This window comes from Hymenobacter crusticola, assembly GCF_002154225.1.
GTDB classification, from domain to species: domain Bacteria; phylum Bacteroidota; class Bacteroidia; order Cytophagales; family Hymenobacteraceae; genus Hymenobacter; species Hymenobacter crusticola.
The window spans coordinates 346,029-461,371 of record NZ_MTSE01000002.1 but is presented as its reverse complement, the minus strand read 5'-3'; the positions used below and the strand labels follow the sequence as shown (position 1 = coordinate 461,371).

Annotated in this window: 87 protein-coding genes and 1 tRNA gene (2 of these 88 cut by a window edge); 44 read left to right on the top strand and 44 right to left on the bottom strand. The window is 54.5% G+C overall.

Features of this window, described 5'->3' with window-relative positions; genetic code table 11:
* The 6 genes from BXP70_RS05215 to BXP70_RS05190 all read left to right on the top strand — a co-directional run.
* Positions 1 to 208 carry the 3' portion of a YDG/SRA domain-containing protein gene (locus BXP70_RS05215; RefSeq protein ID WP_086592964.1) on the top strand. Its footprint begins 242 nt before the window's first position, so only the last 208 of its 450 coding nucleotides appear in the window; its start codon lies beyond the left edge, outside the window; the stop codon is at positions 206 to 208.
* A 65-nt stretch (positions 209 to 273) separates the two neighbouring features.
* Positions 274 to 1,029: a DUF4184 family protein gene (locus BXP70_RS05210; RefSeq protein WP_086592963.1), complete on the top strand. Its 756-nt coding sequence runs from the start codon at positions 274 to 276 to the stop codon at positions 1,027 to 1,029.
* A gap of 93 nt (positions 1,030 to 1,122) precedes the next feature.
* The gene (locus BXP70_RS05205) at positions 1,123 to 2,403 is read left to right on the top strand and encodes a hypothetical protein (protein WP_086592962.1); all 1,281 of its coding nucleotides are present in this window, start codon (positions 1,123 to 1,125) and stop codon (positions 2,401 to 2,403) included.
* 67 nt (positions 2,404 to 2,470) lie between these two features.
* Positions 2,471 to 3,106 carry an O-methyltransferase gene (locus tag BXP70_RS05200; RefSeq protein WP_086592961.1) on the top strand — a complete coding sequence of 212 codons (636 nt, stop codon included), beginning with the start codon at positions 2,471 to 2,473 and terminating at the stop codon, positions 3,104 to 3,106.
* 115 nt (positions 3,107 to 3,221) lie between these two features.
* Positions 3,222 to 6,170: an outer membrane beta-barrel protein gene (locus BXP70_RS05195; protein WP_086592960.1), complete on the top strand. Its 2,949-nt coding sequence runs from the start codon at positions 3,222 to 3,224 to the stop codon at positions 6,168 to 6,170.
* Positions 6,171 to 6,416: 246 nt separating this feature from the next.
* Entirely contained in the window at positions 6,417 to 8,792 is a 2,376-nt protein-coding gene (locus tag BXP70_RS05190) for a LysM peptidoglycan-binding domain-containing protein (RefSeq protein ID WP_086592959.1), read from the top strand.
* Positions 8,793 to 8,875: 83 nt separating this feature from the next.
* Here BXP70_RS05190 and BXP70_RS05185 read toward each other — a convergent pair whose 3' ends face one another.
* Entirely contained in the window at positions 8,876 to 9,931 is a 1,056-nt protein-coding gene (locus BXP70_RS05185) for a fatty acid desaturase family protein (protein WP_086592958.1), read from the bottom strand.
* Positions 9,932 to 10,755: 824 nt separating this feature from the next.
* Here BXP70_RS05185 and BXP70_RS05180 point away from each other — a divergent pair.
* The 8 genes from BXP70_RS05180 to trxA all read left to right on the top strand — a co-directional run bounded on the left by BXP70_RS05180 (position 10,756) and on the right by trxA (position 22,590).
* Positions 10,756 to 12,057, top strand: coding sequence for an MFS transporter (locus BXP70_RS05180; RefSeq protein ID WP_086593191.1), 1,302 nt, complete (start codon positions 10,756 to 10,758; stop codon positions 12,055 to 12,057).
* A 349-nt stretch (positions 12,058 to 12,406) separates the two neighbouring features.
* On the top strand, positions 12,407 to 14,119 hold the full coding sequence (locus tag BXP70_RS05175) for a T9SS type A sorting domain-containing protein (protein WP_086592957.1): 1,713 nt from the start codon (positions 12,407 to 12,409) through the stop codon (positions 14,117 to 14,119).
* 198 nt (positions 14,120 to 14,317) lie between these two features.
* Positions 14,318 to 18,034, top strand: coding sequence for a DNA polymerase III subunit alpha (gene dnaE, locus BXP70_RS05170; protein WP_086592956.1), 3,717 nt, complete (start codon positions 14,318 to 14,320; stop codon positions 18,032 to 18,034).
* A 91-nt stretch (positions 18,035 to 18,125) separates the two neighbouring features.
* Entirely contained in the window at positions 18,126 to 19,409 is a 1,284-nt protein-coding gene (locus BXP70_RS05165) for a chloride channel protein (RefSeq protein WP_086592955.1), read from the top strand.
* A gap of 667 nt (positions 19,410 to 20,076) precedes the next feature.
* Positions 20,077 to 20,595 (top strand): GbsR/MarR family transcriptional regulator, encoded by a 519-nt coding sequence (locus BXP70_RS05160; RefSeq protein WP_086592954.1) that lies wholly within the window; start codon positions 20,077 to 20,079, stop codon positions 20,593 to 20,595.
* Positions 20,596 to 20,683: 88 nt separating this feature from the next.
* Positions 20,684 to 21,607 (top strand): TIGR01777 family oxidoreductase, encoded by a 924-nt coding sequence (locus BXP70_RS05155; RefSeq protein WP_086592953.1) that lies wholly within the window; start codon positions 20,684 to 20,686, stop codon positions 21,605 to 21,607.
* Between the two features lie 85 nt (positions 21,608 to 21,692).
* A complete protein-coding gene (locus BXP70_RS05150) occupies positions 21,693 to 22,079 on the top strand; it encodes a hypothetical protein (protein ID WP_086592952.1) in 387 nt (128 codons plus the stop codon).
* A gap of 181 nt (positions 22,080 to 22,260) precedes the next feature.
* The gene (trxA, locus tag BXP70_RS05145) at positions 22,261 to 22,590 is read left to right on the top strand and encodes a thioredoxin (protein ID WP_086592951.1); all 330 of its coding nucleotides are present in this window, start codon (positions 22,261 to 22,263) and stop codon (positions 22,588 to 22,590) included.
* Between the two features lie 515 nt (positions 22,591 to 23,105).
* On the opposite strand, the gene BXP70_RS05140 is transcribed toward trxA, so the two are convergent.
* Positions 23,106 to 24,071, bottom strand: coding sequence for an energy transducer TonB (locus BXP70_RS05140; protein ID WP_086592950.1), 966 nt, complete (start codon positions 24,069 to 24,071; stop codon positions 23,106 to 23,108).
* A 170-nt stretch (positions 24,072 to 24,241) separates the two neighbouring features.
* Here BXP70_RS05140 and BXP70_RS29370 point away from each other — a divergent pair, with 170 nt between their 5' ends.
* Complete coding sequence (locus BXP70_RS29370) at positions 24,242 to 24,535, top strand: hypothetical protein (RefSeq protein WP_143436372.1); 294 nt, start codon at positions 24,242 to 24,244, stop codon at positions 24,533 to 24,535.
* A gap of 71 nt (positions 24,536 to 24,606) precedes the next feature.
* Here BXP70_RS29370 and BXP70_RS05130 read toward each other — a convergent pair whose 3' ends face one another.
* The gene (locus tag BXP70_RS05130; RefSeq protein ID WP_086592948.1) at positions 24,607 to 25,068 is read right to left on the bottom strand and encodes an Lrp/AsnC ligand binding domain-containing protein; all 462 of its coding nucleotides are present in this window, start codon (positions 25,066 to 25,068) and stop codon (positions 24,607 to 24,609) included.
* 525 nt (positions 25,069 to 25,593) lie between these two features.
* Positions 25,594 to 27,798: a protein-disulfide reductase DsbD family protein gene (locus tag BXP70_RS05125; protein WP_086593190.1), complete on the bottom strand. Its 2,205-nt coding sequence runs from the start codon at positions 27,796 to 27,798 to the stop codon at positions 25,594 to 25,596.
* Positions 27,799 to 28,012: 214 nt separating this feature from the next.
* Between BXP70_RS05125 and BXP70_RS05120 the strand changes: the two genes are divergently transcribed.
* On the top strand, positions 28,013 to 29,353 hold the full coding sequence (locus BXP70_RS05120) for a hemolysin family protein (RefSeq protein ID WP_086592947.1): 1,341 nt from the start codon (positions 28,013 to 28,015) through the stop codon (positions 29,351 to 29,353).
* 89 nt (positions 29,354 to 29,442) lie between these two features.
* Here the strand turns inward: BXP70_RS05120 and BXP70_RS31000 are convergent, their stop codons facing one another.
* From BXP70_RS31000 to accD, 8 genes are all read right to left on the bottom strand, one after another.
* Positions 29,443 to 29,682 carry a DUF2752 domain-containing protein gene (locus BXP70_RS31000; protein ID WP_394334974.1) on the bottom strand — a complete coding sequence of 80 codons (240 nt, stop codon included), beginning with the start codon at positions 29,680 to 29,682 and terminating at the stop codon, positions 29,443 to 29,445.
* 58 nt (positions 29,683 to 29,740) lie between these two features.
* A complete protein-coding gene (locus BXP70_RS30305) occupies positions 29,741 to 30,322 on the bottom strand; it encodes a TM2 domain-containing protein (protein WP_218779742.1) in 582 nt (193 codons plus the stop codon).
* Positions 30,323 to 30,720: 398 nt separating this feature from the next.
* Complete coding sequence (locus BXP70_RS05105; RefSeq protein ID WP_086592944.1) at positions 30,721 to 31,248, bottom strand: gamma carbonic anhydrase family protein; 528 nt, start codon at positions 31,246 to 31,248, stop codon at positions 30,721 to 30,723.
* A 103-nt stretch (positions 31,249 to 31,351) separates the two neighbouring features.
* Entirely contained in the window at positions 31,352 to 32,335 is a 984-nt protein-coding gene (locus tag BXP70_RS05100) for a radical SAM protein (RefSeq protein WP_086592943.1), read from the bottom strand.
* Positions 32,336 to 32,405: 70 nt separating this feature from the next.
* Positions 32,406 to 33,164, bottom strand: a complete 759-nt coding sequence (locus BXP70_RS05095) for an endonuclease III domain-containing protein (RefSeq protein ID WP_086592942.1) — start codon at positions 33,162 to 33,164, stop codon at positions 32,406 to 32,408.
* 156 nt (positions 33,165 to 33,320) lie between these two features.
* A complete protein-coding gene (locus BXP70_RS05090) occupies positions 33,321 to 34,028 on the bottom strand; it encodes an OmpA family protein (protein WP_086592941.1) in 708 nt (235 codons plus the stop codon).
* A gap of 398 nt (positions 34,029 to 34,426) precedes the next feature.
* On the bottom strand, positions 34,427 to 35,179 hold the full coding sequence (locus BXP70_RS05085; RefSeq protein WP_245849510.1) for an OmpA family protein: 753 nt from the start codon (positions 35,177 to 35,179) through the stop codon (positions 34,427 to 34,429).
* A gap of 198 nt (positions 35,180 to 35,377) precedes the next feature.
* Complete coding sequence (accD, locus tag BXP70_RS05080) at positions 35,378 to 36,277, bottom strand: acetyl-CoA carboxylase, carboxyltransferase subunit beta (RefSeq protein ID WP_086592939.1); 900 nt, start codon at positions 36,275 to 36,277, stop codon at positions 35,378 to 35,380.
* A 363-nt stretch (positions 36,278 to 36,640) separates the two neighbouring features.
* On the opposite strand from accD, the gene BXP70_RS05075 reads away from it, so the two are divergent.
* Both BXP70_RS05075 and BXP70_RS05070 read left to right on the top strand, forming a co-directional pair.
* Positions 36,641 to 37,663, top strand: coding sequence for an OmpA/MotB family protein (locus BXP70_RS05075; protein ID WP_086592938.1), 1,023 nt, complete (start codon positions 36,641 to 36,643; stop codon positions 37,661 to 37,663).
* A gap of 648 nt (positions 37,664 to 38,311) precedes the next feature.
* Positions 38,312 to 39,415 carry a T9SS type A sorting domain-containing protein gene (locus BXP70_RS05070; protein WP_143436370.1) on the top strand — a complete coding sequence of 368 codons (1,104 nt, stop codon included), beginning with the start codon at positions 38,312 to 38,314 and terminating at the stop codon, positions 39,413 to 39,415.
* A 78-nt stretch (positions 39,416 to 39,493) separates the two neighbouring features.
* Here the strand turns inward: BXP70_RS05070 and BXP70_RS05065 are convergent, their stop codons facing one another.
* The 4 genes from BXP70_RS05065 to BXP70_RS05050 all read right to left on the bottom strand — a co-directional run bounded on the left by BXP70_RS05065 (position 39,494) and on the right by BXP70_RS05050 (position 45,646).
* Positions 39,494 to 40,033 carry a superoxide dismutase family protein gene (locus BXP70_RS05065; RefSeq protein ID WP_086592936.1) on the bottom strand — a complete coding sequence of 180 codons (540 nt, stop codon included), beginning with the start codon at positions 40,031 to 40,033 and terminating at the stop codon, positions 39,494 to 39,496.
* A gap of 304 nt (positions 40,034 to 40,337) precedes the next feature.
* On the bottom strand, positions 40,338 to 43,157 hold the full coding sequence (locus BXP70_RS05060) for a TonB-dependent receptor (protein ID WP_086592935.1): 2,820 nt from the start codon (positions 43,155 to 43,157) through the stop codon (positions 40,338 to 40,340).
* Between the two features lie 183 nt (positions 43,158 to 43,340).
* Positions 43,341 to 44,345: an MBL fold metallo-hydrolase gene (locus tag BXP70_RS05055; RefSeq protein ID WP_086592934.1), complete on the bottom strand. Its 1,005-nt coding sequence runs from the start codon at positions 44,343 to 44,345 to the stop codon at positions 43,341 to 43,343.
* Between the two features lie 161 nt (positions 44,346 to 44,506).
* Complete coding sequence (locus BXP70_RS05050) at positions 44,507 to 45,646, bottom strand: cystathionine gamma-synthase (protein ID WP_086592933.1); 1,140 nt, start codon at positions 45,644 to 45,646, stop codon at positions 44,507 to 44,509.
* 143 nt (positions 45,647 to 45,789) lie between these two features.
* Here BXP70_RS05050 and BXP70_RS05045 point away from each other — a divergent pair, with 143 nt between their 5' ends.
* The 5 genes from BXP70_RS05045 to BXP70_RS05025 all read left to right on the top strand — a co-directional run bounded on the left by BXP70_RS05045 (position 45,790) and on the right by BXP70_RS05025 (position 49,658).
* Positions 45,790 to 46,764, top strand: coding sequence for a DUF2167 domain-containing protein (locus BXP70_RS05045; RefSeq protein ID WP_086592932.1), 975 nt, complete (start codon positions 45,790 to 45,792; stop codon positions 46,762 to 46,764).
* 69 nt (positions 46,765 to 46,833) lie between these two features.
* The gene (locus BXP70_RS05040; RefSeq protein ID WP_086592931.1) at positions 46,834 to 47,556 is read left to right on the top strand and encodes a TVP38/TMEM64 family protein; all 723 of its coding nucleotides are present in this window, start codon (positions 46,834 to 46,836) and stop codon (positions 47,554 to 47,556) included.
* Between the two features lie 108 nt (positions 47,557 to 47,664).
* Positions 47,665 to 47,741, top strand: a tRNA-Arg gene (locus tag BXP70_RS05035).
* Between the two features lie 457 nt (positions 47,742 to 48,198).
* Positions 48,199 to 49,215, top strand: coding sequence for an NAD(P)/FAD-dependent oxidoreductase (locus BXP70_RS05030; RefSeq protein WP_086592930.1), 1,017 nt, complete (start codon positions 48,199 to 48,201; stop codon positions 49,213 to 49,215).
* 107 nt (positions 49,216 to 49,322) lie between these two features.
* Positions 49,323 to 49,658: a 2Fe-2S iron-sulfur cluster-binding protein gene (locus BXP70_RS05025; RefSeq protein ID WP_086592929.1), complete on the top strand. Its 336-nt coding sequence runs from the start codon at positions 49,323 to 49,325 to the stop codon at positions 49,656 to 49,658.
* An 84-nt stretch (positions 49,659 to 49,742) separates the two neighbouring features.
* Here the strand turns inward: BXP70_RS05025 and BXP70_RS05020 are convergent, their stop codons facing one another.
* The 3 genes from BXP70_RS05020 to BXP70_RS05010 all read right to left on the bottom strand — a co-directional run bounded on the left by BXP70_RS05020 (position 49,743) and on the right by BXP70_RS05010 (position 57,360).
* The gene (locus BXP70_RS05020; protein WP_086592928.1) at positions 49,743 to 50,216 is read right to left on the bottom strand and encodes a hypothetical protein; all 474 of its coding nucleotides are present in this window, start codon (positions 50,214 to 50,216) and stop codon (positions 49,743 to 49,745) included.
* Positions 50,217 to 50,449: 233 nt separating this feature from the next.
* Entirely contained in the window at positions 50,450 to 56,623 is a 6,174-nt protein-coding gene (locus tag BXP70_RS05015; protein WP_086592927.1) for an alpha-2-macroglobulin family protein, read from the bottom strand.
* Between the two features lie 137 nt (positions 56,624 to 56,760).
* Positions 56,761 to 57,360, bottom strand: coding sequence for a DinB family protein (locus BXP70_RS05010; RefSeq protein WP_086592926.1), 600 nt, complete (start codon positions 57,358 to 57,360; stop codon positions 56,761 to 56,763).
* A 126-nt stretch (positions 57,361 to 57,486) separates the two neighbouring features.
* Between BXP70_RS05010 and BXP70_RS05005 the strand changes: the two genes are divergently transcribed.
* From BXP70_RS05005 to BXP70_RS04990, 4 genes are all read left to right on the top strand, one after another.
* Positions 57,487 to 58,452 carry a hypothetical protein gene (locus BXP70_RS05005; RefSeq protein WP_086592925.1) on the top strand — a complete coding sequence of 322 codons (966 nt, stop codon included), beginning with the start codon at positions 57,487 to 57,489 and terminating at the stop codon, positions 58,450 to 58,452.
* A gap of 94 nt (positions 58,453 to 58,546) precedes the next feature.
* Entirely contained in the window at positions 58,547 to 59,578 is a 1,032-nt protein-coding gene (locus tag BXP70_RS05000) for a ComEA family DNA-binding protein (protein WP_086592924.1), read from the top strand.
* 187 nt (positions 59,579 to 59,765) lie between these two features.
* Positions 59,766 to 60,647: a hypothetical protein gene (locus BXP70_RS04995; RefSeq protein ID WP_086592923.1), complete on the top strand. Its 882-nt coding sequence runs from the start codon at positions 59,766 to 59,768 to the stop codon at positions 60,645 to 60,647.
* 132 nt (positions 60,648 to 60,779) lie between these two features.
* On the top strand, positions 60,780 to 61,661 hold the full coding sequence (locus BXP70_RS04990; protein ID WP_086592922.1) for an SDR family oxidoreductase: 882 nt from the start codon (positions 60,780 to 60,782) through the stop codon (positions 61,659 to 61,661).
* A 96-nt stretch (positions 61,662 to 61,757) separates the two neighbouring features.
* On the opposite strand, the gene BXP70_RS04985 is transcribed toward BXP70_RS04990, so the two are convergent.
* Positions 61,758 to 63,044, bottom strand: a complete 1,287-nt coding sequence (locus BXP70_RS04985) for a hypothetical protein (RefSeq protein ID WP_086592921.1) — start codon at positions 63,042 to 63,044, stop codon at positions 61,758 to 61,760.
* Between the two features lie 298 nt (positions 63,045 to 63,342).
* On the opposite strand from BXP70_RS04985, the gene BXP70_RS04980 reads away from it, so the two are divergent.
* Both BXP70_RS04980 and BXP70_RS04975 read left to right on the top strand, forming a co-directional pair.
* Positions 63,343 to 63,534, top strand: coding sequence for a cold-shock protein (locus BXP70_RS04980; protein WP_086592920.1), 192 nt, complete (start codon positions 63,343 to 63,345; stop codon positions 63,532 to 63,534).
* A 292-nt stretch (positions 63,535 to 63,826) separates the two neighbouring features.
* A complete protein-coding gene (locus tag BXP70_RS04975) occupies positions 63,827 to 64,021 on the top strand; it encodes a cold-shock protein (RefSeq protein WP_086592919.1) in 195 nt (64 codons plus the stop codon).
* 135 nt (positions 64,022 to 64,156) lie between these two features.
* On the opposite strand, the gene BXP70_RS04970 is transcribed toward BXP70_RS04975, so the two are convergent.
* The 8 genes from BXP70_RS04970 to rsfS all read right to left on the bottom strand — a co-directional run bounded on the left by BXP70_RS04970 (position 64,157) and on the right by rsfS (position 72,973).
* Positions 64,157 to 64,645, bottom strand: coding sequence for a gliding motility lipoprotein GldH (locus BXP70_RS04970; protein ID WP_086592918.1), 489 nt, complete (start codon positions 64,643 to 64,645; stop codon positions 64,157 to 64,159).
* Between the two features lie 8 nt (positions 64,646 to 64,653).
* Positions 64,654 to 66,228: a PSP1 domain-containing protein gene (locus tag BXP70_RS04965; RefSeq protein WP_179197594.1), complete on the bottom strand. Its 1,575-nt coding sequence runs from the start codon at positions 66,226 to 66,228 to the stop codon at positions 64,654 to 64,656.
* Between the two features lie 262 nt (positions 66,229 to 66,490).
* Positions 66,491 to 67,651, bottom strand: coding sequence for a zinc-dependent alcohol dehydrogenase (locus tag BXP70_RS04960; RefSeq protein WP_086592917.1), 1,161 nt, complete (start codon positions 67,649 to 67,651; stop codon positions 66,491 to 66,493).
* 207 nt (positions 67,652 to 67,858) lie between these two features.
* On the bottom strand, positions 67,859 to 68,806 hold the full coding sequence (locus BXP70_RS04955; protein ID WP_086592916.1) for a hypothetical protein: 948 nt from the start codon (positions 68,804 to 68,806) through the stop codon (positions 67,859 to 67,861).
* 40 nt (positions 68,807 to 68,846) lie between these two features.
* Positions 68,847 to 69,638, bottom strand: coding sequence for a UDP-2,3-diacylglucosamine diphosphatase (locus BXP70_RS04950; RefSeq protein WP_086592915.1), 792 nt, complete (start codon positions 69,636 to 69,638; stop codon positions 68,847 to 68,849).
* Positions 69,613 to 70,266 (bottom strand): LutC/YkgG family protein, encoded by a 654-nt coding sequence (locus tag BXP70_RS04945; RefSeq protein ID WP_086592914.1) that lies wholly within the window; start codon positions 70,264 to 70,266, stop codon positions 69,613 to 69,615. Before BXP70_RS04945 ends, BXP70_RS04950 begins: the two co-directional genes overlap by 26 nt.
* A 135-nt stretch (positions 70,267 to 70,401) precedes the next feature.
* Complete coding sequence (gene ftsH / locus BXP70_RS04940) at positions 70,402 to 72,513, bottom strand: ATP-dependent zinc metalloprotease FtsH (protein WP_086592913.1); 2,112 nt, start codon at positions 72,511 to 72,513, stop codon at positions 70,402 to 70,404.
* A 73-nt stretch (positions 72,514 to 72,586) separates the two neighbouring features.
* A complete protein-coding gene (rsfS, locus tag BXP70_RS04935; RefSeq protein WP_086592912.1) occupies positions 72,587 to 72,973 on the bottom strand; it encodes a ribosome silencing factor in 387 nt (128 codons plus the stop codon).
* 15 nt (positions 72,974 to 72,988) lie between these two features.
* Here rsfS and BXP70_RS04930 point away from each other — a divergent pair, with 15 nt between their 5' ends.
* The 6 genes from BXP70_RS04930 to BXP70_RS04905 all read left to right on the top strand — a co-directional run bounded on the left by BXP70_RS04930 (position 72,989) and on the right by BXP70_RS04905 (position 80,551).
* Positions 72,989 to 73,783 carry a biotin--[acetyl-CoA-carboxylase] ligase gene (locus tag BXP70_RS04930; RefSeq protein WP_086592911.1) on the top strand — a complete coding sequence of 265 codons (795 nt, stop codon included), beginning with the start codon at positions 72,989 to 72,991 and terminating at the stop codon, positions 73,781 to 73,783.
* 332 nt (positions 73,784 to 74,115) lie between these two features.
* A complete protein-coding gene (locus tag BXP70_RS04925; protein WP_086592910.1) occupies positions 74,116 to 74,514 on the top strand; it encodes a T9SS type A sorting domain-containing protein in 399 nt (132 codons plus the stop codon).
* Between the two features lie 155 nt (positions 74,515 to 74,669).
* The gene (locus BXP70_RS04920) at positions 74,670 to 77,684 is read left to right on the top strand and encodes a glycosyltransferase family 117 protein (protein WP_086592909.1); all 3,015 of its coding nucleotides are present in this window, start codon (positions 74,670 to 74,672) and stop codon (positions 77,682 to 77,684) included.
* Positions 77,685 to 77,810: 126 nt separating this feature from the next.
* A complete protein-coding gene (locus BXP70_RS04915) occupies positions 77,811 to 79,046 on the top strand; it encodes a GWxTD domain-containing protein (protein WP_086592908.1) in 1,236 nt (411 codons plus the stop codon).
* Entirely contained in the window at positions 79,010 to 79,936 is a 927-nt protein-coding gene (rlmB, locus tag BXP70_RS04910) for a 23S rRNA (guanosine(2251)-2'-O)-methyltransferase RlmB (protein WP_086592907.1), read from the top strand. The genes BXP70_RS04915 and rlmB overlap by 37 nt, the downstream gene beginning before the upstream one ends.
* A 90-nt stretch (positions 79,937 to 80,026) precedes the next feature.
* Positions 80,027 to 80,551, top strand: coding sequence for a GNAT family N-acetyltransferase (locus BXP70_RS04905; RefSeq protein WP_086592906.1), 525 nt, complete (start codon positions 80,027 to 80,029; stop codon positions 80,549 to 80,551).
* A 96-nt stretch (positions 80,552 to 80,647) separates the two neighbouring features.
* Here the strand turns inward: BXP70_RS04905 and BXP70_RS04900 are convergent, their stop codons facing one another.
* Positions 80,648 to 82,234: a RagB/SusD family nutrient uptake outer membrane protein gene (locus BXP70_RS04900; RefSeq protein ID WP_086592905.1), complete on the bottom strand. Its 1,587-nt coding sequence runs from the start codon at positions 82,232 to 82,234 to the stop codon at positions 80,648 to 80,650.
* A gap of 96 nt (positions 82,235 to 82,330) precedes the next feature.
* Complete coding sequence (locus BXP70_RS04895; RefSeq protein ID WP_086592904.1) at positions 82,331 to 85,420, bottom strand: SusC/RagA family TonB-linked outer membrane protein; 3,090 nt, start codon at positions 85,418 to 85,420, stop codon at positions 82,331 to 82,333.
* Between the two features lie 405 nt (positions 85,421 to 85,825).
* Here BXP70_RS04895 and kduD point away from each other — a divergent pair, with 405 nt between their 5' ends.
* Together kduD and kduI are read left to right on the top strand one after the other, a co-directional pair.
* Positions 85,826 to 86,596, top strand: coding sequence for a 2-dehydro-3-deoxy-D-gluconate 5-dehydrogenase KduD (gene kduD, locus BXP70_RS04890; protein ID WP_086592903.1), 771 nt, complete (start codon positions 85,826 to 85,828; stop codon positions 86,594 to 86,596).
* A 122-nt stretch (positions 86,597 to 86,718) separates the two neighbouring features.
* Positions 86,719 to 87,549 carry a 5-dehydro-4-deoxy-D-glucuronate isomerase gene (gene kduI, locus BXP70_RS04885; RefSeq protein ID WP_086592902.1) on the top strand — a complete coding sequence of 277 codons (831 nt, stop codon included), beginning with the start codon at positions 86,719 to 86,721 and terminating at the stop codon, positions 87,547 to 87,549.
* Between the two features lie 60 nt (positions 87,550 to 87,609).
* On the opposite strand, the gene BXP70_RS04880 is transcribed toward kduI, so the two are convergent.
* The 4 genes from BXP70_RS04880 to BXP70_RS04865 all read right to left on the bottom strand — a co-directional run bounded on the left by BXP70_RS04880 (position 87,610) and on the right by BXP70_RS04865 (position 93,094).
* Positions 87,610 to 89,313 carry a GH39 family glycosyl hydrolase gene (locus BXP70_RS04880; protein ID WP_086592901.1) on the bottom strand — a complete coding sequence of 568 codons (1,704 nt, stop codon included), beginning with the start codon at positions 89,311 to 89,313 and terminating at the stop codon, positions 87,610 to 87,612.
* A gap of 184 nt (positions 89,314 to 89,497) precedes the next feature.
* On the bottom strand, positions 89,498 to 90,238 hold the full coding sequence (locus tag BXP70_RS04875; protein WP_086592900.1) for a class I SAM-dependent methyltransferase: 741 nt from the start codon (positions 90,236 to 90,238) through the stop codon (positions 89,498 to 89,500).
* Between the two features lie 616 nt (positions 90,239 to 90,854).
* Positions 90,855 to 91,943, bottom strand: coding sequence for a mannose-1-phosphate guanylyltransferase (locus BXP70_RS04870; RefSeq protein ID WP_086592899.1), 1,089 nt, complete (start codon positions 91,941 to 91,943; stop codon positions 90,855 to 90,857).
* Positions 91,944 to 92,116: 173 nt separating this feature from the next.
* Positions 92,117 to 93,094, bottom strand: a complete 978-nt coding sequence (locus BXP70_RS04865; protein WP_086592898.1) for a KpsF/GutQ family sugar-phosphate isomerase — start codon at positions 93,092 to 93,094, stop codon at positions 92,117 to 92,119.
* A 176-nt stretch (positions 93,095 to 93,270) separates the two neighbouring features.
* Between BXP70_RS04865 and recQ the strand changes: the two genes are divergently transcribed.
* Entirely contained in the window at positions 93,271 to 95,475 is a 2,205-nt protein-coding gene (gene recQ, locus BXP70_RS04860; protein WP_245849509.1) for a DNA helicase RecQ, read from the top strand.
* A gap of 63 nt (positions 95,476 to 95,538) precedes the next feature.
* Here the strand turns inward: recQ and purN are convergent, their stop codons facing one another.
* The 4 genes from purN to BXP70_RS04840 all read right to left on the bottom strand — a co-directional run bounded on the left by purN (position 95,539) and on the right by BXP70_RS04840 (position 98,476).
* Positions 95,539 to 96,225 carry a phosphoribosylglycinamide formyltransferase gene (purN, locus tag BXP70_RS04855; RefSeq protein ID WP_086592897.1) on the bottom strand — a complete coding sequence of 229 codons (687 nt, stop codon included), beginning with the start codon at positions 96,223 to 96,225 and terminating at the stop codon, positions 95,539 to 95,541.
* Positions 96,226 to 96,249: 24 nt separating this feature from the next.
* The gene (locus tag BXP70_RS04850; RefSeq protein ID WP_086592896.1) at positions 96,250 to 97,176 is read right to left on the bottom strand and encodes a glycosyltransferase family 2 protein; all 927 of its coding nucleotides are present in this window, start codon (positions 97,174 to 97,176) and stop codon (positions 96,250 to 96,252) included.
* Positions 97,169 to 97,903 (bottom strand): WbqC family protein, encoded by a 735-nt coding sequence (locus BXP70_RS04845; RefSeq protein WP_086592895.1) that lies wholly within the window; start codon positions 97,901 to 97,903, stop codon positions 97,169 to 97,171. The genes BXP70_RS04850 and BXP70_RS04845 overlap by 8 nt, the downstream gene beginning before the upstream one ends.
* A gap of 150 nt (positions 97,904 to 98,053) precedes the next feature.
* Complete coding sequence (locus BXP70_RS04840; RefSeq protein ID WP_086592894.1) at positions 98,054 to 98,476, bottom strand: BrxA/BrxB family bacilliredoxin; 423 nt, start codon at positions 98,474 to 98,476, stop codon at positions 98,054 to 98,056.
* A 437-nt stretch (positions 98,477 to 98,913) separates the two neighbouring features.
* Here BXP70_RS04840 and BXP70_RS04835 point away from each other — a divergent pair, with 437 nt between their 5' ends.
* The 6 genes from BXP70_RS04835 to BXP70_RS04810 all read left to right on the top strand — a co-directional run bounded on the left by BXP70_RS04835 (position 98,914) and on the right by BXP70_RS04810 (position 109,706).
* Positions 98,914 to 101,406, top strand: a complete 2,493-nt coding sequence (locus tag BXP70_RS04835; protein ID WP_179197593.1) for a S8 family peptidase — start codon at positions 98,914 to 98,916, stop codon at positions 101,404 to 101,406.
* Positions 101,407 to 101,509: 103 nt separating this feature from the next.
* Positions 101,510 to 102,589, top strand: coding sequence for a tetratricopeptide repeat protein (locus BXP70_RS04830; protein ID WP_086592892.1), 1,080 nt, complete (start codon positions 101,510 to 101,512; stop codon positions 102,587 to 102,589).
* A gap of 103 nt (positions 102,590 to 102,692) precedes the next feature.
* On the top strand, positions 102,693 to 104,735 hold the full coding sequence (locus BXP70_RS04825) for an OmpA family protein (RefSeq protein WP_086592891.1): 2,043 nt from the start codon (positions 102,693 to 102,695) through the stop codon (positions 104,733 to 104,735).
* 21 nt (positions 104,736 to 104,756) lie between these two features.
* Positions 104,757 to 108,314 carry a hybrid sensor histidine kinase/response regulator gene (locus BXP70_RS04820; RefSeq protein ID WP_086592890.1) on the top strand — a complete coding sequence of 1,186 codons (3,558 nt, stop codon included), beginning with the start codon at positions 104,757 to 104,759 and terminating at the stop codon, positions 108,312 to 108,314.
* A gap of 31 nt (positions 108,315 to 108,345) precedes the next feature.
* Complete coding sequence (locus tag BXP70_RS04815; RefSeq protein WP_086592889.1) at positions 108,346 to 109,071, top strand: LytR/AlgR family response regulator transcription factor; 726 nt, start codon at positions 108,346 to 108,348, stop codon at positions 109,069 to 109,071.
* 14 nt (positions 109,072 to 109,085) lie between these two features.
* On the top strand, positions 109,086 to 109,706 hold the full coding sequence (locus BXP70_RS04810) for a PKD domain-containing protein (protein ID WP_086592888.1): 621 nt from the start codon (positions 109,086 to 109,088) through the stop codon (positions 109,704 to 109,706).
* A 122-nt stretch (positions 109,707 to 109,828) separates the two neighbouring features.
* On the opposite strand, the gene BXP70_RS04805 is transcribed toward BXP70_RS04810, so the two are convergent.
* The 6 genes from BXP70_RS04805 to BXP70_RS04780 form a co-directional block, all read right to left on the bottom strand.
* Entirely contained in the window at positions 109,829 to 111,157 is a 1,329-nt protein-coding gene (locus BXP70_RS04805) for a HAMP domain-containing sensor histidine kinase (RefSeq protein WP_086592887.1), read from the bottom strand.
* Positions 111,154 to 111,843 carry a response regulator gene (locus BXP70_RS04800; RefSeq protein WP_086592886.1) on the bottom strand — a complete coding sequence of 230 codons (690 nt, stop codon included), beginning with the start codon at positions 111,841 to 111,843 and terminating at the stop codon, positions 111,154 to 111,156. The genes BXP70_RS04805 and BXP70_RS04800 overlap by 4 nt, the downstream gene beginning before the upstream one ends.
* 121 nt (positions 111,844 to 111,964) lie before the next feature.
* Positions 111,965 to 112,816, bottom strand: coding sequence for a hypothetical protein (locus BXP70_RS04795; protein ID WP_086592885.1), 852 nt, complete (start codon positions 112,814 to 112,816; stop codon positions 111,965 to 111,967).
* 257 nt (positions 112,817 to 113,073) lie between these two features.
* Positions 113,074 to 114,312 (bottom strand): MFS transporter, encoded by a 1,239-nt coding sequence (locus BXP70_RS04790; protein WP_245849507.1) that lies wholly within the window; start codon positions 114,310 to 114,312, stop codon positions 113,074 to 113,076.
* An 87-nt stretch (positions 114,313 to 114,399) separates the two neighbouring features.
* On the bottom strand, positions 114,400 to 114,771 hold the full coding sequence (locus tag BXP70_RS04785) for a DMT family protein (RefSeq protein WP_086592883.1): 372 nt from the start codon (positions 114,769 to 114,771) through the stop codon (positions 114,400 to 114,402).
* Positions 114,772 to 115,187: 416 nt separating this feature from the next.
* Positions 115,188 to 115,343, bottom strand: the 3' portion of a protein-coding gene (locus BXP70_RS04780) for an alpha-L-fucosidase (RefSeq protein WP_086592882.1). It continues 1,503 nt past the right edge of the window; 156 of the gene's 1,659 nt are visible here — the last part of the coding sequence; the start codon falls outside the window, past its right edge; its stop codon occupies positions 115,188 to 115,190.

Sequence of the window (115,343 nt, the reverse complement as noted above, 5' to 3'; positions counted from 1 at the left end):
CCAGGTTCTGACGGACCGTAACCTAGCGTTGGTGAAAAGCCAAGAAACGGGCCGGCCGGTGCGCGTGCTGCGCAAAGTCGTACACGAAGACAGCACGGCTTTCCGTTACGAAGGCTTATTTCGCGTGGCCGCTTATGAGTATGTCCGCGGCAAATCGGGCTACGGCGTTTGGCTATTTCGGCTGCGCCCTTTCATGATGCCGTCTTAAACGCCGTCCACAAAATCCGTGTAATCCGCCACATCCGTTCACATTCGTGGTTCAGAGTTGATCTTATGCCTTTCACTCCCGCTCACCCGGCTATTGTGCTGCCCCTGCTTCGCCGAACGCGCCGTTGGCTCTCAGCATCTGGGCTTATTGTGGGCAGCATGGCGCCCGACCTAGAATACTTTTTTCGACTGCGGCCCGGTGGTGGCGTCGGTCACACACTACTTGGAGTGCTTTGGCTCGACCTGCCCCTTAGTCTTCTGATCATCGGACTGTTTCATGGTATTGTCAAAAAGCCGTTGATCTTCAGTCTACCCGATTCTTTCCGGCTGAGGCTAGAGTGGTTTGCTAGGCAACCCTGGCCGCTACGCAATTTGTGGAGTCCGCGGTTGTTGCTCGGCATTCTGGTTGGGTGCGCTTCGCACCTAGTGTGGGATACCTTCACACACCAGCGGGGACGTTTTGAGTCGGAGCTCCAGATCTTAAGCTATCAGTTTGCCAATATCACATTGCGGGCCTGGCTACAAAACGGCTCCTCCGTCGTCGGCTTAGCTGTCGTTGGCTGGTACGTATGGGCCCTGCCCACTACTCGCAACGTACCCGACGTTTCCTCCCGAAAACGGCGTAATTTCTGGCTGCTGTGCGCCGTCCTGACGGCCTTGTTCTGGGCAGCGTTTCTGTACGTGGCGCACCTAGCGTATCCGCTCATCATGGCATATGCTTTCGACGGTATTTTCATCGTGACGGGTATGAGCGCCATGATGGCGGCTTTGCTTGTTACCTGCCCGATGTGGCCGTATCTGCGCACCCCACGTTCCGCTTAACTTGGAAAAGGCAACCCACACTATAAGCCGCTGATCATTGCGTATCTGTTTCGCGCGCCTTACCTAGGCACAGGAGAGCTAGGTTGCTTCATTATGAGGATTTTCACGCTGAAAGGCATTCAGCATATACAAGAACTACAGTTCTTAACCGATTCTTCGGGTTTGGTGCTCGACCAGGGCGGGCACCTGTACCGGTTTCGAGGAAACGCCACGGAAGTAATTGTTACTCCTCCTTCTTTCATTGTTTCGCAGTTTCACTTTGTCGATGAAGCGTACGGAGCCATCATTGGCCACTCGCATCCATTGCCAATACAGGAAGGCGCTTTTGGCTTTACAGGGCTAGGTCTGCTGCTAGTGTTGTGCTTGTGTCTAGGGTATAGCAAGCCCAAGGTAAAAGCCCACCGCTGGGTTATTGGCGCGCTTTGTTTAGCACTAGCTGGCTTCGTGGCCTCCTGTGGCACTGCTTGGCAGCAATACCGTCTTTTAAGTACGGAGTCGGCGTATGCTACGCTCCTTACCCGGCCGTTGCTCAGGCCAGGAGGCTATCACGCGTATCCGGCCAACAAAGGCTTGCATTCCTTCATTGCCATTACAAATACGCGTGGGGCCACCTGGAACGTGCAAACTTTGCCTACTACTTTTTATGCTAGTGCCCTCACGGCCATCGGGCACAATTTCTTGGTCGGTACCTATGCCAATCCTTATGAAGGCCGCAGCACGCTCCATGCCGATGGTGACATTTGGATTTATGGCAACGACACAACGTATTCCAAAGACTTACGGGCAAATAGTTGGCCTCGTCACTATGGGGTCGAGGTAAAACGTGGTATCCGCGGGTTCAGCCTCTCGCCCGATAGTTCACGGCTCCTGGTATTTGGCAGCGACCGTATGCCAGCCATTCCTAAAGATGAGCTCAACAGCACGGCAGGAAACATCTTCGTGCTACCCGTCTCTTTGCAGCCCAACTATACCCTGCTCGACGTGCCTGATACACTCGAAGTGTGCTCGCTAACTCAAGCCACAAACCGCGACCTGTGGGTAGTACTTGATAACAAGAAGACGCGCAAAACAAAAGGGCATCTCTCCTACTACGCTTTACCCTCCAAAACGCTGCTACGCTTTCAACACGGCCAGTGGCTAAAGCCAGCTTTTCCCGCAGGCTACAGCGCTGAGCAAGTAGTATTCGTGCCGGGCACCCGCAATGGCTACGTACTAACCACAACTGGGGAGGTAGTTGAAACCAACGATAACGGAGACTCTTGGCATACCCTAGCTTTGCAAGGCATTCGCCGGATACAGTCTTGGCAGCAGCAACTTGTGCTAGTAAAACAGCACAACCAACTCGTACTCGGCAGCCCTAGCAGCACCAATTGACAGCCAACTTACACTAAGCGAGTTACAAGATTTCAGGAGTTGCCTTCTCGATCAGCCCTTACCCAACATGGACGAACTGAATACCTACGCCGAAGCCCACACCTCGCCCGAATCGGACGTGCTACGGCGCCTCAACCGCGAAACGCACGTGCAGGTGCTGGCTCCGCGCATGCTGTCGGGGCATTTGCAAGGCCGCTTGCTCAGCATGATTAGCCACATGGTGCGGCCCCGCCGGATTTTGGAGCTAGGTACGTTTACGGGGTATTCGGCGCTGTGCTTGGCGGAAGGCTTGGCCCCGGATGGCGAGCTGCACACCGTAGAGCAAAACCCAGAATTGGAAGACCGTATCCGGCGCTACGTGGCGGAGGCTGACCTAGCGGAACGCATTCACCTACACATCGGCCAAGCGCTCGACCTGGTACCTAGCTTCCAAGAAACTTGGGACCTGGTGTTTATTGATGCCGACAAGATCAACAACGACGCCTACTACGAACTAGTGCTGCCGCACGTACGCGCCGGCGGCTTTATCCTGATTGACAACGTGTTGTGGAGCGGCAAAGCGTTGGCATCGTACCCGGTAAAGCCCGCCGACAAAGATGCGCACGCCGTGCGAGCGTTCAACGACAAAGTGCAGCAGGATGAGCGGGTGGAGAACGTGTTGCTCCCTGTACGCGACGGAATTTTAATCGTCCGCAAACGCTAACGCGAGTTCGAAACAGAACCTAGAAAATAATTTTCCCTTTCTGACGGGAACTAATTAAACCTTGGCTGCTTGCGCGCGTCTAGTCAGGAGGTACAAGCCCCCTCCAACGCATCGCATGAGAAAATTTCTTACGTTATTCCTTCTATACTGGCTTAGTAGTGCGGCCTTTGCGCAAACCTTATCCATTACGGGCCGGGCCCTTGATGCCAAAGACCAATCGCCGCTGATTGGCGCCAATGTGCTGCTGCTACACCTCCCCGACTCCGTGAAACGCGGCGTCGCCGCGGACCCAAGTGGCAATTTTAGCTTCACGGGGCTGGCGGCCGGGCGTTATCAGCTTTCCATTTCCTTTCTCGGCTACCAGAATATCAACCGCGACTTAACGCTTTCTACACAATCGGTTGCGCTAGGTAACCTAGCTCTGCAAGCTGGCGTGACGCTCAAAGGCGTGGAGGTAGTGGGCAAAACGCCCGCCGCCGTACAGAAAGGCGATACGGCGCAGTACAATGCCAACGCGTTCAAGACGAATCCCGACGCCAACGCCCAAGACCTCATAACCAAGATGCCCGGCGTCACCACGCAAAACGGCAAGGTGCAGGCCCAGGGCGAAGACGTGCAAAAGGTACTCGTTGATGGCAAAGAGTTTTTTGGCAATGACCCTGATGCGGTACTAAAGAATATTCCGGCCGAAATTATCGACAACATCCAGGTATTCGACCGGCAAAGCGAGCAGTCGCGCTTTTCGGGTTTCAACGATGGCAACACGCAGAAAACCATCAACATCGTCACGAAGAAGCAATACCGCAAAGGGCAGTTTGGACGCTTTGTAGCCGGCGCGGGCGGGGGGCAGCAAACGGGCACGGGCGCCTCGTGGGCGGAGCGCTACCAAGTGAGCGGCAACTACAATACGTTCAGCGGCAACCGCCGTATTTCGGTAGTCGGGCAGTCGAACAATATCAACCAGCAGAACTTCGGCTCGGCGGATTTGCTCGGGGTTACGAATAACTCCCGAGGCGGCGGGGGCGGTGGCAACGGCATTTCTCGCACCAACGCCATCGGCCTCAACTACTCTGACCAGTGGGGCAAGAACACGCAGGTGACGGCTAGCTATTTCTTTAACCTAGCCAATAACACCACCAACCAGCTGACCGACCGCATCTACGCCACCCGCGGCTCCAGCAGCGACACGCCCCTCAATCAACAGCAAACCTACCAGCAGACCTCGCTGGCGCAGAGCCGTAACCTCAACCACCGCTTCAACCTGCGCTTAGAGCATAAGATTGACTCGGTCAACTCAATCTTGTTCATCCCGTCGCTCACGTTTCAGCGCAACAATAACAACAGCACCGTTGATGGTCTGACGCAGGTAGGCGGCACGGAGCGCGGCAACACGAACAGTAAATACAACTCTAAGGCGTCGAGCATTTCCTCCTCGAACCAGTTGCTGTACCGGCACCGCTTCCATAAGCCTGGCCGGACGGTTTCGATCGATTTGAACGCGAACTACAACACGCGCAACTCCGACAACTACCTCTACTCCTTCTCCCGGTCGTTGTCGACGGTGGCCGGTACGGGCCGCGACACCACCGTTGAGAATATCCTGAACCAATACTCGCACCTCGACCAAGTGGGCTGGCAGCTCAACTCGGGCATTTCGTACACCGAGCCACTGAGCAAGACGGACTTACTCCAGTTCAACTACAACACTTCGTACGCCCCCAACGACTCCGACAAGAAAACCTACGATTTCTCGGAGCTTACCGGCAACTACGATGACCTGAACACGGGGTTGAGCAACGTATTCAAGAGCAACTACCTGACGCAAGGCCTCGGAGCTAGCTTCCGGCGCCAGACCCAGGACTACCAGATTATGGTGGGCGTGACGGGCCAGAGAGCTGACTTGAACAACCGGCAGCGCTTCCCGCAAGCGGGTACCCTCGACCGGACGTTCTACAACTTCCTGCCTAACGCCATGCTGCGCTACAACTTCTCGCGCCAGCGTAATCTGCGCTTCAACTACAACGGCCGCACCTCGGCACCTAGCATCAGTCAGTTGCAGGAAGTGGTGAACAACTCCAACCCCTTGCAGCTCACCACCGGTAACCCCGATCTGATTCAGCAGTACCAGCACGTGATGACGCTGCGCTACTCGGCCTCGAAGCCCGAAAAATCGACGTCGTTCTTCGTGGGCGCTTTTGCCACGTTCACCGACAACTTTATCACCAACAGCACCTTCGTCGCCCTGCGCGATACAACCATTGCCATCAATGGCGGCGTGGTGCAACTGCCGCTCGGCGGGCAGCTTACCCGGCCCGTGAACCTAGGTCAGCAGTACACGCTGCGCACCTTTGCCACCTACGGCATGCCGCTGGCCTTCATCAAATCGAACCTGAACGTGAACGGCAGCGTGGGCTTCTCGCGCACGCCGGGCCTCAACAACGAGCTCGTCAACTATTCCCGCTCACCCAGCGGCAACCTAGGTGTAACCATCAGTAGCAACATCAGCCCGAACCTAGATTTTACAGTTTCTTCCAGTGGCAACGTGACGTACGCGCGCAACACCGTTAATACGCGCCTGAATACCAACTACTACACCCAAAACAGCTCGGCGCGCGTTAGCTGGATTGTGGGCCCCGGCATCTCGGTCCAAACGGACCTAACCCACATCTACAACCAGGGTGTTGCCTCCTCGCCCACCCAGCAGTATGTGCTTTGGAATGCTAGCATCGGCAAAAAGGTGTTCCCGAATCAGCGGGGCGAGTTTAAAGTGTTTGCCTTCGACTTGTTGAAGCAAAACCGGAGCTTGCAGAACAACATCACCTCGGCTTACAACGAGACGGTGCGTACCAACAACTTGCAGCAGTATTTCATGGCCATGTTCACCTACAACCTGCGCAAAGGCAACATGCCGCAGCCAGGCGACCAAAACCGTGACCGGGAGCGTAATTCTGACAACCCAAACCGTGGCAACTGGCGCCGTGGCGGCGAAGGTGGTGGCATGGGCCCAGGCGGTCCGCCGCCCGGCGGTGGTGGCGGGTTCGGAGGCCCTCCCGGCGGCAACTAAGCTATTAAATAAACTGGCAAGGAGCCTAGCTTACCAGCGGCAGCCGTAAGTCTGAAAAGGTACCCTTAGGGTTGTTTCGGGCTTTTTGCTACCGCTGCTGGGCTAGGCTCATTGCACTTTCTAGCTAGGCTAGGCGCAGCAAATAGTACTTTTTACTGCGTGCCTCCCAGGATTTTTCTCCTACTTTGTAAGCTAAGGAGCCCAGAAATGCGTTGGGAGTGGCTCCTGCCTCGCTAAATTCTGCCCATGAAACGAATTGTGCTTTTGCTATTTTGCCTACTGCCGTTGCTGGCAGTGGCGCAGAGTGTCACGGTACCGCCCACCATTGAATTTGCTGGTTTGTACTTGCGCCTGACCGATAAAGGCCGCCGCGCCGTGCAGGAAAAAGTGGATGCGCTGCGGCGTTACCAGCCTTCCTTCCAGGCCCGCGTCGACCTAGCCGATGCTCACTTCCCCATCATTGACCGCGTCTTTCAGGAGCAGGGTATTCCGCTGGACTTTCACTTTTTGTCGCTCCAGGAAAGCGGCTTGCAGGGCGATGCCGAATCCATTCACGCGGCCGTGGGCTACTGGCAGTTTAAGCGCGAATCGGCCGTGGAGCTAGGGGTGCAAGTGAATAATTCCGTTGATGAGCGCAAGCATATCGTCGTAGCGACGCAAGGCGCTTCCAAGTATTTGCTGCGCAATAATGGCGTGTTGCATAACTGGGTGAACACGCTGCTTACCTACAACCTAGGTCTGAGCGGCGCCAAGCCCTACACTCTGCCCACCGATTACGACGCCACGGAGATGGAGATTACGCAGGACACCCACCCGTATATCCTCACGTTTCTGGCGCACAAAATAGCGTTCGAGTCAGCTGTTGGGCAGAATCCCAACCCACCCATGCTGTTGCAGGAATTTCCGGCGACCGGGGGGCAAACCCTATCGGCTATTGCCTTTAGCCTCCAAACGGAGGTGGACGTTTTGGCTAAGCACAACCGCTGGCTGCTGGATAGAAAGGTACCTACGGACCGCGCCTACACGGTTTTGGTGCCCATTACCGATCCTATTCAGCTTACTGCCATGGCGGCCCAGCAGAAAGTTGGGGCGAAAGGCCAGTTGCTTTCCCCGCCCGAAACGGACCCGGAAAATGCAGAGTTTGTGCGTATCAACGGCTTGCGGGCGCTTATTGCTCTGCCCGGCGACACCAAGGAGAGCCTAGCTCGCCGCGCCGACCTGAAGATGCGCAAGTTTTTGAACTACAACGACTTGATGGCGTTCGACAACATCATCGTTGGGCAGCCTTACTTTGTGCAGCGGAAGCGCGATAAAGCGGCCGTGGCGTATCATACCGCCCAGCCTGGCGAAAGCGTAGCCATTGTCTCGCAGAAATATGGGGTGCGTGTCAAAGCTATTCTGAACAAAAACCGCATGGCGCGCAATGAGGAGCTGCGCCCCGGCCGGGTCTTGTGGCTACAGCACACCCGGCCCCGTGAAGTGCCCATTGAGTATGCTCCTAGCACCAATGCCACCGCGCAAGCGGCTTTCGAGCGCCCGGTGGCCCGCCAAACGGCGAAGCCTAGCCCAGCGGCTACTCCGGCGCCAACACCTAGCTCGCGTAAAACCAAAGACACCGAACCAGAGCCTTATGCGGGCAGCGTGGCCACGCGCAACCGGGTGGAGGAAGACGTAGCCGAGGAAGACAGCGTCACGATGACTTCGGGCGACCTAGCCACGGAAAGCTTGAACGACCTGCCGACCCCTCCTGCCACCACCGCTACGGCCGACTCTGCCACAGAAGCTGAACTAGCGGCCACTCCTGCCACGCCAACAACGCCGCGGACGGTGTACGCCGGACGGCCAGCGCAACAAGCCCCTCCTACCCCAACGCCAACTCCTAGCGAAGAGCCCGTGGCTGAAGAGGAAGCTAGCACTTCCGCAGAACCTCCCGTAACGCAACCACAGTCTTCCGCCCCAACGACGAAAGCTCCTACCAAAGTCGTCTTGCGTGAGCCGGTACCTAGCGCTACGCCGGCCGCCACGAAGCCGACAACTCCAGCATCTACTGCCGCTACCCCTCCTAGCGCAGCACCGTTAGCTGTGCCGGTAGCAACGGAAGCCTTGCCTGCAAACGGCCTGTACATCGTGCAAAAAAGCGAAGGAATCTACGCCATTGCCCGCCGTTACGGCTTGCGCCCCGCCGACCTAATTGCCTGGAACGAACTGCCCCCAAATCCGTCGCTACAGCTAGGCCAGACGCTACGCCTTACGCCCCCTAGCGCGACAACGCGCCCTGCTACAGCTACCACGCCCGCCGCACCGACCTCAACCACAACAGCCACCAAGCCTGCACCAACCGCCGCGCCTGCCCCGAAGCCTACCGCACCGGCCACCGTCGCGACTACACCTACTTCACGCCCCGCCGCCACTACCACACCACCTAGTGCTGCTGCCGCGCCCATCGCGTCGTCGGTTCCGGCTAGCAACGTCATTCGGCACACCGTCGAAACCAAAGAGTCGATGTACAGTATTTCGCGCAAGTACAAGGTGACAATCAAGCAGATTATGGAGTGGAACAACAAGCCCGATTTCAATGTGAAGCCCGGCGAGGTGCTGGTTATTCAGCCAACTAAGGAGTAGCCACTTTGCTATTCAACTCACAACAAAAGGCCGGCCGACTAGTAAGTCGGCCGGCCTTTTGGTTGTCTAGCCCAACGATAGGGCTAGGCATATGCTTGCCGATTAATGCGCTGGGTGCGCGACCTTAGCAGCGCTATTACTTCACTGTCGTTGCTGTAGCGGTTGCCAAGGTTCACGAAGTTCTTCGCTAGCAAATCGTAGCGCTTCGTCATGAGGTAGACAAACACGTGCAGGAAGTGAATGCCGTCGAAAACGATGGCGTCGTTCGCTGAATAGTGATTGATGTTCTCTCGGAAGGAACGCGGGTGTTCGCTCCAGTGCATGGCAGGCTTGAGGTGGTGGCTGATGTGGTAGCCGTCGTTCCAGCACTTATGGTTGTAGCGCGTGTTGATGCAGGTGATGCTGTTGGTGTAGCAATTGTCGGGGCTGGCGGCCGCCACAAAGGCATGTTGGCTCCAGTTGCCTAGCATCATCACGATGCGTGAAAGCACAACGGGTAGCACGAAGACAATCAAGGTCGCCTGCCAATTAACCAACAGCAGCCCAAGGCACAGCACGATGTACAAGCCCTCCCCCCTCACGGCACGCAGTAGCAATGTCTTTTTGTTGGTGCGGATGAAGTACAGAAACAAACGCGGGATGCCTAGCAGGAAAAAGCCGCCTAGGTAGCGCAAGAAGCTCACCCACGAATCCCGTTGGTAAAACATGGTGGAGCTTTCATCGTCCGGCAGGTTATTTTCGGGGTGGTGCATGCCCATGTGGTGGGTGAAGTACGACTCCGGCGTTTGCCCAAACAGCGGCCCGATTATCCACGGAATGTACTTGTTCAGCAAAGCGTATTTCTTCTTAAACAGGATGCGGTGACACGTGCAGTGCAGCATCAGACCAAAAGGGCCTTTGAAATAAAAGTTGCTCAGACCTAGATAGATGACGACGATACCGGCCCAGAGCCAACCCGTAACCGCTGGCACGAAGAGAAGGGCCGCTAACGGGATTAATACGAGCGAAATACGCAGCGTAAGATACAGGAAAGGCAAGTCCCGCGGATCTTGGCAAAAGGGGAGCAGTTGCCGGTCGAGCCAAGATAACGGGGAGCCGGTCCGGTACTCCGGATCGGTTAAAGGCAGAAGATATTTCATGTGGGGCGCGGCGCGGTACCTTAGCCGTGAAGGGTGAAAGCCTATGCAATAGGCCGTAGATAATCGAGGCACAAGAATACCGACCGTGTCTCTGGGCAGGCGCCAGAGGGTCTATACGCTAGCTTGTTCAGCCGCCGGCCCATGAAGGGCACCTAGGCGGCTTGCTGTACTGGTAGTTTCAGCAAGACAGTGGGTTCTGGCTAATGAGGGCGGAACCACGCAACAGCATCAGCGCTGTTGAGGCATTCTATCCGAATGACTACGAGCTGCGTTCGAGCTCAAGGGTAGGATGTCCACCTAGAAGCTCAGGCCTACTAACGGGAAAAGCACCTTTATCGTTCAGAACTATATAGAAGTAGATGAAGTTAGCTCAGCGCACTACACCCATGGCGAGTTTGTCTTTTTCCTAGGTCGAAGCGCAAGTCAAAGAGCAATCGGTGTTGCTGAGTGCTGAGCTTACACGACGAATTCGAAAACGAGCCTTCTTGTATTGGGGCACAAAAGGCTTTCCAGGACCTATTTCGTCCTAGGCCATGGCGTAATGGTATTATGTATACGTTACTAGAAGCCAGGCTCATCCTAGGTGAGCAGCCAGGCCAAAAGCACAACTACGCCGGGTACATCTGGCTTCAAGCAACCGGGTGATTGATCTGGCAACCGCGCCTCGCGAAAACACGCTGCGTAGTTGCAGCGGTAGGTACACACCCGAAACAAAGCCGGCAGCGAACAGTAAACATAGGATAGATTAAGCCCATCTGACCACTCCACAGGACCTAGCTTCATCATGAGCGGGCCCGACAGGGTGGCAATTGCCTTTACAGAAGATGTTAGTCCCTAGTAGCTCAGCCCGCACTCGACCCTACGTTATTGCCTGGGTATTCTCCCTCATTTTTTACTTCCTCGAATACGCCGTGCGCTCCGGACCCGCCGTGATGCTGCCGGAGTTGGCTGGGGTGTTTGGCGTAAGCACGACGGAGGTCAGCGGCATTCTGGGCACGTATTATTACACGTACTCCCTGGCCGGGCTGATAGCCGGTATCGCCCTCGACCGCACGGGTGCCAAGTATGCTCTGCCGGCTGGGGTTGCGATAGTGGCGCTCGGGTGCGCGCTATTTGCCGTGCCAGGTCCCTTGGCTGGCAATGCAGGCCGCTTGCTACAGGGCGCCGGTTCGGCTTTCGCCTTTACGGGCTCGGTATACCTAGCGTCGCGCGGGTTTCAGGCTAAGTCACTGGCTACCGCTATCGGTGCTACGCAGTGCTTGGGCATGCTAGGTGGCGCCCTTGGGCAGTCGGTTGCGGGCCCGCTTATTCACAACGGCTTCGATTTGCGCACGTTTTGGGTACTGATGGGCGCAGCCAACCTAGCTACTTGTTTGGCGTTGTTTTTCATTACCCCCAATGACGCCGCGGAGCAAGCGCAGCAACCCAACGCCAAAGCTAGCTTGCTGGAGCCCTATAAGATAGTTTTTCGCAACCCGCAGTCGTACTTGTGTGGCCTGATTGCCGGGTTGCTCTTCGCCCCTACCACCATCTTTGCCATGAATTGGGGTGTGGCCTCGTTGCAGCAAGACCAGCAGATGAGCTACGCGGCCGCGGCATGGGCTTGCTCGATGGTCCCGCTAGGCTGGGTAGTGGGCTGCCCGTTGCTCGGTTGGGCCGCCGACCGCCTAGGTCGCCGCAAGCCGGTGCTGTTTGGTGGGGCTGCTAGCATGATGTTGCTGGGTTTGCAACAGCTGTATTTACCTAGCTTGCTGCCGCTGTATGTGAGCCTATTTTTGTTCGGCGTAGCCTCGGGCGCGGCCATGATTCCGTATTCCATTATCAAAGAAGCCAACCCGGATGAGGTGAAAGGCAGCGCTACCGGCGCCATGAACTTTCTCACCTTTGGCGTGAGTGCGGTGCTAGGCCCCCTATTCGCCCGCCTCTACGGCCAAACGCTCGGCAACGCCGCCGACCCAGCCGCACACTTTCAGACCGGCGGCTTGTTCTGGATCGGGTGCACCAGCGTGGCAATCGTGGCGGCGCTGCTGCTACGCGAAACGGGCGCCGGCCGAAAAACGACCGTTTCCGGCGCTGATGCGAGGTTTTCACCTGGCGGCACCCGTATCGCGCCGCTGCGTGGCTAGGCTCCTGACAGACGGACCCAGCTTGCTTGGCACCAGCACCTAGCTTCGCTGCTCGAAAAGGATGGCTCCAAAGGCCATCCTTTCTTATCAGTGACAATCAGAAATGCTCGGCTCGGCAGCTTTACTAAACTCTGGGTACTTTCTGCCTTCCCATCTGTTTGTTATTTCCCGCTTTCATTGCCATGCTTAGTGTTTCTCTCGTGATAGTCAAGCTACTATCGGTCCTAGCTTAATTGTTCTCGTAATTCAGATAAATAGCTGCTGCTCAGCCTGGCAAATAGCTAATTAAACCTATTTAAAATACTACCTTCGAATATTGCTTCCTCTTACTATTCTAATCTAACTTTTTATGCATCCATCTACTTCCTATTGGTCAGCTTTTGCTGCTACACTCGTTGGGTTCTTCGTTGCCAATCAGGCAGTAGCCCAGTTTCCCGTTATTTCTAATATTTCGCCCGCGCCACATAGTTTTAAGCAACCCGTCACTACTCTGGTTTCGGCCACAGTAACCCCATTTACGTCAGCCAGTCTGAAGGTATATAGCTCGCAGTCAGGCGGCTTGCGAAGTGGTACGACTACCATCAACAACAACACGATTTCCTTTGTACCTGCTGCCCCTTTTCGAGCAGGTGAAACCTTGTCGGCAACGCTCACAGGTCCGGATGGGGCCAAATACGCGTGGCAGTTTACAGCCGCCGTTGCGGGTGGCAGCGGCGGCAGGTTTGAGGCGGGAGTAGCTACCCCGATAAGCACCCAAAGCAACTCACAAGACTACCTGACGCTTATCGACGTAGACGGCGACTCCGATTTGGATGTAGTAGTACCTTATTACCTAGGGAGGCCGTCGCTGGGCGTACTGCGTAACGACGGTACCGGCAAACTCGCGCCACTTGTTGACCTCAACGTAGCTACCCAGCGCTTCAGGCCAGGCGACGTGGATGGCGACGGCGACCTCGATCTGGTATATGCAATCAAAAACACGGGCCTAGGCGTCTTGCGCAATAACGGCGCGGGTACTTTTACCCCGGTGTCAAGTACTATTAGCACAAGTACCGAGGTTGCTGCACTCGCGCTGGGCGATTTGGATAGCGACGGCGACTTAGACCTTATCTTCTCGGAAGGGACCAGTAAAACGCTTCAAGTTCGCCTGAACAATGGAACGGGCGTGTTCACGGGCAACGGGCAGGTTAGCATATCTTCTAACGCAATGCGAGTAGAGCTGGCTGACCTTGACAACGACGGTGACTTGGATGCCCTAACTGGATATGGCAATACATCGACTAGCCCCTTGAACATTCGTCTGAATAACGGTCAAGGACAGTTCTCTGGCACCACCGAATTACCGGTGGGCGGCTATCGAGGCACTATTGGACTAGCCGATTTTGATGATGATGGCGACGTAGATATTGCCGTTCCGATTTTCCAACCAGATGGAAAGCTTAGTCTGTGGCGCAACAACGGTAATGCCACTTTTACGAAGGCTCCTGATTTATTAATTGGCAGCGGCCCACAGGTAGTAGAGATAGGTGACATTGATGGTGACAAAGACTTGGACATTATCACCGATGCGCGCGAAAACAGCGCCTCCTCAAACAGTATCAATCTAAACTTGAACACTGGTACAGGTAACTTTATCCGCCAGGCAGATATTTCGACCATCTCGCGCCCCGTGGATCTTGCACTCGGCGATATGGACAACGACGGCGACCTGGATTTGGTCGTGTATAGCCTCAGTGGCAACAGCAACGATCCGACGGGCCAGATAATCGTGCACCGCAACGCTACCACTATACTAGCTACTCAGCAAACGACGCTCAAAGCTCAAGCTATGGGTGCTTGGCCTAATCCAGTGGACCGTGGCACCGACCTCCACTTCGAAACCGCTGCCGCTAACGGTGGCAAAGCAACCCTGTACAACGCCTTGGGCCGCCTCGTGCGCGAACTAGCTTTCGAAGGACAAGCTTCTGTGCTACCTACTGCTGGCTTGACACCGGGAGTTTATCTGCTAACGGTAACCCCAACGGGGCAACAGGGCACTACGAAACGCGTGATCTTACACTAGTAACTGTCTGCTTACTTGTCTATAGTATTTTGCGGGCAACTAGTTGCCAGGAAGATCTCATTAAAAAGGATGGCTCTAAAGGCCATCCTTTTTTGTTCTTGATACACAGATACATCCGGTTCGGCAGCTTTCCTTTCCCAGTTGGCGGCGGTAACTTTACTGAACCCTAGGTGCCTTCTGCCTCCAAATCCGCTTGCTATGCCTGTTTTCTCCCACCTTCATTGCCACACCCAGTATTCCCTCCTCGACGGCCAAGCTAGCATTGGCGCGCTGATGAAGAAAGCGCAGGCCGACGGCATGCCCGCCGTTGCCCTCACCGACCACGGCAACATGTTCGGCGCCTTCAACTTCGTGGCAGAGGCAAACAAGTACAACGTGAAGCCCATCGTGGGCTGCGAGTTTTACCTGGTAGAAGACCGACATAAGAAGCAGTTTAGCCGCGAAAAAGGTGAGCGGGACGTGCGCCATCACCAACTTCTGCTAGCGAAAGACCAGGCAGGCTACCACAACCTAGCCAAGCTCTGCTCGATGAGCTTTATTGAGGGTGTGTACTCCAAGTACCCGCGTATCGACAAGGAGTTGCTGCTTCAGTACCACGAGGGTCTGATTGCCACGTCGTGCTGCATTGGTGCGGAAATTCCGCAGGCGCTGCTGTGGAAAACGGAGGAAGAAGCCGAGAAACAGCTGAAATGGTGGCTCGATGTGTTTGGCGACGATTACTACATTGAAATTCAGCGCCACGGCATCGAGAACATCGACAACACCGGCAAGAGCCAGGAAGACCTGAATCAGGTGCTGCTGAAGTGGGCCAAGAAGTACAACGTGAAGGTCATTTGCACCAATGACTCTCACTACGTCAACCAGGACGACTTCGCGCCCCACGACCTGCTTTTGTGCGTGAATACAGGTGAAGAGCACAGCATTCCAGTGGGCGACTTCCAGACCAAGTACTTCCGCCTGATGTCGTCGGAGAAAAAGGTAATTTATGATCATCTCGACAATTTGCGCCCCCTAGCTTCGTCCGATGACCAGGTGCGTCGACAGCTTATGCGCATCGATGAGGAAGCCCAGATGCCCAGACCTAGGTCGCGCTTCGGCTTCCCCAACGACCAGTTCTATTTTAAGAGCCAGGAGGAGATGAACCACCTGTTCCGCGACGTGCCGGAAAGTGTGGATAACACCAACGAGATTGTGGATAAGATCACGCCGCCCAAGCTGGCCCGTGACATCTTATTGCCCAATTTCCCGCTACCCGCCGGCTTTGCCAACGCCGATGAATTCCTGCGGGAGCTAACGTATGTGGGGGCTTTTGGACCGAGTGCCGGGAAAGGTATCGTGACAATGACCAAGCCGCCGCGTTACTCTGAGCGCACACCCGAAATCGATGAACGGCTGGAATACGAGCTGCGCATCATCCAGACGATGGGCTTCGCGGGCTATTTCCTCATCGTGCAGGACTTCATTAACAAGGGCCGCGACATGGGCGTGGCGGTAGGCCCAGGTCGTGGTTCGGCGGCGGGCTCGGCGGTGGCCTACTGTGTGGGTATCACCAACATCGACCCGATTAAGTATTCGCTGCTATTCGAGCGTTTCTTGAACCCGGAGCGTGTGTCAATGCCTGATATTGACATCGACTTTGACGACGTGAACCGCCAGCGCGTAATCGACTACGTGGTGGACAAGTACGGTAAAACGCAGGTGGCCCAGATCATCACCTTCGGTACCATGGCCGCCAAGTCCAGCATCAAGGACGTGGCGCGGGCCATGGAATTGCCGCTGCCCGTGACCAACGAGCTAGCGAAGATGGTCCCCGAAAAGCCCGGCACGACCCTAGCTGGCGCCTTTGCAGAGAATCAGGAGCTGGATATGATTCGGCGCGATGATGCGCCCGACAACCTGCGCGGTCAGATTCTGCGCCTAGCCGAGAAGCTAGAAGGTTCGGTGCGGAACACTGGTATCCACGCCGCCGGCGTCATCATCGCGCCCGACGACATCACCAAGTACATTCCGGTTTCGACCTCCAAGGATTCGGACCTGCTCGTCACGCAGTTCGACGGCAAGGTGATTGAATCAGCGGGGATGCTCAAGATGGACTTCTTGGGGCTCAAGACGCTCACGATTATCGTGGACGCCTTAGAGCTGATCAAGAAGAACCACGGTGTTGACATCAACATCGACGACATTCCGCTCGACGACCCTAAGACATACGAGCTCTACCAGCGCGGCGACACCATCGGCACGTTCCAGTTTGAATCCGAGGGTATGCGCATGTACCTCAAGGACCTCAAGCCCACCAACATCGAGGACTTGATTGCCATGAACGCCCTCTACCGGCCCGGTCCGATGCAGTTCATCCCGAACTTCATCAACCGCAAGCACGGCCGCGAGGTAGTGGAATACCCGCACGAACTGCTGGAGCCCATCCTAAACTACTCCCAGGGCATCATGGTGTACCAGGAGCAGATCATGCAGGCCGCTCAGATCTTGGCCGGCTACTCGCTCGGCGGCGCCGACTTGTTGCGCCGCGCCATGGGTAAGAAGGACATGAAGAAGATGGCCTTGGAGCGCGAGAAGTTCTGTAAGGGCGCGGCCGAACTGCACGGTATCAAGGAGAAAAAGGCCAACGAGGTATTCGACGTGATGGAGAAGTTTGCGGCCTACGGCTTCAACCGCTCCCACTCCGCCGCCTACTCGGTGGTGGCTTACCAGACTGGCTACCTCAAAGCCAATTACCCCGCCGAGTACATGGCCGCCGTGTTGACCAACAACATGTCGGACATCAAGAAGGTGACGTTCTTCATCGAGGAAGCTCGTCGCCAAGGGGTGCCCGTGCTAGGTCCCGACGTGAACGAATCGATCCTCAAGTTCAACGTAAACGAAAAAGGTCAGATTCGTTTCGGCATGGCCGCCGTGAAAGGCGCCGGCGAAGCAGCCATCGAGAACATCGTAGCGGAGCGCGCTAAAAAGGGTCCTTTCACGGATATCTTCGACTTCTCGAAACGGGTCAACTTGCGGGCCGTCAATAAGAAGACGTTTGAAAGTTTAGCTTTATCGGGCGCCTTCGATTCGTTCGAGCGGTATCACCGCCGTCAGTTTGTGGAAGCCCCCGGCGGCGACCAGAACCTCATTGACAAAGCGGTGCGCATGGGCCAGCAGTACCAAGCCGACCAAGACTCAGCCCAGCAGAGCCTATTTGGTGGCGGCGCTTTTGGCGCGGTAGCCATGCCCCTACCCAAAGTGGCTGACATGGAGCCCTGGCCCGCCACCGAGCAGCTCCGCCGCGAAAAGGAAGTCGTAGGCTTCTACCTCTCGGGCCACCCGCTCGACGATTTCAAGCTTGAAATTGACTCTTATTGCACTTGCGGGCTGGACAAAGTAGAGAACTACAAGAACCGCGAAGTAACGGTAGCCGGTCTGATTTCGAACGTGATGTTCAAGACGACCAAGACGGGCCAGCCCTTCGTGTCATTCAGCGTGGAAGATTACGAATCGAGCTTAAACCTAGCTTTGTTCCGCGACGATTATTCGCGTTTCAGCTCCATCATTAACCCCCGCAATTACGATAAGGAGCAGGTGCCGCCCATGTACATCCGGGGCAAGTACGCCCAGCGCTTCCGCGACTCCGACCAGTTCGAGTTCAAGATTCTGACCATGGAGCCGCTGTTCAACGTAGCCGAAAAGCTAGCTAACGGTGTGCGCGTGCAGCTTGACCTCCGCACCGTCACGGAGCCGTTTATGGACCGCTTCATGGCCGCCGTAGAGGAGTCAGCCGGTTCGAAAAAGCTGGAAATTAAGTTCGCCGAGCCGCACGAACACCTCACCGTAGACACGTACTCACGCCGCTACCGCATCGAGCCGAAAGCCTTTATCCGCAAGATGCGCGAGATGGAAATCGAAGCCTGCCAACTGATTTAGGCGCTCCTTCTCTCTTCTTATTAAGCACGTCTGGCACTACATTCTTTCCCGGATGTAGTGCTAGCTATTTCATAGCCTCCCCTTCTGTACCATGAAGTTTCGCACCCGCCGACGCGCCCTAACCCTTCGTACCCGAGTAAACGATTCGCTGCAATTTAACCCGTTTGTATTCAGCCGTTTGTTTTTCTTGTGGGCCCTGATCGGAATAATGGGTGGCGTCTTGGCGGGTGGCTATTGGATTGTGCTCGAGCACCTGATGGAGTGGCTGGCCATGGTGCCGGGCCTCTGGGTGATTCCACTCATGGCCACGGCTGGGTTGCTGGCCGGACTGGTCATTTACAAGCTCGGTGACCCAGGCGAGATGGACTTGATTGTGAACAACATTCGCTTCAAAGGCGGCCAACTAGATCCTCGAAATAACCTCTCCATGATTCTGTCGTCGTTGGTGTGTATTGCCAGCGGCGGTAGTGCCGGGCCGGAAGCGCCACTAGTACAAGTAGTAGGCTCCACGGGCACGTGGCTAGCCCAGCGCTTTCGCCTGCGCGGCGAAGACTTACGCTCACTCAGCATTGCGGGCATGGCCGCTGCTTTCACGGCGCTGTTCGGGGCGCCGCTCGGCGGCAGCTTATTTGCGCTCGAAATCCTGCATCACCGCCACGTAGTTGAGTACTACCAGGCCCTGATTCCGGCTTTCGTAGCCAGCTGCTCCAGCTACATCATTTTCGTTCTGATCACGCACACGGGCCTAGGTCCTACCTGGCAATTTCCGCTTTACACCTCACCTAGCCTCAACGACTGTTTTCTGGCAGTTCTATACGCCTTGGTGGGCACGGCCGTCGGCTGGCTTTTTATTTTTATTGTGCGGCGCTGCCGAGGCTTGTTTCGGAGTCGGCGCCTGCCTATTTATTGGCGTATGGCCCTGAGCGGCATTCTGATCGGAACTATCGCCTACTTCGTGCCGCTGTCGCGCTACTTCGGGCACGATCAATTAGCGGAAGTACTGCGTAGCACTTTCTCGCCTCAGTTTCTGCTGCTACTGATGGGTGCCAAGCTGCTGGCTATTGCCCTAACGGTGACTTCGGGGTGGCGCGGCGGCTTTATCATCCCCTTGTTTTTTGTGGGGGCAGTTGCAGGCTTACTCCTACACTCGTTGCTTCCGGGTCATAATCTCCCGCTCATTCTGATTAGCTGTATGGCGGCTATCAACGCTTGCGTAACCCGCACGCCCATCAGCACGACGGTACTGCTCGGTACACTCACCGGCTTTCACAGTATTGTGCCGGTCATGTTCGCCAGTCTCACCGGCTTCTTTCTCTCCCCCAAAATGCCGCTGATCAACGCGCAGCTCGGGGTACATACCGATGAGGAAGAGTAAATGAGTAGTTACCTAGGCTGTGCGGTCAGTAAACAGACCAGCCAAGACTAACTTGCTTATCGTATCGTTTAGCTTACAAGAAGATGAGGCCACCTAGTTTTAAGAGCCCGCAGACCTAGGTAAGAAGAAATAGTAACGTCTGCAGCTTCTGACTCATACAATCGATTCCATGGTCTGTTACCGCCTATTTGTCTTTGGGATATTGTTGCTAGCGTCATGTAGCAAAGCATCAAGCGTAGTCGATGATGACCTAGTTGGAGCATGGCACAATATCAATCCAGCACACTCCGCCTCAATAATTGGTAACGATGATATTCTGTTCATTAAAACTCCGGAGCATCTCCGATTAGCTCTGAAGAACGCTTCAGGCTATAGTAGAGTCAGACTTAACCAACAAGGTGACTCCGTTACTATTCGGCAAGGCTGCCTAGGTTACACGGTTCCTGTATCTTTTCAATCTAACTCTTCTCGCTCCTTCGACACGCTTGCCATTTATGGTCTTGGCAAATTCGTTCGTATGGATTCGGTTGATTTCAGAATTGCTCGGCGCATGTTTCTAGTTGAACATCGCCGTAAGACAGCTATCAGGATTAGGAGATTGAAAGAGAGGTAAAATATTTCTTTCAATTATTATTGAAAGTTTGAAATACTCTTATACATTTGAACCATGCAACTCGACGAAGCCAAAAGCAAGTTCATAGAAGGCTGGGGTACCCTAGGTTCGGCCTGGGGCGTGAGCCGGACGATGGCCCAGGTGCACGCCTTGTTGCTGGTATCGCCGAATGCACTGAGCACCGAAGACATCATGGACCAGCTCCAGATTTCGCGGGGCAACGTGAACATGAACGTGCGCGCCCTCATGGATTGGGGCATTGTGCGCAAGGAGCTCCGGCCCGGCGAGCGGCGCGAGTTCTTCTCCGCCGAAAAAGACATTCATCGGGTGGCTACCCTCATCTTGCAAGAACGCCGCAAGCGGGAGCTAGAACCTATTATGCGCGTACTCGGCGAAATCAGCCAGGTAGAGCCCTCCCCCACTTCCACGCCGGAGGAAACAGAGGCTTTTACCAAGATGATAGCCAGTGTGCAGAGCTTCGCCAACTTTGCCAATAGTGCCGCTTCCACACTCATCAAAGCCGATGAGAATTGGTTTCTGAGCACGTTTATGAAGCTAATGCGCCCGAGCTAAGGACCGGGCTTATTTTTTTGCTTCTTTATTTCAAATTTTATTGAAAGTTTAGAATTAATAGAACACATATACTTCAACCGCTTTCGTCATGGAAAAGCCCAAGATGATTATTGCCGGTGGCAACGGGTTTCTCGGCAAACACCTAGTTCACTACTTCACGGAACTTGGCTACCAGGTAATTACCCTCACGCGCAAACGCGGGTACCGTATCGGCATGCTGCACTGGGATGGGCACACGCTTGGGCCATGGACGAAAGCATTAGAAGGCGCAGCCGTAGTACTCAACCTAGCTGGCCGCTCGGTAGATTGTCGCTACCATATTGTCAATCAATATGCTATCATCCGCAGCCGGCTTGATAGCACCAAGGTGCTAGGCGAGGCTATTGCTCAGTGCCAAAACCCGCCAGCGGTGTGGCTGAATGCTTCGACAGCCACCATCTACACCGACACCCGAGACGAACAGCCCGCTAACACCGAAGCCGATGGCTGCATCGGGCGGAACTTCTCGGAACGGGTGGCGCAGCAGTGGGAAGCCGAGTTTTGGGTGGCTGCTACGCCGCACACGCGCCGGGCGGCCTTACGCACAGCCATCGTGCTAGGTGCTGGTGGCGGCGCCCTCCCTGTGATGGCGCGGCTGGCTCGCTGGGGCCTAGCAACCCCGCAGGGCGACGGACGACAATGGATGAGCTGGCTGCACATCGATGACTTCTGCCGGGCGCTGGAGCTACTGATTGCGCGCCCCAATTTAGAAGGAACTTTCAACCTCTGCGCCCCGCAGCCCATTCGCAACGAGGACTTCAACGCCCAGCTCTGCCAACACTACCAACCTAGGTGGCAACTGCCGCAACCCAAATGGTTGCTGGAAATCGGGGCTTTCTTGCTGCGCACCGAGACGGAGCTAATTCTGAAAAGCCGCAAAGTGGTACCGCAACGGCTACTCGCGCAAGGCTTCACCTTCCGCTTTCCTACTTGCGACCTAGCCCTGTCCAACTTACTCCCGCAGCTTACCTAGGTTTTTATGCGCAATGCACGCCCTCCTACCTCACTCCTACGCGCTAGCCTCTCGTTTTACTCTTCACTTTTCAATCTAAGAAACCATGAACTACTATTTATTAGTCTACGGCGCCTATCTGCCCATCACAGTGCTGCTCACCATCTGGGTGGCCCGCACGCTCTTCACCAATGGCCGCACTTTTTTGGTCGATATTTTCCATGGCAACGAGCCGCTGGCCGATTCGGTCAACAAGCTATTGCTCACCGGTTTTTACCTGATCAACGTGGGATACGCTACGCTCACGCTGCGCAGTACGGCCGAAGTGCACAGCTACCAACAAACTGTTGAGACGCTAAGCGTTAAAGTGGGCACCATTATCTTGATCCTAGGTGCCATGCACTTCTTCAATCTTTACGTCTTCTACAAGCTCCGTGGTCGGGCTCGTGATGAAGCACGCGCTTACGACTTTGTATTAAACAAACCACAGTAGCTTCTGTTGATAGCCTTGGTTTGATCCCTGCAAAGGCAGAAGCGTTCAACAACCTATGTATATACGTTTATTAATTCAACTTTTGAACTTTATACATTGCAGCTTGTTGAACTCCCAACTGCTACCTTGCGGCCCGGTTGACCGTAAACAGCACATCTTTTGAACATAAACCCTGACTATCATGGGACACAAAACCATCGAAATTACCGATGCTAACTTCGACGAAATTATCAACTCTGATAAGCCTGTACTCGTGGACTTCTGGGCCGAGTGGTGCGGCCCGTGCCGCATGGTTGGCCCGGTAGTGGAAGAGTTGGCTGGCGAATACGAAGGCAAAGCCGTTATCGGTAAAGTTGACGTAGACTCTAATCCACAGACGTCGGCCAAGTTCGGCATCCGCAGCATCCCAACGCTGCTGGTGTTCAAAAATGGCCAAATCGTGGATAAGCAAGTAGGTGCTGTACCGAAGCACGTACTCGCTCAGAAACTAGATGCGCAAGTAACCGCTTAGTTTACCTAGGCACTACATAGAAAAGCCCCGCTCCTCCAAGGAAGAGCGGGGCTTTTTCGTGTTCTAAGGCTAGGCTAGCTTACTTGCTACTCCCATCGTGGCATGGTCGTTCTTATACTCAGCCACGCTCGGCAGCAGTAGGCTTATGGTCCTCATCGCACTTACGATCTTTGTCATGATCATCTTGCCGGATTTCAGAGGCAGGAGCAGCACCTAGGGGTAGTACAGCGGCGTTGGAAGGGATGGAAGCTAACAGGCAAAAGCGGCTGCAAGGGCAAACAAGGAGCTTTCATGGATAAAGCAATAAGGCTTAATGAGTTGAGAAGAATAGTTGGCAATTAGTTGGGCCACTACCACTCAGACAGAAAGTTTAAAGACGTATCTGCCTTTCTTAACTCAAGCGTTATGCCAGCTAGCCTCCTCTGCCAATAGCCTAAAGGAATTAAACTACGCACACACAATAAATTACCTCGATAAGAAAACAGATAGAGAGGTGGATTTAACCGACCAAGCCCTCATAAGCCTTCGTCCGGATAACCCACTCGCGCTTCAGTCGGGGGCTCCTGGGCGGGGCGCACGCCGTGTAATAATGTAAAGGAGGGAGCAAAATGAATTGGCAACGTGTACGTCATCGCGGTGGGCACATTGTACTCATGGCCCGGTTGGAATGCGGGCAAGCTAGCTACCACGCGCCGGGCTTCGCTATCGATTTCGGGAGAGAGACCCCGTGCGATGTGTATTTGCCCTACCTGACCATCTTCGCCAACGGTGTAGGACACGTGCACACTGCCGATGATATTGCGCTGCCGGGCCGTTTTGGGGTACACCGTGTTGCGGGCCAGGTAGTCGAGCAAGGCAGCTTCACCACCCGGAAATGCCGGCGCTTGCCGGCGCGGTCCACCAGCCGAGCTAGGTGTGCCATCGGCTTGGTATAAAGCAAGGCTCATACTGCGGCCTTGGCTCAAGCGTTCTACTGCGCTAAGCTGACCTGTGTTGAAGTAATAACGCCATTCGCCGTGTGGCCGCCCGAGTACATAGTGTCCTTCGGAACGCTTTTGACCGTTGCGGTGCACACTAAGCCAGCGCCCAGTGCGCCGCCCACTCATGTATTCGCCCCGCTGGCGTACGCGTCCATCTTCGTACCAAGCTAGGTATAAGCCGTTAGCTTTATCGTTGTGGTACTGCACTTGGCTGGCTTTGGCGCCGCTCGGGTGAAACCATGTGAACACACCATTGCGCACCGGCGGATCGATAGCCGATAAAGTGCCCTGTAACAGCAATGTACCAGCTAATGAATACTCGCGCATCCCGTAGCCTCCCGTCTCTTCTTTCTGGTTGACGACGCGGTAATGAGTAGCGCTATCGGGTACCGTTTCTTGGTTGCGAGCGTTCAGATACACTGCTGGTAAACTTTGTCCACAGCTCACGCGGGGCATTGCTCCCAACAGCACCAATGCCAAAAGGGGTAAGTAAACGCTCATGAGACCAAGGCACGAGGGGAATAGGATAGCTACGAAAAGTACTCACGCTGAAAGCATCAGCAGCAGTATATAAAAATAGTTAAGTAGATCAATACTTTCCAGGCCGTAAGCTCAACTTTTAGCTTATCCTTTCGTTATTTATGTACTTTCTCACCTTATTTTCTCTCCCTATGTTTCGCTCTCTTCAGCTTACCTGTTTGCTGAGCTTGGCTGGTTCCATTGCCGTGGCTCAAACGCCTACTACTTCCACCCAACAAGCTAGCCACAGCAGCACGACCACAAAAACGTCGAAGACGACTACTCGCCCCGCTGCCACCTCTACTGTGAAGACGACTACTTCTACAGGAGGCACTAGCACGAGAGCCGCTTCTACCAAAACGACGACAGCTCCTGTACGCAAAGAATCGTCGGCCGCGTCTAGCAAAACGACCAAAACGACAACGACCACTAAATCTACTATGTAGGTCAACGACCTAGCCAAAACGAAAAAGAGCCGCCTATATCTAGGCGGCTCTTTTTCGTTTTGGCTAGGTGCCTAACGCAGTTGCACGGGGCGGTTTAGGGTTTCCTCTAAGGAGATAAGCGTCTCGGTTCGTTCGATGCCTTCGATGTGCTGTACTTGGTCGTGAAGTACATCACGCAAATGCTGGGTGTCGCGGCACACGATGCGGGTAAACATGCCATAATTACCTGTTGTATAGTAGATGCTCACTACTTCCGGGATTTTTCGCAGCTGCTCAGCCACACTATTATAGAGCGAGCTTTTCAAGAGGTAAATGCCTAGAAAGGCCGTCATTCCATAGCCTAGCTTTTGATAATCAACGCGTAAGGTAGCACCTTGCACGATACCTAGCTCCTCCATGCGTGCCATTCGGACGTGTACTGTACCACCCGAGACGTGTACTTTCCGCGCAATCTCGGTGTAGGGCATTTTGGCATCTTCCAGCAACAGCGCTAGAATCTTACGATCGGTGTCATCAAGTTCGTAATTCCTCATATTATTTGGGTGGGGTGATTATGTGCCTTTCAAAAATAACAGCCATAAATTAAAAATACTGTAAATTTTCAATTAAAAGCCGTCAATGTTTTTACAATAAGGATTCTTCTTCTACATTTGTCATAATCAAACGCGAACGGCGGGCGAGTCAAAATGTAGAATGATGAAATTGGCAGACATGCCCTCCTCTCTCGGGGGTGGTGATTTGGGAGAAACTGGTCCGGCGGCCGGCTAACTACACCGTGGAGGTTCGAACCCTTCTTCTACAGCTTTTTGGGTGGACAATGTGTGAGGGGAAATAACGGAACGTATCTGGGTGGGTGCGTTCTTATTTAAGAGGCTGCATCTGGGTGGGTGCAGCCTTTTTATTTTATATTTCTGCGTGTTTTTGCACGGCGAATCTACGTAAAAAGGGAGCCAACAGTCTTACCTGTGGCTCCCTTTTTTCTTGTTTGGCTAGTAAACTCCTCAGCCAAATCGCATTAGTATTTGAAAATCGGCAACATTACGCGGCTGATTTTGCGATTAGCGGCTTGCTACGGGCGCTGCCGACTGTTGGTAGCTAGCTAGTCCAGCATCTAAGAACTTTACAAAGTCGGCCACATCGGGCTCGTAGGCTACTGGTGTCACGAGCGGTTGGTTGCTGGTGCCATCGGGGTTCAGCAGCACGTAGTACGGCTGCGCATTAACGCCATAGTTTACCACCTGCAAATCGGCATTTTGCTTACCAAGCGTTGTTTTTTCCTGTCCGTCGCGCTTTGAGGTATACCACTCGGTCTTGGGTAGCTCCGTTTTATCGTCGACATACAAGGCCACTACTACGTACTTCTCGCGCAGGCGCTTCAGTACTTGCGGATCACTCCAAACGGTAGCTTCCATTTTGCGACAGTTTACGCAGGCATGGCCCGTGAAATCAATGAAGATAGGCTTGTGTTGCTGACGGGCGCAACGCTTAGCTTGCTCAAGATCAAAGTAGCCCTGCAGGCCGTGCGGCAGTTCTAGGTACTCTGCGTAGCGCGGTTGCTCGCACAAGGTGTTGGTCGCTGCCATCGCCGGTGCTTCGGCGCTAGCTAGGCTAAAGTCGCGGTTACTTTGAGGCGGCAGATAACCTGCTAGCAGCGGCAGCGGCGCACCAAATAGGCCCGGCACTAAATACACCATGAAGCTAAAAGCAAGCACGGCCATCAGTAGGCGTCCTACGCTCACGTGGGGCAAGTCGCTGTCGTGGGAGAGCTTAAACTTCCCTAGCAGGTACAGGCCAAGTAACGCCGACAGCACAATCCACAGCACCAAATACACATCACGGTTGAGAATATTCCAGTGATAGGCAAGGTCAGCCATGCTCAAAAACTTAAGTGCTAGCATCAACTCGATGAAGCCCAGTACCACCTTCACCGTATTCAGCCACCCACCCGAACGAGGCAAGCTCTTGAGCCACGATGGAAAAATAGCGAACAATGTAAAAGGCAGCGCAAAGGCCAGCGAAAAGCCGAACATACCAACTACTGGCATAATCGTCTGTCCCCGTGCAGCTAGGCCAAGTACCGTAGCCACAATAGGCCCTGTGCAGGAAAAGGATACGAGCACAAGGGTGAAAGCCATGAAAAAGACTCCTAGCCAGCCTCCTTTATCGGCTTGCGCGTCGGCTTTATTCACAATGGCGTGCGGCAGCGTAATCTCGAACAAGCCTAAAAAGGACAAACCGAACACCACAAAGACTACAAAGAAGACCAGGTTGGGTAGCCAGTGCGTAGCCATAAAATTAGGCCCGTCTTCACCTAGCAAACGTGCTACTACAACCCCAATAATAGTATAGATCAGGATGATAGACAGACCGTAGACTAGGGCCTTCAGAATACCTTGGCTACGGCTATCGGCGCTACCCGTGAAGAATGACACCGTCATGGGTACCATCGGGAACACGCAAGGGGTAATAAGCGCAGCGAGGCCCGATAAGAAGGCCAAAAAACCAAAGCTCCACAAACTGCCCCCGTCGGCGGCAGTAGCACCGGCAACAGCAGTTGATGCTACCGTAGCTGCCGACGTAGTGGCTGGCGTAGAGCCTGACTCATTGCTCGTAATGGTAGCCGCGGCGGCTTGCGTGGCAGTATCAACCGGGGCAGATGCGATTGTTGTAGCGGCTGCCGTAGCTTTTGGGGGCGCGATGGTAGCCAGCGCGACACTATCCGCGGAAGCTGGCGTGATGGCTCCGGTGGGTTTGCTAGGTTTGGCAGGTGCAGCCGCTTTGCCGGTTATCTCTACGGGGCCGAAGCTGAGTTTTTCATCGCCCGGGATACAGCGCCCATCTACGTCGGTGCAGCTTTGATATTCTACGCTGGCTTGGATAGTGAGCGGCCCTGGCTGGAGCACCCGAATGCGCTGGCGAATTTGGCCAGTCTTCTCAAAGTACATTACGTCGCCTTTAAAGACGTCGTCGAAGTGCTTGGTCGCGCCTACTGACTTGGGTTTACCGACAACTTCGTAAGCAGTACTCTTCGGGAATGTAAAAGCAAACACCGTCGGACCTAGGTCGGGGTCGAAGTCGGTGGCGTAAAGGTGCCACTTATCGTCGATTCGCGCGTTCACGATCAACTCAATTTCCTCTCCCACTTGGGCGGCCGGTTTGCTGACGGCAGTGGAGAGTTTGGTGGGCGTGAGCACCTGGGCCGAAGCCACCAGTGCAAAGCACCAGGTAAGTAAGAAGGTCAGCAAACTTATTTTTCGCGGCATAAACATGCAGTAACAAAAAGGCAAAGTTCAGTAAGAGAACAAACAAAGTTCGGCAGGAAGTGTCACACTTTCTGCTATAAGCATTGATAATCCAGATGAACCAGCATGCTTGCCAGACTGTTGTCTTATTCTTTACCCCGAACCGCTTGGGCGGAATCTCGTACTTTTGTCATAACATGGGGGCTAGGCCGGCTAAGCCTACGCAACCGACACTATGGGCTTAAACATACTATTTACCGTTCTGCTGGTTTTGCTGAACGGATTTTTTGTAGCAGCAGAGTTTGCTCTGGTCAAGCTGCGTCTCTCTCAAATGGAGGTGAAAGCGCAGGAAGGCAATCGATTAGCAAAGCTCACGCTCACCTTATTGCAAAATCTAGACGCTTATCTTTCTGCTACGCAGCTGGGCATTACGCTCGCCTCCCTCGCACTGGGTTGGATCGGTGAGAGTGTCGTAGCAGAGATTGTACTGGCTATTATTCACAAATTAAACCTTGCGTGGTCGCCCGAAACGGTGCACCGGGTTGCGCTTGGCACCTCGTTTTCGCTGATTACCACGTTACATATTGTCATTGGAGAGCAAGCACCTAAGGTGCTAGCTATTCAGCAACCCGAAAACACAAGCTTGATTATCGCGGCGCCTTTGCGGGGCTTCTACATCATCACGTTTCCATTTATCTGGATGTTGAACAAGCTGTCCAACTTGGTTGCAGGCTTGTTTGGTGGTCACGTAACGCACAGCGGCGATGTACACTCCGCCGAAGAAATCCGGTTGTTGCTTGACCAGAGCAAGCAGAGCGGTGAGATTCAGGAGTCGGAGCACGAGTTGATCGAGAATGTGTTCGAGTTCAACGACCGAATGGTAAAGCAAATTATGGTGCCGCGCACCAAAATTGCCGCTATCGACGTGAAATCACCCCAGGATACCGTCTTAGAAACCGTGTACAGCGAAGGTTATTCTCGTATCCCCGTGTATGAGGAGTCCATCGACAATATTGTGGGTATTCTTTACGTGAAAGACTTGCTTCAGCTCATTCGACGCAACGAGTCAGTGGAGCTTTCCAAGATTATGCGCCCAGCCTACTTCGTGCCCGAGACGAAGAAGATTAATCGCCTACTGCGCCAGTTTCAGCGCAAGCATATGCACATTGCCATCGTGAGCGACGAGTTTGGCGGTGTTTCTGGCATCGTTACTATTGAAGATATTATCGAGGAGCTCGTTGGTGAAATCCAAGACGAGTACGACAACGAAGTACCCGTAGTGGAGAAAATATCCGAGAACGAGTACCGTGTAAACGCGTCCACCCCCATTTCCGACGCCAACGAGTACCTCCCTTACCCTTTACCTGAGGGCGAAGATTATGAGACCGTAGGCGGCTTGCTCAACCTAATTTATGGTAACATCCCGGAAGTAGGAGATGTCGCCGTGCTCGAGAACTACGAGTTTCGCATTTTGAAACGCTCGAAGCGAGTGGTGGATTTGGTCCAGTTACGTGTTACACGTGCCGACGCGACTTCGGATGATAATGATTTGAAGGCCCTGGAATCGGATAATTAAGTAACGGGGACAGCTTCATTTTACTCAAGCATAAAAAAACGCTCTAGATACCTAGAGCGTTTTTTTATGCTTGAGTAAAATCCTTAGTGCTAATCAATGAGCTCTTGGCTTAGTCGTCGTGACTGATTCCATACTTCCTGACCCCATAACCAAGTCAGCATAGGCAACACTATCACGACTAGCGGGTTATATTTCCAGGCCTGTTGCCAATCAAAATGCAAGGCATGCATGCAAGCACGAGCCATACCGCAGCCTAGACATGCGCGATGTAATAACAGTTGGCTCAAGCAGATTGATTGGCCATGATCGAAGAAGGATGCTGGTAGCACTAGCAATAAAAGCCAAAGCCCAACTGAACCTACGACTACAACTAGCGCCCGACCACGCTTAAAGTTTTTTCGCGTACTCACCACCTTTTGGTTTCAAGTCGCCAGTAATAATACGAATTAGATCGATTAAAGCCCAGATGCCACAACCACCCAACGTTAGTAGCTGCACTATTCCGATGCCAGTATAGCCAAGATAGAAGCGGTGAATGCCAAGCCCACCAACTAGGATAGCTAGGACTAAGGCTACCACCTGACTTTTCCCTCCGGCTTCTGTCGCCTCTGGTGCTTTCTTTAGAGTCTGCTTGATCATCTGCTTCGCCACTCTACGCTCAGCTTTGGCAGATGCAGTAGTAATAGATTTTTCTTCGATGCTGGCAGCTTTAGTTAGAGTAGCAGCAGTTTTCATCTTTACTGGAACGGCTGCTGCTTGAGCAATAGCATAGGCAGAAGTTACGGTTGGAGCAACTGCACCCTCCGTCGAAGCAGTCAGAGTAGCATTGTCAAGCGTTACTCTTGGAGCCTCTTCCCTAGAAGCAGAAATACTTACAATATGCGTTGCGCTGCCATGATAAGGCGAAGTCGCAGGTTTGAACGCAAAATTGGCTTTGCTACAAGCGGACAGCGAGGCGACACCTATCAAAACGGCAAATAGGTGAGCATATTATTTGTTCATAAAAAAGGTTGGTAAATAAGAGGTGAATATGAGAAAAAGAAGAAATGATCTTTACTAGAGTTTAGATTAGTTGATTGCAATGAATGTGTCTTGCGTTCAAGTAAATTGACATAATTGCAAATATATTTAAATTAATATATTACATATAAATAACTAACTTAGCTTTTACACTTGCGCATTCTCTCCATAAAAGGCGCACATATAACACGCTTAATTGTGCTTAACCATGTTGTCAGTCATCATACTCGAAGCTCATAGCGAAACCGTGTGGCAAAAGTATAATCCTGCCTACTAGCTTGTCAATCACACGAAAATGTGAGTCGGACCCAGATTCGCCTACAATCTATACGCTAGCTCTTTCCTTGCTAGCTTGCATTGGCATCGCTGAACCAACTAGCATATAACACATAGTTATCGGCTGTGCGGAGTAAGTTGCTGCGCTGCTGTTCGGTTACGGGCTTGATCTTGCGGGCAGGCACTCCCGCATAAAGGTAGCCAGGCTCACATTGTGTGTTCTCCAACACTATTGCACCCGCCGCAATAATGCAGCCTTGGCCTACCACCGCGTGATCCATTACGATGGCGCCCATACCAATCAGTACATCATCTTCAATGGTGCAACCGTGTACAATGGCGCGGTGACCAACGCTAACGCGCGCGCCTAGAGTAGTGGCGGCCCGTAGGTAGGTGCAGTGCAGCACTGCCCCGTCCTGAATGTTCGTTCGCTCGCCAACACGGATGCTGTTTACATCGCCGCGGATGACGGCATTGAACCACACGGTGCAGTCAGCACCTAGCACCACATCGCCTACGATGGTGGCGTTGTCGGCAACGAAGCAATTGGAACCTAGCTGGGGCGTAATCCCGTGAACTGGTAGAATCAGAGCAGGCATGAGCAGAGTAACGAGTGATGCGAATCGACTAGATCCGGAAGCAATTAAGCAGATAATAAGCTTTCCTCTAGAATCTACTCAGTTGCTTACTCAATTACTTTTTCTACCGTGCGAGCATTCGCTTCCACGTGCCTTTATGCAGGTTGTATTTCAACGTGCTAGGTAGCGCCTGCCAGAAGTATTTGCTGGTTTCGACGGCGAAGCTAGGCTGCATATAGCAGTTAATGGTGCAGCCTTCGCACTGTGGCAGGCGTCCCTCCAATGCCGCTAGTTGCTGCACGTTAGTGGAGTTATAAAGGTCAAATAGTTGGCCCGCTATAGGAAACTGTTGGGTACCTAGGTGGTAACACGGCAGCACCAACTCATTATTGGGAGAGATAACCAGCGTAGTACTAGCTGCGCGACACACAGGCGCCGCCACGTGGTTGCCTCCATCGCGACGTAGTTGAATAAAAGCTTCGTTGAGATACACGCCTTTGCGTTTGCCAAAAGCCGATAAGTAGTCTAGCTCCGCCGTCGTGAGCTGCTCACCTGTAGCCACGCTGTTGTACTCGAAAGCAGGATTTATGATGAGCATTAAGCCATTAGGCTGCGCAATGGTACGGTACACAACTTCTAAGTCGGCTAAGTTCTCGCGGAAAACGGTGAACAAAATATCGGGCCGCTCTCCTAGTTCCTTCGCTACCCGAATGCTTTCGAGCACAAAGTCGAAGCACGCTACGCCGCGGCCTTTGTCGTGGACTTCCTTTTCCGAAGCATCGAGGGAGAAGTGAAGCATATCCACTTTTCCGCGCAAACGCTCTGCGTACTTTGGATAAAGCAGGCAATTGGTGGTGAGCGTGGTAATGAAACCTAGGTCGTGGGCTAAGCCTACAAATTCATGAATCTGGCGGTGCAGTAGCGGCTCGCCGCCCGTGAAATCGACAACACTCACCCCAAGCCGCTTCAGGTCGCGCAGGTTTTGCTCTACATCAGCTAATTGGATGTAAGGGGACGGTTTCTCCCAAATGTCGCAGAATGAGCAACGCGCATTGCACCGGTACGTGACGTAGTAATTACACAGGACCGGATGATGAACAAGGCGCATGGATTAGCTGCTAGCTTTAGGTTGCAAGCTACAAGCTTTTACATGAACCCGGTCTACTACCTAGCTTGCCTCAATGCTGCAGTTCACCCCAAGCTGTATCCCAGTGCTTTGGGGTAGCAGCTAGGGCCTCCGCCGTAGCCGGGCCATAATGTTCCTCGTAGTAATTGCAGAAGCCCTTCAGCGGACACCGCACGCAATCTGGTTTCGTGAAAAAGCAGATATGCTGCCCATGCCAATAATTATGTTTGTGGAAGTTGAGGAGCACCACCGCGTCTTTAGGCAATTGCGCTAACAGTAACTGATGCGCTTTTTCCACCGACACTTTCGGACCGATCATTCCTACGCGTTGTGCTACTCGGTGCACGTGTGTGTCAACGGGTAGCACCGGCTTCTGGAAGTTAAAGAGAAGTACGAGCGAGGCAGTTTTTAGGCCAATACCAGGCATATCCGTTAGCCACTGCAATCCTTTCTCTACTGGCCAATCAGCCAAGAAATCCAGGTTAAACTCGCCCCGCTCGGCCTTAATGCGGCGTAGGATTTCCTGAATACGTGGTGCCTGCGTATCGGGCCAACGGGTAGTGCGAATGGCATGGGCCAAAGCAGGCAAAGCCGCCGCAAGTACGCCTTCCCAATCGCCAAACTCCTCCAGCATCCGGCTATAGGCTAGCTCTTCGGCCACGTGCGTCGTTCGGTGCGAGAGCAACGTCGAAATCAATTCGCGCATGGGCGTACGGCGCGGTGCCAGTGGCAATGGGCCATAGAAATCATGCAGGATAAGGTGGTTCTGCCAGGTCTTCTGGTCGGGCGTGAGGGTGGTAGCAGCGGTCATAGCCTGTTGTACCGGCTAGCCCAACGCTAGGTTACGAGCTAGGTAGCACTGGCGGCTTACTGGCACATAAGACCTAGCTTCTAACGGACACAAAAAAAGCGCTGGCTCCTTCTGGAACCAGCGCTTCGTTACTGCTAAAGCGCTAAGCGCTTTGCCTTAGATGGTGCCTTTCTCAGCAGCTTTCTTCAGCTTTTCATTGGCATAGATGGCTACTTCTACACGACGGTTAGCCGTACGGCCAGCTTCCGTTGCGTTGTCAGCAACTGGTTGCTTCGAGCCATAGCCTTGGGTCGTTAGGCGCGAGGTGTCGATGCCTTGTGCCGTGATAGCATTGGCGACAGCCTGAGCGCGACGCTTCGACAGCGGATCGTTGATGGCATCGGTACCGGTGTTGTCGGTGTGGCCTTCGATTAGCACGTTGGTATCACCGTACTTTTTCAGCGTGGCAGCCAACGTATTAATGTTTTCAGCGGCAGCACTGGTCAAAGTAGCCGAGTTCTTAGCGAACAAGATCCCCGAGTTGAAGGTGATTTTGATGCCTTCGCCCACGCGCTCTACTTTGGCGCCTTCCATGTCTTTCTTCAGCTCAGCAGCTTGCTTGTCCATGCGGCGGCCAATAAGAGCGCCAGCACCACCACCTACAGCAGCACCAATGATAGCACCACCAGCCGTGCTGTTTTTGCCACCAATTACGCGGCCTAGTACGCCACCTACAACGGCACCACCACCAGCACCTAGCAGACCACCTTTGGCAGTTTTACTCCAAGGCTTCTTGGTCTTGGCTGAGTCTTGGGCGTTTGCGAAACTAGTGCCTAGCAGCAGGAAAGCTAGCATTAAGGCGAAATACGAACGGAGAGTTTTCATGTTTCTGAGTTTATTTATTTGTAGTAAGAAAAGTGAGCTAGGGCAGATAAGTGTTTAGCGATAGCTCTGAAGGAATCCTTTTCTACCCAACATTTTGCAACCTCCTTGCCAAAACGCTGAGAATGGTTGATAAATTATTTGAAAAGGATAAAAAAACCCTCGTAAAAGGCTTTTATCAGCGTTACATCCTTCAGTATCAGCTACCTTGAACACTGCTACTAAGCGGCAAATTACAGGCATTTTTTAATACTCCTTGCTTTTATGCTATAGCCCAGCTGCTGGTAAGCTGCTACTTCCCGCCAAACGCTTTGGCCGCCAAAAACTTAGTGTCAGGGGCTTTTATAACAGAAAAGCAGTGCTTGGGAGCACTGCTTTTCTGTTGCGGCAGTTGTTGTGGCTTACAAACGACCAGCTTCGGCCGCTTTCTTCATCTTTTCATTGGCATAGATGGCAATTTCCACCCGGCGGTTGGCCTGGCGGCCTGCTTCGGTAGAGTTATCGGCAAGCGGCTGCGATGAGCCATAGCCTTTGGTGGTGATGCGCGAAGCATCTACCCCTTTCGTACGCGTGTAATCTGCAACGGCTTGGGCGCGGCGCTCTGATAGGGGCTGGTTGATAGCATCGGAGCCAGTGTTGTCGGTGTGGCCTTCTACCAGCACGTTGGTGTCGGGGTATTTGGTCAGCACGGTAGCCATGCGCTCAATCTCGGTCATGGAAGCTGGGCGTAGATCCGCTTTGTTCACGTCAAACAGTATACCCGCGTCAAAGGTGATTTTGATGCCCTCTCCTACGCGTTCTACTTTGGCGTTTTGCATATCACGCTGTAGTTCCTCGGCTTGTTTATCCATCTTGCGACCAATCAGGGCACCACCGGCACCGCCTACACTAGCTCCAATGATGGCGCCAGCGGCCGTACCACTCTTCCCCCCGAGCAATCCGCCAATAACAGCACCCGCTACGGCACCACCACCAGCGCCGAACAGGCCGCCTTTTGTGGTTTTATTCATTCCGGTTTTGCGAGGACCAGTCCCGTTCGCCGAACCTGTGGTAGAATATCCGTCTGATTGATTGGCTTGCTTGGAAGAAGCGCACGAACCCAAAAGCAGGGTAAGCGCCATAAACAAAGAGAGAAGCGACTTGGGAGATTTCATAAATGGGAACTTGTGTGGTAAAGAAGTGTAAGGAGGAAGCTCCTGTGCACCTGCTTACTGCTTCCGAACAAAAAATGTTTAGTTAGGTTAAGCAGCCAACTCGCGTTCAAAGAGAAAACCTCGGCCCGTCAGGAGCTTCACGAATCCAATGTGGATTAGAAGCTCCTGACGGGCCGAGGTTTAGGGCGCTACCTGTTCTTAGGAACGGGCGCTCGATTTGGAACGGGTTGTGGCAACCGGCGCGGCTACTTCCGTTGGACGGAGCATGGTGATTAGGTCAGCGAGCTGCTGCTTTAGCTGCTTACGGTCGACAATGAAGTCGAGAAAGCCGTGTTCCAGTACAAATTCGGCGCTTTGGAAGCCCTTGGGTAGGTCTTTACCGATGGTTTCCTTGATAACCCGTGGGCCCGCAAAACCAATCAGGGCACCGGGCTCGGCAATATTAAAATCACCGAGCATGGCAAACGACGCCGTTACGCCCCCGGTGGTGGGATCGGTCAGCATAGAAATGTAGGGCACGCCTGCTTCCGAGAGCAACGCTAGCTTGGCCGAAGTCTTCGCCATCTGCATGAGTGAGTAGCCAGCCTCCATCATACGTGCCCCACCCGATTTGCTGATCATCAGGAAGGGTATCCGGTGTTGGCGGGCATAGTCGATGGCGCGGGCAATCTTCTCGCCTACCACCGAGCCCATGGAACCGCCAATGAATTTAAAATCCATACACGCCACCACGAGGTCTAGTCCTTCCAGTTGGCCGTGCGCAGTGCGGACGGCATCCTTCAGCTGCGTTTGCTTCTGCGTAGCAGCCAAGCGTTGCGGGTACGCCTTGGTATCCACAAAGTGAAGAGGGTCGGCCGAGGTCATATCAGCATCGAGTTCGACAAACTGGTCGTTGTCGAACAGAATTTCGAAGTATTCGGCTGAGTCGATGCGGTCATGGTGGTTACACTTGGCGCAAGTGTACAGCAGCCGCTTGTGCTCGGCCATGGTGGCCACCGTTTTGCACTCGGGACACTTATACCACAAGCCATCCGGGGTTTCTTTTTTTTCCTCCGTTGGTGTAACGATGCCTTTTTCTACGCGCTTAAACCAAGACATATGTTGTAGGAAGCTGCTAGCTATTCGCTGCAAGCTTTGATTAAGTTGAGTTAGTCGAACACAAGTCAACGCGGCCGCTAAGGCCGACGCTAGGAAGTGACGCTAAATTAAGTAGGTGAAGTAGAAAGCTGGTGAAGATCCGGCACTGTGGCTAACGTAACGCTTGCACTGTTGCTTGCGGGAAAGGCCATTCGAAAAGAAAATAGAAAGAATACGCCGGAAGAACAAGGCAAATATAGCCTGAAAAATGGTTCGCTCCCGGCCAGAGTTGCAAGTTGCGCTTGCCACGTCCTACCTTGCCATACCGACCACGCGCTAGAAGCAGCCTAGGTTGGGTTCTTACCCTTTAATGCAGTATTAGTAGTGAAAAAAACGCCTAAACTTCTTTTACTCAGCACGGCTCTCGCCGCTACCACGCTACTACCAGGCTGTGTTGCGTCGAAGAAATACGATGACCTGCGCGCCCGCCAAGCCGCTACCGAGCAAGAAAAAGCCACCGCTGAGCGCCAATACCGCCAGGCCGTGGCAGAGCTAAAGAAAACAACCGACGAGCTAGCGCAGCTAAAGCTCGATAACAGACGCCTAGCGGACGACTCTACCCAGAACGGCAACGCCCTGCGCCGGACGCGCAATTTGTATACGCAGCTCACCGATAGCTACGATAAATTACTCAAAAACAGCGACCGAGCCATTGCCGACAAGTCAGCTGATTATAATAAGGTTGCCAAGGACCTAGCTCGCCGCGAAGCGGAACTAGGTGAGCTAGCTACCTCACTCAACAAAAGCAAAGCCGACGTTGATAAGCTGAATGCCGATCTGAAAACCCGCGAAGCCAAGCTCGCCGAACTTCAGCAGGCCCTCGCTGACAAAGACAAGGCCGTGAACGACTTGAAAGCGAAAGTGAGCAACGCACTGCTCAGCTTCAAAGACAGCGACTTGCAGGTGAAGATGAAAGACGGTAAAGTGTACGTGTCGCTGTCTGAGCAGCTGCTGTTCAAGAGCGGTTCCACCAAAGTGGACCCCAAAGGCATTGATGCGCTGAAAAAGCTAGCTGTGGTGCTGCAAGAGCAGAAAGACGTAAACGTGGTGGTAGAAGGCCACACCGACAACGTACCCTTTCGCGGAGCTTCGGGCGGCATGAAAGACAACTGGGATTTGAGCGTGCTGCGCGCTACTGAAATTGCTCGCCTGCTCACCGAGGGTGGCGTGACGCCGAGCCAGGTTACGGCTTCGGGCCGCTCGCAGTATGTGCCCGTTGCTAGCAACGATACACCCGCGAATAAGGCGATGAACCGCCGCACCGAAATCATCCTGACGCCTAAGCTGGATGAGCTGTTCAAGATTCTAGATACCAATTCGACGTCGTCTACTTCGACAGGAAAGTAGCTAAGTAGTACGCTTCTGCCTCAACGAGCAGGCCCACCAGAACAACTTCCTCGAGTTGTTCTGGTGGGCCTGCTCGTTTATAGGGTTATTCGGAAAGCGCACTAGATAGCTCATTTGTTACCAGCCCGTTCCCATTTTGAGCAACAGCCTATATAGAAAGAACAAATTCTTATTTTGAGGGTGTAGTAAGTGGTGTCTCGTCTTTTTATACTCCTGCTATCTATGCGTTTACTCTTGTTTCGTATGCTGCTGCTCACGGCCTTGTGTATGAGAAGCATTGTTGGCCAGGCCACTCACCTGGCTGGGGGTGAGCTAGCTTTTACACCTAAAAATGGCGTGCCCAATCAGTACCACATTACCGCCAGGCTTTACCGTGATGCTAGTGCGGTGGTTCGAGAAGCTTTGCTTTATGTGAGTTGTAATAGCAATGGGTGCTTGCAAACATCGCCAGGGAACTTCATCGCAACGCTCCCTTTGACGCAACGACGATCTTACTTACCTACGTGTAGCTCCACTAGTTTACCACCTTTTGAAATGGAGATTTTCGAGGGTGATGTCACATTACCACCAGCACGCTGGACACTTACCGCTTATGGGTCCAACCGGAGCATGGAAATCCTAAACCTGGTAGAGCCTTACGCTAATAGTATGCATATCGCAGCCACACTGGATAACTCCAACGGGCTTATAGATTCTTCCCCCACGTTTACTTCGTTCACACTACCTTCTTTCATCAACAACGAGTTAAGTCGTTATAGCTTCAGCGCCTTCGATGTAGATGGCGATTCGTTAGTGTATACCTCTGCTCAACCCTTAGCCGGTCTGGAATTTCCTGGAACCTGTAGTGTTCCCATTAGCTATAGTCGTTCCGCAGGAGGTGAGTTTGTTGATCCAATTACGGGAGCTAGAGTAACGTACGGACCGGTTCAGTTCACGCCTGCTTTTCCTTTCTTAACTTATCAAGTAGCGGGGGGCAATGCTGTTCCGTTTTTTCACTTGAACGCGGCAACCGGAGAACTCCTCACCCGCCCGGTAGTTATCGGCTACCAAGTTGCAGCTGTTCGCGTCGATGAATACCGACGCCTAGGTGGCAGTTGGCAGCAGATTGGGAGCGTTACGCGCGATATTGTGTTCAGATCCCCAAATGGCGCTGATAACCATAATCCTACTATTGCAGAAGCTAGAGTAGCTGGCGCCGCAGCCCCACAGCCGGTTGAGCGAGTAATTTCGGTAAGACCTGACCAGCTTGTTTCTCTTCAGCTAGCAGCAACTGATCCTGATGCCGGCCAGATCCTTCGCATTAGCAGTGATGTCGGTGGTCTTATTCCGGGCGCTACTTTTCAAATGCTTACAGCGGGTCAAGCGCAGCTCAACTGGCAAGTACCACCGCAACAGCCACTAGGACGTTATTCTTTCACGGTAACAGTTGAAGATAATGGCTGTCCGACGCCGGGCCTTGAGGTCCGGACTATCACCTTTTTGGTTACAAACCAGGTTCTGGCTACCCGTTCTCGCCAAACCCTAGCGCAACCGGCCTACCCAACTCCCTTCCACGAGCAGGTGCAGTTTCAGCTAGCTTCTCGTAAGGCGCAGGCGGTTACAATTGTAGATGAGCTAGGCCGTGTAGTCGAGCAGCTTACGAGCCAGGCCGATGGCACGGTGGTGTGGCAACCGACGGCAACGGTTCGGCCAGGTCTGTACGTTGCCCGCACCGCTGATGGTCTGCAAGTACAGCGATTGGTGCGTCAGTAGAGTAGCGTTCTAAACATACAAAAGCGCCCCTCGCTAGGTAGCGAGGAGCGCTTTTGTATGTTTAGAACGCATCAGCTTCTACAGATCGTCTGTTACGACGCCGCAACCCACGTGCACCCCAGAGTTACCGGAAGGTTGGGTTACGTAATCGTCGGCGCCGGCGTGTACAATCACGGCTTTGTTTAAGATGTCGCGGCTCGCATCGGCCCCACCAATGGTCCAGTCTTCGGCGGTTAGCGCTAGCACACCCGTACCATCTGCGTTCACGGTGATGTTGCCGATGTCACCACGGTGGAAAGGTGGCGTACCCCGCCGGCCATGCGGCTCGCTGGTCGGGTTCCAGTGCGTTCCAACGTTCATGGCCGTGGGGCCAGAACAGTCGCCGTTTTGATGTAGGTGTACGGCATGCAAGCCGGGCGTTGCCCCACTCACCACTACGTACACACGGACGCCGCGCCCATTCAGCTGGCTGAAGCTAACGGTGCCTGTCAGGCTGCTGCCGCTTTTCGCTTCTAAATCGGCGTGCGCCAGGCGGATGATCTCGCCCGTTTCGTCATCATCGCAACTAGTCACGGCACCTAGGGATAGGAAGGCGCTCAAATAGAGTAAACGTTTCATAATGATTTTGGAGTGGTATGGTGGTGGATAGTGGGAGGCGACCTAGGTGTGTCAGCGGCGCTTACCAAGGCAGGTATATAATTGAATATCAAAACATTTGCCCGCATCCCCAAACTTCACCATAATCTTTTACCTAGGTTCGCGCACCACGCCCGATTATGTACAGCGCAAGGGTTGCTAGCCTGTCCGAGGGTCAAGTACCTAAGGGTATGTTACACCGGAAAAAGCGCATGCGCTCAACAAAAAAGCCGACTCATGTGAGCCGGCTTTTTGTGCTTATGCAGTAGTTCAGACTAGACTTCGCCTACAACGTGAAGTTCACGCGGGCGAAGTAGTAAGCCCCAATAAAGCCGAATTGGTTGGCGGGGTACAGGAAACGGCCACGGTTTGAGTTGTCGAGCGTCGAGCTATAGCTCAGGGTTGGGTCGACGGAGAAGTTATTCGGGTTGTTGCGCGGGTTGACGTAGATTTTGTCGGGATACACGTTGAACAGGTTATTCACCCCAACGATGACACCGATCTGCTTCATAATTTGAGCGCTCAACGTCAGGTCCGTGATCCACTTCGCTGAGAAAGTTTGGTCAAGGTTAGAGCGAGCTGGGTCAGCGTCTTTGATCTGAATTTCGCCGAAGCGCACCGTGCGAGCTTCAATGCCGAAGATGCCGTAGGAATAATTTGCCGATAAGTTGATTTTGCTGCGCGGGTTGCCATTCTCCAGGCGAGCCCGCTGAGAACGATCGAAGAGCGTGTTTTGCAAGTTAGACGTGCCAGCCGTAGGATCGTTGTTGATGGTGGATGAGGAGCTATTGACGCTTTGCACCTTGGTCTCGTTGAAGTTGGCGGCTGCGGTCAGCAGCAAGCGGCTCCTCTCCCCTAGCGTAAGGCGTTCGTTGGCAATGATATCAATGCCGCGCGTACGCGTATTCACGGCGTTGGCGAAGAATTGCACGCGGCTCACAGGCAACCCCTTCAGGATAGCAGCCACCGTGGGGTTGGCCGTGGTGAACTGCGAGGAAAGCACAATCCGGTCGTGGATATCGATCTGGTACGCATCCACCGTAAGCGTGAAGCTCTTGCCAATGCGTGACGTGAGGCCGGCGCTGTAGTTCGTCGATTTTTCCTGCTTCAGTGGCTCCACGCCGAAGCCTGGCTGGGTGGTGTTGCTGATGTCGTTGCGAACGATAGGATTCTCATTGTTGACGGTTAGCACTTGGTTGGCCACTCCGCTCACAAACTGCGTGCTGGTGTTCACGAAGTAGCGTTGCTGCAAGGAAGGCGCCCGGAAGCCATTGCCCACGGTGCCCCGAAACGATAGCGCATCCGTGAGCGTGTAGCGAGCCGATGCCTGCCCGCTCACGTTGCCGCCAAAGTCGCTGTAGCGCTCAGCCCGCCCTGCTAGGTGCAACAACAAGCGCGCAGTGATGTCGCTTTCCAAATCGAGGTAGCCAGCTACGTTCGTGCGCGACTGGTTGGTTTCGTCTTGGGGCTGGTAGCCAGGGAATACCTGCGCGCCCGGTACGGCGGGGCTGCCATTGCTGGCAACGCGGCCGAAGTTGGCGTAAGAAGCATATTCACCTTTGCCGATCAGAAAACGGTCGTAGCGGAACTCACCACCGAACGCGAGGTTGAAGGTTTCGAGCGGCCCTAGGTCCGTGAAATGGCGCGAGAAACCTAGGTTGGTCGTGTTCTGTAAGAACGCCAGGCGCCCAGCGTAGAAATCGGTCGGATTAATTCGGTCAGCGCCTTGTGGCAGCGAGGCATTGATGGAGCCACTTACGTAGTACCCTAGCTCGTTGCGACCAAAGGTGTTGCTTAGGTCAGCGGCAAAACCGCCGAACGTCTTGCGCACGCCTACAATGGCCGACTGATCATAGATCTTGGTGTTGATGAACGGCAGGAAGCCATTCGGAAAGATGTTCGGGTCACTCTGCGTGGGTTGGTTAGGCAGGCGATTGAAGCCCGGGCCGCGGCCCGTGCGGTAGGAAGCCCCGCCTGATAGATACACTTCATACCCCATTCCTAAGCGGTAACCCGCATTCAGGAAGCCCCCAAAGTTGCGCGTAGCGGATTGGCCCACACGAATGTCTTTGCGGTTGAAGCCGTTAGTAGCTACCAAAGCATCATCCTGCGCTTTTAGCTGCCGGCGGGCATCTTCCGTGTTAGCCGAGGCAGGATAATTGCCCCCATTGGCACCTAGGTAGATTAGCGGCGCCGTGTCTTCGAAAGCCCGGTTCACGTAGCCGCGGTTCAAGAATTGGCCACTTAGATCGATAAAGCCACGCTTATTGAGGCCAATGCCAACGTTGAAGTCGACTTGTTCGGTTTTGCCGTCACTCTCGGTAGTTTGGCCATAGAGGGCGCTGCTGTTCACCCCAGTCGAGTCATCTTTGAGCTGAATGTTGATCACGCCAGCAATAGCGTCGGAGCCGTAAAGCGCTGCTGCTCCATCACGCAACACCTCGATGCGCTTGATGCTAGCCGTCGGGATGGTATTCAAGTCGGTACCCACCGAACCCCGACCGATTGAACCGTTGATGTTTACCAACGACTGCGTGTGCCGACGCTTGCCGTTCACGAGCACCAGCACCTGATCGGGACCTAGCCCGCGGAGGCTAGCTGGGTCAATAAAGTCGGTGCCGTCGGTAATAGACTGGCGCGACGACTGAAACGAAGGAGCCGCGTAGGTAAGCACCTGCGACACGTCGGTTTGGGCGAAAGCGCGAATCTCACGGGCCGAAATCACATCGACCGGCGAGGCTGTGAGAATGTTGGAGCGGCCTTCCGTCGCGCGCGAACCCGTCACGACGACTTCGCTTAGGTCTGTTTTGCTGTCGGCTAGCTGCACATCAACGGTAGTGCGGCCGTTCACCGGAATTTGCTGCGTGGTCAGGCCAATAGCAGAGAACACCAGCGTGGCGGTGTTTGGCACTTCAATGCGGTAGCGTCCGGTGTTGTCGGTTGGAGTGCCGTTGGTCGTGCCGCGCTCCAGCACGGTAGCACCAGGCACAGCGGCACCGTTGGCTCCCGTCACCCGGCCCGTAACGGTGATACTCTGTGCCCAAGCGGGTCCCGCGACACTCAACACTAGCAGCAAGAATAAAGAAACGAGTAATGGTTTTCTCATGAGAGAAGAGTTAGGTGAAAGAAGGAAAATAGGCTATTGGGCTGTCTGGCACAGGATCTACGACGTAAGTTATCGTTCGAACTCAGTCATTCTCTGCATTCTAAGATAGCCAAGATAGCAGGCGAGCCCCATTTCTTATCACCTAAGTGAAACTATTCTCCTCTCTTTCATAGCCCGAAAACCTTACAGGGTACTCTGCTCGTGCCACCAGCGTGAGTTGGCAGCGCCGCTACGTGCATCAACGCGCTGCCCTGGCTGTGGCAGTAGCAACGCTAGGTGCTGGGCCGCTGCTATGGTTTGCAGCCGCTCTATGGGTTCGGTCCAGCTGTGGAAAGCTAGGTTGAAGGTTCCCCAATGCAGCGGCAGCAGCAAACGGCCGCGCAAGGCTTGGTGCGCCGCCGCCGCATGATCGGGGCCCATGTGAATATCCGCCCAATTTTCGTCATAGGCGCCTACTTCCAGCATAGTCAGGTCGAAAGGCCCGTACGCCGCCCCAATCTCGCGGAAGCCAGCCTCAAACGGTCCTGAGTCGCCTCCGAAAAACGCTCGGTGCTGCGGCCCTAGCACCACCCACGAGGCCCACAAGGTGCTGTCCCGATCAAGCATGCCACGGCCCGAAAAATGCCGCGCAGGCGTCGCGACGAGCGTGTGCGTACCGCCTACTTCAATGTGCTGCCACCAATCCAGTTCCGTAACTCGACTAGCAGCCACGCCCCAGCGCCGTAGGTGCGCGCCTACGCCCAGCGGGCAATAGAAGGGGACGTTCGTGCGGGCAAAAGCCCGCACGGCGGCTTCGTCGAGGTGGTCGTAGTGGTCATGCGAGATGATAATGCCATCCAGGGCAGGTAAGCTGGTAAGCGGCAGAGGCATCGCGAAAAACCGCTTAGGACCAGCAAACCCAACGGGCGAAGCCCGGCTCCACACCGGATCCGTGAGGAAGCGCTTGCCATCTATTTCCAGGAGTACCGATGAATGCCCTAGCCACGTAACCCGCAGCGCACTAGCAGGCACCGGTTCCGCCAAAGCGGCCACATCGACCGCAAACGGGCCTAGCTGCTGCTGGGGTGTCCGTATCTCCTTGCCCATGAGCCAGCGTTGCAGCATTCGGCTGTAGCCATTTGGCGGCGACACACTAGTAGCAATGGTGTTGAGGTATTTTTTACCGTTAAATCGTGAGGGGGTTTGCATGAGCTAGGCAGCAAAATGAGAGAAGGCACAAAGCGCAATGCTGCTGACGATCGAACCCAGAAATTACTTTACACCCAACACAAAAAAGCCGTTTGGTTTATACCAAACGGCTTTTTTGTGAGGACGCTGCGTTGAACGTCTATCTATCAGCAGCTAGCTTTTCAGCCAATTGCCTGTCGCAGATCCTCGATTAGGTCTTCTACGTCTTCAATGCCGACGCTCAGACGAATAAGCGAGTCGGATAGACCCGCTTTGCGGCGCTCCTCCGCCGGAATGCTAGCATGGGTCATAGTAGCCGGGTGGCCGCAGAGGCTTTCTACGCCACCTAGGCTCTCGGCTAAGGCAAATAGCTCAAACTTCTCGAGTACCGCCACGGCGTCCTCTTTCCGGTCGCCTTGCAGCACGAAGGAAATCATGCCACCAAAGTCGCGCATTTGTTTGGCCGCTACTTCGTGGTTCGGGTGGTCAGCAAAACCTGGCCAGTACACCTTTTCGACTTTCGGGTGCTGCCGGAGAAATTCGGCTACAGCCCGACCATTCTCGCAGTGCCGTTGCATGCGAATGTGTAAGGTTTTGAGGCCCCGCAAAATTAGAAAGCAGTCTTGGGGACCAGGCGTGCCACCGGAGGCGTTTTGCAGGAAAGCCAGGCGTTGCGCCAGTTCATCGTCTTGCACCACAAGGGCGCCCATCACGGCATCGGAGTGGCCGCCCATGTACTTGGTGAGCGAGTGCACCACAATGTCGGCACCTAGGTCAAGCGGCGTTTGCAGATACGGCGTAGAAAACGTGTTATCGACCACTAGCAGCGCGCCGGCTTCTTTGGCTACGGCCGCAGCTGCCGCAATGTCAATCACGTTGAGCAGCGGGTTAGTAGGCGTTTCCACCCAAATCAGCTTCGTGCGTTCCGTTACTTTCTCGCGCACGGCGGCCATGTCGTGCATGGGCACAAAGTGAAACTTAATGCCCAGCGGCTCAAATATCTTGGTAAAGATCCGGTAGCTTCCGCCGTACAGGTCGTTGGTCGAAATGACCTCGTCGCCGGGGCGGAGCATCTTGATTACGCAGTCGGTGGCGGCCATGCCGGAAGCGAAAGCTAGGCCGTGCTTGCCATTTTCCAGGGCTGCTACGGCATTCTGCAGTTGCGTGCGGGTTGGATTATGGGTACGAGAGTATTCATAGCCTTTGTGGTCGCCGGGCGAGCGTTGCACATAGGTAGACGTCTGGTAGATCGGGGTCATGATGGCCCCCGTGGTGGGGTCAGGGTGTACTCCAGCGTGAATGGTCTTGGTACCGAATTTCATGGGTGGCTAGTAGCGTGAGGAGGTTGAAGGCCCAAAGGTAGAAGGCCTGAAATACTTTTACTCGGTTCTAAATATTAATACAACTATATATTTTGCTTAGTAACTTGCCATTGAATCTATTTTCATCAATCCTTTTATTTTATATGAAAAAACATCTTCTCTTCCTTATTAGTTTTCTAGCCTGCCTGGCAGCGCACGCTGCTACGCCCGAACCCCCGACCCCACAGCAGGAAACCCGGCGCAAGTTCGTCATCGACTCGCTCCAGAATAAGCTCCATTACCAGCTAGGTCGTATTCAGCTGCCGGGCGGAGTGGGAGAACTCAACGTACCGGAGGGCTTTCGTTACCTCGACTCCACCCAGAGCCGCCACGTGCTTACCGAGTGGTGGGGCAATCCAAATGGCGAATCACTGGGGATGTTGTTTCCCTTGCACAAAGGTCCGCTCGATGAAAAGAACTGGGCTCTCGTGATAGAATACGAACCCATGGGCTACGTAAAAGATACCGACGCCGACGATATCAATTACGACGACCTGCTCAAGGAAATGCGGGACGATATGACGGAGGCAAACGAAGAAAGAACCTCCGCAGGCTACGAAACCGTGCAGCTTATTGGGTGGGCCGCCAAGCCCTACTACGATAAAGACAAAAAAGCCTTGCACTGGGCGAAAGAACTGCAGTTTGGGGAGGGGTCCGAGCGGACGCTCAACTACAACCTGCGGCTGCTAGGTCGCAAAGGGGTATTGATCCTGAATGCCGTTGGCACCCCCGACCAAGTAGCAGAAATTCAGCAGCAAATTCCGGCCGTAATCGACGGTGTGGCTTTTGCCAAAGGCTTACGCTATGCCGATTTCAACCCTGGTATCGACGAAGTAGCCGCCTACACCATTGGGGGCTTGGTAGCGGGCAAGGTGCTTGCCAAAGTGGGCTTTTTCGCTATTATCCTGAAGTTTGGCAAAGTCATTTTGATCACGCTACTCAAGTTCTGGAAGGTGATCCTAGGTCTGTTGGCCGCGGGTGTTTCTGCCATCCGCAAGTTTTTCGGCGGGAAGGCTACTTCTACCGAGCAGCTTGCCCTTGAGACAGACGCTGCAAGCGAAACTGAACAGCAAGTGTAGCCATTTGCCTGATATTTTCGTTTTAGCTTCGGGCCGACTGACACCAGTCGGCCCGATTTATTTCCGCCTATGCTATTCAAAGAGCTCATCCAAAAAAACGCGTCTACACTGCTGTCCATGGTTTTCCTCTCGGGCATGCCGCTGATTGGCGTTTCGTTGGTCAGCTATGTTCTGTACCGCTCCCCAACTTTACTGCAAGACCTTACCCTCGGCGAAAGCCTACTTTATTTCGTGGTGTTGGCGTTTCTAATGACGTTTGCCCTCATGCCAACCACTGTGGCCGTGCTGATTACGGGTTTTTACTTTGGGTGGGCAGGTGCGCCGGGCATGCTCGTAGCTTACGCGTTAGCTGCCCTCATTGGCTACCAAGTAGCATCTTCCCTCGACCATGGTAAGATGACCAGCTTCCTCCATCACTTCCCAAAAATAGATGCCGTAATGAACGAGCTAAAGACGGATAGCTGGCAACTCATCTTTCTCACGCGCATTTCGCCAGTAACGCCTTTTGCTTTGATGACGTTTGTGCTGGCCGTGCTACGCGTCGATCGGTTACGCTTTCTGCTAGCTTCGGTAGTAGGAATGCTGCCGCGCAGTCTATTTTTCTACTGGCTGGGCACCAAAGCCCACGACGTGCTAGCCCTCGTGCGCGACCCTGATTCTGGCCCCACTGGCAAGTTGCTGGTGTTGGTGCTGGTAATGGTGTCACTTTTTGGGCTGTACTACCTTATCAACCGGGCTCTAAAGCGCGCGTTGAGCAAAGGAGCTGAAAATCGTGTAAAAAACTTAGACTGACTATCAGTGGCTTGCGTGAATTTGAATTCCTTTTTTAGAGAAATACTTAGCGAGGGCTTGCTTGACTGAAAAATAAGCTCCTATCTTTGCACCCACAAACACGGAAACGGTCACGTAGCTCAACTGGATAGAGCACCTGGCTACGAACCAGGAGGTTTGGGGTTCGACTCCCTACGTGACCACCAAAAGGCCCTAAGCAACTTGCTGAGGGCCTTTTTCATTTTGCTGCAGTTCTTGGTTAAGTAGCGTTAGCTGACCTGTTCCATTTTTGGCCTTGCGCCTTTCAAACAGTGAGGCTTACTGCAGCTAGGCCGAGTAATAGCCACCAATCATCATAATAACGCTAGCGGTTGAGGCTTTCCGCTTCATTGGAACCTAGCTAGTAATCTGTTTTAATTAGTGCAGTATCTTATTATGCACATAAGCCGACGGATTTACAGTTTAGTAATTTAGACTTATTATGAATTACGTGCTCGGGCTTCTATCTTTGCGGCGCCTTAGCAGGCACCTAGACTGATATCGATTTAGCTGAATTTTCAAGCTAATTACTCGGTACTTTTGATGGGCTTGGCCAACGATTTCGGTGGTTTAATTGTTAAACTTCTGGGCGTTAGCCATTCATTTGTATTCGCTGTTTAATTCATGACCAATACCATTTCCACCGATATCTGTATTATCGGGGCGGGCCCAGTCGGGCTATTTGCCGTGTTTGAGGCGGGCTTGTTGAAGTTGCGCTGCCACGTAGTAGATGCCTTGCCGCAAGTAGGCGGGCAGTTGTCGGAAATTTATCCGAAGAAACCTATCTATGATATTCCCGGCTACCCCGAAGTATTGGCCGGCGACTTGGTGCAGAACTTGATGCGCCAGATCGAACCCTTCCACCCCACGTTCACCTTGGGCGAACGAGTTGAGAAGTTCGATAAGCTGGAAGATGGCTCTTTCCAACTCACGACGACCGATGGCACCGAGATTCATTGCAAGGCCATTGCTATTGCAGGTGGGCTAGGTTCTTTCGAGCCGCGCAAGCCAGCCATTGAAAACTTGGAAAACTATGAAGGTGGCAAAGGTGTGCACTACATGGTGCGCGACCCTGAGCACTTCCGCGACAAGCGCTTGGTTATTGCTGGTGGCGGCGACTCTGCTCTCGACTGGACCATCTTCTTGGCTGACGTGGCCAAAGAAGTGACGCTGGTACACCGGGGCACTACCTTCCGCGGCGCAGCCGACTCTGCCGAGAAAGTGAAGGCGTTGCACGATGCCGGCCGGGCCCGGTTGGTATTGTCGTCGAACGTGACGCACGTGCACGGCGACGGTACGCTGGAATATGTGACCATCACGGGCAACGATGGCACGCCGGAGCAGGTATCAGTCGATGCCTTTGTTCCGCTGTTTGGCCTCACGCCAAAGCTAGGTCCGATCGGGGAATGGGGATTGGAGATTGAGGACAGCGCGGTGAAAGTGAACACCATGGATTACTCCACCTCTATTCCGGGTGTGTACGCCATTGGCGACATCAACACGTACCCGGGCAAGCTCAAGCTCATTCTGTGTGGCTTCCATGAAGCGGCGCTGATGGCACAGGGCGCTTACAAGCACATCTTCCCCGACAAGAAGTACGTGCTTAAGTATACGACCGTCAACGGGGTACCTACTTTGTAAAAGCTATTCGCTTTTGGTTGCTAGCTGTTAGCTTTGTCTTGAAATTTTCAGAAAAGCGTAGCAGCTAGCAACCAAAAAGCTAGCTCTTACAAGCTAACCACTTCACTATGAGTGCAGATAACCTGGACGTGCGCGTATACGTGGAGGAAGCTCCTGGCCAGCGCCGCGAAATCATTGCGCCTACCGATATGGGCCTGAGTTTGATGGAAGCCCTAAAAGCCAGCGGCTACGATATTCAGGCCACGTGCGGCGGAATGGCGCTGTGTGGTACCTGCCACGTGGAAGTGCTGGCGGGTCCGGCCCTCGATGAGCCCAGCGATGATGAAATGTATATGCTCGAAAGCCTACCCATTCTAAGCGACGGGAGCCGGCTTTCGTGTCAAATTCGTATCACGCCTCGCCTCGATGGATTGGTGGTGCGGCTAATGCCGCAGATGGCTTAAGGAAGCTAGGTAGGCACTACACACGTATGAGGATAAAAGAAAAGGAGAGCCATGGCTCTCCTTTTCTTTTATCCTGTATGTCTTTTAGCGCCGACGCTTGCTGGCCGGTTTCTTCGTTACGTGTTTCGATTTAGAAGAGCCTGACTTGCTGGTTGTTTTGCGCTTAGTTGAGTGCGTCGAGCTACGATGCGAGCTACTACGCCGGTGCGACGTGCGATGACGCGCACGCGGCGCAGCTTTAACAGCTGGCTCGACTGCCTCCTCGGCTGCTACAGTAGCCTCGGCCGCTTCTAGGTTTCGGGCAGTTACCTCAACGGCTGCTTGCTGTGCTTCTTCTACCTTCTCGGCGGTCTTCTTGCGGCGCGTAGGCATCAGAAAATCACGCTCGGCGCGCTCCTGTGCGGAAAGGTTTTCTTCCCCCGGCAACACGGCCCGAACGGGCAATGCCGTTTGATTTTTGCGGTCAACGGCAACCGACTTCTTTCCACTCTGAGCAAAAGCCGAAACGCTACAAAGCAGCAAGCCGGCCAGGACATAGATCTTACGTTTCTGCATCATTCCATCATACTATGAATCAGTAAAGGTAAGTCGCAAGCCTTGCCGCGACAACCTTCTCTATTTCGTGCGCCTAACGAAAAGCCTGCCAGCCCTCTGTTAGACCATTTTGCACACGTGCAAAATTATGACCTAGGCTAGTGGGGCCAAGTTACCCATTCATTTTAGAAGGCTGCTACTTAGCAGTATAAATTCTACTGCCAGAGCCATTTCCTACTTTACTTGTGAACCACTCGCTAAGGCTGAGGCACAATTTGTAGGCGTGTGCCGGCGGAGTGAGTCGTGAACTCTGGCGCGTAGAGACATTGCAACTGCGAAAGACCACCCGAGAAATTACCGCTCTGCGAAGCGCGCAGACGGTACTCGAAAGTGTATGTGCCTTTAGGAAAGTAGCTAATAAAAAAGTTGGTAGCGGCATCACGCGGGCTCTCATAGTATCCTAGCCCCCCTTGGTATTGATAGCCGCTCACTTGATTTATCAACTCCAAACCCGCAGCGCGCTGATCTTTGAGATGTACGTACTCTAAGTCGCGGTCGGAGCGGAACACAAGCCGCACGACCAGCACGTCGCCTACCCGCAAGGGAGCATTGGGGGCTAGCTTTTCTAGTACCGGACCCCCTGTTGTGCGTTGTTCCCGGAATAGCTGCCGTTCCAGTTGCAGGGATGTTGCAGCAGGTGTCAGCTTGTCAAGCTGCTCAAAGTACTGCCAATACAAAGCCCCCCACGCTAGACCTGCATCGGGCTTCTTGATGGATACTTGCCCCTGGGTGGACTTGATTTCAGCGGCCGAAAAAGTCGTTTTGGAATAGCCGGTGCCCGCTTCCAGCGCGCTGGGTTGCACAAGCTTTTCTCCTAGGCGCACTTCCGTTGGCTGGCTTGGCTGTAACCAATCAGACCCGCGCAGCAGTAGAGCGTAGCAGGCGTCGGCGGTAGCGCGGGTGCTGGGCCAATTCTGGGTTTGCTTCTGCCGCAGGAGCCACAGCTTCATCTCGTCAACCGCCTTTTGGTCGTTGACTACCTCATCGAAGGCCTCGATGAGCGTGGCTTGGGTTTCGGTAGGCGCCTCGCGCCAGTAGTAGCCGCCACGCACTTCCTTCCAGTACATACCTAGGTCTGGGTCGTGCAGCGCATTATCGCGTAGCGCAGCCATGATGTCCTGCACCGCAGCATTCTGACTTTTCTGTCGGTGTAGGGCCAGAGCAAGCTGCGCCTGTAGGTAGCGAGTTTGCTCATTCCAGTACGTAGCAGCTTGCTGTTGGTAATACGCCAGCGCTAGCTGCGCACTTTTCGCCACGGGCTGTCCAACCCAGAAGCTACGGGCGTACAATGCCTGAATCTGCACGTCGGAAAGGTGGTTCGCTTTTACATTGACGCCCTTTTCACGCCGAAGTCTATCATACTCTTGCTGAAGCTGCGCGTCCAAGTAACCTAGGGCATTTCGTAAGATGTTTTTAGCCTGCTCGTTCTGCGTAGCGTCGAAGGCACCTAGCTTTTGCAGTTTGCCTAGCCCGGCCACTACAAGCTGGGTGATATAGCGGTCGGCGGGCATCTTTTCGAACCACGGGAAGGCACCACTGGGTTGTTGCAACTGCGCTAGCTTCGCGAGGGCTTTGGTGGTCTCAGCCTGCAAGCGCGATGCATCAAACAGTTCCCCCAAGCGGCGCATCCGTTCGGTATCGGTTTGGGCATCGCGCACCCACGGAGTTTCCTGAAGCAACAGATTTTTCAACTCCTGATTTTGCTCTAGCTTGGACGCCAAGGCTTGCTTGTTGCCGCTCTGCGCAGCACGCTTCCACTCGGCTAGCACGGGCTTAATGCGCGGATTACTCTGCAGAATCTTCGCCGCTAACACGTTCGCGTAGAGCTGGCTAAATAGCTGTTCGGAACATTCGTAGGGGTACTCCATCAGGTAGGGCAACGCCTGCACGGCGTACCACGCCGGGTTCTGACTCATTTCCAGCGTGAGCGAGTAGTTGCGGCGCGTAGGCGACGTGGTGCTGGTGAGCTTTTTCAACTCAAACGTCCGCGTATTCGGCCCGATTACAGATAGCGGTAGCGCTTCCGTCACGAGCAGCCGGTTGGGCAGCACGGGCAAGGTATTTTCCTCGCCGTCGGAAAAGATTTGCTGGTTTTTAGCTTTCCGCTTTTTTGCCGGTTCTGTCTGTGCGACGACGCGGTAGGTGATGGCCTCCAGCGGCACCTCTCCATCAGCGGTTTCGGGAATAGCTAGGTCCCAGCTAAGGGCGTCACTTTGATTGGCTCCTAGGGTAAACTTTTGCTGTGCTTGTCCCTTCAGCACCTTGCTTTCTAAAGGTTGCTGGGTGCGCGCATCCAAGAGAAATAGCTGGGCCGTACCGCCGAGTGGTTGCGCCGTGAGGTTGCTGACCTTAGCGGTAAAGCGCAGTTGGTCGCCTTCGCGAAAAAAACGTGGGGCGTTGGGGGTTACTTGCAACTGCTTTTGCGTCACCAGTTCGCGGCGGAGCAGGCCGGAGTGCAACTGTTTGTCGTGCGCCAAGGCTAGTAGTTGCCAGCGCGTCACAGCTTCCGGCATCTGAAACTCCAGCACGATTTCACCTTTGGCGTTGGTGCGCAGGTCGGGGCGCCAAAAGGCCGTTTCCTGGAAGTTTTGACGGGCTTGCACGAGGGAAAGATCAGTCTGCTGACCGCCACTGGTGGTAGCTACACTGCCAGCTATTTCTTGCCGTTGTTGGGAGCCATATCCCCCTGCTTGCATTTCATCTAGCTGGGCAGCCATTGGAGCAGCCTTCGCTAGGGTGTTTGTCCCTCTGATCCTGACGGTAGTAGGTCCAGGAGTGGTGGGTATTTTGGTTTCTACCACTTCTTTCACCGGCTCCACTCCTGGCCCCAGTTCACGGTACCCCCATAAGTTCAGTCCCGGATAAAATACCGTTTCTAAGGGCTCAAAAGCAGGACTGAACCTACTAAGGGCAGCCGAAGCCTCCGTGTTGAAGCTTCCAAGCCAGTTGAATACGGCTGGATAATAGGTGCTTGGAAATGCAAAATCCTGGAACTGCGGCGTCCGAAAAGCATCTAGCGACTTGTCGTAGAGAGTAGCTAGCAGCTCCGCTTCGGCCGCTTTGCCTAGCGCATTATGAATAGTAATCCGCCAAGTCTCCTTTTGACCCGGCTGAAGCTTGTCGCGGAAGGTGTCAATGCTAAGGGCTAGCGGTTCGGCCGGCCTAGCTACCTGCACGGTTGCACTGTGTGTGTAAAGCCGGTTGTCGCGCACTTGCGTGGCGTGAATATAAAGTTGCGTATCGTTGAGTTCGGCCGCTACTGGCACTGCCACCAAGCGCTGCTCGCCTGCTGCTAGAGTTATCCATTCTTGCATCAGTGGCTTCCCCTTAGCTTCCACTTCAACCAGTACCTGTGTGCCGGCTTCGCTGCTGCCAACCAGAAAGCGCGCCGATTCACCCGGCGTCACGCTATCCTGCAAGCTCACAAACCAACTCGGGGTGGGCACCGGCAGTGTAGTAGCGGTTGGGGCGTAGAGGGTGAAGGCTTGTTCCGTTTTGATAGGCTGACCAGCCTCTATTGTTGTGGCTTCCAGCACGTACCAGCCAGGTGGCTGCTGTTGGAGTGCAGCTGATAACGTAGTCAGCCGTATGCTTTTTTCCGTATCAAAGTCTTGGGTAAGCACGAGCGTACGGGGCCACTTGCTCTCGTCGTCTTCATGGGCGTAAGCATCCCGCGGAAATTGGCGTTTGAATTCTTCTGGGCTCAGTGCTTCCCGTTCCGGCTGCTCCCACAATCGTGGCCGCCAGCTGCGAGCAGGTGGCGTCAGATGGTAAAGGTGCAGTTGGCCACGAGCAGGCGTGGGTTGTGCTGCTCCGTTCGTGCTAAGCAGCAGCAAAGCCGGAATATGTTCTTGGTTCAATAAGCTAGGTATGGTCAGCTGCAAGCTCAGCGTGCTGGCTCCCAAGCTGAAGTGCTGTTGCCCCGTATGCGTCTCGCCAGCCACATCCGTTACATCAGCTGTTACCTCGAAGAAGTAGCTGGGCCCCCACCCTTTGTTCTTCGACGCCGTCGTATCGGCCTGGGCCGTAAACGAAACGAGGAAACTCCCATCAGCGGCCGTTTGCGTGGTGCCATTAACAATTTCAACTTCTGCCTGGCTATGAGGGTAGAACCTAGATGTTAGTTGGCTACCTAGGGAGGACTGGTAGAGCGGCCACATGGTGCGACGTACGACGCGGTATTGCACCCTGGCGCCATCCATGGGTTGGCCAGCATAGGCGGTAGCCTTACCCTGCATGGTCACTGCTTTTCCCAAGGCTGGTTGGCCTTTCATCGGCTCGAACGCTACTTGGAAGGTAGGGCGCTTGTAATCTTCTACGGAGAAAAAGAGACTACCAAAGTCGGTTTGCAACGTCATTTCACCGTTGAGCAAGCTCGTTGGCAATACCACAGAGCCATGAAAGCTACCAAAGTCCGACGTTCTGAATGTCAAGGTTTGTACCGTTTGCCTGTTCACATCCATGAGCTGTACGGACATTGGTTTTTCACTCAACAGCTGCGATTTACCATCGCGCGTCTCTGTGAGAATCCCTTTGAAATAAACCGTTTGCCCAGGCCGGTAGATGGCGCGGTCAGTGAACAGGAAGACACGATACTGGGCTCGCTCCGGCTGTTGGCGCGGCAAGGGGAAGCCATAGTATCCTCTATTTGGTACCAACAGCGAATCGGAGCCGGAGGACAGCAACACGGTCGTGAAGGCAAGCTGATCGGAGGTGTTGGCTTCGAGGATTTGTGCTTGTCCTGTCGCGTCCGTGACTTGTGCTTTTGCCGCCCGTAACGGATCTAGGTAGTATCGGTAGTAAGGCAGCACCCCTACGCCAGCCAGGGGCTTTCCACTCTGCCGATGTAGAACCAGCACACTGGCTCCAATTCCGGTGGCAGCCGACCGCTGCACTTGGCTTAGCTCGCTCACCGTGAGCTGGGCATACGCCGTAGCACCTTCCTGCTGTACTTTCAACGGGTTTTGCTCGGCAGTGCTCAGAACCACTACGTAGTGCCCCAGGGGCAACGCCGGGCCGGCCTGTTGTACCGTGTGGTTGTTATAATCTTGCGGGACGGTTACGGCCAGAGTCCAGGTAGCAGCTGGCGTGGCCGCCAGGGCGCGCGCATAGGTTTTGACGAAATCAGGGCCGAGCTGCCGTCCATTCTGCCGGAGTGCTTGCGCCGTGCTCACGCGGTACGCCTTGGCGTAGAGCCGCGTCACGTTACGCACGTTCAACATCAGCAGCCAGGGCTGGTTCGGCAACACTACTTCCTCCGTGGTAAAGCTCAGCTCTTCGGTTTCAATGCGCTGCCGTAGAGCTCTGGCTTGCTGGGCCCCACGGGACTTCGGGAAACGTTTCTCTGCCTCCAACGCTAGCTCACGGCCTTTCATAGGCTGACTCTGGGGCAAGCTGTTAGCCTCCTCAACCAAAAACATCGTGCTAATGGGCACCTCCTTATAATGCTCCGCCTCACGAGCTAGGGCCATCCGATACAACGAGTCTTTGTTGGCAAAGGCGGCGTGCTGTTGCACGAAAGCCAAGCGCTTTAGATCGACATCGGCTAGGGCAGCGAGGTTGCTGGCTTCCGTGAGCCGGAAAGCGGTCAGCTGCTGCAACAGCCGTAACGCGTGAAATTGACCGTTGAGCGAGTCGGCGGGTGGGGCTTGCAGGGCTAGGCGCGCAAACTCGGCCGCCGGAGCTAGCAGCGCCGGATTGGCGAGGCGAAACTGCGCGGCCGGGCTAGTGATGTAGTATTCGTCGTTACCGAGCCCATCGATGGCGCGGTGCACCAGCACATCGTAGAGCGTGGGGCGTAGGGCACGCCCCTCCGTATCGCCGCCCCGGATAGCATATCCTAGGTCCTTGAGCCATAGCTTCCGTTGGCGCTGAGGCTCGTCGGCTACGGAGGCCTGGTAGTGCCGCACGATGGCGCTGCCGAGGCGGGCCGCATCCCACGTGGCCAGGTCAGCCGAATCGGCAGCGGCAACGCGGGTGCGGTCGTAGAGCTGGTAGCGGTGTTGTTGGTAATAGTTGGCGTAAAGTTGGGCCAACAGGCTGTGCAGGATAGGCCGGGCGGGAAACTTGGCCGTTTTTACATCGGCCTCTACCAAGGCAATAGCCTTCTCATCGGCATTTTCCTGTTTGGCCTCCAGTAGCCGCAGTTTATAAAGCAGGGCGCGCAGGTATTCGGGCGCATCTTGCCGTCGGCGCGCACCCTGGTAGATTTCCTCTACCAGTTCTGCGGCCATCACCGTGCGGTCTTTAGCCAGCAGTGCATCAATCTGCTTCCACTTTTTGGGGTCAGGCGTGGCAGGCGACGTGGGCGCGGAGGAGCTAGTATTGAACAATAGAAGCAGGAGAAAACAAAGCAGTAATAGCGGACGCATGGGGCAAGCTAGGCAGTAGCGAAATAAGTTCTAAAGAACAGATGCTCGAACTGCCCCTATTCCACACAGCTAGCATCTTTTTTATCTGTTCGCTTCTAGGTATCTCTTGCCCTCAGCTAACCCTGCGCAAAACCTAGCTATTCGTCGCCCCGCGCGCTGGCTGGCCGTACCGTGCTAGCCAGCACACGTTCGGCTTGGGCCACATGGCGCTGTATGTGCACAGTCAGCAGTTCTAGTTGGTCGGGCAGCCGCAAGAACACCAAGGGGATGATGACGTTCGGAATGCGGATGTTATTGGCGTTTACCTCCCGGGTCTGCTCAATCAAGCTTACTAATTCGTCGAGCTGGCGGCTAAATACCTCCACCACCGTACGGGGCAAGCGGCTGCCGCTAGGAGCGAATTTCTGCGGTGCTTTCTGCGGCTTTGTGGTAGCGTCTGCCCGCATCGACTCTACCAGCTTCCGCCCAATGGGACCGAACTTTACCGTCTCAGTTGGACGTGTACCTCGGTCTTTGGCCCGGCGCAGGCGAAGTGCAATGCTAGGGAGGTAGTGCCCCCCTACAATGTTTAGATGTTCCAAACACTGCCCCACGCTCCACTTGCCGGGGCTAGGCCGGCGGTTGAGCTGTTCGTCGGTGAGCGACCGAAATTCCCGAGACGTAATAGCGCGCAGCGTTTGCAAATCGGCCGCTAAGCGGTCCAGGAAGTCGGTAGTACGAACGGCGGTGGGGCTCATAGATGGACAAGAACGAGGGCGAACAAGAAGAGGAAAGTGTTGTAATGATACGTGCCGCAAACATTAACGGCAATGCTATACCGGCATCCTACCCAGATTTTATCCTAATCCCGGTATCTTGCCTCTATGTTTCGTCCTTTTCTCTGTTTGTGGTGGCTGTTAGCTAGCTTTTTTATCACTCAAATAGCCCAGGCACAAGCTGTGCCTAATCCGGGTGAGAACATTGCCTTTTTGGTTACTTTCGGTAATAAAGCGGATAAGAGTTGGGGCGACGACGACTTTGCCCAAACCTTTTTCTTTTTGGTTCCCAAGAATAACCGCCAGCCGGTGTACATCCGCGTGTTCGACCCCGATTGCGGCGGCCAACATGACGAGCGAAAGTTTGGCTGGAACACCAGCACCCGCTTCAGCCTCTACGGTGGTACTGGCGCGCACTCGGGCGCCGACGCCCGCCGCCCTGAGCCCAGCGGCAATTTTCGGGAAGGCACGTTGCTCAAGCAGCAGAACTTTGGCGCCGAGCCTACTTACGACAACAAATGGTACACCTTTGGGCCGCTGAATCCGCTGGAAGGCGAGTTTGTGCCGGAGTTTGATGGCTATGCGTTCAAGATGGTGGCGCAGGGCCTCGGGGGCGACGACGGTAACCTATACCGGTACTTTCTGAGCACCAGCCCCACTCAGAATGTGCCCGTGGAAGGCGGCAATGCGTTTACCTATGAGTACTCTTTCCGCTTGTCGCAGGGCAAGGCTCGCACGCACTTATACCCGTTCGTCAACGATCGGGTAGTAAGCATCAAGCAAAGCAACTTCGACCTCGACAAGGACGCCACCATCAAGATCTTTAGTGTGGCTAAGAACGGCCACGCGGCCGCCGTGAGCGGCGACAATGAGTGGAGCAGCAGCACGCATCCCATTAGCGCCAAGGAGCACGGTCTTTCCCTGGATATGCAAATCAACTCCCTCTCGAAGGCCAGTAACGACCTTGTCTTCTACGTCACCGACCAATACGATACGGCCCTGCCCTTTTTTGCTATTCCGCTGGGCGGCCCCCCAAAGTACCGCTACGAGGTCGACGTAAAGATCAGACGGTAACCTAGCTGTGAGGCAGCCCCCCTTTGCTACACGTCAGATCGGAATGATAATTGATTTTTAACGCACGTTGCTACGCTAGGTATATACGTGTCCTATGAAAGTCAAACAAGCTAGGCCTTCTACGCCGCCAGCTTCTTTTTTTAGGAAGAGCCAGACAGCGCTCCGGCGCTACTTCGGCTTTTCGCGTCGCGAGACGTCCGGTTTTGTGGTGCTGGTGGCTTTGCTACTGTTGTGGTTGTTTCTGCCGGCCCTGTTGCGTCCCGCCTTGCCCCAGTACGACCCAGCCGCCGATCAGCGCCAGTTAGAGCAGGTAGCAACGGAGCTAGCGGTCCAGCGCCAGCCTCGGGCCTTCGCCGACCGGCGCTACCCGCGCCGCGGCTATGCCCCGCGCGTACCCGTGCCACAGGTCCCCCTTGCTCCTTTCGACCCAAATAGTCTCACGCCGCTTGAGTGGGAAGCCCGCGGCTTGCCGCACTTCGTGGCCGAACGCATTGTGCACTTCCGCGACGTAGTAGGCGGGTTCAAAGCCAAAGAGCAGATCCGACGCACCTATGGGCTTCCAGATTCGGTGTACGCGCGGCTAGCTCCGTACATGCTGCTGCCCGATCAGCTTCCGCCGCGCACGGCTCGCTCCTATCCTAGCTCCGAGCGCTTCGCTGGTAAGTTTACGGAACGTCCTAGCTTTCCCACCAGCAAGTTTGCCCGCAAGCCCGCGCACTTGGCTATTTTCGACTTGAACACCGCCGATACAACACAGCTCATGCAGATCCGGGGCATCGGGCGCGGCATTTCGGCGCGTATTGTAGCCTACCGGGCGCGACTCGGTGGTTTCGTACGAGCCGAGCAGATGGCCGAAATCTATAGCTTGCGCGACGCACCCGATCTCATAGACAGCCTGCGCAAATACACCTTCGTGAAAGCTAGCTTTGCCCCAGCCTCACTCGACGTGAATACGGCTAGCTTCGACGAGCTACAAAGTCATCCGTACATGGGCAAGCGATTGGCACGCGTAGTGGTGGCTTTCCGCCAGCAGCACGGCCCCTTCAAGCAACCCGACGACCTGCGCCAGATCCGTATTCTGGACGAGGCCACGTTCGAAAAGCTTAAGCCATATTTACGCTTTTGAGCGCAGCACCTCTTTGCAAATCAACCGCCCACTACACTTCCCAAACGGGCCTTCGTGCTAGCCGTCGGGCGGCTAATCAGCAGAAATTTGTTGCGGGAATCGGCCGTGTTGCGGGGGCTTGCGTATGCACGAGCACCGCCGCACGGCCCCGATCCATCGATTTGCCAGCGGCTGCTGTCCTTTTCGTATGGTTCCTCCGCTAGTATTTTTGTTGCGCGATAAGCTTTTTCCGATTGCGGTCTTTGTTCAATCTGTGTTTTGCGGCTGCACCCAGCACCAAGACCGGGGCGATTTCGAGAAAGTCCGGAAAGACTACACCGTAAAGCAAATAGGCCGGATGTCCAAAAAGCTGGTGGCTGAAAGCTCTGGTTTTGAGCAAGCCAACCCAGAAGGTGACCTATGGACCCAAGCTGATGGTGGCAACTCTGCCAGCCTCTACAAAGTGACGCCCCAGGGTGATTTGTTACAGAAGCTCGATTTGTCCCCACTCACCAACATCGACTGGGAAGACTTAGCGCAGGATGACGAAAAGCATCTTTACATCGGTGACTTCGGCAACAACCAGAACAAGCGGCGCAACCTAGCTATCTACCGCCTTAGTGGCTTGCCGCAGAAACCTACCATCGACACTATCCATTTTGCGTATCCCGACCAGCACGATTTTCCGCCGAAGAAAATAGCCCGCAACTTCGATTGCGAAGCGTTTTATTACCGGCACGATAGTCTGTACTTGTTCACGAAAAACCGGGGCGAGGGACACTGGGTGAAGGAATACGCCCTGCCCGCGAAACCAGGCACGTACACGGCCACGCTGGTCGACAGCATTCAAGTCAACACCTGGGTTACGGCCGCTGACATCAGCCCCGATGGCCGCACAGTGGCGCTACTCGGCTACGGACGCGTATTTCTGATTGATGTGCAGCCCGGCCGAAAGCTGTTCGACTGTCCCAAAAGCTGCCTTCTCATCCCAACTACCGGGCAAGCGGAAGCGCTGGTCTTTACCAATGAGCACGACTTTGTGCTCAGCAATGAAAAGGGCAAAATATTCCGGGTGCAGCGAAAAAGGTAGCGTAGCGCACTACGGCCGGTACAAGCGGCAGATGCACGACCCGGTATAGGAGTTAAACGGCTTTTTATGATCAGCCGTAAGCCTGTTAACGTGTCACACCCGGCACCACCATCCATTACACCTCATCTCTCCATGGCTCATACCATTCTCATTACGGGCGCTACCGGCACGGTGGGCTCCGAACTCGTGCTAGACCTAGCCAACCGCGGAGTAACGGTGCGGGCTGGCGTTCACTCCATTATCAAAGGCGACCGACTGCGGCATATTTACCCTGATACGCAGCTTGTTGAAATCGATTATGCTCGCCCCGAAACCTTGCACGTGGCCCTCACTGGGGTCGAGCGGCTGTTTCTGGTTACTCCTTTCGTTGAAAATCAAGTAGCCTACGCCAAGCAAGTCATTGATGTAGCCAAGCAGGCAGGCGTGCAGCAGATCGTGCGCCTTTCAGTAGCCGGCGCTGATGCAACGCCTGGCATTCAACTTGGACGCTGGCATCGGGAAGTGGAAGAATACCTAGCCCAAAGCGGTGTGCCCTACACCTTGGTGCGCCCCACTAGCTTCATGCAAAACTTCATCAATCATAACAGTGACTCCATCTGCCAAGAGGATAAGTTCTATCTACCGTTGGGAGATGGAGCCATCAGCTATATCGATGTGCGTGATATTGCTTCCGTAGCAGCCAACATTTTGACCACGGACGTTGCCCAGCACCAAGGGAAAGCCTACACGCTCACGGGCCCAGTCGCCCTTACCGGCGCAGCAGTGGCAGCTGCTATTAGCCAAGCTGCTAACCGTCCTATCGCGTACGTGGATGTGCCCGAAGCAGCCGCCCGCCAAGCCATGAGCCAAGCCCCGCAATGGATGACCGACGCCATGCTGGAATTGCATGCGCTGGGTAAGGCTGGGCACGCAGCAGCTGTCACGTCCACCGTAGAAGAACTGACCGGCCGACCTGCTTACACCTTCGAGCAATTTGCGAAAGACTACCACCAGCATTTTCAACCTGGTTCGTAGCATCTTCTCAGCTCTGTTGCGCTACTACACAATGGGGGCTTCTCAACTATTGAGAAGCCCCCGTTGGTGTATGAAGAAGTGTAGTCCTACCTAGCTTCAGACGTTGCTATCGGCAGCATCGCGGCCTTGGTTGCGCCGTGGAGCAGAGCCATAGTCTTCTTTGTCCTCAGCACGATACTCTTCGCGCTTCTCGGCGCCGTAGTTTTTGGCTTTGTCAGCATTATCGTAGTCGCCGCGGACAGGGGCGCCTTGCTTGCTGTTGGGGTCGGAGGAGGCGTACTCATCATCATACGAGCCGCCTTGCGACCCGAAGCCTTCCGTGGTCTTGCCGTTGTAGTCACCCTGACCGTCACCCGAGCCGCTACGGTTCGTTTTGTTCTCTTCCTCGTCGCGGGCAGAAGGTTGTTGGTACGTGCTACGGCTGTTAGGATCTGGAATGCCGGCTGCCTGATTGTAGCTGTCTTCTCGCTCGTCGCGGCTTGTTTGCTGGCCGTTGCCACCTTGGGTACGGTCCTGGTTATCGTAGCCCCCGCGTGATGAGTTGCGGTCCTCGTTCTGATTACGCTGCTGCGCACCTAGGTCACTGCGGTTCGTAGGCGTGGTGCCCATGTTGCTATCCGTCAACGACGAAGTGCCGTAGTCGGCGCTGTAGCCACGGCTACGGCCGTAGCCCGAGCCGTTGTCATTTAGGTACGTGCTGCCATCGTTACCGGCCTGCGCATTAGGCTGCAATTGCTCGTAAGGCAAATTATCCTGACCATAAACTACTTGCGTAGAGCTCTGCTGCCCTTGCCGGTACGAATCATCGCGCCCGCTGTAGTTCTGGTAAGAATTTTCCTGCGGCCCGTTGGAGAGAGTATAGTTGCCGCTTTCGTTTGTCGCGCGAAACTGGTTACCGTAACCACCTTGCGTGTTGCCGTGGTCTTGGGTACCAAATTCCCCGCGGCTAGCGCCGCTGATTTGGTTTTCATGCCGGTCATCATCTTGGTAAATGTCCTGCACGCTATTGCCAAAGTTGCCACCGTACTGGTCACTAGGTTCCGAATCGGAGTGTTGCTGGCGCTCCTGCTGCTCTTGCGATTCGCCGGCGCCGGGCTGCACATCCTCGGGGGTAGCTTCCTTGTTTGGTTGTTGCCCCGTCGGTCCACCAACATTGCCTTTGCCAACACTCATTTCCGAATCGACGAGCGACTCACTAGATGAGGCCTTCTGGTCTGACGCCGGGGTGCCCTGCATAGCAGGCGTTTCAGACTGGGTTACGCTATTCGCTAGGGTGTTGCTAGCTCCAGCACCCATTTTGGCTTGCATACTAACGGTGTTGCTATCAGCGCCATCGGTTACTTGCGACTCATTATTGCGAGGATTTTCCGTTTTATCTTCCATGGGAGAGTACATAGGTGGGTGGAAACAAGTACTTCGTGATCTGAGCTATACGCGTGTGTCTCAGCAGAGTTAATGCTTACCAGGGAAATCTGCGCCGCTGCTGCTAGCCACACTAGCACCTCGTATTTGGTGTTCGGTATTTGCGCGGGCAGAGTAGCTCTACCTAGGTCGGCTATTGGAGTTACTGATCAAGCCGCTTATTTTCGCCCCACGCACGGCCTTTTGCCCGTGCGTATTTGGCTAGCCTCTTCCAACTAATCCATTCTTTTTTCATTAATCCCCAAATCACCTGCTCTTTATGAAAACAGGCAAAGTGAAGTTCTTTAATGAGTCAAAGGGCTTCGGTTTTATCGTTCAAGACGAAAACAACCAAGATATCTTTGTGCACCAAACTGGCCTTATCCACGAAATCCGCGAAAATGATCGGGTATCTTTCGAAGTTATTGAAGGAAAGAAAGGCCTGAACGCCGTTAAGGTAGAGCGCATTTAAGGGGCTTCCCCCTTTGCTAGCAGCTCCTATTTGCACATCCTGCTTCGGTTTTGACTGGGGCAGGATTTTGTTTTGCTGTTCCTGCTCGCCATATTGCTGACGCTCAAGGCTAAATTATTATCTGCCGCAGCTAGCTTCGTACGCAGGTACGCGGTGTCGTTCCGGTTAAATTTCAACCTCCTGCTTGTCAAGAATCGAGTTACAACTTTTTTTGATGAGTGAGGAGAACTCAAAATAAGTTTTACCTTTAGCTCATTCATTCACCACAATCCATTCATTTTTTTAGCAGAATATGAGTACCGGTACCGTAAAATTTTTCAATGAGACCAAGGGTTTTGGTTTTATCAAGCCGGATGACGGTGGTGAGGATGTTTTCGTGCATGCCTCTAACCTGATGCAGCCCGTTCGCGACAACGACAAAGTAGAATATGATGTGCAGCAGGGCAAGAAAGGCCTGAATGCCGTTAAAGTACGTCTTATCAGCTAGTCGGATCTTCTGCCTGTGATAGGGCACATAGAAATCAAAAAAACCTCCTTCAGCTGAGCTGAAGGAGGTTTTTTTATTAGTACACTTGGGCAGCAAGCTAGCTTTCCTACCTAGGCTTTGGCTAATGTAGGCCAACTACTTTTTGGGTTCGCCTGCTTTTGCCACGCGTATTCCCACCGACATAATATCCGGTAGCTGGTCTTGGCGCATATACTGCTCCAGCACAATCTTGTACGTGCCGGGGTGCCGAAAATGCTGGTTGGGCAGCGCCAAGAATTGGTGGTCAAAAAGATCGCCCGTTCCGCTCCCCTGCGGTTCACCCGTCTGCGGGTTCATCAGCAGCATTTGGTGCAGCAGTTGCGAAATGCGCTTGTTGTCGGGGCCCGTGAGCGTGTGCTTCACGTAAAGGTTATAGTATCCGTACGAGAGCGTATTGCGAATATTGATGTAAATGTCGTAGCGCTGCGTAGTGTCGGCTATCTCAAACTCAAACGCTGGCTTTACTTGTACAGCCCACCGGTTGTTGTCGAGGTCAGTGTTTTTCTCAAATACCCGGTTAGGGTCGCAGGCAGCTAGCCCGAGCGTTAAGCCCAGGACTAGCCACAAGTGAATCAGTTTACGCATAGGTAGTATCAGGAAGCAGGAGTAGAAGGAGCGCCGGTTGGGCTGCCACCACCAGGCCGGGGTGGCCGCGGGCCGCGCCGAGACGAACGACCGTTTCGCTCACCGCCCTCACCTGCTGCCCGCGGCGCACTATCGCCGTTCGGATTGGGTGTTGGCCGGGGTGGGCGCGGCTCATTGCCGCGGGGCGGCTTTGGGGTGTCCGCAGTTCCTTCAGGCTTGCCTCCTTCTTTATTGTCTTTATCCGATCGGTTACGATGACTCCGCCGGTTGAGAGGCCGCGCAGCCGAACCACGTGGCCGACGAACTTCGGATTGGGCTTCCGCAGCTCCCGTAGCACTTGCTGCCGGTTCGGTACCGGATGGCGGAGCTGGCGCTTTGGGAGTTGGCAATTTTTCTTTCTGCGGCAGTTTGGGCGCGGGCGCAGCAACTACTGGCTGGCCTTGCTCAGCACTCACTTTTTTCTTTTTCCGCTTGCTACGCTTACCCGACTTTATTTTATCGTCGAGGCGGTCGAGATTACCTTCCACGTGGGCCGATACCTCGGGGGCGCGTTCTTCTTCCAGTACCGGAGCTAGCAGGTTTTCGGGCTTTTCGCCGCGCTTGTTCATGTCCTGGATCTCGCGTACGCGCTCCGTTGGGATCATCACCCAGTTGTTGTCGCCACGAAACGCAAACCACATCCGCTTCTTGAAGATGTCGGTTTTTTGCAGGAAGGCTTCTCCTCTCTCGGTTTGGAGCGGGCGCTGTACTTGCGGAATATCCTTGAGCGCATCGAGGTACGTGTCGAGCTCGTAGTTTAGACAGCATTTTAGGCGACCACATTGCCCCGAAAGCTTAGCGGGGTTCAGACTTAAGTTTTGATAACGGGCCGCCGTTGTGCTCACGCTCTTGAAGTCGGTGAGCCACGTAGAGCAGCACAGCTCCCGCCCGCACGAGCCGATACCACCTAGGCGGCCGGCTTCATGGCGCAGCGAAATCTGGCGCATCTCCACGCGCACCCGAAACTCGTCGGCCAAACGGCGGATTAGGTCGCGGAAGTCTACGCGGTCTTCGGCGGAGTAGAAGAAGGTAGCACGCGTGCGGTCGGCCTGGTACTCGACGTCGGAGAGCTTCATCTTCAGTTTCAGCTCTTCCACTACCGAGCGCGCCCGGAACATAGTGCCGGTTTCGAGGTCACGCACCGCCTCCCAGCGTTCTACATCCTGGGAAGTAGCTACCCGCAGAATGCCACGAATCTCTTTGGAGTCGACGGGCACTTTTTTCTTGCGCATTTGCAAGCGCACCAATTCGCCTTTCAACGACACATGACCTAGGTGCCAACCATTGCCGGCGGCTTCTACTACCACGGCATCGCCGGTGACGAGGGGCAACCGGCTAGTATTACGAAAAAAGTCTTTGCGGCCGCCTTTGAAGCGGATCTCGACGAGGTCAAATTCTTTAAAGTCGCTGGGCAGGTCTACATCCTGAAGCCAGTCGAATACATTGAGACGGGTGCAGCCTCCAGAGCTGCAACCGCCTTTAGAGCCGCAACCCTTCGCTGAGGAAGAGCAGCCGCCCCCGGAGGAACAAGAAGTGCAAGCCACGGCTTGAAAAGATCTATAGGTAAGGCGGACAAAGCGCCGCACGAAATCGGTTGTCTACAAAGATACCGGTTATAAGTTGTCAGTAGTCTGTTGCCAGGTTTTGGTTGAACTTCACCGGATCGTAGCTGCCTCCAAAGGCCAGCAAAGGCTCGAATGTTCCACCATACCTAGCCCACAAGAAAATAAAAAAGCTCGCCGTTTGGCGAGCTTTTTAGATAAATCAAGTGGTAGAACCGCTAATAGAGAACGTTGAGGGCTGATATTAAGGCTGAAGCACTACTTTTACGCAGTTATCTTTCTTATTGCGAAAAATATCGTAGCCGTGCGCGGCATCTGCCAGCGGCAAGCGGTGCGTGATGATGTCATCTAGCTTCACTTTGCCTTGTACAATGTATTCTAGCAGCTTGTCGATGTGTTTTTGAGCGGGAGCTTGACCACCCCGAATGGTAATGCCTTTGTCGAAGAACTGACCAACTGGGAAATTATCAAACGGCGTAGCATATACCCCTAGCACGGATACGATGCCCCCACGGCGCACGGCGCTCATGCAGGCCTCCAGCACTTTAGGCGAACCTTTTTCCAAATTCACCACTGACTTCACGCGGTCGAATAAATCGCGCATGGGTTCAAAGCCCACGGCTTCCACACATACGTCGGCGCCGCGGCCGCTGCTCATAGCGCGGATTTGCTCAACAGTATCTTTTTGGTTATCCCACAGAATGGTTTCGCAGTTGGCTGTTGCTTTCGCCTTGTCGAGCCGATACTGCAGCGGGTCGATAACTACTACACGCGCCGCGCCGCGCAGCCACGCTGATTTGGCAGCCATGATGCCCACCGGGCCAGCGCCAAAAATGGCTACCACCTCTCCGCCTTTTACTTCGCCCCAATCAATGCCAGAATAGCCAGTAGGAAAAATATCGGTAAGGAACAGTACCTGCTCGTCGGTAAGACTATCAGGCACGATACGCGGACCGTAGTCAGCGTAAGGCACGCGCACATATTCAGCCTGGCCGCCATTGTAGCCGCCATAAAGGTCGGTGTAACCGAAGAGGGCGCCTCCTTTCTCGGTCATGAGCCCACCCTCCGGACCGTAATGGTCGGGATTAGAATTTTCGCAGTGACCGGGCAGATCGTGGTTACAGAAAAAGCACGTGCCACACGCTATTGGAAAGGGCACCACGACCCGGTCGCCGCGCTTAAGGTTGCCAACGCCTTTGCCTACTTCCTCCACAATACCCATAAACTCGTGCCCGAGCACCATAGGCCTAGGTTGCGGGATGCTGCCATTATAAATGTGCAGGTCGGAGCCGCAGATAGCCGTGCTGGTTACCCGAATAATGGCGTCGCGCGATTCTTCGATTTTAGGATCATCAACGGTATCGACGCGAACGTCTTTCATCCCATGATACACGAGGGCTTTCATACGAACAGGGTTTGGTTTTGGAAGAAGAGAGGATCAGCTAAGCACAGAGCAGCTGTGACCTAGGTTCTTAGTAACGGCTCGACAATTAGGCGGGTTACCAAAGCGGCACCCTACCAGTATGCTTAGCCATAATCTTGTTCTCCTTCTGCCTTCCCTCCTGTTCACTGGTCAGCTACAGCCCCAGGCTAGCATACAACCTAGCTAGCTTTATGCTACTTGATAAACTAGCACTCCCGTTGCCGTCACGATGTAGGCATACTGTTCACCCAGCAACACCTGTTGGGCTGTGGCTGCCGCTGCAGGCAAGGGTACATTTCGCTCGTTGAACGTGTAGAGCTGAAAGAAATGCACTTGGTTGCCAGCTAGGTAATACAGCTCATCGCCGCGAAAGCCAACTGTATTTAACCCCGTAAAAGGGAGCTTTTTGCGGTAGTTACCTAGGTTATCAAACACAAAGATGCCGCTCGTCCGATCTACCAGGTACAAGTTATTCTGGTACTGGCGCAAAAAGCGAAAATCGGGTTTCGAACGGCCGATGATCAGGTCGAGCGGGGTGCTAAGCATGAGCCGTTGCAGCGTCGGATCGAACTGCCGCAGGGTCAGGTCGCTTTCATTGAACAGCCACAGTCGGTCATCAGGGGCGAGGGTTGCCACACGGATACTGCCGTCCAAGAAATCGATGAGCCGTACGTTCGTGATGAGCGTCATGAACCGGTCGAGCAACAGGATTTCCTGACGATCGTCGTAGAAAACGAGAATTTTGGCGCTGTTCCAGGCCTCAATTTGAGCTGTATGGCCGGGCTGGGGCGGTGAATAAAGGTTGAGCGCCTGCCCATCGGGGCCGTACTGATGGATATTATCTTGCTCGTCGGCTACGTAGAAATTACCGCGACGGTCTAGCGAAGCAGCTCCCGGCCGAGCTAGCTTGATGGTGCGCACTAGCTTCCACCCATTAGCATCTACGGCTTCTTGGCTTGTATTTGCTGTCGCGTTATAGGCTGGTGTACTGGAAGCAGGTTTGCCCGCCGGCGCCACCGAAGCTGCTGGAGGTACCGAGGTTTGAGCGCGAGCTGGCAGCAAGTAGTGAGTAGAGAGCAACGAGACAATGACGAATTGCTTCAGCCAATACGACATCTTGAGCTCCAGCTTACCCATACTTTTCTATATCAACTAATTACGATTTATTTACTAATAGCTATTTAACCTCTTGCTCAAAATGTAACAGCGACAATTGGTCTCCATCATAGCTGGCGTAGGAGCGATAATTTACCCACTCACCTAGGTTGATGTACCGACTATCGGGTGCTACCTCTACATCAAGCGGCAAGTGTCGGTGCCCAAACACGTAATAATCGTGGTGGTGCAGGCGCTCCAGTTCCCGGCAATACACTAGCAACCATTCGTCGTCACCGAAATATTTTTCGTCCTTGGCTGTGTTCTGAATGCGGCTGCGGCGGCTCCAATTGTTGGCAATGCCGATACCAAAGTTTGGATGGAGCCGCGCAAACAACCACTGCGCCACTGGGCTCGCAAAAATTTGCTTCAGAAACTTATACGTATGATCCTTCGGACCTAGCCCATCGCCGTGGCCCATATGGAAGGTATGATTACCAATCCGCTGACTAATAGGGTGGCGCAGGATAGGAATGTTTAACTCCTCCGTGAAGTAGTCGAACATCCACATGTCGTGGTTGCCAGTAAAGAACGTCACAGGAATGCCACTGTCGGTTAGTTCAGCTAGCTTACCTTGCAGCCGGATAAAGCCGCGCGGAATGGCATGGCGGTACTCAAACCAAAAGTCGAAAATGTCGCCAACCAGATAGATAGCAGCAGCATCTTGAGCGCATTGGTCAAGCCAACGCACGATGCGCCGCTCGCGGGCGGCGGAGCTAGCCGCGTCGGGCGTTCCAAGGTGGAAGTCGGAGGCGAAGTACACGCGACGGCCGGGCGGCAGCGCGAGGTCAGGTAGTTGCGGCGGGCGCGTCATCCAGTAAAAACAACACAATGCTGCGCGGGCCATGAGCACCGAGCACCAACGTTTTTTCAATATCAGCCGTGCGGCTAGGTCCTGTTGTGAGCGAAATCATCGAAGGCAATTTGCCCTCGTGGTTGTCCTTCACCGCTTGCAGTCCTTCACCAATATCATGCACAATCTGCGACGTGCGCGCTAGTACCAAGTGCTGGTCGGGGTAGATGCTTAGGCGGCGGCCACTAGCCGAAGCGCCGCTCACAAGTACGCTGCCAGTGCGCGCTACCAGCGCTTCACAAGTCGTAAGGCCAGCGTCTGCTTTTTTGATAAACTCCTTTTCATCACCCACAAACACGAGACCAGCTTTGTGCAGCAGCTTTTTCAACTCAGGCTCCCACACAAACAAGTTTTCTAATTTCTTCTCCTTTTTATAGGTAAAGAGCTGATCAAAGAAGTGATCTTCCGATTCGCAGTAATAGAATACGCCACCTACTCGCACAAAGCTTTGCGCAAACATCACCGCTAAATCCTCGGCGGGCGCGGGGTGCAGCGATGTCATGAAGTCGGGCGCGGCCGCTTGGGGGGCCGGCTTTTGCAACGACTCGCGGATACGACGCAAAATAAGTTCGCGGGAAGATTCAGCCATCAGACTTGCGGCAGATACTTGGGTGAAAGGCACTAGCCGTCAAAGATAGGACTCCTTGCCCACAGCACAGCCACAAAACAAAAGAGCTAGCCTGTTGGGCTAGCTCTTTTGTAATTCATAATGGATTATGCAACACTACACCGGTGTTACGGCGCTGCCTGAGGGCACATCCGTATGGCCACTGTTAGTTGGCTTATCGTCGATGCCAGGCAGGTTCATGTCGGGGAGGTCGTCGCCTAGGGGCAAGGCGTGTTCCTGCTTACGCTCGCTGAGCGTTTCGCTACGGTCGGTGCCAGCCATGTGAGCTTGGTAAGTTGTTTGGCTATCATAAGGACGGCGGCCTACCAGACGCTCTAGGTCATCTTGCAGCAGCACTTCCTTATCTAGCAACTCTTTGGCAACCACCTCCAACTCATGCCGACGCTCGGTCAACAAATCCTTGGTGCGGTTGTAAGCATTCTCGATGATGGTGCGCACTTCTTCGTCGATCATCTGCGAAGTAGCTTCTGAATATGGCTTGGTGAAACCGTACTCATTCTGGCCTTTCGAGTCGTAGAAGGAGATGTTACCTAGCTTCGAGTTCATGCCATACATGGTCACGATGCTGTAAGCCATCTTCGTGATACGCTCCAAGTCGCTTAGCGCACCCGTCGAGATCTTACCGAACACTAGCTCTTCAGCGGCACGCCCACCTAGAGCCATGCACATTTCGTCGGTGAGCTGCTCGGTGTTGTATAGAAACTGCTCGCGGGGCAGATACTGGGCATAGCCTAAGGCAGCCACACCACGCGGCACAATACTCACTTTTACCAACGGGTCGGCATGCTCCAAGAACCAGCCAGCAATGGCATGGCCAGCTTCGTGATACGCTACTATCTTCTTCTCACCAGGAGAAATGATCTTATTCTTCTTCTCCAGACCACCGATGACACGGTCGACGGCGTCGGTGAAGTCTTGCATAGTCACCATCTTCTTGTCGCGACGGGCGGCAATAAGGGCAGCTTCATTGCAGACGTTGGCAATCTCAGCACCTGCAAAGCCGGGGGTTTGCGCAGCTAGCTTCTTCGCTTCCACGTCAGGGGCCAGGGTCAGCGGCTTCAAGTGTACATTGAAGATCTGCGTGCGGCCATTGATGTCTGGCTTGTCAATGCTGATCTGACGGTCAAAACGACCAGGGCGCAGCAGGGCTGAGTCCAGCGTATCCGGGCGGTTAGTAGCAGCTAGGATGATAACACCCGAGTCAGTACCAAAACCGTCCATTTCTACCAGCAGCGAGTTCAGGGTGTTCTCACGCTCATCGTTGCCACCGGGTACGTTGCCGCGCGAACGGCTCCGACCAATAGCATCAATTTCGTCGATGAAGATGATACAGGGTGCTTTGGCTTTGGCCTGCTTGAACAAGTCACGCACGCGGGCAGCACCTACCCCTACAAACATCTCTACAAAGTCAGAACCCGACAACGAGAAGAAAGGCACGTCGGCTTCACCAGCCACAGCTTTCGCTAGCAAGGTCTTACCAGTACCGGGAGGACCTACAAGCAAAGCACCTTTCGGGATCTTACCACCTAGGATAGTGAACTTGGAAGGGTTTTTTAGAAACTCGACAATCTCTTGTACTTCTTCCTTGGCTTCTTCCAAGCCGGCTACATCTTTAAAGGTGATCTTCACTTTATCGCCGCCTTCGAACAAAGCAGCACGCGACTTACCGATGTTGAAAATCTGACCACCAGGACCACCCGCGCCGCTCATACGACGCATCAGAAACCAGAAGCCAACGAACAGCAATAGAATAAAGCCCCAACTTGTAATTAGGTCGCCATAACCCTGACGGTCTTTCACGTCGAGGCCCACGCGTTGCTCACGTGGCAGGTCAGCCTGTACTTTGTCGAGGTCTTCCTTGAAAGTCTTACCGTCTACGACACGAAAGCTATACTGCGGCCCTTGTTCCATGGCAAGTGGACCACGACGAGCTAGCTCTGGGTTATATTTGGCGTTCTTTACGGCTTCGGGCTTGAGGGTCACCTCTACCATTCGGTCGTTCACCAAGGTCACGTCGCGCACATCGCCGGCTAGCAGCATCTGCTCGAAGCGTTGCTGCGTAGTCTCGATGGTCGAGGTACTGCGGTTGAAGTAGAACATCCCGAAGATGAACACCACTAACCCGGCCAGCACCCACATCTGCATACTCGGCCGCGGCGTGGGGGCGGGTAGCATGGGTTTTTTCTTTTTGGGGGTTGTATCAGGCATGAATTGGGATTTCAGAGCAAAACATAAGCGGAACACTCCGCCTGAAGGAATTGTTCGGAGCCGCTACGCGAGTTTAACGTGCTTCGGCTTCTTCTTCGATGTAGGAAATTTCGGCATCGCCCCACAGCTCTTCCAGCGCGTAAAACTGACGCCGGTCGCGGAGAAATACGTGCACTACTACATCCACATAGTCGAGCAGCACCCACTCACGATTGGTGCGGCCTTCGGTTTGCCAGGGTTGCTGGCCAGTAAGCTTTTCCACCTCTTCTTCTACTGAGCGAGCAATAGCATCGAGTTGGGTATCGGAAGATGCTGAACAGATAACAAAATAGTCTGCTACTGCATTCTTAAGTTCTTTGAGATTGAGTACCACGATATCGGCAGCCTTTTTTTCTTGCATACCGCGCACTACTACATCTGCCAATCTGTCCGAATCCTGCCGGACTAGGGTACTTTTCATAGGATACTATTAGGTTTGAACGTCACAAAGTACGAAAATCAGGTGGAGGCACTATCCCCCCAAACCCTCTTCACGGGCCAGCAACTAATCTGGTTGCCCGAATGTGAATCCACAAACACGGAAGCCCAGACCTTAGTCGTCAAAAACAGCGCCACCGAAGGCTGCACTGTAATTACCGACAAACAGACCGCTGGTCGCGGCCAACGTGGCAACCGCTGGGAGGCGGTTGCCGGCGAAAACCTGACACTTTCGGTGGTTTGGTTTCCTTCTTTCCTGGTCGCTAACGACCAATTTCAACTAAGCCAAGCCGTTGCGCTGGCCGTGCACGACTGGGCTAGCAGTTTACTGGGCCCCGATCCAGCTCTGCGCCTCAAATGGCCAAATGACCTTTTCTTCGGCGACCAGAAGCTAGGTGGTATACTCATTGAAAACACCGTAAGCGGCGCCAAAATTCAATCTAGTATCGTTGGAATTGGCTTAAATATCAACCAACAAAATTTTGGCATCCCCACTGCCACTTCTTTTGGCAAGCTTACTGGGCGACATTATGCGCTGCCGCCTTTAGCTATGCGCTTGCTCGAAAGTTTGGAACGGCGCTACCTGCAAGCACGCGCCGGACAGCGGGTGTCACTGCGCGCCGACTACTTACGGGCACTGTATCGCTACGAAGAATGGCACTCGTACGAAGTTGCCGGCAGAAGAGTAACGGGCCGTATCGTGGACGTGGATGAGGCCGGTCGGCTGATGGTGGAAATAGATGGCAAGCTGCAACGATTCGGCCTTCAAGAAATCAAGTTTGTCTATGATTAAGCCCAGATCGTAGAAAAGCCTACTATATACTAAGAGTGATTGGTCATCTTTGTCATATCAAAGTTCAAGTTTACTTATAATGACGTCGGAAGCTGGTGAATATTTTAGGGAAAGGCCTAATTTTTTCATTTAATGTTCAGAGAAAGTAAACCTTCTTGCAACCTTTCATTCTAACACAGTATCTGTACCCTGACAAGTTGCTAGCCACCTAGCTTAGGGCACGGTGCTTGCAACTCAGCGGTAACACGGGTAAGCACAGGACACTCTCCTTTGAAAACCCACTGATCTTTCGTTTACTTTTTGCGCCCACTTCCTTTCCCACCACCTAATTCATGAAAATTTTTACACGCTACTTTTTAATTTTTGCCTTCGTAGCTGCACGCCTAACGGTGCTGGCGGCTTCTGTGGCGCCCAAAACAACGCAGTTAGCGCATGCTATTAAGGTACAAGAAGTAAGAGCTACCGCTGCTGCGCCAAGCTTGAGTATTTATCCTAACCCAGCTAAAGGCATGGTGACGGTTTCGCTCAGTCAGCGCATTGGGCTTGGGCAGGATTATAAGTTACGCTTAAGCAATATCATTGGCCGGGAAGTGCGCACTACCTTGCTTCGCCCCGAGGACAACAGCTCCATTGCCGTGAACCTCTCGGATCTGCCCGCAGGTATGTACTTCTACAGCTTATTAGTAAACGATAAAATTGTAAGTACGAAACGTCTCGTATTACAAAACTAATTGTTTATCTTGCCATCGTTTTCCTAGAGAAAGCAGTCGATTTATCGACTGCTTTTTTTGTGCTCTCCTCTGGCAAGTCGACTCTTATGACCCAAACCTAGGTGTGGCACGGCCGGATTTATTACCTACTTTTGGCTCTTCTCTGATTAAGTAGTATGCGTCGTTATCAAAGCCTGAATAACTTAGTGGGGTGGCTGGTATTTGCTATTGCCACGCTCACTTACCTGTTTACCCTAGAGCCTACTGCCAGTTTTTGGGACTGCGGCGAGTTCATTGCCTGTTCTTACAAGCTGCTTGTTCCTCACCCTCCGGGGGCACCTACCTTCTTGTTACTAGGGCGTATTATGTCGCTGTTCTCCTTCGGCGACGTCACGAAGGTATCTGTGCTGATCAATGCTTTGTCGGCGCTCAGCAGCTCATTCACGGTACTGTTTCTTTTCTGGACCATCACGATTCTGGCGAAAAAGCTGGTGCTTGGGACCAATGTGCCAAACGATGAGCAGCTAGAGCCCACCAGCGGCCAAACGCTCTTGATCGTAGGTTCGGGGGTAGTAGGCGCCTTAGCCTTCGCCTTTTCTGATTCGTTCTGGTTTAACGCCGTAGAAGGCGAAGTATACGCCATGTCGTCGTTGTTTACGGCGGCGGTTGTTTGGATTATGCTCAAGTGGGAGAACCGTGCCCACGAGGCCGATTCCGACAAGTGGCTTATTCTTATTGGTTATGTAGTAGGCCTCAGCATCGGGGTTCACTTGCTGAACCTGCTAGCGCTACCCGCGTTAGGCTTTATCTACTACTACCGCCGCACGGCGAACCCTACAGTGGCGGGCGGTATAGTCACGCTGGTAATAAGCATGGTGATTGTGGGCGCTATTCTCGTCGGCATCATTCCGGGGTTGCCTTCTCTGGCAGGCTCTGTGGAAGTGTTCTTCGTGAACACGCTAGGTCTACCGTTCGACTCAGGCCTGATCTTCTTCCTAATTGCCTTTATTGCCCTAATCTGGCTAGGATTCCGCTATTCTTTCCGCACACGCAACCGCTTGGTGAACACTGCCATGCTAAGCTTCGTGTTTATTCTGATTGGCTACTCAACGTATCTGATTGTCCCGATTCGCAGCAGCTATCACCCAACCATCAACGAGAACGATCCGGAAGATGTGTTGTCGTTCGTGAGCTATCTGAAGCGGGAGCAATACGGTGACCGGCCGTTGCTATACGGCCCGCAATTCAATGCGGAGCCTATTGATCAGGAAGAAGGAGCGCCGCGCTATGTTCGCAAAGGGGATAAGTATGTAGTAGCTGAAAAGCGTCTCGAAACGATTTACCGCGACGAGGACAAGATGCTGCTACCACGCTTATACAGCTCGCAGCCAGAGCACATCTACAACTACAAGAAGTGGATTGACATTCAGCAATACACTGACCCCAACACAAACCGGCCTTCGTACGCGAAGCCGACGATGGGCCAAAACCTGAGCTATCTGTTCCGCTATCAGATGGGGCACATGTACATGCGCTATTTCCTATGGAACTTCGTGGGCCGGGAAAGTGACGTGCAGCAAGCTGGGGTGGTATGGCCGACTTCATCGAAGCAAGGCTTGCCAGAGCGCGTAGCGGACAGCAAAGCGCACAACAACTTTTTCGCCATTCCGCTGATCCTAGGGTTGATTGGTTTGTTCTTCCACGTGCGCCGCGACAGCCGAACATCATTTATTGTGGGCTTGCTGTTTGTATTCACGGGCCTAGCTATTGTGCTCTACTTGAACCAGCCGCCGATTGAGCCGCGTGAGCGAGACTATACATTTGCTGGCTCCACGTATGCTTTCGCCATCTGGATTGGCCTCGGTGTACTCGGGCTGGCCGAGCTGCTGCGCACCGTATTGAAAGCCGATACCGCCCGTGGCGCCGTGGCCTTGCTCATTGGCCTTATCGCACCAGGCATTATGGTGGCCCAAGGCTGGGACGACCACGACCGCTCGGACCGCTACTCGTCGGTAGATTCGGCCAAAAACCTGCTGAACTCCTGCGCGCCGAATGCTATCTTATTTACCAACGGCGACAACGACACATTCCCTCTCTGGTACGCCCAAGAGGTAGAAGGCATCCGGACCGACGTGCGCGTGGCCGTACTGAGCTACCTGAATACAGACTGGTACATCGACCAGATGAAGCGCCGCTCCTACAAGTCGGACCCGCTCCCCATTTCGATGGAGAACAAAGACTACTCGCAGGGCACCAACGACTACTTGCCTTACGTGGAGAACCCATCGGTGAAGGAAGTAGACTTGAAACAATTTATTCAGCTAGTAGAGCAGAACAGCGACTTGCTGAAGGTAGAAACCCAGAGTGGCAGCACCATGCTTTCATTCCCCACGCGTAAGTTCTATCTCAACGTCGATACGGCCGCCGTAGAAAAGCTCGGTATTATTCCAGCCGAGCGGCGTAAGCAGTTGGTATCACGGATGAGCTGGGACCTAGGCAAGGGGGCTATTGAGAAGAAGAACTTGGTGATTCTGGACATCCTGGCCACCAATAATTGGAAGCGCCCAGTGTACTTCTCTACCACAGTCGACAACTCCGACTTCATGAATTTGCAGCCTTACTTCCAATTGGAAGGCATGGCCAACCGCATCCTGCCCGCGCGCGACCCTAGCTATGATCCGAAGTCGGACCGGGAAGGCTACATCGCCAAGGACATCATGTACAAGAACATGATGCAGGCGTTTGCTTACCGGAACCTCAACGATCCGAACATTTTCTACGACGAAAACAGTTTGCGCTTCCCGGCTAATTACCGAGACAAGTTCAACCAGTTGGCCGAGGCCTACCTAGCTTCCGGCGATACAGCCAAGGCGAAACAAGTGCTGAATAAGTCGTTTGAAGTAATGCCGGATAAGTCAATTCCGTATGACTTCTATACGCCGCAAGCCATTGTACCATTGGTAGCAGTGGGCGAAAAGAAACGCGCCAATGAGATTATGGACACGGTAACGAACCGTGCGCAGCAGGCACTCGCCTACTACTCTACTCATAATAGCGCCTTGTTCGACCGTGAAATTCAAACACACCTAATCAGCCTGAGCAACGTGTACCGGGCTGCCGAACAGCTCGGCGACCAACAGCGTGCCTCCAAGGCCGTGTCGCTGCTCAACCAATATTACCCGCAGCAGTAAGCTAGGTTCTTAATTACAAAAGCCGATTCCTTTCATAGGAATCGGCTTTTTTTGTTGTAATACGTAAATCGTTCTAACAGGCAGGTTGGCCCATGCAGCAGCCTGTTGCGCTAGTCGATTGTTGAAATGAAAAAACCTGTTCTCCTTACCCTAGGGGCGCCTTGTTTGCTCGTCCTAGGTTTGCTGAGCTTACCGAGCGCGGTGCCTCCCGGACCACGTCGCGACTTCTCAGGTCAATACCGCCTGGACCGCCAGGTTCAGCTTGACACCCGCCGCGAGAACGATAGCCTGCACATTTTTCTGCGTTTCTCAAATGCTCAAGCTTTGCCTTCTAATCAGCCATTGCGGGTTGTAATCTGGCCAAACTACGAAAGCCGGAAACCCGTTTGGCAAGACAGTGTGCGGCACCTAGCCCGTCGGATACGGCCGCTAGGCACCGACAGGCTCGTCGACTTCAGCTTGCCCATTGCTTCGTTGGCCGCCGGCCAAGTGCTGAACGTGCACAGCGGCACAACCGATAACGAGGATAGCAGCGAAGGTGTTTGGTTGGAAATTACACCTGAGCGACTTAGCCGGACATTTATGCTAGCCGATTCGATAGGGACGCCACTGCTGCGGCGCTACGTGCGGGTTAATGAAGTATTTCAGGTGAGTAGCTACGGCGCGCAACAGCCCCTGACCATCAAGCAATACGCACCCAACTTCATGACGGCCTTGCCGCCCATGACGAACCCAGCCACTCTTCCCCCGCCGCCTCGCACAATGTCCGTGCAGGATTCGTCGGGCATACAAGCCGGTCGTCGCATCAAACTAGCTGGGCCCGGCTTGTACGCCATGCGGGTGAGCGGCGGCGAAAAACCTGTTGGGCTGCTTGCTGAGCGTAACAGTTTCCCGGAGCTGACGCAGGCGACGGAATTAATTCAGCCTCTTATCTACCTGACCTCGACGGCCGAACGTCAGCGGCTGTACGATGCGCCCGATCCAAAGCGCGCCGTCGACCGATTTTGGCTGGACATAGCCAATGGGCAGCAAACCATTGCCCGCCAGCTGATTCGAACGTACTACGAGCGAGTAGCGGCGGCCAATCGTTTATTTTCGAGCTATAAAGCTGGTTGGATGACTGACCGCGGCATGCTGTACATTGTGTATGGCCCGCCTGAAACGGTGTATCGCACCGCCACGGAGGAGCGTTGGATGTACCGACCCGGCATGATGGGCGAAGGCACGTACACGTTCCACGCTAAACCCAGTACCTTTGCGCCCGAACACTATGAATTGGTGCGCCGCCCTGAGTATGAACGCCTCTGGTATGCCGCCGTCGATCAATGGAGAAAAGGACTGACCGCCCCGACGGCCCGCTGAATGAGCGCCGCCGCTTTTACGATTCCGAAAACCGCCCGGTAAATCGGCCGGGTGACCGCGCCGACCGTAACGCGGGCGGCGACCGTGCGCCGCGTGGCGACAAGCCCCGTTACCCGCACAAACCAGCCGCCGACCGCAGCATTGAAATGCTGTTTGGTTTGCGCCCCATTTTGGAGGCGTTGAATGCAAGCCGCACCCTGGAAAAAATATACTTGCTGCGCAGCACCAAGAACAGCATTACCCAGGAGATAAGCGAGCTAGCCAAGGCCGCCAACATTCCGGTGGCGCTAGTGCCGCTCGAAAAGCTGAATGACCTCACGCGCAAGAACCACCAAGGCGCAGTGGCGTTCGTGTCGCCCATCGACTACCAGCCGCTCGACAGCATTCTGGCGGGTTTGTACGAGGAGGGCAAAACGCCGCTTTTGCTCCTTTTGGACCGCATCACCGACGTGCGCAACTTCGGTTCTATCGCCCGAAATGCAGAGTGCCTAGGGGTTAACGCCATCGTGGTGCCGAGCCGTGGTGCGGCGCAAATCAATGGGGATGCGCTCAAGACGTCAGCCGGCGCGTTGAACCTGATACCCGTGTGTCGGGAGCCTAACCTGAAAGAAACCATTGCATTCCTGCAACAGTCGGGCGTGCAGGTGGTGGCGTGCACAGAAAAGGCCGAAGCTAGCCTCGAAACCGGTGCCGTGGACCTCACCGGTCCGGTAGCGGTGCTGATGGGCAGCGAGGAAGATGGTATTTCACCCGAGTACCTGAAGCTTGCTGATCACAAAATTCGCATTCCGATGGTGGGCCAAATCAGCTCGCTCAATGTATCGGTGGCTAGTGGTATCATGCTATTTGAAGTGCAGCGCCAGCGGCTGCGCGCAGCCGCTGCTCAATAAGTACACACAAGTAGGCAACGAAGAATTACTCGTTATGCTTTAAGCAGCTAGGTTCGGCTTTGGCTACACTTAGCTGCTTCATTTACACGCATGTATACGTCTTTACAAATCGCGCCTGCTACCCCAGCTGACATTCCGGCGTTGGTGACCCTCGTCAATAGTGCTTACCGCGGCGAGGAGTCCCGCCAAGGGTGGACCACCGAAGCCGACTTGCTGGAAGGTATTCGGACGGATGCCGATTCCTTGCACGAGATGCTACAGACGCCCGCTGTTACCATTCTCAAGTGCACCGACAGCGCAGAACAATTGCTTGGGTGCGTGTACTTAAAACAAAAAGGGGATACGCTTTACCTAGGTATGCTTTCGGTAAAGCCGGGCTTGCAGACACAAGGCATTGGCAAGCAGCTACTGCAAGCAGGAGAAACGTATGCGAGGCACCAGCACTGCCGAAGGGTTACAATGACCGTGATTTCGGTGCGGCACGAGCTGATTGCCTGGTATGAGCGCCGCGGCTACCAGTTGACGGGCGCCACCGAGCCCTTTCCTACTTCGCCTAAGTTTGGCATCCCAAACCAGGTGCTCACATTCGTGGTGATGGAAAAGGCTCTTTCGTAGCACAAGCTTCTTCCACACAAAGCCCCGCACCTAGCTAGGTACGGGGCTTTGTTTTTAGGCACCAGCATCACGTCGCTAGCCTCTTACCTCACGGCCTTAATAGCCAGGATTTTGCGCCAAATTTCCGCTGTTGTTCAAATCAATAGACGTCTGCGGAATGGGTAGCAGCAGGTTCTTTTCAGTTAATCCCGTTACCGACGCACCGTTCAGTCGCAGCGTGCGCTCCACCAGCGTGCCCGTGCGCACCAAGGTAATGCGGCGCTGCTCCTCCCCGATCAGTTCGCGGGCGCGCTCATCCAGAATGAAATTCAGGTCGATCTGGCTGGCCGTTACTTGCGGAGCCTGCGCGCGGGTGCGCAGCATGTTGATGCTCGCGGCGGCTTCGGCTAGCTTGCCTTGCTTGAATTGGGCTTCGGCTAGCAACAGGTACGTTTCGCCCAAGCGCATCATCGTGATGTCCTTGATCGTGCCGAAGCCGAACGTATCACTGGGGTCGAACTGGTTCCACTTGGTGGTATAGGGCGTGATGTTGTAGATGGTATCCGAGCCTGCTAAGCCCGTCACGCGCTTGCCGTAAGTAGCGGGCATTGTGGCGTCGTTGTAGTAAAAGCGCCGCTTGAGGTTGTACTTGGAGTTGCGCATGTCTGGGCTAGTATACAGCCGGTAATCGACCCAGTTGCTGAGGCGCAGGCGACCTAGGCCCCGTCCGCCGAGCGAATCGGCCAGCGCCATTCCCTTGATGTTGTAATAGGCAGGCACCCACATGCGACGCTGCTGGGCGCTGGTGGTGCCACCCGGGACCAGTAGTTGTTGCTCAATTCCCCAGATCAGCTCCGTATTACCTTGGCTACGACGCTGGTTACCGATAATGAACATATCGGAGAAGTAGTCGCCCGGCTGATTGGAGCGCACCCCGTAGCGGGCCATAATGAGTTTGTACTGGTTGCTGCTAATCAGTGCTTGTAGCACCTGTTCGGCCAGCGCGTTCTGTTTGGTTCGCAAGTACACTTCACCGAGCAGGTGCTGCGCAGCACCGCGCGTGATACGGCCCGAAGCAGCACTACTGAGCTGGCTGGCTTGAAGAAGGCTTGGAATAGCCGTGGTTAGATCATTGATGATAAAGGCGTTGACATCGGCAACGGGCGTGCGGGTGAAGTCGGTGCGCGGCGAGGTCACGGGCGCATCCACTAGCGGCACGTCGCCCCAGAGCGTGACCAGGAAGTTGTAGGCGTAGGCGCGGAAGAACCTAGCCTCGGCGCTGATGCGGTTCTTGTAGCCCTGTCGCAGCGTGGCTGGCGCGGTGGCGGCCCCCTGAATAATCTGGTTGCAGTTGTTGATGGTGCGGTAGGCCCAGCTCCACATCACCGCGGCGGCCTGGTCCTGGGCGTTGAGCAGCGTGTAGTTGTAGTAGGGTATTTCAGCCCCTTGCACCTGGCCAGGAATAGCCACGTCGGTACCTTCCTGCATCATGCCGAGCAGGCCTTGCTCGTCGGAGCGGGTGTACTGCTCGCGCACCACGGACTGCAAGCCTGCCATGGATGATTCGAAGCCCAGCGAGTCTACAAGCACCGTTTGGGGCGTATAAAGCGAGGCGGGGTTTTCCTCCAGGTAATCTTTCTTACAAGAGCTCATAAACTGAGCCGTGACCAACAAGGCCGTAAAAGCTAACGCAAAACGTTTCATATGTCGAAGTGGGAAGTTTTATGAGCGGTTAGCAAGTAGCGCATGCCTGTCTGCTTTTAGCAAGACGAAAAAGCTAGGTGCTGACCGCTGAAAAAATTAGCGCAAGCCTAGGTTAAGGCCGAAAACGAACGTCCGCACGGTGGGGAAGTTAGGGTTCACACCCGAGCCCGGGCTGAACGACGTAGGCGCGTTGAGCAGGCTAGTCGGGTTGTCGATGTTGCCGGTGCCGTTACCAATGGTGTAGGTCTGCTCGGGGTCCCAGCCAACCCACTTGGTCCAGGTATACAGGTTGCGCCCGCTCACGTACACCGACAGCGAACCTAGCTTCAGCTTATCAATCAGCGCGGCCGGGAACGTGTAGTTGAGCGTCACGTCCTTGAGGCGCGTAAAGCTGCTGTTGCTGGGGAAAGCATATCCACGGGGGTTGATGTAGCTTAGGCTAGGGCGGTCTTGACTCTTGTTGTCAGCCGTCCAGTAGCCCACCTCCCGCGGGCTGTTGAGGCGCCCACCTAGGTCCAGGAAGTTCAGGTTGGGATTGTTCTTCAGGGCGCCTTGCACCGTTTGGATAAACACGCGCAAGCTCAAGCCTTTGTAGGTGAAGGTGTTCGTGATGCCACCTTGCCATTTGGCGTAGTTTGTACCTAGGTACTTGCGGTCGAGGGTCGTGATTTTGCCGTCGCCGTTGAGGTCAGCAAACTTCAGGTCACCGGGCTTGGAGCCGGGGTCCTGGGTGCTGGGGTCTTCGCCTTGCTGCCACACGCCGGTTTTCACATAGTCGTACACGGCCCCCAACGAGCGGCCAATGAAGAGGCGGTTGCCGATGTCGTCGGCGTTGGTGTAGCCTAGGCTCAGCAGGCGGTTGCGGTTGCCCGAGGCGTTCAGCGTAGTCTCCCAGGTGAAGTTGGAATTCTGCACGTTGGCCGTGGTCAGACTCAGTTCCAGGCCCCGGTTGCGCACCGAACCCACGTTATCCAAAATAGTGCTGTAGCCCGAAATGATCGGAATCTGACGGTTTAGCAGCAGGTCCTTGGTTTTGGCGTCGTAATATTCCACCGTACCGGTAACTCGGTTTTTCAGGAAACCAAAGTCCACGGCGTAGTTGGCGCTGGTGGTTTGCTCCCACTTCAACCGCGTATTACCGATTCGGTCGGCTCGCAGGCCCGTGGCTGCTACCCCACCGTAGGCGTATTGCAGCAGCGCGTCACCCGTGATAGTCTGGTAGGGATTAATCCCCTCGTTGCCAGTAGTACCGTACGAAAAGCGCAGCTTCAGCACGCTCACCCGGTCTTGGTCTTTCAAGAACGCCTCGTTGGCGATGTTCCATCCGAGGGCCACCGACGGGAAAACGGCGTACTTATCAGCGTCGATGCCGAACACCGACGAACCGTCGCGGCGGGCCGTAACCGTGAACAGGTAACGGCTGTCGTAGTTGTAGTTGAGGCGTCCCATCTGCGACACCAGCGTCCGACGCTCACTATAAGAGCTGATGGTAGGCGTGTTCGAGCCCGACCCGATGCTATTAAAACCAATCTGGTCGTTGATGAACCCAGTAGCCGTTTCGGTGGTCGTGAAATACCGGTTCTCCTGGGCGCTGTAGAGGGCCGTCAGGTCGAAGTGGTGCTTCCCGAAGGACCTGTTATAAAACAGCAGGTTTTCCACTGTGTAGTTCTGGCGCTCGTCGTTGATGAGCTGAGCCGTGCCGCGCAGGTCACCAAACTGACGACCGTTGTAGTTGGCAAAGCGCCCCGGACGGTATGAGTACGTCGCATTCACCCGATACTTTAGCCCTTCCACGAAGGTAGGCTCTACCTCGGCGTAGCCCGTGCCGGTGAGTTGGTTTACGCGGTCTTGGCGCTGCGTCGTAAGACCTAGCATGGCATTCTTGACCAATTGCTCCGGCGGCTGCGGATAGATTGTGTAGGTGCCATCGGGGTTGTAAACGCTGCCGTAGGGGCTCAGCACTTGCGCTAGGCTCAGGTCGGCGCGGCCTCCGTCGTCGTTAGAAGTAGAGTAAAAAGTCGACGTGCCCACGCGCAGCCAGTTAGTGAGCGTGGCATCGATGTTCGAACGCAGGCTAATGCGCTGAAATTGGTAGCCTTTGATGATGCCTTTTTGCTTGAAATAGTCACCTGACACGAAATACTTCACGTTCTCCGTACCGCCCGACATAGAAGCATTGTGGTCCTGAATAGATCCTTGCTGCTTGATCAGGTCCATCCAGTCGGTGGTGCGACCGTTGTTGTAGTTATCTAGCTCACCAGTGTTCGGCACGGGGGTGAGGTTGATGCCGCGCTGCCGGGTAAACTCCTGCCACTTGGTCGAAAAGGCCGGCCCGTCGAGCGGGTGGAGGTTGTATACCATGTACTCGGGCCCAGCGTAGCCGTTGTAGCGAATCTGGGGCTTGCCGGTTTTGCCGCGCTTGGTAGTCACCAGGATTACGCCGTTAGAGCCCCGCGTGCCGTAAATAGCCGTCGAAGAGGCGTCCTTCAGAATGTCGATGGAAGCAATGTCGTTGGGGTTGATGTCGTTGAGGTTGCCCGGAAAGGGCACCCCGTCCACTACCAAGTAGGGGTTGGTCCCGGCCGTAATGGAACGCACGCCCCGCACCTGGATGCTAGGTTGACTGCCCGGCACGCTCGATGCGGCAGTAATATTAACGCCCGCCACTGCGCCTTGCAGGGCCTGCGCCACGTTCGAAACCGGAATGCGCTCTAGGCGGTCCTGCGGCACCGAGGCCACAGAGCCCGTCACGTCGGAGCGCTTCTGGGTACCGTAGCCCACCACCACCACTTCGTTCAGGTCTTGCGTGTTCTGGGCTAGCTTGATGGAAAAGGTAGTTTGGGTACCCACCGCAATTTCCTGCTTCACGTAGCCAATAGAAGAAACGACCAACGTCGGGCTAGCTGTACCTGCCGGAATATCTAGAGTGAAGCGGCCGTTAGCATCGGTAGAAGTACCTAGGGTACTGCCCTTCAGTACTACTGTGGCGCCGGGCATGCCATTGCCTTTTTCATCAAGCACAGTACCCGTAATGGGCCCTTCAACAGCTAGCGCCTCGGTTACGGGCAACGTTGAATTCGCCCCCACTTTTTTGCCTTCTCCCGACGTCGTTGCGTGAACGGCTGCCGGGAGCATTACTTGCAGCGGCACCAGGGCCCCGCAGAAGAGTAACGTTTTTACCCTCATAAAATGAGAAATTAATGCCGGCATTGCACCGGACAAGTGGGAAATAAATAAGCAGGTGTGTGCTTCAGCCGAAAGAGGAACTGGGGTATCTTCTTTTTGGGTAAAGTAGAATGCATTATCCGAGCGGCTCCGCAATCGTTTCAGCAGCTTAAAAGTACAGGCGTCTGCCCCAAGCTAGCGGGGGGCTTTTGGTCAAAATGGGGGGTAAATTAAGCGGAGATTAGAAATAGCTCCTGTAGTAATCAAAGCTTTATAGAACATCAGCCTATTCCGGCAGCTCCCGCAAACCTATGCGGACGCATGTCTCCATTCCAGCTGCTAGGTACCCTTTCCTAAATAGCGGCCATGACGAGCAAGAAAAGCCGGCGCTGCTTACCTTAACGCCCGCTAACAAAAACGGACCTTATGAATACATCCCCCCTCTTCGACTTGACGGGTAAAATTGCGCTGGTGACTGGCTGCAACAAAGGCATCGGGCAAGGCATGGCACTGGGCCTAGCCGAAGCCGGCGCCGACATCATCGGGGTGTCGGCCTCCCTGGCCCTGAGCGGCAGCGAAACCGAACAAGCCGTGCGTGCCCTAGGTCGAAACTTCACCGCCTATCAAGCCGACTTCAGCAAGCGTGACCAAGTCGATGCGTTTATTCAGAAGGTACAGCAGGACTTCCCACGCATCGACATCCTCATCAACAACGCCGGCACCATCCGCCGGGCCCCCGCCGCCGAGCACTCCGACACCGATTGGGACGAGGTACTCACCATCAACCTCGATACGCCTTTCCGCTTAGCTCGTGCCATCGGTGGGCAGATGCTGGCGCAAGGGTCGGGCAAAATCATCTTCACGGCGTCGCTGCTCACCTTCCAGGGTGGCATCACGGTGCCGGGCTACGCGGCCAGCAAAGGCGCTATCGGTAGCTTGGTGAAGGCGCTGGCCAACGAGTGGGCTGGCAAAGGGGTGAATGTGAATGCTATTGCTCCCGGCTACATTGCCACCGACAACACCACCGCTTTGCGCAACGACCCCGAGCGCAGCCAGAGCATCCTAGGTCGCATCCCGGCCGGGCGCTGGGGCACCGCCGACGATTTCAAAGGGCCAACGGTCTTCTTAGCTTCCAAAGCCGGCGACTACGTACACGGCACCATCCTGACCGTCGACGGCGGCTGGATGGGACGATAAAGAAATGTTGCGTGCTGGGGTTTGTGTGCTGAGTTGTTCAGAGTCAGAATTCAACTAATTAACATCCACTACCTAGCATTCAACATTCAACCATCAACGCTTACCATTCAACACTCCACGTTATGATTCAATACTATGCCTGCAGCCCGCGCGAAACTGCGGCCATGAATACGGCGGAACTGCGCAGCCACTTTCTAGTAGAAACGGTTTTCGTACCCGGCGATATTCACTTCGTTTATACCCATTACGACCGCATGATGGTGGGCGGCGCCGCCCCACTCGCGGAGCCCGTAACCCTGCCTTGCCCCGCCGAACTGCGAGCTAACTTCTTCCTGGAGCGCCGGGAGCTAGGTGCCCTGAATATCGGCGGCGCGGGCCAGATTGTGGTTGATGGCCAAACGTACGACCTAGGTACCCAAGACTGCCTCTACATCGGCAAAGGCTGCCGCGAGGTGCAGTTCAGCAGCGCAGATGCCGCCAACCCGGCGAAGTACTACCTGCTCTCGGCACCGGCGCACAAAGAATATCCTACCACTCGCCGCACGCAAGCCGAGGCAACGCCCGTCGAACTGGGCACCATGGAAACTGCCAACCAGCGCACCATCTACAAGTACATCTACAACGAAGGCATTCCGAGCTGCCAGCTCGTGATGGGCCTCACCCAGCTCAAGCCCGGCAGCGTGTGGAACACCATGCCGAGCCACGTGCACGACCGGCGCATGGAGGCGTACTTGTACTTCAACCTGCCCGAGAATCAGCGCGTGCTGCACATGATGGGGCAGCCGCAGGAAACTCGTCCGCTTTGGATCAGCAACGAACAAGCGATTCTGTCGCCGCCGTGGTCGATTCACACGGGTTGCGGCACGAGCAACTACGCCTTCATTTGGGGCATGGCCGGCGAAAACCTAGAGTATACCGACATGGACCCCGTGGGCATCTATGACCTAAGCTAGCTCTTGCGTATCCTCTTTGTTGTTTCGACAAGGCCAGTAGTCTCCTACTGGCCTTGTTATTTACCAGTCCACTTTGAGCAACGACACCCCTTGTCGCGGCAACAGCATGCTCATGGCCAGGGAGCCACCTTTCACCTGCTGCTTGGTAGGCTTAGCTAGCATCTGTAGTTGGCCGGCTTTTTCCAACGCCGCAATCTGAGCCGCAGTTGGCTGGGCCGGTGAGCCCATCTTTTTCCACGCTTCGTACGAGTTGCTGTGCTCGTTGTCGATGCGGTAATGCGTTACGGTGACTGCGCCAGCCGGTAGCCCTTGTAAGTACACTTGCACCGGCTCGCCGGGGCTGGTTTGGTTGGCGTCGTGGTAGTTCCAAACCAGTACGGTGGCGGTGCGCTGGTCTTTGGCTGCTAGGGCCCCAATATCCGTCCGAGCCCGCACGCTGGAATCGAGCACCGTTTGCAGCGGGTACATGCGCGGGCTTTGCACCGTGATGCGGTTGCCCTTCATCATCCCAAACATGCGAAACACGTTCAGTACCGGCTTATCCACGCCGTTGGTAGCTAGGTCCCGGAAACCCGCAAACCACGGCTGGTTCTCAAATTCAAAGGACCAGTTGGTTGACCCAATAAGGTTGGCTTGGTACGAATCCATTAGTGCGTATTCGCGCGCCAAAGAGGCAGCCGTGTAGCTCGAATACATGGTGCCGTTGCGATACGCATTTTCCGGATTGGTTTGCATACCGCAGGCTGCGCAGCCTTCCGGGTCCGATTCGCCGAGGATAATAGGCAGGCTCTTCAGTTGCGGATACTTGGCCAAGATTTTAAAGTGGCCATCGATGTTGCGCAGCTGCTGGCGCACGTCCATCACGACTACCCCATTCACCAGCTTCGGGGCGCCTTTGGCGTGAAACAGCACCGCATCCAGCGGCGAACCGATCTTGCCGGTCGCGTAGTTGGTTTCCTCCGTGCAGTGCTTGAGGAAGGCATCGAGGTATTTCTGCGCGCCGCCGGTCACGTTTGGTCCGCCAATATGGGCAGTAGGTAGGGCGCGCTTCACGCCATCGGCGGCGTAGTCATACAGCTTGAAGAACTCTGCTTGTGTGCCTTTCCAGTAGAAGCCATCGGGCTCGTTCCATACTTCCCAGTACCAGCTTTCTACTTCTTTTTGCCCGTAGCGCTGCACGCAATGGCGCACCCACTGGTAGGCTAGCTCGCCCCACTTCTGGTAATCTTTCGGCGGATAGGCCCATCCGGTAATAATGTTTTGGTACGGCTGACCCGGTTGCCAGTAATGCCGGTACGGCGTTGGGTGCGTCGACATGGCCTCGGGCATAAACCCTAGCTGCGCCAAGGGCTTCATTCCGCGCTTCACATAGGTATCAAAAATGCTGTCGACCAGCGCCCAATCGTAATGCGGGCGTCCTTCTGCGTCCTCGGTGTACACGTTGGTAGAGCCCCATTTCATGGCGGCCTCCCCATTGCCAGACGTCAGTAGGTTGTGGGCGCGCACGTACACCGGCACCGGACTGAGCTGACTGATTTCGGTGAGCAGTTTCCGCCCATCTTTCATGTAGGTGTAGTTCGGCTCGTCGTAGCCAAACCACGCCCAAATGGGCTTCATGGGACCTAGCTCCTGCTGCAAGTTCACTTCTATCCGAACCGGCTTACCTTGCGGGGCGGCCTGTCCCCAGCTTTCAAATCCGACAACCAGCAACGAGAAAAACAGCACCAATGGCTGCCACGAGAAGCACCTAGCTTTCAGCGTCATAATATCAGAAAGCTTGCCTTGTGAAGGGGTGAGATGGTCGGTTGGCGCGGAAAGGCAAGCGCTTAAAGCTACCTGATTCTTCAATATCCGCAAGCCAAGGCGCTACGAAGGCTCTTTGTTCTGCGCCTTAAGCCCCAATTACGATCACGCGCCGTTCGCAAGACCTAGGTGTCAGCAGCTACACTTAGCCGCCCTTCTGGGCCACCACCAACATATTCTGCGACAAAATGAAGCGTTTGTGCCCGGTTTCCGCCATCAGGAGCAGGCGGTGCGGCGCCGTCAGAACGCCCCACAACACGCGGCGGACAAACGACAAAATTCCGTGTACTACGGGCTTATCCTCTGAATAGGTGACTTTGGAGAACCCAATCGTTTTTAGCAGCTGCCGAATGGAAGTGGGCGTAAAGGCTTGCTCATGCGTCAGGTCGCCGTAGCGGATGCGCATTCCGTAAAGCCCTTCGGCATTCGGCACGTGGATAATTAACCGACCGCCCTTATTCAGCTTGCTAAAAATGCTGTCGAGCAGCTCGAATGTCCCCTCCAGTGGCAAGTGCTCCAGAATATCTATCAGCAGCACCACGTCGGCTGCTTCTTGGTCGCGGGACAAGAACTCATCGATGTTGCCGCGCTGCACCTCTTCTACTCCCAGCTGATGGGCTAGCTCTACCTGCTCGGCCGAAGTATCTACGCCGATCAGATTGTGGTAGCCCTGCTGCTTCAAGAAATACAGGTGGGCACCGTGGCCACACCCTAGGTCGATGATGCGCAGATTGCGGTCGGAAGGAATATATTCTTTGATGAGCTGTGTGATGTATGGGCCGTTGCCGTCAAAGAGCTTCTTGCCGTCTTTCAGCTGGTTCATTACGGCTCCTCCTCCTTGCTCGCTACTCACGTAAACTTCGTACAGTCTGTCTTTGAAATTCATGGGGCTCTGCTGGTATGGTAGTAGGATCAGGGATGTGCTTGCGACTCGTGGTAGTTACCAACCCAGGACGCGGGCGTAAGTAGTAACGCGTGCGGCACGTGCTGCTAGCAGTGGGTAGTGCACGCACATTTCTCACCGGCTGATAACTCCGGTGACAAGGGACAAACGCGAACCAATAGGTGTGGAAAGGAGGCTCCGTAAGGCACGCTTACAAAAGCGCTCCGCGGATGGGTAAACACTTCTGCTCCTGGCCCAACAATTACGTTGTTCGGCTCGACAGCAAAATGTAGAAGCGGATAAACTTGTTGTTCAGACCTCTATTAAGTCAGGAGCAACAAATTTTATAAAACGTTAAGGCTAGCTTAACGGCAACTCAACAGCACAAGAAGAGGCATGTGCTCCTCTATAGTTCTTAACAATAATACAGCACATTGTTTAGTAAAATGTTAAAATTCAATTAATAACAAAAATATATTTCCAATAACTACCTTTAATTGCATGGCTAGGTCAGTAGCTCCTCCGGGAAATAATTTCCCGCAAAAAATAAATCCCCGAAATATTTGTTGCCAAATACTTCGGGGAAATAGATGCCTAGCGCCTTGGGCTAGTACCTAGGTTAGTTGTAGCCGTGGCCTTTCTTAGCTTTCACGTCGGCTACGAATTCCTTCACGCGTTGCTCTTCGGTGCGCTTGCAAATTAGGAGCACATTGTCGTACTCTGCAACGATGTAGCCGTCAAGGCCTTGCACTACCACCAAACGCTCAGAAGGCGTCTTGATCACGCATTCGCAGGTATCGTAGAGAATCACATCCCCATCGACAACGTTGTTGCACTCGTCGGGGCGGCCAATGCGGTGCAGAGAATCCCAGGTACCTAGGTCGCTCCAGCCAAAATCGGCGGGCAGCACGTACACGTTGTCCGCCTTCTCCATGATGCCGTAGTCGATGCTGATGTTGCGGCAGCGCGTGTAGGCCTGAGTAATGAAGTCTTCTTCCTGGGGCGTGCCGAGCTGGGCCAAACCATCGTCGAACACTTCAGAAATATCGCTCAGGTAGCTGTGGAAAGCCTGCACAATCACGTCGGCCCGCCACACGAACAAGCCTGAGTTCCAGAGGAAGTCACCGCTTTCCACGAACATCTTGGCTAGCTCCAAATTGGGCTTCTCGGTGAAGGTCTTCACCTTTTTCAGCCCGCCGGGCATACCGCTATCGTCTTGGTCGAGGTACTGAATGTAGCCGTAGCCAGTGTCGGGGCGAGCAGGCTTGATACCTAGGGTAATCAGCACTTCATGGGTACGCGCAGCATCCACGGCGCGGGTGATGGTGCTGCGGAATTCTTCTTCGCGCAATACGGCATGGTCGGCGGGCGTCACGATGATCACCGCTTGGGGGTCGCGCTGCATGATGCGGTAGCTCGCATACGCAATGCAAGGCGCCGTATTGCGACCGATAGGCTCACCCAAGATTTGATCGAGTGGCAACTCGGGAAGGTGCTGATGCACCAGTTCCGTGTAATCACGGTTTGTCACCACAAACACATTCTCGGGCGGGCAAACGCCCTGAAAGCGGTCGACGGTGAGTTGTAGCATTGAGCGCCCCACGCCCATCACATCGTGAAATTGCTTGGGGTGATTGGTGCGGCTAAAGGGCCAAAAGCGGCTACCGATGCCGCCGGCCATTACCACGAGGTAGGTGTTCTGTTCCATAGTTCTAAAAAGGTCCGAGACCCTGGTCATGCAAAGCCTTATGTCTTAAAGAAAGCAAATATGCTATATTTCCCATTGATAATGCAGTTACCCCAACATTATCTTTTGTGTTTTGACAACAACACGTTGGATTACAAGCAGGCAACCTAGGAGGTTTTCGCGGGCAATCCAAGCTATACTATTCCTTCGCGCAACAAATCGTGCAGGTGAATGAAACCACAAAACTGCTCATTTTCAGTGACAATGAGCTGCGTGATGTTGCGCTGCTGCATACGAACGAGCGCTTCTACCGCAAAATCGTCCAGATCAATGGTTGCCGGCTTAGGGGTCATGATGTCGCTGGCGCGTATGTCGTCGAGACGGGCAAAGTTAGTGAGCATCCGTCGTAAGTCGCCATCGGTAATGATTCCGAGCAAGGAGTCATCATCGGGGTCAAGCACAGCAGTAGCCCCTAGTCGCTTCCCCGATATTTCCAGAATAATCTCCTTTAAGGGCGCCTCCACTGACACGCGCGGCTTTTCATTCTGGCGACTTAAGTCGCCTACCTTCAAATAAAGCTTCTTGCCTAAGGTGCCCCCAGGGTGCAAGTGCGCGAAATCGGAGCTACTAAACTGCCGGGCTTCCAGCAAGCAAACGGCGAGGGCATCGCCGAGGGCCAGCGCGGCGGTGGTGCTGGTAGTTGGGGCTAGGTTGTGCGGGCACGCCTCGCGCTCTACGGGAGCGTGCAGCACGTAGTCGGCTTGCGTGGCGAGGTAAGAATTCGCATTGGAAACCAGCGCAGCCAGCAAAACGCCTCTGCGGCGCAGCAGGGGCACAAGCACTTTAATCTCGGCCGTATCGCCGCTCTTGCTGATAGCAAGAACGAAGTCCTCCGGCTGAATCATACCTAGGTCGCCATGAATAGCCTCGGCGGCATGCATGAAGAGGGCAGGCGTGCCGGTGGAATTGAGCGTGGCTACGATCTTGCCGGCAATATGGGCGCTTTTCCCCACGCCCGTTACCACCACACGACCGCGCAAAGCCAGAATGGCCTCTACACATTGTGCAAAATCGGGGGTCTGCTCTATAGCGTCGGCTACACCGCGAATTGCTTCAGCCTCCTGCAGAAGCACTTTTTTTGCAACGGAGTTGATATCGTTCTGCTGTTTCAATCTAAATTTGATATCGATTAGCAGGTAAGAAGCCTTGAACGACCAGCGTGGTTTTCGGTGCAACACCTTGATTTTTTACCTGCCAGTCAGTATTCACTACCATTAAAATTCCTAGATTGAGAGTTCAACCCTTTGTGGTTGCGACTCTCTTCTACAACCCAATTGAGTAAGCGAGGATGTCTACGCCAGCCGTAAAAAATGCCGTTATGCCAACGGCTGATCTGAAGGGCAAGTTAAAGGAAGTTTTTGGGTACGGCCAGTTCAGGGGCACTCAGGAAGCCGTGATTCAGAATGTTATTGAGGGCAACAACACCTTCGTCATCATGCCTACTGGCGCAGGCAAGTCGCTGTGCTACCAGCTTCCAGCGCTTGTATTGCCCGGCACGGCCATCGTGATTTCGCCGCTGATTGCCCTGATGAAAAACCAGGTTGACCAGCTCAATGCTTTCGGAGTGAATGCGCAGTTTTTGAACTCGACCTTGTCGAAATCAGAAACCAACAAAGTGAAGCGGGACGTGATTAGCGGCGAAGTAAAGCTGCTCTACGTGGCGCCCGAATCCTTGACCAAGGACGAGACCATCGACTTCTTACAAAAAGCGAGCATCTCGTTTGTTGCTATCGACGAGGCACACTGCATCTCGGAATGGGGCCACGATTTCCGCCCCGAGTACCGCAAAATTCGCGGCATCATTGATAATATCGGGCCCAACGTGCCTATTATTGCCCTCACCGCCACGGCCACGCCCAAAGTGCAGCTGGATATCCAGAAGAACCTGCAAATGGACGACGCCTCAGTTTTTAAAACGTCTTTCAACCGGACTAACCTCTACTACGAAGTTCGCCCTAAGCACAATACCAAAAAGCAGCTGATTCAATATGTGAAGCAGCACAAGAACAAAGCGGGTATTGTGTACTGCTTGAGCCGTAAAAAGGTGGAGGAAATTGCGGAGCTGCTGCGCGTAAACGACGTGAAGGCCCTCCCCTACCACGCCGGCCTCGACCCGCACGTGCGCATGGCCAACCAAGACGCCTTCCTCAACGAGGAGGCCGACGTGATTGTGGCGACCATCGCCTTCGGGATGGGTATTGATAAGCCCGACGTGCGCTTCGTGGTGCACTACGACACCCCCAAAAGCATCGAGGGCTATTACCAGGAAACCGGCCGTGGTGGCCGCGACGGTTTGGAAGGCAACTGCCTGATGTTCTACAGCTACGACGACATCGTAAAGCTGGAGAAGTTCAACAAAGACAAGCCCGTCACGGAGCGCGACAACGGCAAGCTGCTGTTGCAGGAAATGGCTAACTACGCCGATTCGGCCGTGTGCCGCCGCAAGCAGCTGCTACACTACTTCGGCGAAATCTTCGAGAAGGACTGCGGCTTCTGCGACAACTGCCGCCATCCGAAGGAGCGTTTCGAAGGCAAAGAGGAAGTATTGCTAGCGTTGAAAGCCGTTGTGCAAACCGAGGAGCGTTTCGGCCTCGACCACATCGGCACAGTGCTAATGGGCATGAACAATGCCCACGTGGAAAGCTATGGTCACAACAGCTTGCCCGTGTATGGCGAAGGCAAAGACCATGATGCCCAGTTTTGGCATTCACTTCTGCGTCAGGCGCTGCTCAATGGCTTTTTAGAAAAAGACATCGAGAACTTCGGTATTGTAAAGATCTCGCAAAAGGGCCTTGACTTCATTGAAAGCCCACACTCCATCAAGCTCACCAAAGACCACAACTTCGACGAGGAGGTACAACAGGAGCAAGAGCAGGAAGAGGTACAGCAAGCCGCCGGCCACGACGAAACGCTGTTCGAAATGCTGAAGGCACTGCGTAAGAAGATTGCTCAGCAAAAGAGCCTACCGCCCTACGTGCTGTTCCAGGATCCGTCGCTGAAGGAAATGGCCACCACCTTCCCCACGAAGATGGACGACCTTTCCCACATTGGCGGCGTGGGTCAAGGCAAAGCGCAGAAGTTTGGCGCACCGTTCTTGGCGCTGATTCAGAAGTACGTGGAGGAAAACGACATTGTCACGGCCGCCGACGTAGTGGTGAAATCGGCCGTCAATAAGTCAAAAATCAAGATTTACATCATTCAACAGATCGACAAGAAGATGGATTTGGAGGAAATTGCTTCTTCCAAAGGCATTGACATGCGCGAGCTGATTGAAGAGATTGAGCACATCTGCTACTCCGGTACCAAGCTCAACCTCGATTACTACATCGATGGCGTGCTGGACGAAGAACGCCAAGAAGAAATCTACGACTACTTCATGCAGGCCACTACCGACAATATTGCGGTAGCGCTTAAAGAGCTAGGTCCGGACGACTACACAGAGGAGGATATTCGCCTGATGCGCATCAAATTTTTGAGCGAAGTAGCTAACTAAGCTTTTGACCATAAGCTATCTACTAGCCCCGTCAGCTAGGTCCGGCGGACCTAGCTGACGGGGCTAGCTGTTTTTAACGGCTTCCCAAAACTCCTCGTCCAGCACGGCGGGTTCAAAACTGAGCGGGGGAGCGAAAAACAAGACGCTATGCTGGTACTTAACACTAGCTGCTTCGCGCGCAGTAGTCCCTAGTTTCCGGTGGATTCCATCGAGCAAGACTAGCCCGGCCGCCCGAAACACCAGATTTTCGACTTGCTCCAGCGGTTCGGCATCCCAGTCGACAGCTAGCCCGGCCTGGCTCATAATGCGGCCACTATCTACCGCTTCTTCTACCTCGTGGCAAGTAGCCCCAACGATACCGGCGTTAAGTTGTCGCGCGTGGCGTAACGTTTCCATGCCTATATAGCCCTTGAAAGCGGGCAACAGCGAATAGTGCAGGTTGATAACCCTCCCCGGGAAAAGGGCGAGGGTTTCGGGGTCAATAATCTTATGAATGTTCGTAACTACAAAGTCCGGCTGACTTTGTACTAGCGCAGTTTGCAGCGCTAGGGGTGCGCTTTGCGTGTAGGCAACTTGCGTGCACGCTAGCTGGTGCTGCTGCGCGAAGCGCAAGGCGCCACAGTCCCGATCGGCTAGCACCAGACAGATTTCCCAAGGTAGTTGCAACACCTCAATAGCCCTTGCCACTACCTTTAGAGAGCCACCATTTCCTGATACTAAGAAGGCAATGCGATGCTTTTGCGTGGGCATAGTTGTGTGGCGGATGGCAAGACGCTAGAGCAATTTTTTCCGCTCGATGAAGTTAGGCCGCCGTGTCGTCTTCAGGTTGATACGGTGAGTATATTCGCCCAAGATGCCCATACCTAGCAGAAGCAAGCCCACTCCGAAGCCAATCGAAATAATAAGCGAGGGGAAACCTAGCAAAAAATCATTGTACATAAACTTGCGCACCAGCACGTAGATTGAGTAAGCGCTGGTGAGCAAGAACACAACTACTGACGTGACGGACAGCAAACGAATAGGCAGATCGGAGAACGTGGCAAAGATGTTAATGGAATGCGCCACCAGCTTGCCTACGGTGTAAGCGCTTTTCCCCACCGTGCGCTCCTGGTGAACCACTGGCACGCTCGCAACGTGGTTGGTTACCCAGGTCAGGTATCCGTCGAGGAAGGTATAGGAATTGCGCATCGTCAGGCACTGCCGCGCTACCTCCGCTTTGATCAGGCGAAATGCTGAATAGTCGGGATGCAAATCCGGAATACCGAGGCGCAACAGGCGTCCCATCGCCCGCGACGTAATGTTGCGAAAGGTCGAATGCTGCAAGGTTTCATACTTGCCGTACACCACGTCGTAGTCGGCCTCGGCTTGGCGGTGGAGTAGGCGCGCAATATCGGCGGGGCGGTGCTGCAAGTCCTCATCCATGGTGATAATGAAACGGCCGCGCGCATGCCCAAAGCCACAGAGCAAGGCATTATGCTGCCCAAAATTGCGCGACAGCTGCACTGCCTTAATTATGTCGTTACCTAGCTCCGTGCGTAAGGTTTGAATTACTTGCCAAGAGTTGTCTGGCCCTCCATCGCATACAAAAATGATTTCGAAAGCCTGACCTAGCTCTCGAAAGCACGCCTGAAGTTGTAAGGTGAGCGGCCGTATCGTCGCCTCTCCCTGGTACACCGGGACAACAACCGAGTATTCAGGCATGCTTGTGCAGGTTGGAAGTAGTTTTCAGAAAGGCAGCCGCCTGGCTTCCTTCGTTGAACAGCAAATCGACAATGGACACGCCGTGCTCAAAAGGGGGACTGTGCAGTTGACGATAGGTGGGGTAGTTTTCGTAATTCATCCAGTGCAGCGCGATATTCGCTTCAGCAAACTGCCTTGTATCTAGATAGTTGTGGGCCGCTGGACCAGTAAGATATTCCGTGCCGCCCGCTGCTTGCACCAAGCGCACTAGGCGTTCCGTCTTATTCAATCCAGCCGGCAAGCTGTAGTCGGTCGACCACGAAAGCTTGGTGCGAATGTCTAGCACCTGGCAAATGGCGCGGATGAAGGCTACGTTTATTTCCGATAAGTAAACAGTTGATAAGCTTGTGTATAGCTCTTCGAACTGCGCTTTGTATACGTGGAAGTTTGCGGCACGGGCATAGGTTTGGGCCAACGTGCGCCAGTGCTTTACCGCCCAGTTGCGGTCAGATACAATGGTGTCATCGATGCGTTGCGACTCGCGCTCCTGCTGCACCACGGGGATAGTCAGCCAAGCTAGGCCTTGCGCCGTTTTGATGTAATTCCGATTGCGCCAATCACGCCTCGTGTACTGCACTTCATCGTAGAAAATAAACTCATCTACGGCCCCGATGATGTCGAAGTAGCCTTTCCACGGAATGTAATTCGATTGTAGAATAGCAACCTTCTTAGCGGGCGGAGCAATCATGAACGAGCAGCGTAATGGAAAGCGTCTTGGTAAGCAGATCCCTAAAGTAAGCGACAAAAGCTAGCTAACCGGACAAACAAAACCCGCGGTTTGCGGCCGCGGGTTTTGTTTGTCGATGGCGTTGCGCAGCTGCGCAGGATTGCAATATACTTAGCAGTACTCCTCGAAAGCGCCCTGCAAGTTATTGGCAATTCGCATCATATCGTTGCCTTCAATGTGGTAACGCTCAATCATATGCACCAGCTCGCCATCTTTGAATAGCGCAATGCTAGGTGAAGACGGAGGATAAGGCAACATATGCTCACGCGCCTTGGCAACCGCTTCGGTTTCCATGCCCGCAAAAACAGTTACGAGTTTAGCAGGCTTCTTATCGGAGCTAGCCAACGCCAGTTTCAGCGCCGGGCGAGCTTTGCCAGCTGCGCAGCCGCATACAGAGTTGACAGCAATGAGAACAGTGCCGCTTTGCTGGGTTAAGGCATTGTCGACTTCTTCAGGAGTCATGAGTTGCTCGAAACCGGCTTCGACTAGGTCTTGCCGGATGGGCGCTACCATATATTCAGGATAGGTGGCCATAATGAGGTGCAAACTTTAAAGTGAGAAAAGTGCAGTACACAAAGATACGGCATTCACTCTACTAAACCGGCGACCCTAGGCTACGGTTCCGAGAGCATTCGTTAAATAAAATATTTATAAGACAAGTACTATTTAAAAAATAATAACAATTATATATTTAAACTTTTAATATACTTCTCTATAAATAGACTTGCAGCTGAACGTGTAACGCTTCCTGCATCTTGTACCTTTTCATGCTGCCTTCTTCCCGATTAAACTTACTAACGCTTCTTTTGTGGGTTAGTATACAGCTAAGAGTACAGGCGCAATCTTCACCAATTGCTGCTACACTACACAACACTCACCAAGCTAGCTCTCCGCAGCTGAGCACTGCTCTTTCTTCTGTTTCTAGCCTGCGCCCTAGCCATAATTCGCCAATTGCAGGTGATCTACAACGCTTGTATGCGGCACAGAATGCTAGCCTAATTGCCCACACAGCGGCGCAACAGCTATCTGCCGCGCACCCGCTGTTGCAGCTCAATGCTGATGCTTCTACCGTATTAGTCCGTATTACGGCTCGTGATGTAGCGGGCTTGCTGCCAGCGCTGCAAGCTCGTGGGTTCGTCGTGCAATCGGCTTGGCCAGCGCTGCACTTTGTGGAAGGGTTTCTACCGATTGCCGAGCTCCACCCCAATGCTGGCCTAGTCCATCTCACCAAACAGGGCCTACTAGGAGTACGGGCTTCGTACCGCCCTTTCAGCAACACCGGGCGCGTAACCAGTGAGGCCGACCACGTATTGGAGACAGAACGCGCACGCGCCACGCAACCGGGCCGCTATACCGGTCGTGGTATCCGGATTGGTGTGATGAGTGATTCTTTCAATGCCCTCGGGGGCGCCGCTGCAGATATAGTTTCCGACGACTTACCTACCAACGGGGTTCAGGTGCTCCAGGATTTATCGCCTGCTGCGCCCGGTGCTTCCGACGAGGGGCGAGCCATGTGCCAACTCATTCATGACCTAGCCCCAGGTGCGCAACTGGCGTTTAGCAGCGTTTTTCTGGGCGAAGGAAATTTTGCAACCCAAATTCAACGCCTAGCTAGCCCGAGCCAAGGCAACTGCAAGATTCTCACGGACGACGTTCGTTATTACGAAGAGCCTTTTTTCCAAGATGGCGTTATTGCGCAAGCCATCCAGGAGGTAGCGACGCAACGGGGCGTAGCCTACTTTTCTTCGGCCGGAAACTACGGTAGTCAAAGTTACGAGAATGCCACCCCGGTTTTTAGCCCGGTAGGCACCCAGGGCAACGCCCAACTCAACTTTAGTCCTACTGGCCAAGATCTTACTCAGACTTTTTTTATTCCGCACGGGGAGAATGTGCTCTTGACGCTGCAGTGGGCCGATCCCTTTTATACAGTAGCGGGCGTCAAAACCGACCTAGATGTGTACCTGGTATCTGCGAAAGGCGACACGGTGATGCTAGCAAACGATAATAATATAGGCCTCCAGACACCTTCTGAGTTGCTTGCTTTCACCAACGACACGGCGCGCACGCATACTACTAGCTTCCACCTCAGCATCGTACGCTTCCGCGGCACCGCTAACCCGACCCGGTTGAAGTACATTAATACGGGCTCGGCAGTAGCTACCGAATGGCTCACGACAAGTGGCACAGTGGTGGGCCATGCGGCCTCGGGGCAGGCGCAAGCAGTTGCCGCCGTCGGCTACTACAACCAGCGTACGGTGCAAGCCTATTCTTCAAAAGGCTCCCCCACCATCTTGTTTGGCCCAATGGGCACGCCACTGCCCGCACCAGAAGTGCGGGCTAAACCGGATATCACAGCCGTGGATGGCGTAAACAACACCTTCTTTGGTTCTTCCGCCAACGACTTGGAAGCCGACGGCTTCCCAAACTTCTTCGGTACCTCGGCGGCAGCCCCACATGCCGCCGCTGTAGCGGCCTTGCTCCGCCAAGCCGAGCCTGACCTCACTCCTGCCCAGGTGTATGAGCGATTTCGCAACACGGCGCGCGACCTAGGTCCGGCAGGCTTCGATAACAGTTCGGGCGCCGGTTTGCTGAATGCTTATGCCGCACTCTATGGCAATGCAGTCAGCACGCTTATACCTACTGCTCAGAACTTTGAGAGTGGAGCCCTAAACCAATTCTGGGCAACAAATAACGATTTTGCAGGGCGTGTGCAGATCCGCTTAGACGAAGGGCCACCGGCTGGCAAAGCGCATCTGGTGCTGAGTGCTCTTACCAATCATTTTTTCTCTCAGCCGATTTCTAGCTCTAGCGAGGCCATATTCTACGTCAACGCCGCTAACGCAACGGGCACGATTTTGCTGACGTTCCGCGAGAAGGAATTTGAAAACGAAACTGACGACGTGCTGCCGACGCAGTTCACCGGGTCTCAAAAGGGAGACGGCGTTGCGCTGAGCGTAGACGGGGGCCAAACGTGGTACCGCTTAGCCGACCTGACGGGCGCCACTTCCACAACTTCTTCCCATGATTTTGCTATCAACTTAACGCAGTTCGCCCAAGCACACGGGCTGCGGCTTGGCAGCGACGTGCGCCTAAAGTTCCAGCAATACGGCAGCGGCCGCCCGGAAGCCATAACCGTTGCGCAGCAAGGCGGCATTGCCTTCAACGACATAGCGCTTTCGGTTGTGCTTAGCTTGACGAGTAATGCTGATGCCGCAGGGTTGCAGGCCTGGCCCAATCCTGCACATCCAGGAACACTGCTCCAGCTAGCTTTGCCCGCCCAAGCCGGAGCGGCAACGTTGACACTAGTAGACAACCTAGGGCGTGTTGTGTGGCAGGAAGATGTGCCGGTTGTCGGCAATCCTAGGTTTCACGTGGTGCCGGCCCCGCCTAATAAAGGGTTGTATACCCTTCTCTACCAAGCCACTAACGGCACCAGAGCTGCACGCCGCCTCTTGGTAGAATAATCCTTTGTTTAACTTTCATCTTTCGAGTAAAGGGGCTGGGTATTTCGGTACTCAGCCCCATCTTTTTATATTTCGGAATCCATTTTGCTTCTATTCGTTAGCTATGAAATCATTTTTATCTTTTAAAGTACAATTCTTTCTACCTGTTCTTCTATTAGGAAGCTTTGCCGGACAGGCTCAGGTAGACACGGTGCGCGCTAGTACGTTGCCTCCGGCGCAGCTAGCGGAGAAGTATTATAATAGCGGAGTAGCCAAGTACAACCAGAAGAGCTACCAAGCGGCGCTGCTGGATTTTGATAAAGCGTTAGCAGCTAAGCCTGATTTCGGGAGAGCCTTCTACAACCGTGCTACGACGCGTTACGAACTAAAAGACTACGCTCCCGCCGTGCAGGACTACGATCAGGCACTTCGGCTTGATCCGGGCAGTTACACCTCTCTTTTTGGCCGTGGCCAGGCGCGCGAGGCACTAGGCCAGCGTGATGAGGCCGAACAAGATTACACCAAGGCGACGGAGATAAGAGCCACGTACGCTCCGGCTTGGTACTACCGAGGAGCATTGCGCTTCGAAAAAGCGGACTACAAAGCCGCGCAAGCTGACTTCGACCAAGCATTGAAAGCCGACCCAAACTACGCTTATGCTTACCACGACCGCGCCAGCGCCGAACGTCAGCTCGGTAACTTCACGGCGGCCATTCAGGATTACACCAAGGCTCTTAACCTACAACCTGAATTTTTACCTGCCCTCCTAAACCGCGCCGCTACCCGCCGGCGCGCTGGCGATCTGAAAGGCGCCCTAGGTGACTATAACAGCTATATTGGCAAGAAGACAGACAATGCTACGGCGTATACAAACCGTGGCGGAACGCGCTACGAGTTAGGCGATTATCAAGGAGCCCTAGCGGATTTTACCAAGGCTATTGAACTGAACGGCTCCTACGCCTTCGCTTTGAACAACCGGGCCGCGACCTATCTGAAGCTGAAAGAATATCAGAAAGCAGCCGCCGATGCCAGCAAAGCGCTGACGCTAAATGCGCAATACGCCGAAGCGTACCTCAATCGGGGGCACGCCCGCGAGATGCTACGCGACGCTGATGGTGCCTGCCAGGATTGGCACAAAGCGGCTGAACTAGGGCTGGAGGCAGGCACTACCTACGCCGCCAACTCAGGGTGCAGTGGCGAGTAGCGCGACGAAGTAACTAGAGTTTATTGAAATAATTCCTGCGGGCCTCAGTGCGTACGTCTTCCCATAACGCGCCTGAATAGCCTAGCATAATCCTATGTAGACAATGCGTAAGTACCTGTTGCTAGCTTTTTTACCGTTATCCTTCACGCTTCACGCCCAGAACGTCGAATTCAGCAAAGACCGCTTCGGTAGTGACAAGGATGGCCTGAAGGCAGCCTTGCGCGAGTTGAAGGAGGGCGACGAATGGTACCTCAGCGATCCACCCCGCTACGAGCAAGCATTGCCGCACTACCTGGCAGCGCAGAAGTTTAACCCCGACAACGCACAGCTGAACCTAAAGATCGGGGACGCCTATCTGCACTCGGGGGCGAAGCCGCAGGCACTGCCGTATCTGCAAAAAGCCTACAAGCTCAACGCCGACGTAGACCGGCGCATTCATTACCTACTGGGTCGTGGCCTGCACCTGAACGCAAAGTGGACGGAGGCTATTGCGGAATATAAAGCCGCCCAATCGGCTACCACTGGCAAAAATCCGCCGGTGTCCCTCAACGATATTCGCAAGAAAATAACGGAGTGCGAAAACGGGCAAAAGCTGCAACAGCATCCGAGTAGGGTGTTTATCGACAACGCTGGTCCGAGCATCAACTCGCCCTATGCCGACTACGGCCCTGTTATTTCGGCCGACGAATCGGTTATTCTTTTCACGTCGCGACGCGACAACTCGACGGGCGGACAGAAAGATCCTGAAACCGGCGGTTTCTTTGAAGACGTTTACCAAAGCACTCGCAACAGCGCGAAGGACAAATGGAGCGCCGCCCGCGACCTAGGTCAGCCCGTCAACACCGACGGGCACGATGCCACGGTAGGTCTTTCCCCCGACGGTCAGCGCATGATGGTGTATGCGGAAGATAACGGAGGCGACTTGCAAGAGGCAGACCTGCGCGGCACTGAGTGGCGCAAACCCCAAAAGCTAGGGTCTCGCATCAATACCAAGTACCACGAGTCGTCGGCGGCCTACACGCCGGATGGACGCAGCTTGTACTTTGTGAGCGACAAGGAAGGTGGATTAGGTTCGCGCGACATCTACAAGATCGAGTTGGAAGGCCGCACCCAAGCCCAAAACCTAGGCTCGGTCATCAATACCCCGTACGGCGAGGAAGGCGTGTTTTTGCACCCCGACGGCAAAACGATGTACTTCTCCTCGGAGGGACATAACTCGATGGGTGGCTACGACATCTTCAAGTCGGTGTTTGAAAACGGCAAATGGAGCACACCCGAAAACCTAGGTTGGCCCATCAATACTCCCGACGATGACGTGTTCTTCGTGATTTCTGCCTCGGGGCGCCACGGCTACTACTCTTCTGTGCGCGAGGATGGCCTAGGTTCCAAAGATATTTACCTCATCACCTTCCTAGGCCCGGAGAAGCCGCCGGTATTGTCGCAGGAAGATCAGCTACTTGCCTCGCGTGCCCAGCCTGTAAAGGAAACTTCCTTGGCTCCGCCCGTACCGATTGCGACGGCGCAGGTTACTATAATGAAGGGCACTGTGACGGATGAAGTAACCAAGCAGCCGCTGGAAGCTACCATTGACGTAGTGGATAACACCCGCAACCAGACCATTGCGTCTTTCCGGGCCAACGCGCAGTCGGGTCGCTACCTCGTATCTCTTCCCTCGGGCATAAACTATGGCATTGTAGTCCAGCAAGATGGCTACTTATTCCACTCCGAAAACTTTGACCTGCCTGCTGGTGCAGCCTATTCGGAAGTGGTGAAGGATATTGCCCTGAAAAAGCTCGACGTGGGCGTGAAGGTGGTACTGAATAACATCTTCTTCGACACGGGCAAGGCCACCCTGCGCAACGAAAGCACCAACGAACTGGAGCGCTTGCAGAAGCTACTGACCGATATGCCCGACCTGCGCCTTGAAATCTCGGGCCACACCGACAACGTAGGCAAAGCGGAATACAACAAAGACCTAAGTCAGCGCCGCGCCAAAGCGGTGGTTGATTACCTCGTGGGCAAAGGCGTGGACAAAGGGCGTCTGACCTCGGCTGGCTATGGTGATACGCAGCCCGTTTCGACCAACCAGACCAAAGCTGGTCGGCAGTTGAACCGCCGCACCGAGTTCAAAGTAACGGGTAAATAATCTGCGGTTCTTGTGCTAGGTATGATGCGCTACGTGCTAGCTGTGCTGCTGCTTATTGGGCTAGGCCTACCGGTCCGGGGGCAGCAGCAGTACCTCAAGCAATTTGGCGCGGCGGATGGGTTACCCCAACCGTTTATTTATGCGCTCCTGCAAGATCATACCGGTTATTTATGGATTGGCACCGGCGAGGGATTGGTGCGCTACGATGGCACAGAGTTCGTCACCTTCACTACCAAAGAGGGGCTGGCCGAGGACTTTGTTACGACACTGCGCGAAGAGCCGCGCACGGGACAGTTATGGGTGGGGCACTATCAAGGAGGCGTTTCGCGGTGGAACGGGCAGCGGTTTGTAGCCGCATCGTCGCCCACTCAAGCTAGCTTTTTGCAGCCGAGCCACGGTTTGCCTGCTTCTAGCAACGCGCAAGTCCAAGCCTACCTCCGGCGCTACCATCCGGCGCTGCCCGCGGGCACCGTTGTGAACTGCTTGTTGCGTGACCGAGACGGCAGCATCTGGCTCGGTACCGCGGGCCAGGGCCTATGGCGTCACGCCGATTTGCACCTAGCTTTCTACCCAAATGCCTTAGCCGCCGCAGTAACCACCTTGAGTGACCACGCAACCATGGCAGGCACTGAGCGCGGCACTCTTCTTTCGTTGCCGGATACTTATCCCCCTGTTAGCAACCGCGTCCTGGCCTCCGTACCGGCTGCCGTCACGGCACTTATCGAGCAGCCAGCTTTGACTGGGCGACCTAGCTTTTGCTGGGTTGGCACCGCTGATCGAGGGGTGTGGCGGGTTTCCAGTGGACGTGCTGCGCAGCCAGTTCCGCGCCTCCCGCCCGACTTACACGTAACTGCAGTGGCGCTAGAAGCTGACGGAACACTCTGGGTTGGTACCAGCACCGACGGTATCTATCGGCTACCTAGCCAGATAGAGCGTTCGGTTCAACACTTTACTACTGCTAATGGCTTGCTGCACAACAGCATCAAAGCGCTACTCTTCGACGCTAATGGGCAGCTTTGGATTGCGACGCATGGCACCGGCCTTACCGTCTGGAACCAAGAGCACTTCCAGCAGTACCGGCTCGTGCCAGGCGGCCTTGATGCGACGGCCCTAGCTACCGACAAAGCCGGCCGTATCTGGATTGGCACCGAAGGTGACGGATTATTCTGTTACGAGAAAGGGCGCTTTCGGCAGTATACCGCCGCCGATGGGCTACCGTCAGAGTATTGCTATGCTATACTACCCTTCCAGTCAACTGCTTCCGATGCTAGCAAGCTAGGTCCCGAGAAGATCCTTCTTGTTCATCGCAATAGCCTAACGGTATTCAATCCGGCTACCCACCATTTCTGGTCGGTCACTAGCCCCAGCAACCCGTGGGTGCACGACTGCCTACCCTTCGCCACCGCTACCAAACAATCGGTGTGGCTAGGTACCCGCACCGGATTGTTACGCCTGACTATAAATCACGCCTCTTGGGCTACCGAACCACGTTTGCCTTCAGTCGCACTTCTGCTAGCGGAGGTAGATGGGGCCACGCGTAACCCCAAACACCTCGGTAAACTTGCCGCCGGTCAGCACCGGGTTGCCTTTCTGTACCGGGGCGTGAGTCTTTCCCGCGGGCATGAGTTGCACTACGAATATCGGTTGCGGGGCCTCTCCAACCATTGGAGTCGCCCTAGCCTTGTAGGAGAAGCGCAGTTTCCGGGCCTCGACGCTGGCAGCTATACCTTCGAAGTGCGGGCCCGTAGCGGCACGGCGGGCCCTTGGTCGTCGCCGACGATGGTTGCCTTTGCCATTGCTACGCCATTCTGGCGCACACCGTGGTTTGGAATAGCCACCGCCGCGACACTCCTCCTAGGTACTTATGGGATTATACGCGCCCGAGAAGCCACCTTACGCCGGCAGAAGCTACAGTTGGAAACGACCGTTCGCAAACGAACCGCGAAGCTCCACCGCCAAAAAGCCCATATCGAAACGATCAATGAAGAGCTCATTGTAGCACGCGACGCCGCCGAAGCATCGCGGAAAGCCAAAGCCCAATTTCTGGCCAATATGAGCCACGAAATTCGGACACCTATGAACGCCGTTATTGGGCTGACTCACTTACTACGCAACACAGCACCAACGGCAGAGCAAGCCGAATACCTGACGGCTATCCACTCCTCGTCGCAGAACCTGCTCGTTATCATCAATGATATTCTCGACAGCTCCAAAATCGAGGCAGGTAAGCTTACGCTTGAGCAGGCTCCATTCAATCTGCCCGAACTATTAGGCCGCGTGGCCCGCATGTTCGAGTTTGCCACGACTACCAAAAACCTTGCTTTTCGTCTGCACGTGGCGCCCGATGTCCCCGCCGCTGTGTATGGCGACTCCGTTCGTCTCAATCAAGTACTCGTCAACCTGGTGGGCAATGCCGTCAAATTCACGGCCCAGGGTGGCGTGAGCCTTACCGCCACAGCTCAGCCAACGGCCACGAACGCTATCCTCGTGCACTTTGCTGTGGCAGATACTGGTATCGGCATTGCGGCAGATAAGCTTGACGCCATTTTTGAAGACTTTTCCCAGGCTAACGCCAGCACAACCCGCCAATTTGGGGGCACGGGCCTAGGTCTTAGCATTGCGCGCAACATTGTGCAACTGCACGGTGGACGACTTTGGGTGGAAAGCAGCGAAGGGCTAGGCTCGGTTTTTCACTTCGAAATTCCGTACGCCGTTGCCAACATCACCCAGGTTCGGCCCGAGGGTGTTGCCGAGCTGCGGCCCTTCAAGCCAGCACTGCGCGTGCTCGTTGCCGAAGACAACGAACTGAACCAACTTGTTGCTCGCAAGACCCTAGAGGCCTGGAACGCGGAAGTCACCATCGCGGCGAATGGCCGTTTGGTAGTAGAAGCCGCTCAGCTAGCACCATACGACGTAATCTTGATGGACGTACAAATGCCCGAAATGGACGGCTATGAAGCTAGCCGACAGTTGCGCGTGCATTTTCCCAATGCGCAGGTGCTGCCCATTATCGGCCTTACGGCATCTGCGCTGCCCGAAGATCGGGCGCTGGCGTTGGACGCCGGAATGAACGATACGTTGGCCAAACCCTTTGATCCGGCGCTGCTCTACGCCCGTATTGCTTACTATACGGGTCGTACTCGCGTTGAAAACGAGGAAGACCCTAGCTCGTCGGCGCTGCCCTCCGCCGACCTAGCTGTAGCCGCTGCGCCTAGCTTAGATTGGACGTTGCTGGACGAATTAGCTGGCGGCAACGCAGATTTCATCACGCAGCTTGTTACCACCATTTTGCAGCAGGCACCGTTGCTTCTAGCTGAGCTTCAGACGGCCGCTGACGCGGAGGACTCGCATACCTTAGCGCGCATTGCGCACAAATTAAAAGGCCAGGTAGCTTACTTCGGCGCTGTTGCCCTACAGAGCCAATTAGAAACCCTAGAGCACCAAGCACGTCAGGCGACTGGCGGAACGAATTTTTCTGCTTCTGTGCGCACGCTTACTGCTCAATGGCTTACCGTTGAGCAGCAATTAGAAGCTCGCCTGAACGAACAAGTTTGGCATCATAATTCTGAGCAGAACTAACGTATCTATTCTTCTTATTCCTACCAACTATATGCCTACCAGCTCTACCCCCGCTTTGCGTTGTCTAGTAGTAGATGACGACCCGCTGTCTATTCAGATTGTTAATAACTGCATCGCAAATACCGCTTTCCTGCAAGCCGTTGGCAGCTGCGATAGTGCCGTAAAGGCGGCCGAAGTCCTACGCCATCAACCCACTGACTTATTGTTCTTGGACGTGGAAATGCCGCTTATGTCGGGCATCGATTTGCTTAAAACCTTGCACAATCCTCCCATGGTGGTGCTCATTACGAGCAGTAAGGAATATGCCGTTGAAGCGTTCGAATACGATGTGGTGGACTATTTGATCAAACCAGTTAGCTATGCCCGCTTTTTGAAAGCAGCTCAGAAAGCGCTTGAGATGCAGAGCCAACGTGCAGACGTAGAAAGCCCAGCGCCCCCTTCGGATATTGATTACACATTTGTGAAGGTCGATACGAAGTTGGTGAAGGTTCCTTTCCAAGAGGTACGCTACGTAGAGGCCCTCGGCGACTATGTGCACATCGTGCTGGCGCAGCACAAACTTATTGTGTACAGCACCATGAAAGCGGTAGAGGAGAAATTTCCGACGGCGCTTTTTGTGCGGGTACACCGCTCTTTCATCGTCAACATCCGTGCTGTCCATTCCATCGAAGACAATATGATTGTCATTGATAACAAGCACATCCCCATTGGGCAAACATACTTGCGCGACGTGCTGCAACGGCTTAATAAGTTTTAGGACCCTAGCTTATCGTGGTTTTCAGAGCGCTATTTGGTTCTTTTCGCGTACTGCTGCTCAGCAGCCTTTTGGGGCTGGCTGCCACAGCGCGCGCGCAGCAGGCAGGCGATACGGTGAGCGTTGCTTGCCCGTTGCCCCGTGTAGTTGATTTGTGCGTGGAGCTAGATGCTTCTCGCTCGGCCGATTCGCTTAGTGGGCCGCTCACTTACCGTTGGCATATGGGCGATGGCACCATGCTTACCGGCCTTATGGTCTCGCATTGCTACAAAGAACGCAAACGATATACCGTGCAGCTTGATGTAGTTGATGACCGGACCGGCGAAGTGCGCCCTGCTGAGAAGGTCTTACCCGTAGATTTTACACAAGAAACCGTCCTCAACTTCTCGGCACCCGACACCGTTCGGGTCGGCCAGGTCATCACCTGCGACGCGGCCGATTCGCAGATGCCGCTCTGCGAAAACGTAGTCGTGCTCTGGGATTTCCGTGATGGCTACGTAACGAATGGCCGACGCGTGCAGCATGCTTTTCGCCGACCAGGGCAGTATGCCATCCGGATGAGCTTACGTGGCAACGGTCCCGATCCGTGCCCGGACAGTCACTGCGTTAGCCGGCCCATCGTTGTTGTTCAACCTTGATGTTGCAGCCTAGCTAACTTCTGTGCTGCAAAACTATCTTCCCCAAAGCCCTCTTTCTTGCTTTATTTGCTGGCCACCTAGCATCCCTTTTTGTCTGCTGTTCCTTAAGCCCTGTACTGGACCTAGGTTATGGCAGCCGGTAGCCGCAGCCGCACACTCAACCACCCTTCAGCTTCGTGCAGCACCAGGGGCGCCCCATGCAGCTCAGCGATACGGTTGCTGATCCACAGGCCTAGGCCTGCCCCACTGCTAAGCACGTCGGCCTGGTAGCGGGCGGTGGTTAGGCGAGACAAGTCGCCGAGCGAAGTGCGCAGTGGGTTGCGCACTTCGGCGTAGCGGTAGCCACTCGCTTCCTGGCCGACCAACACGTGCACGGCCGCACCCGGTGGCGCGTGGCGCAGGGCATTATCGAGTAAGTTGAGCACCACCGTCGTGAGCTTATCCGCGTCGCCGTCGATGGTATAGTCAACCACTTCTTCGTCTACAGCTAGGTGCAGCACCCGGCCCGCCGCCTGAAAGCGTGGCAGCAACTGGTCAGCAACAGCCACAACTAACTCATTCAGCGCGATCGGGCGCCGAGCAAGTGGCAAGGCATCGGAACGAAGACGACTGACCAGCAAAAAATCTTCTACCAAATGACTCAGCCGTTGTAGCTCTTGCGCCTGAGCAGCTAGCGGCGCCCGCAGACTAGTAGGCAGCTCAGGTGCTTGCCGCGTCACTTCCAGCCCAGTTTGCAATATCGCTAGGGGCGTGCGCAGCTCGTGGGCGGCGGCGGCCAGAAAATTATCTTGCAACTCAGCACCTTGTCGAAGCCGGTCGAGCATGCGGTTGAGGGTGCGGGCTAGCTCTTGCACTTCGTCGCCGGTTTGGGGCTCGGGTAGGCGCTCTGTACCCGGCGCCGTGCCAATTTGTTGCGCATAGCGGCTGATACGGCGCAGCGGCCGGAGCACCCACGCTCCTAACCCAGCTGCTAGCACAAGGGCCAGCACCAAACTAGCCGCCAATGCCCACCATAACCCCACGCGCACCCGGCGCAAGTCGGCAGCTAAGGGCTGGGCTGAGTGCACGAGCCACAGGCGGATCTGCACGGACTGCCCTTGCTCATTGAAAGCTAGACGGCGCAGTTCCACCCCGCGCAGGTTCGGCAGGCTAGGTTCTGGCGTGACAAAGCCAGGCGATTGGAACAGCTCCTGGGGCGGCTGCCCCTTCACTTCCACCACCACACGCATTCGTTCGCCCGCGCCTGGCAAAGGCACCACCGGCACGGCCCCGCTGACGTCGACCTGCTCGAGGAGTACGTAAGCGCGGGCGCGCAGACGCTGGTCATCGCCTTGGTGCAGCACTTGGCCCACGTGCTGGTACTGGTAAAGGCTGGCCAGCCCCGTTACTAGGCCAAATACTAGCGTAAAAACTAGGGCAAGCTGCCCCCGCAAACCACGTAGGCTGTTCATCGGGTGGCGGCGGGGTCGTGGAGGCGGTAGCCGTGTCCGACGACCGTTTCCAGCAGCGGCGGCAAGTCGGGAAAGGCGCGGTCGAGCTTGCGGCGCAACTGCGAAAGGTGCACTTCAATCACGTTGGAGCCCATATCAAAATCCACCTCCCATACTTTCTCGGCCATCAGGGTTTTGGTAACGATCCGGTTAGGATTGCGTAGCAGCAGCTCCAGCAGCGCAAATTCGCGGTTGGTTAAGGTGAGCAGCTGTCCCGCCCGGCTCACCCGACGGTGCACCAAATCCAGCTCTAGGTCAGCCAGACGCAGTATTGACGCCTCAATAGGTGCTGTTTTGCGGTACACTGTGCGCAGGCGGGCTAACAGTTCCTCAAAAGCGAAAGGCTTGCGCAAGTAGTCTACGGCGCCTGCATCTAGGCCCCGAATAACGTGTTCGGTGCCGCTGAGTGCACTCACAATGATGACTGGAGTAGGAAGCCCGAACTCGCGTAAGTTGCGCAGCACCTCGAAGCCATTTTGGCCAGGCAGCATCAGATCCAGCAAAATAGCGTCGTACGCCGTGACTGCCGCCATTTCCAGACCCGTCGCGCCGTTGTCGGCGGTGTCGGCCACGTGGCCGGCCTGCACAAGTCCTTGGCGCACAAACTCTGCCAGGCGGGGCTCATCTTCAACTATCAGAATGCGCATAAAATACAGTAGTAGAGCTCAACCCTAGCTCTTACGTAACCAGAACCGTTGGAATCCAATTCAGCCCTGGATTCCGGAACCCAAGGCTGATTGAAGAACAAGGCAGTAAGGCTAAGTGGGCTTATTGCACCAAGAACTGAACGCCGTCGAGGGTAATAGTTTGGGTGCGCACAACGCGCGTAGGTTTCGCGGCTACTTCGCCAGGCACCGAGGCCCGCAGCGCGCCGGTAGCGGCTACCGTGGCACCTACTTTCAGCTTGTTGGCGAGTTGCTCCGCAGCCGTGGGCGGTAGGCGCAGGATGGTACCGTCGTTAAGTACCACGGCGTTGGTGCGGCCGCGGGGGTCCTGCCCTAGGCGCTGCACCGTGCCGCGGGCCGTGGTGGTTTCTTCGGCAGGTGGAGTAGCGGGGCGGACCGGCGGGGTGTCGCGTACAGTTTGTCCACCCGCACTCAAACCCACCAGATGCAGACTCGGCTGTCCTTGCGGATTGGTGTCACGGAAGCCGGTTATGCTTACTTGACTGCCAACTTTCGCCACGGCGAGTAGGGCTTGACCTAGATGGCGAGGAAAGAGGACGGTTTCGGTACCTGCGCTGGTTTTGAAAACAAAGCTGTCGTACACCTGATCGTCGTTGGTGGCCACGTATTCCGTCAGCGTGCCGCTGAAATCATGCAGCTCCTGCACGCGAGCTTTGCCCCTCGGTTCTTCCGGACCATCGCCGGGCCGTGGCGGGCGGGGTGGGCCGCCGGGGGCACCGGATTGGGGACCACCGGTAGGTGGCGCCAGGGCAGAACCGTTGGCCGGGGCGGGCGGTGGAGTGGCTGGGCTAGCTTTGCCAGCTTTAGTTTTAACTTTTGCCTTAGTCGACGGGGTAGAAGCGCTAGGTGCTTGCTGGGCAAACGCCAAAGGAGAGCCGACTAGGAACAAGGCCACGCTGGCTACGAAAACGGGTTTTACTGCGAAGGACAACATAAAGATGAGTAGGATTATACAACCGGGTCGTTCCGTTTGTCTGCCTCAAAGTTGTCGTCCTCGGCTTAGGACCAACTTAAGCGGAAATTAATTTTTCTTCAGTCCCAGTTGAGTGGCGCCTTGGAACACCTGGCGTCTTGGCTCTGCTCATTGGCAGCCTGCACTATTCCTTGAGGCTAGGCGATGCGGGCCGGTATTCACGAAAAAAAGAATGGAGCTAGGTCGTACTCTTCTGGCGCGGCGGCCAACGGTCGGCTTTAGCTCGTTGCCGGTTCGGGCAGTTGGTTAGGCGCCAGCACAGGGTTTGTCTCCTCAACACAGTACCAGAAAAAGCCCAATGCCACCGTCGCTACTACTGCTAACGCTAAGAAGCCAGCGCGGTAGCCAAAGTGCTGCACGAGGTAGCCTGCACCCACCGTACTCAGGGCTGCCCCAATGCCAAGGGCCGTAGCAATGGCCCCCTGCACGAAGTTGAAGCGGCCGGTGCCACGGGTAAGATCCGCAATCATGATGACACTTATCACTCCAAAAATTCCGCCAGCCAGACCATCGAGCACTTGCACACTGACCAGAAAAAAGGCATTGTTGCTGAGGGTGTAGAGCACGCCCCGAATCGGCAGCACCGCAAAAGCCAGCAGAAATACCGGTTTGCGCCCCGCCTCCGGCGCCCGCCGGCTCACCCAAGCAGCTACTGGCACCATCACGAGCTGCGCCACAATGATGCAGGCCGACATGAACAGCGCAGATGCCTTTTGGTTGCTGAGAGCTAGCTTTTGCCCAACAAGCGGCAGCATGGCCGCGTTGGCAAAGTGAAACAGCACGACGGCCACAGCAAAGCGCAGTATGCGTGGGTTGGCGAGCATCTGACGTATTCCAGCCGTAGGGCCTGCGACCGGCGCGGATACTGTAGCGCTATTATTTTCTGCTGCTGGGTCAGAAGCATCGGCGCTCTGGCCACGAGCTAGCTCGTTGTTGATGGCCGCGGGGTCGATGCGCAGCGCTGACCAGCTCCCAAGCACACACATGGCCGCCACGAGATAGAAAATTCCTTCGTAACGCCAATAATAGCCAATAAGCCCCGCCAGCATAGCCGCTAATACATTGCCGCTATGATTGAACGCTTCATTACGGCCCGTCTGCTGGGCAAAGCGCCGGTGGCCTACCAACCCTAGCGTAATGGCTGCTACTACAGGAGCATAAATGGTCGTAGCAGCGCCGGTAAGCGCCTGGGTAGCATAGATAATAGCCGGCGACACAAACGTGACGGCCACAAGGCAGCTCACCGCTACCACGGCCGAGGCCAGCACCAGCAACCGGCGCTTGTGTTGCGAGTTATCAACCCAGGAGCCGGCCGGCGTCTGTAACAGCACCGCCACTAAACCGGGCAGCGACATGGCAATTCCAATTGGGCCCGGCTGCCAGTGGCGTACGGTGAGCAGATAAATAGCTAGGTAAGGCCCTACCCCGTCGCGCACATCAGCCAGGAAGAGGTTCATAGGGGCTAAAGCCCGAATGCTGCGGCGCTTATCCGCGACCATGACCTAGCTCGAAAAAGCAGAGACGAACGCGCTTACTTGAGCGCTCTACCACTTTTTGAAGATAAAAAAGACGGCCAGCACAATCAGCGCAAAGCCTACCAAGTGGTTCCAGGCGAGCTTATCCGTCTTGAAAAAGTAAACGGTGATTAGCGTGAACACAATCAGCGAAACGGCCTCCTGAATCGTCTTTAACTCAAACATCGAGAATGGCCCGCCGTCTTCTTTGTAGCCAATACGATTGGCTGGCACCTGAAAAATATACTCAAAGAAGGCAAGGCCCCAACTGATCATAATCACCCCAAACAGGGAGATATTGCGGAACGCTGGCATCGTCTTGAACTGCAAGTGCCCGTACCAGGCCAGTGTCATGAAGATGTTGGAAAGAACGAGCAGGCCAATGGTGTACAGGCTTTTCATTAAGGCAACGGACAAGGGTGAGGGGATTGAAAGTGCTAGACAGCTCCGCCCTCGCCGCGCCAGTAGGCAGCTAGGCTAAGGTGGAGCTTACCTACTACAATACTAGCCGCACCAAATGAAGTTTGGCTAAAGACGAGGTTAACTTTTCTTCAGCCTTCATCTGACGAGGTTTCGCTCGAAACCGCTTTCTAACTGCATATACTCTGTTTTTTACCTGGGGTGCTACCTAATTAACAGCCAATCTGAGGAGTAAATACCTTAGTAAGCTGACTAGCCTAGGTTAGGTCGCGCTAAGACATTCGGCACAGGATAAGCCATCTGCCATTGCATACTTGTCCCGCAGGTTTCGCCTTCCCTATTCCCTACATCCTCGCAGCTTACCTATGGCACTACCTATCGCCAGAAAGACCACACAGCTAAGCTGGCGTAATCTTGAAGGCGTAGGCAATAGCATTGGGCTTTGGTGAGGGGAGCACCAGCGCTAGGCCTTCTTGGGTGTGTTCGAATGAGATATTGCCAGCGCTACCTAATAATTCTACCCGCTTAACGTCACCAGCATAGTGCGACCCGCC

Bases quoted from the DNA above. Each gene is read 5' to 3' on its own strand.
- BXP70_RS05210 (WP_086592963.1), top strand. From the start codon at position 274: ATGCCTTTCACTCCCGCTCACCCGGCTATTGTGCTGCCCCTGCTTCGC.
- BXP70_RS05205 (WP_086592962.1), top strand. From the start codon at position 1,123: ATGAGGATTTTCACGCTGAAAGGCATTCAGCATATACAAGAACTACAG.
- BXP70_RS05200 (WP_086592961.1), top strand. From the start codon at position 2,471: ATGGACGAACTGAATACCTACGCCGAAGCCCACACCTCGCCCGAATCG.
- BXP70_RS05195 (WP_086592960.1), top strand. From the start codon at position 3,222: ATGAGAAAATTTCTTACGTTATTCCTTCTATACTGGCTTAGTAGTGCG.
- BXP70_RS05190 (WP_086592959.1), top strand. From the start codon at position 6,417: ATGAAACGAATTGTGCTTTTGCTATTTTGCCTACTGCCGTTGCTGGCA.
- BXP70_RS05185 (WP_086592958.1), bottom strand. From the start codon at position 9,931: ATGAAATATCTTCTGCCTTTAACCGATCCGGAGTACCGGACCGGCTCC.
- BXP70_RS05180 (WP_086593191.1), top strand. From the start codon at position 10,756: ATGTTAGTCCCTAGTAGCTCAGCCCGCACTCGACCCTACGTTATTGCC.
- BXP70_RS05175 (WP_086592957.1), top strand. From the start codon at position 12,407: ATGCATCCATCTACTTCCTATTGGTCAGCTTTTGCTGCTACACTCGTT.
- dnaE (WP_086592956.1), top strand. From the start codon at position 14,318: ATGCCTGTTTTCTCCCACCTTCATTGCCACACCCAGTATTCCCTCCTC.
- BXP70_RS05165 (WP_086592955.1), top strand. From the start codon at position 18,126: ATGAAGTTTCGCACCCGCCGACGCGCCCTAACCCTTCGTACCCGAGTA.
- BXP70_RS05160 (WP_086592954.1), top strand. From the start codon at position 20,077: ATGCAACTCGACGAAGCCAAAAGCAAGTTCATAGAAGGCTGGGGTACC.
- BXP70_RS05155 (WP_086592953.1), top strand. From the start codon at position 20,684: ATGGAAAAGCCCAAGATGATTATTGCCGGTGGCAACGGGTTTCTCGGC.
- BXP70_RS05150 (WP_086592952.1), top strand. From the start codon at position 21,693: ATGAACTACTATTTATTAGTCTACGGCGCCTATCTGCCCATCACAGTG.
- trxA (WP_086592951.1), top strand. From the start codon at position 22,261: ATGGGACACAAAACCATCGAAATTACCGATGCTAACTTCGACGAAATT.
- BXP70_RS05140 (WP_086592950.1), bottom strand. From the start codon at position 24,071: ATGAGCGTTTACTTACCCCTTTTGGCATTGGTGCTGTTGGGAGCAATG.
- BXP70_RS29370 (WP_143436372.1), top strand. From the start codon at position 24,242: ATGTTTCGCTCTCTTCAGCTTACCTGTTTGCTGAGCTTGGCTGGTTCC.
- BXP70_RS05130 (WP_086592948.1), bottom strand. From the start codon at position 25,068: ATGAGGAATTACGAACTTGATGACACCGATCGTAAGATTCTAGCGCTG.
- BXP70_RS05125 (WP_086593190.1), bottom strand. From the start codon at position 27,798: ATGCCGCGAAAAATAAGTTTGCTGACCTTCTTACTTACCTGGTGCTTT.
- BXP70_RS05120 (WP_086592947.1), top strand. From the start codon at position 28,013: ATGGGCTTAAACATACTATTTACCGTTCTGCTGGTTTTGCTGAACGGA.
- BXP70_RS05105 (WP_086592944.1), bottom strand. From the start codon at position 31,248: ATGCCTGCTCTGATTCTACCAGTTCACGGGATTACGCCCCAGCTAGGT.
- BXP70_RS05100 (WP_086592943.1), bottom strand. From the start codon at position 32,335: ATGCGCCTTGTTCATCATCCGGTCCTGTGTAATTACTACGTCACGTAC.
- BXP70_RS05095 (WP_086592942.1), bottom strand. From the start codon at position 33,164: ATGACCGCTGCTACCACCCTCACGCCCGACCAGAAGACCTGGCAGAAC.
- BXP70_RS05090 (WP_086592941.1), bottom strand. From the start codon at position 34,028: ATGAAAACTCTCCGTTCGTATTTCGCCTTAATGCTAGCTTTCCTGCTG.
- BXP70_RS05085 (WP_245849510.1), bottom strand. From the start codon at position 35,179: ATGAAATCTCCCAAGTCGCTTCTCTCTTTGTTTATGGCGCTTACCCTG.
- accD (WP_086592939.1), bottom strand. From the start codon at position 36,277: ATGTCTTGGTTTAAGCGCGTAGAAAAAGGCATCGTTACACCAACGGAG.
- BXP70_RS05070 (WP_143436370.1), top strand. From the start codon at position 38,312: ATGCATATCGCAGCCACACTGGATAACTCCAACGGGCTTATAGATTCT.
- BXP70_RS05065 (WP_086592936.1), bottom strand. From the start codon at position 40,033: ATGAAACGTTTACTCTATTTGAGCGCCTTCCTATCCCTAGGTGCCGTG.
- BXP70_RS05060 (WP_086592935.1), bottom strand. From the start codon at position 43,157: ATGAGAAAACCATTACTCGTTTCTTTATTCTTGCTGCTAGTGTTGAGT.
- BXP70_RS05055 (WP_086592934.1), bottom strand. From the start codon at position 44,345: ATGCAAACCCCCTCACGATTTAACGGTAAAAAATACCTCAACACCATT.
- BXP70_RS05050 (WP_086592933.1), bottom strand. From the start codon at position 45,646: ATGAAATTCGGTACCAAGACCATTCACGCTGGAGTACACCCTGACCCC.
- BXP70_RS05045 (WP_086592932.1), top strand. From the start codon at position 45,790: ATGAAAAAACATCTTCTCTTCCTTATTAGTTTTCTAGCCTGCCTGGCA.
- BXP70_RS05040 (WP_086592931.1), top strand. From the start codon at position 46,834: ATGCTATTCAAAGAGCTCATCCAAAAAAACGCGTCTACACTGCTGTCC.
- BXP70_RS05030 (WP_086592930.1), top strand. From the start codon at position 48,199: ATGACCAATACCATTTCCACCGATATCTGTATTATCGGGGCGGGCCCA.
- BXP70_RS05025 (WP_086592929.1), top strand. From the start codon at position 49,323: ATGAGTGCAGATAACCTGGACGTGCGCGTATACGTGGAGGAAGCTCCT.
- BXP70_RS05020 (WP_086592928.1), bottom strand. From the start codon at position 50,216: ATGATGCAGAAACGTAAGATCTATGTCCTGGCCGGCTTGCTGCTTTGT.
- BXP70_RS05015 (WP_086592927.1), bottom strand. From the start codon at position 56,623: ATGCGTCCGCTATTACTGCTTTGTTTTCTCCTGCTTCTATTGTTCAAT.
- BXP70_RS05010 (WP_086592926.1), bottom strand. From the start codon at position 57,360: ATGAGCCCCACCGCCGTTCGTACTACCGACTTCCTGGACCGCTTAGCG.
- BXP70_RS05005 (WP_086592925.1), top strand. From the start codon at position 57,487: ATGTTTCGTCCTTTTCTCTGTTTGTGGTGGCTGTTAGCTAGCTTTTTT.
- BXP70_RS05000 (WP_086592924.1), top strand. From the start codon at position 58,547: ATGAAAGTCAAACAAGCTAGGCCTTCTACGCCGCCAGCTTCTTTTTTT.
- BXP70_RS04995 (WP_086592923.1), top strand. From the start codon at position 59,766: ATGGTTCCTCCGCTAGTATTTTTGTTGCGCGATAAGCTTTTTCCGATT.
- BXP70_RS04990 (WP_086592922.1), top strand. From the start codon at position 60,780: ATGGCTCATACCATTCTCATTACGGGCGCTACCGGCACGGTGGGCTCC.
- BXP70_RS04985 (WP_086592921.1), bottom strand. From the start codon at position 63,044: ATGGAAGATAAAACGGAAAATCCTCGCAATAATGAGTCGCAAGTAACC.
- BXP70_RS04980 (WP_086592920.1), top strand. From the start codon at position 63,343: ATGAAAACAGGCAAAGTGAAGTTCTTTAATGAGTCAAAGGGCTTCGGT.
- BXP70_RS04975 (WP_086592919.1), top strand. From the start codon at position 63,827: ATGAGTACCGGTACCGTAAAATTTTTCAATGAGACCAAGGGTTTTGGT.
- BXP70_RS04970 (WP_086592918.1), bottom strand. From the start codon at position 64,645: ATGCGTAAACTGATTCACTTGTGGCTAGTCCTGGGCTTAACGCTCGGG.
- BXP70_RS04960 (WP_086592917.1), bottom strand. From the start codon at position 67,651: ATGAAAGCCCTCGTGTATCATGGGATGAAAGACGTTCGCGTCGATACC.
- BXP70_RS04955 (WP_086592916.1), bottom strand. From the start codon at position 68,806: ATGGGTAAGCTGGAGCTCAAGATGTCGTATTGGCTGAAGCAATTCGTC.
- BXP70_RS04950 (WP_086592915.1), bottom strand. From the start codon at position 69,638: ATGACGCGCCCGCCGCAACTACCTGACCTCGCGCTGCCGCCCGGCCGT.
- BXP70_RS04945 (WP_086592914.1), bottom strand. From the start codon at position 70,266: ATGGCTGAATCTTCCCGCGAACTTATTTTGCGTCGTATCCGCGAGTCG.
- ftsH (WP_086592913.1), bottom strand. From the start codon at position 72,513: ATGCCTGATACAACCCCCAAAAAGAAAAAACCCATGCTACCCGCCCCC.
- rsfS (WP_086592912.1), bottom strand. From the start codon at position 72,973: ATGAAAAGTACCCTAGTCCGGCAGGATTCGGACAGATTGGCAGATGTA.
- BXP70_RS04925 (WP_086592910.1), top strand. From the start codon at position 74,116: ATGAAAATTTTTACACGCTACTTTTTAATTTTTGCCTTCGTAGCTGCA.
- BXP70_RS04920 (WP_086592909.1), top strand. From the start codon at position 74,670: ATGCGTCGTTATCAAAGCCTGAATAACTTAGTGGGGTGGCTGGTATTT.
- BXP70_RS04915 (WP_086592908.1), top strand. From the start codon at position 77,811: ATGAAAAAACCTGTTCTCCTTACCCTAGGGGCGCCTTGTTTGCTCGTC.
- rlmB (WP_086592907.1), top strand. From the start codon at position 79,010: ATGGAGAAAAGGACTGACCGCCCCGACGGCCCGCTGAATGAGCGCCGC.
- BXP70_RS04905 (WP_086592906.1), top strand. From the start codon at position 80,027: ATGTATACGTCTTTACAAATCGCGCCTGCTACCCCAGCTGACATTCCG.
- BXP70_RS04900 (WP_086592905.1), bottom strand. From the start codon at position 82,234: ATGAAACGTTTTGCGTTAGCTTTTACGGCCTTGTTGGTCACGGCTCAG.
- BXP70_RS04895 (WP_086592904.1), bottom strand. From the start codon at position 85,420: ATGAGGGTAAAAACGTTACTCTTCTGCGGGGCCCTGGTGCCGCTGCAA.
- kduD (WP_086592903.1), top strand. From the start codon at position 85,826: ATGAATACATCCCCCCTCTTCGACTTGACGGGTAAAATTGCGCTGGTG.
- kduI (WP_086592902.1), top strand. From the start codon at position 86,719: ATGATTCAATACTATGCCTGCAGCCCGCGCGAAACTGCGGCCATGAAT.
- BXP70_RS04880 (WP_086592901.1), bottom strand. From the start codon at position 89,313: ATGACGCTGAAAGCTAGGTGCTTCTCGTGGCAGCCATTGGTGCTGTTT.
- BXP70_RS04875 (WP_086592900.1), bottom strand. From the start codon at position 90,238: ATGAATTTCAAAGACAGACTGTACGAAGTTTACGTGAGTAGCGAGCAA.
- BXP70_RS04870 (WP_086592899.1), bottom strand. From the start codon at position 91,943: ATGGAACAGAACACCTACCTCGTGGTAATGGCCGGCGGCATCGGTAGC.
- recQ (WP_245849509.1), top strand. From the start codon at position 93,271: ATGTCTACGCCAGCCGTAAAAAATGCCGTTATGCCAACGGCTGATCTG.
- purN (WP_086592897.1), bottom strand. From the start codon at position 96,225: ATGCCCACGCAAAAGCATCGCATTGCCTTCTTAGTATCAGGAAATGGT.
- BXP70_RS04850 (WP_086592896.1), bottom strand. From the start codon at position 97,176: ATGCCTGAATACTCGGTTGTTGTCCCGGTGTACCAGGGAGAGGCGACG.
- BXP70_RS04845 (WP_086592895.1), bottom strand. From the start codon at position 97,903: ATGATTGCTCCGCCCGCTAAGAAGGTTGCTATTCTACAATCGAATTAC.
- BXP70_RS04840 (WP_086592894.1), bottom strand. From the start codon at position 98,476: ATGGCCACCTATCCTGAATATATGGTAGCGCCCATCCGGCAAGACCTA.
- BXP70_RS04830 (WP_086592892.1), top strand. From the start codon at position 101,510: ATGAAATCATTTTTATCTTTTAAAGTACAATTCTTTCTACCTGTTCTT.
- BXP70_RS04825 (WP_086592891.1), top strand. From the start codon at position 102,693: ATGCGTAAGTACCTGTTGCTAGCTTTTTTACCGTTATCCTTCACGCTT.
- BXP70_RS04820 (WP_086592890.1), top strand. From the start codon at position 104,757: ATGATGCGCTACGTGCTAGCTGTGCTGCTGCTTATTGGGCTAGGCCTA.
- BXP70_RS04815 (WP_086592889.1), top strand. From the start codon at position 108,346: ATGCCTACCAGCTCTACCCCCGCTTTGCGTTGTCTAGTAGTAGATGAC.
- BXP70_RS04805 (WP_086592887.1), bottom strand. From the start codon at position 111,157: ATGAACAGCCTACGTGGTTTGCGGGGGCAGCTTGCCCTAGTTTTTACG.
- BXP70_RS04800 (WP_086592886.1), bottom strand. From the start codon at position 111,843: ATGCGCATTCTGATAGTTGAAGATGAGCCCCGCCTGGCAGAGTTTGTG.
- BXP70_RS04795 (WP_086592885.1), bottom strand. From the start codon at position 112,816: ATGTTGTCCTTCGCAGTAAAACCCGTTTTCGTAGCCAGCGTGGCCTTG.
- BXP70_RS04790 (WP_245849507.1), bottom strand. From the start codon at position 114,312: ATGAACCTCTTCCTGGCTGATGTGCGCGACGGGGTAGGGCCTTACCTA.
- BXP70_RS04785 (WP_086592883.1), bottom strand. From the start codon at position 114,771: ATGAAAAGCCTGTACACCATTGGCCTGCTCGTTCTTTCCAACATCTTC.